The following is a 112445-nucleotide window of genomic DNA, read 5'->3' on the forward strand; positions in this document are numbered from 1 at the left end:
CGGATGCCCGTGGAGATCACCGGACCACTATCTCTCACTGCCTAACTCGATGGGTGACCAACTGTCCGTCGTCAAAGTTTTTCGGAATGTCGACATCGGCAGCAGACAACCATCCTACAGCCCATCAGCGAATTCAACTTTAAGGTGGTCCTGTTCATGGTGCCAACTATGACCCACATTATCAGATATGCTCAGGGCGCCTTCCGTCGCGCAAAAGCTTTTCTAGAAGCTTTCTTCTGATTTGTACTGATTGAGCGCGATCAGAGCCAGGATAGTGCCGACAATACGAGCGTTCCAAGTCGCCACGGTCTCGGCGAATTCAACTATCCACGGGGCAGCAAAGACGAACAAACCTAATACGAGACCCAAATACGCTCGCACCAACTCATTCCTGTTGAAGCTGTAGCCCGCTACAAATAGAGCAAGCAGACCTAGTATCATAAGTGTTCCCGCTTCACCAATGACAGCATTGCTCAACGCTGATTGGCCGCCGAGCAGCAAGAATGGTGAGAGCAACAGCCAGAGCCCAGAGGTTGTGAAGGTCAATCTGAACAACTCTCGATTCCGCATAACACATACTCCGATGATAGGATTTAAGGATTCAGCCTTAGGTATTGCAAAGGTGCCAGACTCGTCCGCGGCTGCCGTTTCGTCGCTTTTGACGAGACCATCACGCCCAAAAGCTTGATATCACTCAAGAGCGAGCAATGCTGCGTCGAGCTCTTTGTTCGTCTCTGCATCGTTCTTCGCTACATTTGCAGCCTCAGCGGCATTGTAGTGCTTTGTTGCCGCAACTTTTTTTCACCGAAAGGCGCCTCGTCGCAGCTGGCTTTGACGGAATTCATCTTTTCCGCAGTTGTGATGGTGTTGAGTTTCATATGAGTGTCCTTTCCCGAACTGCGTGAGAAAAAGAGGCGCAAAATAGGGACAGTTCTTCTGGGGATTGGCGTAATTTCGCGCCTCTCTGATACTCATGAGCACAATACCAACTGAGCAATCAGGAGGCATAACGCACTTAACCACTTTACCGCCCTCAGGGCACTTACGCAGGTTAGCTCTGAGTTGATAACAGACGAGCTATGTCTGACTTTATCACGTTATTTCCATCGCTGCCGCGCAATGCGTAACTTTTCCTGTTTTTTCGGCCCGACGGCGCCGGTCGCTTAAGTCATGATCAGAGATTGGCGTCCGATCGGGCATCTTCCAGGAGAGACAACATCCGGGTCTATCCTTGGGCGCGGGTCTTTGGCATTCCAAGGCCAGGTTCACGGCCGCCGAACCGAGTTGCCATCAGCAATGATTGTTTTGATCAGATTTGCGACGGCTTGGTGTGTCGCCATTTCCGCTTCAGTGCCGCTGGCATTCTCATGCGTTGTCGCAGCATCCCGAAGAATTCCTTCGATCTCGTGTTCGGGAAGAACCTTGTGATCGTTCAGGGCAAGTAGGATCGCTTCGCAAATCGAAAAAGCAGCCTTTCCGGAATGATCTGTCTGGTCGGGCATCGTCGGGCATCCTTTTCAGTGTAATTGAGTTCTGCAACATGTGGGTGCCTGTTGAACTTCGACAACTTTACAGTAAATGCTATGTACCGGACTGATCGAAAGCAGCCTCCGCGCCAGCTGCTTCTTAATTTCCTCGCCCGTGTAGGAGGCGCACGTGAACGCCATCAAGAACAGCCCGCTGACCCAAAAGATTTCTGCATTTGTTGCGCTGTCCGAGAACGAGCTTGCGGTATTGGAAGGGTTACACAAGCGGCGCAGGTCCTTCGTCGCCGGCCGTGACCTTGTTCATCAGGGACAGTCGAAGCAAGCGGCATATATTCTGGCCGCGGGCTGGGCGTGTTCGTATAAAATCCAGCCGGACGGGTCGCGCCAGATCGTCGATTTTCAGATACCTGGGGATTTTTTGGGATTGCGCAGCGTACTGCTGCATGTGTCGGATCACAGTATAGAGCCAATTGTAGATATCCAGGCTGCCGAAGTTCTGGCTGGCGACCTTTTGGGGGCCTTCGCGCGGACCCCGCGACTTGCGACAGCCATACTCTGGGCGGCTTCACGGGATGAGGCGATGGTGGTCGAACATCTGGTTGGGCTTGGGCGCCGTGATGCAGACGAACGCATGGCACACTTTCTGCTCGAACTCGGGGTTAGATTGGCGCTTGTCGGTATGGGGAACAAGGAAGGCTATGCCTGTCCGCTGACACAATACCATCTCGCTGATGCATTGGGATTGAGTGCGGTGCATGTCAATAGGGTCCTGCGAAAACTAAGAGAGGACAAGCTGGTCACGTTTCGCGACGGCCACGTAACGTTCGACAACTATGATCGCCTGGTTGCACTGGCACAGTTCGACCCGACATATCTGGAACACATCGGGCCGATCTTAAAATGACAAGAGCCACCCGTCGGCACGCGGAGGGTGTCCCCGTTGACTACGTCAGCAGCGTGTCATGAAAGCGCTAGTGTTGCCGCGTCGAGTTCCTTGAGTGTTTCGACTTCGTCATCTTCCGTAGATGCCTTTTCCGCAGCCTGATAATGCTTCATGGCCACGTCCTTCTTGAGCCCGGTTGGAGCTGTATCGCAGGCATTTTTGACGGCTTTCATCTTTTCGGAAATCTTGTCTGTCTCGGATGTCATTGGATTGTCCTTTCCTGGACTTTCCGCGAACTAGAGGCGCTTGAACCAGACAGACGTTATCGGGACCTGTCCAGCTCAAGCGCCTCTTTGATACTCGGAAAAACTGTGTTGCCGGATATTCGGCGAACACGCTGCACGTTGTAGGTTACCGCGGTTGTCCGCACTGACGTATGTTAGCGGCTGCAGCATATTTGTTTCCGTTGCAGCATGAGCAGGTTTTCAACCCTGAGCTAAAGGCCTGGCGCGCCGCTATTGCGGCACAGCATGGCCACTGCAGGGATGAAATTCGTATTCGCAATTCTCAAGATCACGAAATGTCAGTCTGCTGGTGGGAAAGTCGTATCCATTTCCCATGATCGAGAAGATAGGCGGACGCGCAGAACGCCTCTAAGATTACTGTATCCGGCTTTTCTGCCGAGACCCCATAGGCGAGGACCACAATGTCGCGCCGTCGTGAAAAGTTCCGATCCGACATCCTGACTGATCGCCACGGTGTTTCAAGTTTCAAAAACTGCCAAATCTTGTCGCCTTGAAGGATGCCGACCGGATAGGGGAAGATCATGACCGCACCTTGTGCGGTTGTCGCACGTGAGCCATCCAAACCGCCGGTCCAGAACTGCTCTTCAAGCGCCCAAAGGGCTGCCTCTTCGTGCACGGTCAATCTCGTCCGATCACCTGGCTTGGTCCTTTGGGAAGGTGCTGAGATCACTTTCCTGATCCCGCGATGCCGAGGAAGAATACCTGCGCAAGTATCAATAGGATCGCAACGATTGCTCCTCCGGAGATTGGCGACCCCTGTTTTGCTGACAAACCTGACCGACTTCGTTCTTGGGAATGATCTTGAGGCAATAGATGCGCCAATTCTCTCGCCGTTGGGCCATGTTCAAGCAAAAGTGCCGGGACATCCCCGAAACCGGACAGCCGGGAGCTAAGACGATTGTGCGCGACGTCGCGCGACAGCGCACCCAACTCTGACGCCTCCTCCCATGGGTCAAGACCGAGTCGTGTAAGCGCAGAGAGAGAGATGACCTGTCCGTTTTTGTCTTCGCCGTCAGAGGCGTAAAGAAACCGATCGAAATTGTTCCCATCGGGGTGGTTGACCGCATTGTCGGTCATCTTGTTCTCCTGCTTAGAATTAGCGCCAAACAGCGCCGGGTTAGAGCGAGAGTACAGGTTACGACGCCGCAATGCGCTGATGCAGATCAGCGGGATAAAGGATGTGGCCGTCCTAATAGTCGATTAAGACCCGCATATATTGATCTGATTGATAAAAATGGCTGGACACTGACACCGATCAGTGCCCGGCCGCGAAGTACACTGTATTGTTCACAAGAGATTTGGCACCGCCGCGCCCTTGTCCAGGTCAAAACGCGGCGTTTGTGTCAGACACATACCGAAGTTGGCGGAGACCCAATGATGAACACGCGGTCGTCCAGATCAATGGTGACATTTACTCATTCGTTTTCCCTGCCGGGATACCCAGACGAATTTCCAGCAGGCGAATATGAAGTTGTCGTGGAAGAAGAAGCTCTGCATGGGCTGAGTTTTGAGGCCTATCGCAGAACAGCAACCTACCTGGTGGTGCATGGAAAAAGCGGCCGCGCTGGCCACACCGAGATGCGCCCAACCACCGAGAAAGACTTGGAAGCGACACTGTGTCGCGACCGTGCATTTGAAAACGACGCGAACGCGAGCGAAGCGGCGCGTTCCCCGCTGGAGGACTTGAACTGAATACTCCCGAATGGCTGAAACCTGGCATCTATGGCGCCCTGATCGGCGCGGTCTTTGTCGGCGTCGTCGGATTTTCCTGGGGTGGCTGGGTAACCGACGGAGGCGCAAACAAGATGGCCAAAGCCATGTCCCACGACAATGTGATCGCGGCGTTGCTTCCCGTTTGCCTCGATATGTCCCGCAACGACTCTGACCGCGTCGCGAAACTGACAACGATCCGGGAGGCATCAACTTACAAGCAGCGAGATGCGGTGATAAGTGCCGGCTGGGCAACAATGCCCGGTTCGGAAACTCCTAATCGTGACCTGGCGCAGGCCTGTTTGGCTGCGCTCGAGATCGAAGCGTCGTGATCCATCGCCCCAAAAGCACCGAATGCTCCAGAGGATGTCTGCGTCCGGGCGAAATCGGGTGGACCAACCATCGGCGAAACATGCCGAGGGATTTCAAGAATTGGGGCTTAGAGAATTGCAGGTCGACGTGCTTATCATGAATCGCTGCGTAGTAAATCGAGGCGTCAGCCACCATATCAATCATACCTGCAAATGTTTGCAGACTATCAAGGGATAAATAAATGTCTTTCAAGGACCTGACGACCAGAGCGGCGGCCGCACTAAAGCCGAAGCCTGAGGAAACATCAGAAAAAGAGCATGAGACCAAGGCGTCCAAAACCGGCCCTGAAAAGCCCGTGGCAGACCTGAAGGATTCATAAGAAACAACGGGGAGAGGGAATTTCTCCTCGAAATTAATGACGCCGAACCGGCGTTGCAGCAACGGGAGAGCGCAAATGAAAGGCCCACTCTGTAAAAGCACTGCCATCTTCGTTCGCCCGTTCACTGTGCCTGGTTTTAGTGAAACACTCCCGGCGGGAGAATACGATCTCGAAACCGAGCTCTCTGCGCCGCCGAACCACCTGGATCCTAAAAATTGGGAAGCTTCAGTGGTTGTGCATCTTCATCCGCGCGCATCGCACCCCGGACTAGAGCGCAACCTTACAGTTACCTTGGCGAATCTAAACAGCGCCCGCGCGAAAGACAAATTGTCGGGCAAGCACCTTGCTGATTTTTTGCTTGAAGAGATGCTGGCTGATCCGATGACCCGTCTCGTGATGGAAGCCGATGGCGTCTCCGAAATGCAGATACGCTATCTATATTCAGCTGCGCGCTCGACCGAGTCTGACATTGAGATGTTGGACCAGGAGGAAGAGCGTCAAGAACTGCAAAGCCGTTACCGAGAAGATTCAATGATCCAGACCGCCGAAAATGAGGGCATGCCAACTCTGGCGGAATAGCCCCCGATGGAAGATCGATATATCCCGGCGGGCTCCTCTGCAGGGATATTCCTATCAAAGCCTATTTGCGAAGGATAGCATATGCCGCCTCAAGACAATGGCCCCGAAGATCGCGGGCCGTGGAAGAATCAACAAAAACGTGCGCCTCCGGAAGTAGATGAAATTCTTCGGCAGGGACGCGAACGTTTGGGTGGAATGTTCCCGGGTGGTCCCCCATCCATGAGGCACCTGATCGCTGCCGGTGCTTTGGCTGTGGTCGCCTTCGGTGCATGGTCATCCTATTACACAGTCCCGAGCGACTCGGTCGCGGTGATACAGCGCTTTGGAAAATTTACTGCCAAGGTCCCTCCGGGACTTCATTTCAAGCTGCCGCTCGGAATCGATCTGGCGACCATTGTCCCGGTGAAGCGACAGTTGAAGCAGGAATTCGGTTTTACCACACCGGGTGCAAGCGATCTCTACCAAAGTCCGACAGATGGCCGCCGGGAGACTGAAATGGTCACGGGCGACCTGAACGCGGCACTTGTGGAATGGGTGGTGCAGTTCCGGATTTCCGATCCTGTCAAATTCCTGTTCGAAGTACGCGAGCCTGGCGCAACATTGCGCTATGTCTCAGAATCCGTAATGCGCGAAGTCGTAGGTGACAGAACAGTCGACGAGGTCATCACCATTGGCCGGCAGGAAATCGAGAGCGAGGCGCTATTGAAGATGCAGGCGCTTTCTACGAAATACGCCATGGGCATCAGTATTGATCAGGTGCAGTTGAAGAACATCAACCCTCCCGAACCGGTTCAGGCTTCGTTCAACGAGGTCAACCAGGCCCAGCAGGAGAAGGAACGTCTGATCAACGAAGCGCGCCGCGAATACAACAAAATCATCCCGCTAGCAGAGGGCGAAAAGGATCAGCGCATCCGCGAGGCGGACGGCTATCGTTTGAAGCGTGTCAACGAGGCTGAAGGCGATGCAGCCCGGTTTACGGCGCTTCTGGCGGAGTATGAAAAAGCGCCAAATGTCACTCGGCGACGGATTTATATCGAAACCATGCAGGCAGTGCTGCCTGGAATCAGGTCAAAAATAATTGTCGATGGTGCAACGGGTAGCATTCTGCCGCTTCTGAACCTCGACCAGCAACAGGGCGACAAACCATGAAAATTCTACCTGGCATCGTCGCCGTGATCGCTGCTGCAGCAACTTTTGCTGCATCCAGCGCCGTTTACACGATCAGCGAGGTCGAACAGGCCATTATCACCCAATTCGGCAAGCCAGTTGGAGAACCGATCACGACCGCTGGTCTAAAGCTGAAGGTACCATTCATTCAGGACGTCAATCCAATCGACCGCCGGGTGTTGGAGTGGGATGGTAATCCCTCTGACATGCCCACCAAGGACAAACTCTACATCTCGGTCGATCTATTTGCGCGTTGGAAAATAACGGAGCCCCTGCAGTATTTTCTGCGCCTTCGAGATGAACGCAGCGCCCAGTCACGCCTTGATGACATCCTCGGCAGCGAAACGCGGAATGCCGTTGCCAAGCATGAATTGATCGAGATCATCCGGACGACGCGGGGGCGGACGCCTTTGCGTGACACACTATTGACGGATGAAGAACGAGCGCAGGATATCGGTTCTCTGGTTCCTATCCAGAAGGGCCGTGCGCTTGTCGAGCAGGAGATATTTAAGGCTGCTGCTCAGAAAGTCCGAGTCTTCGGGATCGAGTTGCTCGACATAAGGTTCAAACGGATCAACTACAATGAGAGCGTGCGACCAAAGATCTACGACCGAATGATTTCTGAACGTCGTCAGATCGCCGAGCGCTTTCTTTCCGAAGGAAATGGCGAGGCGGCGCGTATTCGTGGCAACCGGGTTCGTGATTTAAACAAGATCCAGTCCGAAGCCTATCGTGCGGTCGAGGAAATCCGTGGTGCGGCCGATGCCTCTGCGGCGGAGATTTATGCACTCGCATACGATGCTAGCCCCCAGGCCGCGGAATTTTACGAGTTTACACGCACGATGCAGGCCTACAAGGATATGATTTCCGATGGCACGACGCTCGTTCTGTCGACAGACAGTGACTTGTTTAAATTCCTTAATGGAATGCAGACATACAACCCGAACATCGGCAGTGACCCGCCCTATCTTGGTGTCAGCTCTGCGGCTACGCAGTGATGATAGGGAGAGGGCATCGCGCTCGTTGAAACCTGGTACAGCTCAAGTGCAATATGGCTCAAACCTGAACGGTGTACTGAGGCTTGCTGACGACCCCGCACAAAGCTTCACGCAGCAAGCATCCGCGCATCCGAAAAGGACAGCAGTTTTCGGCTCTTCTCGTCCCAGAGATGAAGCCGTGCACAGCGGAAGCTTTCCCAAAGTGTCAGGCGGTGAGACTGCGCGAGGATGTCGTGGTCTCTGACCACCTCGCTCAGGCGATAGAATGGAATGCGGCTGGCCAGGTGGTGCACATGGTGAACACCGATATTGGCGGTGATCCAGCGCAGGATGCATGGCAGGTCATAGTGCGAGCTTCCGTGGAGGGCGGCATCGTGCACGTTCCAGCTTTCCTCATCGTCCCAGGTGGTGTCCTCGAACTGATGCTGGACATAGAAGAGCCACATCCCTGTCATCGCAGCCAACAGCATGGTCGGCAGGAACACGAGTAGCAGCACGTCCCAACCGCTGAACCAACCGATCGCTCCGAGCGCGGCTCCAATAGCGGCGTTGGTTGCCAGCGCACTGAACCAATATTGCCAGCCTGATCGCATCAAACCGACCGGAAGCCGGTTCTGCAGGAAAAACGTGTAGAAGGGGACGATCCCGAACAGGAAAACCGGATTGCGGACCAAACGATACAAGATCCGGCCGATCCAGCGCTTTTCTCGATATTCCCGAACTGTCAGGGTGGGTAAGTCACCAACGCCACGCCGGTCGAGATTGCCGGTCGTCGCATGATGAATAGCGTGGGTTCTGCGCCAAACGTCGTACGGTGTCAGCGTCAAAACCCCCAGAATCCGGCCCAGCCAGTCACCCCAACGGCGATCCTTGAAGAACGCGCCATGGCCGCAATCGTGCTGTATCATGAACAAACGGACCAGGAAGGCAGAATTCGCCAATGCCAACGCCAGTGCGAGCCAGGGGCTGATCGACAGTGCCCACCAGGCCAGAGCCCAGATCGCCACAAACGGCACAAGAGTTACGGTCAGTTCGAAAAGGCTGCGGGAGAGGATCGGTTCGCGATATTTGGCGAGAATCCGGGTCCATTCAGAGGGTCGCAAACGAGAACCTTTCTTTTGGAGTGATCGAGCTACCTCAGATTTCCGAGGCGCATCCTGTGTTCAGTCTGTGCCGTCTGTCGGGCCTGTCAGACGGCCTTGGCAGGGGGTTTTTTGCGCGTTCCTTTGGGCACTTTCGTGGCCGTTTCCTTCGGCGTAACTGCCTCGCGTTCTAGACGGGCCTTGCGAAGGCGCGCTGTCCTGATCTCGCGTTGTTCGGTTTCCTCGATGAGCATTTTTCTCACAACGCGCGTGGTCTTGTCCATCACGGTTTCCGCAGCGGGCTTAGAGGCTTTAAACAACGTGGTCTTTGTTAGTTTGACCATATTTGGATCTCCTTGACGGACTTGTTGCGGGGCGCACCGGAAGCAGCCGGGCTAAAGTTAAGAAAGGTTTCCTGTGCCTGGATCGCTGGTGTCAACTGGCGCGCAAAGCAGGTGCTGAGCCAGTCGTATCAGGTTACGGGTTCTGCACGGACGCCCGCATGGTCCAGTTTGAACCCAGCGGTCTTTGCAGCCGCGATGCATGCCTTGCGGGCAGCGCCAACTGTTGTCAGACAATGCATCGCCGCGTCAATCTGTTCGAGAGCTAGGTCTCTGTGATGATCAGCAACCGGCCACTTCTTGCGGAGCCAGTAGCAGGCCTGTTCAATCGTTGTGAATTTTTGACTGCCACCTTCCGGTGACAAGATCAAGGTCAGGGGTTTTCCCCAGTTAATTTCTATCACGTTTTTAAGTCCATTGAGTATCGGGATAACCTTTCTGACGATCATAGGGCATATCAAATAAGAAGGCGGGAAAAGCCCAGGGCCACTCCCGCCCCGCAGTTCAATCCAGAGCCGGCTTATGCCAGTGCAAGATTACTCGCCGACTCGCGACCGTCCCGGCCGCTTTCGATGTCGAAGGTCGCAGTTTGTCCATCGTCCAACTGATGAATTCCTGCCCGTTCAAGAGCGGAAATATGAACGAAAATATCTTTCGATCCATGCTCAGGGGCGATAAAACCAAAACCTTTTTGGGTGTTGAACCATTTCACGGTGCCATTGGCCATCGTGTTGTCTCCTAAATTGTTGCCATCCACATAACGCGATAGCCCGGCTCAGTGTCGTCGTCGGATCGACTGGAGCCGTTAGGAAACAGAAGGTCGTAAGAAGAAGCTTTGCACCCTTAATATGTGTATGCGCCGGGCCTATTGCAAGTAGTTAGGTTGTAGAAACAGGAGAGCCCGTATCCCAATTCGGGCACGCGAACTGGGTCGGCACAACGCAGATCCGTGTTCCCCGATACTGGGTCAGCGGCTGGCGAGGTGACAGGAACCTTTCCAGCCGCAACGGATGGTAAGAAGGTCCGCGTCCCGGCTATTGCCTTCGCAAGTCTCGCTGCAGAAGCCATGAAGCGCCGGTTTCTTCACCACACCGCAGCGCGGATTTCTGCCGCAGTGCTGCGATAAATTCGCAGTGAGCGTACGCAGCGAAAACTCGACACTTCCGAGATGGGCTGAGGCTATGTGAAAACCGCCATTCAAAGCGATCTCCTCCAAATTACTGATGATATATGGGGAAACCTTTTTTGGAACTCTGGCGCGTCAAGCTGACTAGGAGTCACCGGGGCCGTCCGTAAATCGCTCATCCTGTTCGCATTCCTGCGCCTCAGATCGACAACCGCAATAAAGCCGCTCGACAAGGACAGTTTCAAATCCGCACCTACGGTGCGCGCGTCGACCCCGGAAACCGCAGCATTTGCTGTGGATCATGCTGAACTTGGTTCGAGCCGAGAGCTGGACAGCGCAGCTGACCACGATCAAAACCCAACAACCCTAGATAACACCAGATACATAGTCACGAAGTTGTCCCGCTTCTTTCTCGGCAGCTTCCCTTCGGAATGCCACGATATCCAAAGTGCCTACCACAGCGCAAAGTGTGCCTTGATCAGTGATCGGGATGTGGCGAACCTGATGCTCGATCATGAGCTTTTCAAGCCGCTCAACTTTCTCGGTTGTTTCGCAGGAAATCACGTCGTGTGTCATCAGATCACTGACCAATAGGTGATTTGCAAGGTTACCGTGCTCGTTCAGATATTTGACGACGTCGCTGCTGGACAAGATGCCCAGAACAAGGTGATCATCGATCGTCACAATGAGTGCGGATGTGTCATCACGCGCGAGGCTGGCAATAGCTTTGCCAATTCGCGCGGCTGGGTTGATGGTCATGACCCGACGGTCAATACCTTTGAGAAGTTGTTTGATTGTCATCTGACAAATCCTCGATGGCATGTCTGAAGTTGAAATCTCCTAATCCAGTCCGTCTGGCCATCTACGGAGGAGATGCAGGGTGAGTAGTATCGGCAGGGATAACGATTAGAAGTGTGGGGCGTTTTCCGTCCCACACAGTGTTTTCACTATGCGTGATGTTTCGGCATTTTCTGAAACACCACATAAAGGCCCGCCAGAACCAAAGCCGTTCCGACGGCGCCGGCATTCCAGGCGGTCACAGGTTCGGTGAATCCGAACAGCCAAGGAGCCGCTACCAAAATCAAACCGTAGGAAACTCCCAGATAGGTCTGGACCAGGTAATGTTTGTTGTGGCCGTAACCCGCTACGGTCAAAGCCAAAAGCCCCGAGAGAATGAGCAGTCCTGCATCGCCAACGAGGGCATTGCTAAGAGCCGATTGGCCGCCGAGAAGTAAGAATGGCGACAACATCAGCCAGAGCCCCGAGGCGGTGAAGGTCCATCTGAACAATTCACGATTGTGCATAGCGCATACTCCAACCTTTGGTTTCAGGAGTCGGTTTCAGGATCCGCGAGGTTGCCAAGCTCGACGGCGATAGCCATTTCCTCGTCGTCGACGAAACCATCACCATTTGTGTCGATGTCGCCGAACATTTCCTCAGTAAGTTCAGGATATGAAACCTGAAGTTCAGCGAGGGATGCCATGCCGTCGCCATCGGTATCAATTTCGGCGGGCATCGCATTGGCAGAGAACGCGATGGAACTCGCGAGAGCAGCTACCAGTGTTACATTTTTCACGTTTCTTCCTATCAAATAAGGCAATCCATTATGGACTGCGGTTCAGGTCCCGGCGCATTACATTCTGCATTTGCGCAACGTGGCCCGCTTTTTCACGCGGCCGTTGAATTTTTACGCAAGGGCTTTCCTGGCAGCGTCGAGTTCGTGTTTCGTCTTGATGTCGTCGTTTGCTTTGTGCGCGGCTTCAGCAGCGTTGTAGTGTCTCCACGCCTGCGTTCTTTTTTCACCGAAGGGCGCACCTCCGCAGCTGGCCTTAACGGACTTCATCCTTTCCGAGATGGTATCTTTATCGAGTTTCATTGGAGTGTCCTTTCTTGGGCATTCCGAGGGAAAAGAGGCGCGCGAAAAAAGAGTTTCTTTCAAGGGGACTGCCCCTTGCGCGCCGCTGAGAAACTCGGAAACACACTTCCTGCTGAATTTTCAGCGAGTATCCTCAAACTAACTTACATTCCAGTTTTCGACGCTTACACAGATCAGTTTGGAGCGATTTGATGTTAGAAAGCGGAGCCTTCAGACATGGTTAATTCAGCGGGCAGAGCGACTGGACAAAGTCGGGTCGTTGGTGCGAGCCATCTTCAGAAATATGCCGCTCACGGCTCATAAAGATTGGTACCAATGCCGCGAGCAAAAGCTCGCTTCTACATCATGCCGCCCATACCACCCATGCTTTCCATGTCGGGCATACTGTGGCCACTGGACTTGACAGATTTGTCAGCCACCATCGCTTCGGTAGTGACGAGCAGGCCTGCAACCGATGCCGCGTATTCAAGCGCGATCCTAACGACTTTCGTCGGATCAATGACACCGGCCGTCAACATGTCGCCGTACTGGTCCAGCTGCGCATCATAGCCGAACGTCTTGCTGGTGTTCTCAAGTACTTTTCCAGCAACGACCGAGCCATCGACACCGGCGTTTTCAGCAATTTGGCGCAGTGGGGCATGGAGGGATTTGCGGATGATCTTGATACCCGCATCCTGATCCGCGTTGTCTCCGTTGAGCCCTTCCAGAACCTTGCCCGCATGGACAAGTGCGACGCCACCGCCTGGTACGACGCCTTCCTGGACAGCCGCACGAGTTGCGTTCAAGGCGTCATCAACCCGATCCTTGCGCTCTTTCACTTCGATCTCGGTCGCGCCACCAACTTTGATCACCGCAACACCGCCCGCCAGTTTGGCCAGCCGCTCCTGAAGTTTTTCCTTGTCGTAGTCCGAGGTGGTCTCTTCGATCTGTGCACGGATTTGGGTGACACGAGAAGCGATAGCCTCTTTGTCGCCTGCGCCGTCGATCACAGTTGTTGTGTCCTTGGTGATTGTGATCTTTTTGGCATCGCCAAGCATATCCATCGTGACATTTTCGAGCTTGATACCCAGTTCCTCGGAAATCACCTGTCCGCCCGTCAGGACGGCAAGATCTTCCAGCATCGCTTTGCGGCGATCCCCAAAACCAGGCGCTTTGACACCGGCCACTTTCAGGCCACCGCGCAGCTTGTTCACCACAAGGGTTGCGAGCGCTTCGCCATCAATGTCCTCGGCCATCACCAAGAGCTGCTTGTTCGCCTGCATGACAGCCTCAAGCAAAGGCACCATGGGGGCCAGAGACGTCAGTTTCCTCTCGTGCAGGAGGATGACGCAGTCTTCCAGGGTCGCCGTCATCTTGGCGATGTCTGTGATGAAATACGGGCTGAGATAGCCACGATCAAACTGCATGCCCTCGACCACTTCTGTCTCGGTCTCGAGGCCCTTGTTCTCTTCGACGGTGATGACGCCTTCGTTGCCGACGCGTCCCATGGCGTCTGCGATCTGTTGGCCGATAGCAGCCTCACCGTTTGCGGAGATAGTGCCGACTTTGGCGATCTCTGCCGTATCGCCCACAGGCCGCGACATCGCCTTGACCTCGGCAACAACGGCGGTGACCGCTTTGTCGATACCGCGTTTGAGGTCCATCGGGTTCATGCCTGCAGCGACCGATTTCATACCTTCCTTGACGATGGCCTGGGCGAGAACCGTGGCGGTGGTTGTGCCGTCGCCAGCCTCGTCATTGGTGCGCGATGCCACGTCTTTGACCAGTTGCGCGCCCATGTTTTCAAACGGGTCGGTCAGTTCGATTTCCTTGGCGACCGTAACACCGTCCTTGGTGATGCGCGGCGCGCCGTAGGATTTGTCGAGGACCACGTTGCGGCCCTTGGGGCCAAGCGTGACCTTGACGGCGTTGGCGAGCGTATTGATGCCCTTGAGCATGCGGTCACGGGAGTCCGTGCCGAATTTTACGTCTTTTGCAGCCATGTCGGTATTCCTAAATGAAAAATGGGGGAGGGTTCAGAGTCGTTCAGGCCAAAATGCCCAAGATGTCGCTCTCCTTCATGATCATCAGCACTTCACCGGTGATCTTAATTTCAGTGCCCGACCATTTGCCGAACAGAATTTTGTCGCCAGCCTTGACGTCCATTGGGATACGCGTGCCTGTGTCGTCTCTTGCACCGGCGCCGACGGATACGACTTCGCCTTCCTGCGGTTTTTCTTTTGCATTGTCAGGGATGATCAGGCCGCCCGAGGTCTTTTCGTCGCCTTCAATATGGCGAACGAGAACCCGGTCGTGGAGGGGAGTGAATGACATCGACGTGCTCCTTGTCGAGGTTTCGTTGGTGGGCCTGCTCTGGTCGAATGCTCGGCCGAATTGCACGCAAGGCGTCTGCATCCTGTTGAGTTTCTGCGTCGCAAATACGGATCGACACAGCAGCCGTAGTATTTCACGAGCGTCGAACCGAGTTGCCGCCAGTGATGATCGCGTTGATCAATTCGGCGACGGCGCGATGATTTTCCATTTCGAGGTCGGCGCCGACGGCGTTCTCTTGGGTCGCCGCTGCGTCGCGAAGAACCCCCACGATCTCGTGCTCCGGCAGCAACCCGCGATCGTTCATGGCAAGCAGGAGCGCCTCGCAGATAGACAGGGCGGCCTGGCCTGCATGTTCGCTCGCCGTGGACATCCGGGTTTCCTTCCTTGGCATCGTGAACGGGAGGTTGTGAGGTTTAGATGCATCCGTACGTATCGCAGGAAATGCTCTATACTGTACTGATTTAAAGCAGTGTCCCGACCGATTCTCCGCTCTTGGTCCGCGACACTTGGTGAGGCCCCATGAAATCGATAGAACGCAGCCCCCTGACCCGCAAACTCTCCGCCTTCGTTGCCCTGTCTGAGGTCGAACTCGCCGTGCTTAAACGATTGCACCAGCGTCGTCGCTCCTTCGTCGCGGGGCGTGATATGGTGCATCAGGGCCAGTCGGTTCAGGCCGCGTATATTCTGTCCGCGGGTTGGGTCTGTTCCTACAAGCTACAGGCCGACGGGACTCGGCAAATCGTGGATTTCCAGGTGCCAGGGGATTTTCTCGGGTTGCGCAGCGCCCTCTTGCGCACTTCGGACCACAGTTTCGTACCCGTCGTCGACATCGAGGCTGCGGAAGTCTTGAAGAGCGACCTTCTTAATGCGTTCGCGCAGACGCCGCGCCTGGCGACCGCCATACTCTGGGCGGCGTCAAGGGACGAGGCGATGGTGGTGGAACATCTCGTCGGGATCGGTCGACGTGATGCGGACGCCCGCATGGCGCATTTCCTGCTGGAGCTGGAATCGCGGCTGGAGCTTGTCGGCATGGGAACCAAGGATGGGTATGACTGCCCGCTGACGCAGTACCACATCGCGGATGCGCTGGGGTTAAGTGCCATCCACGTGAACCGCGTTTTGCGGCAGCTTCGCGAACACGCGCTGGTGACCTTTCGGGACGGTCGCGTGACGTTTCACGACTACGACGGGTTGGTAGACCTTGCCGAATTCGATCCCGCATATCTGGATCAGACTGGGCCGCTCCTGAAGTGAGAGGGCCGCCTACCGTTACTCGGCAGGCGACCCCAATTATCACATCAGACGATGGCGTTCACGCGAGGGCGCGGGTCGCCGCATCGAGTTCCTTGTTGGTCTCGGCGTCGTTCTTCGCCGTGTTCGCCTTCTCGGCGGCCTGATAGTGCTTGAGCGCTGCGTCCTTCTTCGGACCAGCGGGCGCCTTGTCCCACGCGGCCTTCACGGAGGTCATCTTCTCGGCAGTCTTGTTCTGTTCGGGAGTCATTGGATTTGTCCTTTCCTGGACGCTCCGAGAATAAGAAGCGTGTCGACATGCCGTCTTTTGGGGATCGACACGCCCACACGCTTCTCGGGTACTCGGAAAAATGCACCACCAAATATTCGGCGGGCACGTCTCACCTAGCCGTATCAAAGCCTCGCCGCACTGACGCAGGTTAGTCCCGGCGCCTGCGGCTGGTCGATTATCTCTGCGCTTGTTAAGTCACCGCAGTTTGCTGGTGGGAAATCCTCAGCCATCTGTCCTCATCGTTGAGGTAGGTCGAGGCACAGAGAGCCTTGTAGATCGGCACATCGGGTTTCTCCGCCGAGACGCGATAGGTGAGAATGGCGATGTCATGACACCGCATCACGCGCCGTTCGGCCATGACAACAGAGCGCCAGCCGGTCCTATCCCGAAGATGGGTCCAGATATGGTCGCCCTGGAGGATGCCGGGAGAATAGGGGAAGACCATGACTGCGTTGGTTGCAGTCGTTGCCCGCGCGTTGTCGGCGCCGCTGGTCCAGAAGTGTTCCTCCATGTCCCAGAGTATGCCCTGTTCGTGTGGAGAAAGCGTCCCGGACTTGTGCGCTGCATGTGCCGGTCTGTTCGCGATCGCGGTTGAGACGGTCATTCGCCTGACCCCGACCCGCCAACCATGAACATCTGAAACAGCACAAAGATGATCGCGAGCACTGCCCAGATCGCTCCGCTTTTTCCCGGGTGACCGTCTGCGACAGCCGAGGCAGCTCGCTTTAGGCTACCTGACGTCCGGCCTTCGGGAAGCAACTGGCTCAAGTCTCGTGCGATCCTGCCGTGATCGCTGGCGAGCGCGGGAACGTCCCGAAATCGGGCAAGCAGTGCCCCCAATCGCGCTCGCGCGCCGTCGCGCCCCAGCGAGACCAGTTCAGCGGTTTCGTTCCATGGATCGAGACCAAGCCGCGCGAGCGTGGAGAGCACAGTCACGGCATAGCCGTTCCGGTCCTCGCCGACGGACGCGTAGAGAAACCGATCAAACTCGGGCGGGTGCGGGTTTGGTACATTGGGGTCGGCCATTGTCATTCCATTCCTTTGTTGAAGGAACGTGGATCGTCCCTGTTTCCCAAAGGGTACGCGCAGGTCGGTCTCGCCGCCCTTACACAGGTCAGTGCGGGCGACTGCCCCCAGGAAGGTCGCAGCCGGTTCGGTGCCCTGCCCCTGCAAAAACGCTGCGTGATGCGCGAATGGCCGGTCTCGCCGCCGCACCGCAACATGAGAATTTGCGCGTGTGCAGAAAAATCTTAGCTGCGAGCGCACGCAGCACAAAATAACAATTACCGGTGAGGGCTCAGACCCGTCATTCGACCACAAAAAATCCCCGTCGGCCTGCAGGCCGACGGGGATATTCTGACGCGTTGCCAGAGATCACATGCGCGACGCGACGTTTTCCCAGTTGACCAGGTTGTCGAGGAAGTTGGTCAGGTAGGCCGGGCGCTTGTTGCGGAAGTCGATGTAGTAGGAATGCTCCCACACGTCGCAGCCCAACAGCGCCGTCTGACCGAAGCAGAGCGGGTTCACGCCGTTTTCGGTCTTGGTCACCGCCAGCCCGCCATCGGCATTCTTGACCAGCCAGCACCAGCCCGAACCGAACTGCCCTGCGCCGGCAGCGGAGAACTGCGATTTGAATTCATCGACCGAGCCAAAGCTGTCCTTGATCGCGCTTTCCAGTTCCGACGGCATCGACGAATTGCCCGGGCCCATCATCTCCCAGAACTGGTTGTGGTTCCACAGCTGGCTGATGTTGTTGAAGATGCCGGATTGCGCAACGGCGCTCTTGTCATAGGTGCCGGTGATGATCTCCTCAAGAGATTTCCCTTCCCATTCAGTCCCTTCGATCAGCTTGTTGCCGTTGTCGACATAGGCCTTGTGGTGCAGGTCATGGTGGTATTCCAGCGTCTCTTGCGACATGCCGTTTTCGGCCAGCGCATCGTGGGCATAGGGAAGATCGGGAAGTTCAAAAGCCATTTTGGGCCCCCTGTTCTTTGGTTGAAATTCTCATGGCCTTACATGGTAGGCCCAGGGGGTTAACGTCAAGCCCGATCTTGGGGTTCCGTGTCCCGACACGAAAAATGGGCGCGCCAGACCGGCACGCCCATGACATTGGCGGACCGCAACGGGGAATGCCACGGTCATCGCGCATCTCTCGCCGTTAATCAGGCCAGGTGATGCACCTCGCTGCCCTTGGCGGCCGCGCCCTTGAGCAGGTTGAACACATATTCGGCCACCGAGCGGAAGCAGATTACCGTGATCGCGCCGTCCGCGTCGATCCAGAAGGCGGCCGGCACCTGCGCCATCCGGGTCCGGCGGATCCTACCCACGCCAAACGCTTCGGCCGACATATCGACCGGCGAAAGTTTGGCGATCACCTCGCGGGCGCCTGTGCCCGACACCCGGAACACCGCCCGCGCATCCGAGACGTTGACCGCAAGATAATGCTTGCCTTTCAGCGCCTTGTCGATCGCGGCGATCTTTTTGTCCACATCGGCGTAAGGCACCAATGCCAGCAACTCGTCGGGCGACATCCACGCCAGGGCGTTTTCGCCCGACAGCTTGACCTCGCGCTGACCTGGCAGGTCCAGACCGGTCGCAGCAGTGGCCGCCTTCTTGATACCGGCCGATGCCAGGTCGCCGCGGATCGTGATCATGCCACGCAGGCCGACATCCTCGACCTTGGCAAAACCCTGAAAGCTCGCACCATCCAGCGCGCTGATCGGCTTAGACATTCTGCTTCTCCCCGTCCTTGTCGTAGAAGATGGGATCGACGATTTTCGCCTTCACGACGGTGCCGTCCACCTTGGGAAAATCAATCACCTCGCCCATGCGTTCGGGGCCGTGCAGCACCAGCCCCATGGCAATGCCCTTGTCGAGCGTCGGCGAATAATAGGTCGAGGTGACCCGCCCCTGCACATTGCGCTGGCCGTTGTCGTTGGTGCCTTCGGCCACGCAATAGGCGCCATCGGGCAGGACCGATCCATCGGTGGTTTCCAGCCCGACCAGTTTCCAGCGGTTCGGATCGGCCATATGGCTGCGCTCCTGCGCGCGCTTGCCAAGAAAGTCGTCCTTCTTCTTGGAAATCGCCCACTGCATGTTCAGATCCTGCGGGATCACCGTGCCGTCGGTTTCGTCGCCGATCATGATGAAGCCCTTTTCGGCGCGCATCACGTGCAGACCTTCGGTGCCGTAGGGCGTGATGCCATCCTCGGCGCCAACCGCCAGCAGCAGGTCCCACAGCTCGCGGCCCCGGCTGGCGGGCACGGCGATCTCGTAGCTCAGCTCGCCCGAGAACGAGATCCGATAGGCCCGCGCCGGGATGCCGTCACCCAGGGTGATATCGGCCCAGGCCATGAACGGCAGCGCCTCGCCGCTGATATCGGCATCGGTCAGTTTTTCCAGCGTCTTGCGCGCATTGGGGCCGACCACCGCGATCTGGGCATATTGCTCGGTCACGTTGGCGGTATAGACCTGCCAGTCCCACCATTCGGTCTGCAGCCATTCTTCCATATGGCCGTGGATCGACTCGGCGCCGCCGGTGGTGGTGTGGCACAGGAACGTGTCGTCGTCGATCCGGGCCACCACGCCGTCATCCACCAGGAAACCGTTCTCGTTGCACATCAGCCCATAGCGGCAGCGGCCCGGTTTCAGCGTCGACATCATGTTGGTGTAGAGCATGTCAAGGAACCGGCCCGCATCGGGGCCCTTGACGATGATCTTGCCCAGGGTCGAGGCATCCAGCAGGCCCAGGCTGTCGCGGGTCTGCCTGATCTCGCGCGTCACCGCGTCATGCACGCTTTCACCCGGCTTGGTGAACGCATAGGGGCGGCGCCACTGGCCCACCGGCTCGAACACGGCGCCATTCTCCTCGTGCCAGCCGTGGATCGGGGTCTTGCGGATCGGCTGGAACCGCTCGTCACGGGCCTCGCCGGCGATCGCGGCCAGCGAGATCGGCGTATAGGGCGGGCGGAAGGTGGTGGTGCCGGTCTGCGGGATCGGCTGGTTCAGCGCGTCCGACAGGATCGCCAGGCCGTTGATGTTGCTCAGCTTGCCCTGATCGGTCGCCATGCCCAGCGTGGTGTAACGCTTGGCGTGTTCGACCGATTCAAATCCTTCGCGCGCGGCCAGTTGGACATCGCTGACCTTGACGTCGTTCTGATAGTCCAGCCACGCCTTCATGCGTTTCTTGATGCCCGCGCCCTGCGGCATCAGCCAGACAGCCGCCATCGGCGCCTCTTCGAGGGTCGTGGCCTCTGGTGCCTTGGCCCGGCCCGGTTTGTTGCCGGTATCCCCGGCCGCGGCCTTGCCCGCCGCATCGGCATCGGCCAGCACGGCGCTCAGATCCAGCGCGCCGTTGGCTGACCCTGCGGCAATCACGAAGCCGTCGCCATCGGCGCCGCGCGGCGGATTATCCACATCCGGGCGGAAATGCGCCTGTGCCTCGTCCCAGACGAGCTTGCCACCGCAATGCGACCAGAGATGCACCACCGGCGACCAGCCGCCCGACATGGCGACCGTATCGCAGTCGACCGTCTCCAGCACGGCGCCCTCACCGGCCTGCGAGCAGATCTCAACGCCGGTGACGCGCTTGCCGCCTTTGACTGCGGCGATGGCATGGCCCATCATCACCCGGATCCCCAGCGCCTTGGCTTCTGCCATCAATGCGCTGTCTTCGGGAAGTACCCGTGCATCGACGATGACAGGCACGTCCAGACCCTGTTTTTTAAGGGTGATCGCTGTGCGATACGCATCATCACCATTGGTCACGACAACCGTGCGGTCGCCAACCGAGACGCCGAAATTCACGGCATAATCGCGCACGGCCGAGGCCAGCAGCACGCCCGGAATATCATTCCCGGCAAAGCTGAGCGGTCGTTCGATCGCGCCCGTCGCCGAGATGATCCGGCCCGCGCGAATCCGCCATAGCCGGTGGCGCGGCCCTGCCGCGTCAGGCTGATGGTCGTTCACCCGTTCATAGCCGATGACATAGCCGTGGTCATAGATCCCCGCCCCCATCATCCTTGTGCGCAGGGTCACGTTGTCCATTGTTTCCAGTTCGGCAACGATTTCGTCCACGAACTTATCCACAGGGCTGCCGTTAATGTTTTCTTCATCTTCGTTAACGATGGCATGATCGACCGGCGCGCGCCCGCCCCAATGGGCGGTCTGTTCCATCAGCAGAACCTTCGCCCCGGCTTTGCCGGCCGCCCGCGCGGCCTGCAACCCGGCAACACCACCGCCCACGACGACAACGTCGAAGAAGGCATAGAAATGCTCGTAGGTGTCGTTGTCACGTTCCTTGGGCGCCTTGCCCAGACCGGCAGACCGGCGGATGATCGGCTCGTAGACATGTTTCCAGAACGGCCGCGGGCTGATGAAGGTCTTGTAATAGAACCCCGCCGGCAGGAACCGCGACAGGCGCGTGTTGATTGCGCCCACGTCGAATTCCAGGCTGGGCCAGTGGTTCTGGCTGGCGCAGGTCAGCCCGTCGAAGAGCTCGGTCGTGGTGACGCGCTGGTTGGGTTCGAACCTGTCGCCCGTGCCCAGACCGACAAGGCCGTTGGGTTCCTCGGCGCCGCTTGCCACCACGCCGCGCGGGCGGTGGTACTTGAACGACCGGCCGATCAGCATCTGATCGTTGGCCAGCAGGGCCGAGGCAAGCGTATCGCCCTCAAATCCCGTCAGGCGCTTGCCGTTGAAGGTGAAATTCTGGGCGCGGTCCCGGTTCAGAAGACGGCCGCCCGTGGCCAGACGTGTGCTCATGGCTGGAAGCCCTGTTCTAGGTGGAGGGGTCGGATGCCTCCGGCGGGAGTATTTCGGGAACGATGAAAACGGGCGCTCATGCGAATTCTCTCCAGCGCCAGCCCGGCCGCTTGGCCGTGATCTTGTCCCTGATGTCCTTCGGCGGCTCGGTGGTCTGGGCGCTATAGGTGCCAAAAACCTCGAGCGTGGTGGTGCAGCGGGCGGCGTGGAACCACTTGCCGCAGCCATTATTGTGCCGCCAGCGTTCAAAATGCACGCCCTTGGCGTTTTCCTTGGCGAAGAGATAGCCGTGGAATTGCGTGTCATCCGAGCCGGGACCAAAGCGCTTGATATGCGCTTCGCCACCGGCGTGGAACTCGGTTTCCTCAGCCGTCACGCCGCAATACGGGCAGGTCAGGATCAGCATCTTACGGCTCCTTCTGGCATTTGAAGCACTGCATTCTTACATTGAAAGCCATGCAGGACAGCTCTGTGTTGATAAATATCTTGAAGATCGCGCCGATCGCGATTGTGCTTGTCGTTGCGGCAATCGTCGTGTTCCGAGGCATCTCGCGCGACGGTGACAGCACCAACAATCGCGCCAAGGGCGGCGGCCCCAGGTATTGGCCGGGCAGCGACTGACACGCCCGACCCTGCCGCGAAGTTTGCCGCGACGAACACACCAGGGGCGGGCGCCGGATGGCCCCCGCCCAAGGTGTTCGCGTGAGATTTGGTGTTATTCGATCGGCACTGTGCCGGCAGCCTCGGGTTCGGCCGGGGCAATGACCGGATCGGCGCCCGCGCCGCCGGGATGTTCGACGGTGGTGGAACCGCCGCCCAGAGAGCCGACAAGCACGAGGACTCCCAGCACCGCAACGGCGACGAAGAGCCAGAGCAGGCCCGAGCTTGAACTGCCGGTGTCGATGGTACCGCGCGAGAAGTTATGCGTGTCGCGCCACTGATCGTAGTCTGACATGGCATGATCTCCTTTCCTTGCACGAACAAGGATGGGGACACACGGCGGCCATGAGAAGAATGAGCGGAAATCCCCGGCCCAAACCGGCCATTCCCCGCAACTTGTGCACGGGATGCTCGGCCAAATTCCGCCCGGCGATCAGGGCAAACCGATGAAACCGGTGGAAAAAGAACAGCGTCGACAGGCGCTTGGTAACGCCTGCCGTCGCGATTGCCGGAAAATTCCGTGTCAGTTGTTTTCAGTGCCGGATTCCACGGCTTCTGCGGCTGATTCAGCCGATTCTGCCGCGGATTCCGCTGCATTTTCGGCGGCTCCGGCAGCCGACTCGGCGGCCTCACCGACGCTTTCAGAGGCGGATTCGACGGCCTCTCCGACACCTTCGATCGAAATGTCGACATCATCATCCGCGCCGCCATAGATGACCCACGCGATGACGCCGACGGCCACGACCAGCCCGCCAACGATGAAGGCAAGCCCGGTCGAGCCGCCGGTTTTTTCGGTCCGTTCGATATGGGTATGTGTGTCTTTGTCAGACATGTTTCAGCTCCGTTGTCAGGTTCGTTTGACCTTTCAACGCGCCGAAACTGCACAAGGTTCCCCACCAGACCCGAAGTCGGTGAAAAATTGCCCTGATGCCCGTATGCCGCCACCCGCGTCATGCCGGCCCCGTCAGTGCGCTACGCCGGCGGCCACGCTTTCATCGATGAAGCGGCCTTCGTAGAAACGGTTGAGCCCGAAGGCCTCGGTCAGCGGGGAGTGCCCCTTGGCCATCAGCTCGGCGAAGCCCCAGCCGGAACCCGGGATCGCCTTGAACCCGCCGGTACCCCAGCCGCAATTGATAAAGATGCCCTCGACCGGCGTCGTGCCGATGATCGGCGAGCGGTCGCCGGTCACGTCGACGATCCCGCCCCATTGCCGCAGCATCTTGAGCCGCGCAACCATCGGGAAGGTTTCCACCAGCGCGCGCACGGTTTCCTCGATATGATGGAAGCTGCCCCGCTGGGTGTAGTTGTTGAATCCGTCAGTGCCGCCGCCGATCACCATTTCGCCCTTGTCGGACTGGCTCATGTAGCCATGCACGGTATTGGCCATCACGACACAATCCATGCAGGGCTTGATCGGTTCGCTGACCAGCGCCTGAAGCGCCACGGATTCGACCGGCAGACGGAACCCCGCCATGCCCGCCACGTGACCCGCGTTGCCGGCCACGACCATGCCCAGCTTGTTGCAGTCGATGTCGCCCTTGCTGGTGGTGACACCCACCACCTTGCCGCCCTCGGTGCGCACGCCGGTGACTTCGCATTTCTGGATGATGTGCATCCCCATGTCCGAGCACGCGCGGGCATAGCCCCAGGCCACCGCATCATGCCGCGCGGTGCCGCCGCGCGCCTGCCAGAGCCCGCCCAGCACCGGGTAACGCGGCCCTTCGAGATTGATGATCGGCACGATTTCCTTCACGCGCGCGGGCGTGATGAACTCGGTCTTGACGCCCTGCAGAGCGTTGGCGTGGGCCGTGCGCTTGTAGCCGCGCACCTCGTGTTCGGTCTGGGCCAACATGATCACGCCCCGCGGGCTGAACATGACGTTGTAGTTCAGATCCTGGCTCATCGTCTCGTAGAGCGCGCGGGCTTTCTCGTAGATCGCGGCCGAGGGATCCTGCAGGTAGTTCGAACGGATGATGGTGGTGTTGCGCCCGGTATTGCCGCCGCCCAGCCAGCCCTTTTCCAGCACCGCCACGTTGGTAATGCCGAAATTCTTGCCCAGGTAATAGGCGGTGGCCAGCCCATGCCCGCCGGCACCGATGATGATGACATCGTATTTTGGCTTGGGTTCGGGCGAGGTCCAGGCGCGTTCCCATCCCATGTGGAAACGGGCAGCCTCTCGGGCGACGGCAAAGGCGGAATAACGTTTCATACGCGCTCTCGGGTCTGGTGTGGATTCGCAGGAAGCATGAACTGCTCTTAAATGCTCCCTTTCCGGGCGCAGATGCACTCTCACGGCGGCACAAAACATCGGAATCGCGACATTGCGGCATCATGGCGCTGCTTTGCCGGGCCCCTCGCGGCCGGTTTGACCTTTTTTCCCGGGGGCCGTGCCGCTACATGACAAAATGAACGGGAGACGTCATGGGTTTCTGGATCATCATCACCTCGATCGCCGTAGGTGTTGGCGCGCTGCTGGCGCTGGCCATCCTGCGCGGGCGTGGCGGGGACGTGCCGCAGGCCGCCTATGACCTCAGGGTTTACCGCGATCAGCTGAAGGAAGTGGACCGCGACCTCATGCGCGGTGTTATCGCCGAATCCGAGGCCGAACGCGTGCGGACCGAGATTTCGCGCCGGTTGCTGGCCGCCGATGCCGAGCTCCGCAGTGCAGCCGCCCCAGCAGAGAAGGACAACCGTGGCAGCATTGCCGTGGCGCTTGGCCTTCTGGCGCTGCTGACGGGCGGCTCGTTGGCGCTCTATGGCTGGCTGGGTGTGCCGGGCTACGGCGATCTGCCGCTCGAGTCGCGGATCGCGGCCTCGGATCAGGCCCGGGCCGAGCGGCTGAACCAGGCCGACGCCGAGGCGCGCGCCCCCGCCCGCCCGGCCGCGCCCGAGGCGACACCGGATTATCTGGCGCTGATGGAAAAGCTGCGCGACACCGTCAGGGACCGGCCCGATGACCTGCGTGGCCTGCGGTTGCTGGTGCGCAACGAAGCGGCGCTTGGCAATGTCAGGGCCGCCTACGCGGCGCAGCAACAGGTCATTCGGGTCAAGGGGCCCGGGGCAAACGCCGACGATCACGCGCTGCTGGCCGACCTGATGATTGCGGCGGCGGGGGGCTATGTCTCGACCGAGGCCGAAGCGGCCCTGCGCAAGGCCCTGCAGGCCGACCCCGGAAACCCGACATCGCGGTACTATCTGGGCCTCTACCTGATACAGGTTGACCGGCCCGATGCCGCGTTTCGCATGTGGGAAGAACTCTTGCGCGAAAGCCCCTCTGACGCGCCCTGGGTTGCCCCGATACGCGCCCAGATCGAAGCGCTTGCCTGGCGAGCCGGCGTGCAATACCAGCTGACCGAAGAACCGCGCGGCCCGTCGGCCGATGATATCGACGCCGCGGGCAACATGACGCCCGAGGAGCGTATTACGATGATCCGGGGCATGGTCAGCGGCCTGGCCGAACGCCTTGAAAATGACGGCGGCACGGCGGAAGAATGGGCGCGGCTGATCGCGGCCTATGGCGTGCTGGGTGAAACCGAACTGGCCCGCGCCGCCTGGAGTGACGCGCAGCAGGCGTTCTGGGATGCGCCCGGTTCGCTAGAGAAAATCCGCGCCAGCGCGATCGAGGCCGGGGTGGCAGAATGATCATCGAAGAGATCGAGGCATTTTCCGCCGCCCTGCCCCCGCACCGGGCGCTGATGGGTCTGGACCTGGGGGAAAAGACCATCGGCGTTGCCATTTCCGACGGGCTGCTCTCGGTTGCCAGCCCGTTCGAGACCGTCAAGCGGCGCAAATTCGGGCTGGACGCGGCGCGGCTGCTGGAGATCGCCGCCGGACGGGGCATCGGCGGTATCATCCTGGGGCTGCCACGCAACATGGACGGTTCGGAAGGCCCGCGCTGTCAATCTACTCGCGCGTTTGCCCGCAACCTGGAGCGGCTCACCGATCTGCCCATCGGTTTCTGGGACGAACGCCTGTCGACCGTTGCCGCCGAAAAAGCCCTGCTGGAGGCGGATACGACACGAAAACGTCGCGCCGAGGTCATAGATAATATCGCCGCGTCCTATATCCTGCAGGGAGTTTTGGACCGGCTGAGCCATCTGAGAGCGACCGAATGAGCGACGACACCCCCATCTGGACCCGCGACGAGATCGAGAGCCCCTGCGTGCGCGTCTGTGTCGTGCACCCCGAGGCGCGGATCTGCACCGGCTGTTTCCGGACTGTCGACGAAATCAGCCGCTGGTCGAAGATGAGCGCCGACGAGCGCCACGAAATCATGGCCGAGCTACCGGACCGCGCACCACTTCTGCGCAAACGCCGCGGCGGCCGGGCGGCGCGGATGCAGCGCGGCGGCTGAACCGGGCAGCCGGATTGCGCATTGATGCCGCATGTCTGCGCAGCGCGCGGCGCCTCATGTTCCGGGTGTCACGCGCCAAACCGCAGTGCCGGAATTCCGCCTATCCGGTCAACTCCGCCAAAAGCGCTGCAAGCTTTCTGCTCTGGGCGTCGCTCAGCTTGTGGCCGACAAGCGCGTGGATCTTCGCGCCGTAAATCTGCCACATGCTGCGGCGCAGCGCCCTGCCCTCGTCAGTGATGACCAGGCGTTTTCCCCGCCGGTCGTCATCACAGGACTGGCGGCGCAAGTACCCATCGCGCGCGATCCGGTCAACCAGCCGGGACACCCGGTATTGTTTCAGCAGCAGGGCGTGTTCCAGCTCGTACGGGCGGAGCCCGTCATCCCCGGCCCGCTCCAACTCCAGCAGGATATCGTACCAGATCAGCGGCGGCAGGCCGTTGGCGGCAAGGGCTTCATTGATCTCTGTCATCGCCGTGCCATAGGCGCGTGCCAGATTGATCCAGGTCTTGACGGCTGTTTCCGAGGGCATGGTCATCACGGAAAAGTAAATGCAAACGCATTGACTTTCAAGAATACAGCCACATATTTACATGCAATTGCATCTAAAAGGATAGACCCCCATGTCCAGGCCACATCTCATCAGTCATCACCTGTGTCCTTACGTCCAGCGGGCCGTGATCGTGCTGGATGAGAAAAGGATCGCGCATGACAGAACCTATATCGACCTTGCGAACAAGCCGGACTGGTTTCGCCTCCTGTCCCCGCTCGGACGTGTCCCTATCCTGGAAATCGGCGGAACGGTGCTGTTCGAAAGCCAGGTGATCGCGGAATACCTGGACGAGACGACACCGGGGTCGCTGCACCCCGCCGATGCCCTTGAAAAAGCGCGGCACCGGGCCTGGATCGAGTTCGGTTCGGAAACATTGTCGGCCATCGCCGGTTTCTACGGCGCAGCCGACGAACCGGCGTTTGACGCAAAACGCCTGGCGCTGCGCGAAAAATTCCAACGGATCGACAAGGAGGTCGCGGGGCCGTTTTTCGCCGGGGATGCGTTTCACATGGTCGACGGGGTCTGGGGAACCATTTTCAGGTATTTCGACGTGTTCGACCAGATTGGCGATTTCGATATCCTGACCGGCCTGCCCGCCATTTCGGGCTGGCGCAGATCGGTTGCCAAACGCCCCTCGGTCATCAATGCCCCGCCCGAAGGTTACGCGGACAGGCTGCACCAGTTTCTGCGCGGCAGGTCATCGCATCTTGGCAGGCTGGCGGCAGGCATCGCGGACCGAACGCCGGCGCAAGAAAACGCGGCATCGGCCCGATGATCGGCGCACCGGCAGCGGCATAACCCCCAGGGCAAGCCACGATCATGCGGCGCGCAGCCAATCCTCCGATCCGGCCGGAAGTTCGGGGCGGAAATAGGCGATGATCCGGCCGTCCTCAGGGGCTGTCGCGCCGTCCGCCCACGGGGCGACCCCATGCAGGGCGTGGCGATGCACCAGATAGGCCTCGCCCGGTCTGGCGGGGACGGTCACCCGCGGGCAGCGCGCGAATACTTCGCGCCGTGCCTCCTGGTAAATATCGGTCAAATCGACCTCGGCCCAGTCGGTTTCCGGCAGGTGGCCCAGGGCCGCCTCGAAGGCCGTGCGCATGACCCGGTGGCTGCCCTCCCACACCACCAGCGGGCTGGCATCGGCGCTGCAGTCGGTCAGCGGCAGGCCCAGGATATAGGCGTGGCGTTCCTTCAGCATCCGGCGGCGATCCGCGCCCACCGCCAGCAACCCGTCGACATGCGCCGCGTCGCGGTCCCGCCGGTACCGAAATGCACCGGCACCCTCACCCGCGCGGGGACGCGGATAGCCCGGATAGATGACCGAGACCTGCCCGCGATGCAGTGGCAGCGTGCCGTAGTGTTCGCGCGCCGCGTCATAGGCCGCACCGGCGAGCGGCCCGCCGCCCGGTACCGCACCATCCGGCGTGTTGGGCAACGTGTCGACACCCACGAACCAGGTGCCCTCGCATTGCAGCCATTGGCGCTGCTCCTCCGGGTCGTTTGCCCGCTCGATCGCCAGCGGTCCCGCGACCTCGGCCCAGGCACGCACGGCCTGATCTGCCGGAAACAGCGCCCATCCCCTGTCGAACAGCGCCGCTACCATCCGACCGCCTTGCGCAGCATGTTCAGCGCCACCAATGTCAGGAACACCGCAAACACCCGCTTCAGCGGCTTGGGATCCATCGCGTGGGCCAGCCGGACCCCCCAGGGCGTGGTGATCAACGTCATCGCGATGACAACGATGAAGGCCGGAATGTTGACCGCTCCGATCATCAGGGGAGGCCGGTGTTCGGGTGCGATGGTCAGAAACAAAAAGCCCAGGACCGATGGTACCGCGATGGTCACACCAAAGCCTGCCGCCGTTGCCACCGCCCGGTGGATCGCCGTGTTGTAGAGGCTCATCAGCGGCACGCCAAAGCTGCCCCCGCCGATGCCCATAAGCACCGATAGCAGCCCCAGTATCGGTGACAGTACCGCCCGTGTCAGCCCGGTCGGCATCGTCTCGGCAAGGCGCCACTCGGACCGGCCAAATCCCAGGTAGAGGCCGATCACGATGCCCAGCAGGCCGAACAGCCCCTGCAGGAAGGTCGAACTGAGATTTGACGCAACCGTTACCCCGATCACCGCCCCGATGGCGATGCCCGGCGCCCAGGTCTTCAGGATGTTCCAATCCACGGCACCCTTCTTGTTGTGGCTCAGAACGGACCGGACAGAAGTAACGATGATCGTGGCAAGCGAGGTGGCCAGACAGACCTGCATCAATTGCGGGCCGTCATAGCCAAGGGTTTGAAACGCATAGAAAAATGCCGGCACCAGGACGATGCCGCCGCCCACGCCCAGCAGGCCCGCCAGCACACCTGCAAAAGCGCCGATCACCAGCAGCAGGGCCAGCATGGCAATCAGTAGGGACGGATCAGGCATGGTTGCGGTTCCGGAAAGTGGGTTGCGGGTCACATAGAGCGGATTTGAGCCCGGCCCACAACGGGTTTTTCGTCAGGTGACGCAGGCCAGCGCCTCCAGCACCAGCTCCGGCCCCGCGCCTTCCCGGACCGCGCCCTCGGAAAGGGTCCGCCGCCAGCCCCGCGCACCGGGACGCCCGGCGAACAGGCCCAGCATGTGCCGGGTCACCTGATGCAGACGACCGCCGCCCGCCAGGTGGTTTTCGATATAGGGCAACATGGCGTGGACCGCCGTGCGGACCGTGCTGTCGGCGTCACCCCGGCCAAAGATCCGGCGATCCGCCGAACAGAGGATTTCCGCCGGCTGGTGATAGGCCGCCCGGCCGAACATCACGCCATCCATGCCCGCGTCCAGAAATGCCTGCGCCTGATCCAACGAGGTGATCCCGCCATTGATGCTCAGGTGCAACGCCGGGAACATCCCCTTCATCGCCAGCACCAGATCATAGTCCAGCGGCGGGATTTCCCGATTCTCCTTGGGGCTGAGCCCTTCCAGCCAGGCCTTGCGCGCGTGGATCGCAAAGCGGCTGACACCCGAGGCACTGACGCGCGCCAGGAACTCGGGCATCACTTCTTGCGGCACCTGGTCGTCGACGCCGATACGGCACTTGACCGTGACTTCCACGGCCGAGGCCTCGATCAGCGCGGCGCAGCACTCGGCCACCAGCCCGGGATCTTTCATCAGCACCGCGCCGAAGGTGCCGGATTGCACCCGATCAGAGGGGCACCCCACGTTCAGGTTGATCTCGTCATACCCCGCCTCGGTTCCCAGTTTTGCCGCCTTGGCCAGTTCAGCGGGATCCGATCCGCCCAGTTGCAACGCTACCGGATGTTCCGCCGCAGAGTAGTCCAGCAGGTGCATCGCCTGCCCGCGGACCAGTGCCGGGGCGGTCACCATCTCGGTATAAAGCAACGCATGTCGCGACAATTGGCGGTGCAGGAAACGGCAATGCCGGTCGGTCCAATCCATCATCGGCGCGACCGCCAAAAGGGGCATATTGAAATTGTTTGATTTTTTATTTTTATCAGCCATTTATCGCTCAATCCTCAAGCCCGTTCTTGTCTCATTTGTTGTAAATCGCGCCCATTTCGGGTATGATTTACAACAAATGTTGTAACTTGGGCCAAATGTTGTAACCCCATGGGTACCATCATCAAGCGAAAGCGCAAAGACGGCACTGCCTCCTGGCTTGCCCAGATCGCCGTTCGGCGGGCTGGAAAAACCGTCTGGCGCGAGAACCGGACCTTCGAGCTGCGCTCGACCGCCGCGGCCTGGATCGAGAAGCGCGAGAAGGACCTCGCCAAGCCCGGCGCCCTCGAAAACCTGCCCATCGGAGAGACCCGCCGCCGCGAAGTGACCCTCGGCGACGCAATCGACAAATATGTGGAAGACAGCGCGAAGGCAATCGGTCGGACCAAGGCGCAGGTACTGAAAAGCATCAAGGAGTTCGACATCGCGAACAAGCTCTGTGCCCAGATCGACAGCGCCGACATCGTGGCCTTCGCCAAGGAGAAGCTGAATACCGGTGTCTCGCCGCAGACCGTGGCGAACTACCTTTCCCATCTTAGCGCGGTCTTCACAGTGGCCGGCCCGGCCTGGAACTATCCGCTGGACGAGCGCGCGATGCGCAATGCGATGATCGTCGCTAAGAGGCTGGGCCTGACCCAGAAGAGCCGCCACCGCGACCGGCGCCCCACGCTGGATGAACTCGAGCAGTTGATGGCGCATTTCCTCGACCGCTCGATCCGACGCCCCTCCTCTGTCCCCATGCATCGCGTCACCGCCTTTGCGATCTTCTCGACCCGGCGGCAGGAAGAGATCACCCGGATCAAATGGGCGGACCTCGACACGGAGGGCAAACGGATCCTTGTGCGCGACATGAAGAACCCCGGCGAGAAGATTGGAAACGACGTCTGGTGCGACCTGCCCGATCCGGCGCTGGCAATCATCGAGGCGATGCCCAAACACGCGAGCCAGATCTTCCCGTACTCCACCGATGCGATCAGCGCGGCCTTTACACGGGCAACGCAGTTTCTGGGGATCGAGGATCTGCGCTTCCACGACCTGAGGCACGAAGGCGTCTCGCGCCTGTTCGAGATCGGCTACAACGTTCCACACGCGGCTGCTGTTTCCGGCCACCGATCATGGACGTCGCTCAAGCGCTACACCCACCTGCGCCAAACCGGCGACAAGTTCGCTGATTGGAGCTGGAATGCGGAAGTCACCACGCGGGATCCGAGGCAGCGCAAAAGAAACCCCACGCGGTCGGGTTCTACAGCCAAACTACGGACAAAACGGGTTCGACACCCCGGAGAAGAAACATGAGTATCGTCCCTCAAATTTCTGTAATAAAATACAATTATTCGTCCGGATACTGCCGTCGATAGCGCTCATCCGGCGCGACCCACCGCTCCAGGAATTCCAGCGGATCGAGCGTTCCCATCATGGACCGCGCAAGATCAAGCCGAGAGGACAAGGCCTGGCGCCTGTCGGTCTCGACGTCGGCAAGTCGCTCTTCCGCCTCGCGAAAGAAGCTTTCGATCGACATTGCGGCGGACCATTTCTGGATCACTTCGGATAGTTGTTCGCGGCTTTGGGCAAGGGCCTTGTCCGCGTTGCGTCGATCCTCTTCGCGCTTCCAGCGTTCCTGCTGTTCAGCCCATTCGCGTTGCTTGCGGATGGCCGCCGCCTCGGCTTCTGCAGTCTTGGACTTGAGGTCCGGCACGACGGCTTCCAGCTCCTTCACGATCCTCGGGAACATGGACGACAAGTTTCGCTTAGGCGTCTCTTGCCATATCGCCGACCACTCTACGTCCCGGCGCGGCGCGTAGGCGACAAGCCGGAAGCGCCCGGACGGAACATCGTTCTCGGTCGTCCAGGAGTGGACCAGCTGGTGTGGTCTGGCGGCCTTCACGACCGCACTGTCGTCCCGCACATACTTGCCCTTAAAGTATCTGAGCGTGACCCGTTCGGACATTTCCACGAGCGCAAGACCGATGGGAACCTCGCCGATATAGGCGACGGTTGGGCGGTGCGGTGCCCAAATCCGTCCGCAGGAATAGCGCGCGTATTTGCGATCCTTCTCCGGAACCTCCCGCTCTTCGATCTGCGCCCGAAACAATGGTTGATCAGGCGGCGCGAAGGTCACGCGATACCCTTTCCGCTCGAACGCATCGTAGAGTGCATTGGCGAGGTCCAATGCACGCGGCAGCTGCGTCTCGGACGTCACGATGTCCGGCAGGAGGAGCTTGTAGGGTCGAAGAAACTCGTACTCGTCAATCTTGCGCGTCTTCCGATAATGCGGCTCGACGCCGCGAAGGATCGGATGCCGGGCATCCTTGCGTTGCCCGTCACGACTAGGTGACGACACCGAAGATCTGGCGGCAGGCGTCACAGGACGCGCGAGCGGCATATCCGCCGACCAGACAAGCTGATCGCCTGGCTTTGCTGGCGGGAGTGGAGGTCGTGGAGCGGCCTTTCCGACCGCCTTCTTCTGCCAATAGCCAGCGGGAGGCCGAGGCACAGCCAGAGACGTACAGACCCGGGCGAGATAGGAACCAGATACACCATACTCGGCCGCCAGGTGGCTGATGGGTGTCGACCAGACCTTTTGGTAAAGTTCTTCTCTCGTGACTTGTCTGGAGCGGGACACAGTGGTGGTGGTGTCGTCGGGCAACTCTTTATTCTCATAAATTCGGCCCAATGGGACGTTTGCTAATCAGCCCCATACGGTGCCGCCAACTCAGGTTACATCTGTCTGAAATACCGTCTATAATTCCGATATCCGAAGCTCAAGACGCGAAACATAATGATCACGATCGCAGACAAAATCATGAAGCGCATCCGCGCACGGGGTCGTGGAAAATGGGTGTGCGCTGCCCGAGACTTCCCTGATCTTGGCGGCCGGGCTGCGGTCGATCAGGCACTCTCGTGCCGTGCCAAGGCCGCAGACATGCGCCGTGCCTTACCGAATGGCATCAAGAGCGACCTTGCCCGCAACAGTGCAAGCTTACCTGGCTTGGCCGTTCCCTTGGCCCGTAGCCTTATGGATCGCGGAGAGTTGGCAAGGTATGACTGGGGGCTTCGAACGTTTTTTTCAGCCCCTGAATGTTGGGAATTTTGCCGACCAGCACATCCCCGTAGGATGCTGCACACAGATAAATAGTGAAGGGCCCTAATTTGAAGGATGAGAACGAATTCAAGGCGTGGCTGGAACAAGGGGGCGCACAAACCGAAGCGGGGCGAAACTCGCGGACCTATGCCGTTCGAACGATAGAGCGAAATCTCACTGCACTTGGCATGCCCTATGAAAACCTAGAGGAAGCTTGGAAGGCCGATCAATTTTCGGGGCTCAGAGACCGTCTCAAAGCCATGCGTGACGATGCTCGTTCAGGGGGTGAAGACTATCGAATCCTGATGCCCGATTCAGAGAAGCCGCACAATCGGCTGTCGAATTGGAGCAGCTGGTTGGCGCAATACGGTCGGTTCATAGCGGGGGAGCCGCCGGGCGCAGCGAAGGATGCAGATCGCATTCGCCAGCACGTGCTGGAACAGTATATCGAACCGGCCCGTGAAGAAGGTGTATCCCATGTCGACGTGCTCGTTCGTGACGTCAACACGGCGCTCAATCTGAATGAAGCCTGGCCAAACATTTGTCAGGCTTTGGCGGGCAAGATTTTTCAGGACCTCGCACAGGTCAGCGCTCCGGAACGGATCGGGGCTGACCAAAGCTCGGCCACGGTGTTTCGTTTCAACTTGGAAACGACAAGCGTGAACCTTAGCGCACTTGAGAAGCTGCGAAGACGGTTCCTGGACCTGTGCCCAGATTTCGAAACCTTCGAAAACCCCGGCGAGGGTTGGGCGAAAGGTGAGAAGGCTTACAAACTGGCGGCAATCGAGCGGGTTCAAGAAGCGATTGCCACGGATACCCAAGATGAAACACTCGGGAAATCAGTGTTTGAGATCTTGAAGACCGCAGCGAAGGATGGGCCGTTCGTTCGCTGGCAAACGGAAGACGCCATCACAAAGAACGCTCCCGACACATCGGCGGATTTTTATGCCACGATAGGGAGGCTGCTTCGCACTGATGAACCAGCCGCCACCGCCCTCAACAAAGCATACGACAGTTTCGTTGACCTACGAGAGCGTGGGGCAACATCGCTGACCTACGGTGAGCGCTTGAACATCGTGTTCTCATCCTTGGCGATGGTGCGTCCGACCGAAGCAGCACCGCTAAAGATCACCCGCATCAATGAAGCGTGGGAAGAGCTAACCGGCGAGAAACTCTTCGTGGAGTCGACTGCCAATATGCGTGTCGACTATGGGCGCTTCGCAAGTGTCTTCGCGGAGCTCTTTACTATCATGGGGGATAAGTGGGCATGGCGACCGCAAGACTGGCTCGACATTCAAGGGTTTCTTTGGATCGCGCTAGACAAGACCACTCAAAAACCATTTTCGAATGACCCTGACGTTGCTGGCGGTCAAATGACCGAAGGAGCCCGAAACATGCTTCCCGAAAATCTGATCCTGTTCGGCCCGCCTGGCACCGGAAAGACCTACCGTACGGCGGCCGAAGCCGTAGGGCTATGTGGGGAGGAAGTGCCGGAGGACCGCGACGTTCTCATGGCCGTCTACCAGGGCCTGCTGGCCGCGGGACGGATCGAATTCGTCACCTTCCACCAATCCATGGCCTATGAAGAGTTCGTCGAGGGCCGACAGCCGATGACCGGCGCGGATGATAGCGAGGACACATCCTCGGCCGGTTTCCGGCTGGAGACGGTGCCCGGTATTTTCAGGCGCATCGCGAAACGTGCGGAGACCAGCCGTGGACATGTATCCGACGAGGAGATGGTACGTGTTGAAGGCCGCCAGGTCTTCAAGATGTCGATCGGCGAGGCGAACAACCCTGAGGACGCGCATCTCTTCGAGGAGGCGATCAAGGGCGGCTACGCCCTCCTTGGCTTCGAGGACATCGACTGGTCAGACGACAAGTTTGCGAACCGCGAAGCCATCATCGAAGCCTGCAAGGCGCAGGGCCACCACAACGCCAATGTGGATGCGCGGTCGGGTATGGTGCAGATGCCGTTCATTTTCCGGAACTGGGTCCGAGACGGTGACATCGTCATCGTCTCGAAAGGCAATGGCCTGCTTCGAGCCATAGGGGTGTTTAGCGGCGGCTATGAATTTGCCCCCCGCCCCGAAGGCGGGTATGCCCATCGCCGTGCTGTCCGCTGGCTCTGGATAGACCGTGAAGGGGTTCCTGTCGGCGAAATCTACTCCCGGAAATTCTCACAAAAGTCGATTTACGCGCTCTATGATGCCGAGCTCAACGTGCCGGCCCTGGAACGCTACATGAACAGCCAGCAGAACGAGGGGCCATCCGAACCCGAACCTTTCGTCCTGATCATCGACGAGATCAACCGCGCCAATATTTCCAAGGTGTTCGGCGAGTTGATCACTCTCTTGGAGCCTGACAAACGGCTCGGCCAACCGAACCAACTGAAGGTGCGCCTTCCTTATTCCGGGGACGAGTTCGGTGTTCCGTCGAACCTGCATATTGTCGGGACAATGAACACGGCAGACCGCTCCATCGCCCTGCTCGATACGGCGCTGCGGCGGCGGTTCACATTCCGCGAAATCATGCCCAATCCGACAATTCTAACGGAGGCTGCGGCCCGCACGGGCATCGATCTGCCGACCCTTCTGACGATCATCAATGAACGGATCGAGTACCTCTATGACCGTGACCACCAGATCGGCCATGCCTATTTCACCGGCTGCGACACCCGAGCGGATGTGGACGAGGTCATGCGGCACAAGGTGATCCCGCTGCTCGCCGAGTACTTCTTCGAAGACTGGGGTAAGATCGCCGCGGTGCTGGGCGATCTGGATACGCATGACGGGCCGATAGAGGGCGGCTTTCTGAACAGGGCCGTCCTGAAGGCACCACCGGGGCTCGACAATGGTGAAGCGATGCCGCGCTTCCGGTGGGACGTGCGCGAAGTGAGCTTCGATTACGCGCGGCTGCTCGGTTCATGATCCGCCGCACGCTCCGCGAATGGCAGCGCATCGGCTATGGCGATGACGACACGACCATCCCGCCCGCCGAGGCTGATCGCATTGCCGGCGTTGCGGCACGCTCGAGCTTCGCGGGTCGTGGCGGCGAAGGCGTGCTCGAACACGGCCGCAAAGGGTTGCGGGCGCGCGGCGTGGTCGGCGTGATTGCCGCGCCGGGCTGTCAGCTGGAGATCCTCCCGAAGATCGAGGGCCTGGGAGAACACGAGACCACGGACGAAGCCCTTCGTCGCCGCCTCATCCACATGCTGGCGGTTGTTCACGATCTGCGGATCGATGCCGGATCGTTGGCCCAGCTCGGATGGCAGAAGGACACCATCCTGGAATTGTTGATCCGGCTGTTTTGTGCGCGCCTCATGGAAGCGGTGCGCATGGGACTGCCGCGCCGGTATGTGGATCACGCAGACGACCTCCCTGCCCTGCGCGGCAGGCTCGACGTCACCCGGCAGTTTTCACGCCATGCGGTGGCGCCGCAAAAGCTGGCCTGTCGCTATGATGACTTGTCCTCTGACATTGCGCTCAACCAGGTGATGCGCGCCGCCGTGACCCGTTTGCAGCGTGTGGCTCAGGCCCCCGACAATCAGCGTATCCTGCGCGAGTTGGGCTTCGCCTATGCGGACGTGACCGAGGTTCCTATCCCTGCGCTGCGATGGGACCAAATCATATTGGATCGGACCAATCAGCGGTGGCGCGAGCTTCTTTCCTTCGCGCGGCTCCTGCTTGGGGATCGGCATCAGCAGACCAGTGCCGGGGCTACAGATGGTCATGCGCTCTTGTTCGAGATGAATGCCTTGTTCGAGCAATATGTTGCCAGACTGGTCACCCGTGCTCTGGCCGGAAGCGGTTACCGTGTCACAGCGCAAGGCGGGCACCGTGACTGCCTGTTCGAAGCGGGTACGGGGCGGTTTCGGACCAAGCCGGACCTCATCATCCGGCAGGGGGATCGAACCGTCCTCGTCATCGACACGAAATGGAAACGGATGGCGCCGCGCATCGACGACCCGAAGCAGGGTGTCAGCCAGGCCGATGTGTATCAATTGATGGCCTATAGCCAGCTCTACCGCTGCCCGGAGGTCATGCTGCTCTATCCACACCACGGTGATTTGCCGCCCGAGCCGATTTGTACCCGCTACGCAATCGCCAGCGACGGTGCCGAAGAGACCCTCCAGGTTGCGACCCTGGATGTCACCGGCCCTGCACATGCGCATATCGAAGCCCTGAAACACCTGTTGGCGCGGACCTTGCCTGCCGCGGTCGCAGCCTGAGCGCTTCTCAGGCAAGATATACGCGCGGCAGAGACGTCCGGTGCGACCTGCCCGACCCACCGCCGGAGATCATCAGGGCCACCAGACCTTTCACGTTAAATCGGACAAAAGTCCGCTTTGCACCTGTTACACCGGATTATATTCCGCCTCGCGGTGCGTTTTGTTGACTTCTCATGTAAAACCACCTAACACGGACAAAATTACGGATACAGCAGCGCAAGGCGGAGTTTTCTCCGATCAAAAATGTCATCATACCAGGTTCAGACCGCCCTGAAACGACTTGGCCATGACATACGTGTGGCCAGGAAGAAGCGGCGCATGTCCGTCGCAGATTTCTGTGATCGCCTGGGTGTGACCGACAAGACGCTTGCCAAACTCGAGATGGGCGATGGCGGTGTGCGGCTCGAGACAATGGCCATGGCACTCATGGTCCTTGGCGAGCTCCACCGACTCGGCGAAATTCTGGATCCGGCGAAAGACGATACCGGCCTGGTCCTCGATCAAGCCCGCCTGCCAGAGCGGATCGTCAATCGCCGCAGACCGTCCTCCGGCAGATCGGCCACCACGCAAGAGAGGTCGGATGAGATCGATGACGAAGGGAGTGCTTTCTGATGGCCGTGGCGCGTATCGCTCTCGGGGAAGGCCTGGTTCCGGTCGGCCGTCTGATCTTCGAGACGGATGGGCGGCGCGCGCATTCCACTTTCCTCTATGACCAGGACTGGCTCGATAACCCGCGCGGCTTCGATCTCTGCCCGCAAATGCCGCGGGTGAACACGCCCTATCACGCCAGCTCCGGCGGGCGCGAAAGCCGGAAGCGTGATGTTATCGCCGGACCCTTTGCGGATACCTCGCCGGACAGCTGGGGCCGTAAACTGATGCGTCGGGTTCTGGGCGAGGCGGCAACCGAGTTCGACTTCCTGACGGCATGCGACGATACCGCCCGCCAAGGCGCGCTGCGCCTTTTGCAGGAAAACGGTGAGCCATTCCCGCGAATCGGAAAAGCCGTCCCGCGCCTGGCTGATATCGAGGACCTGCTCAAGATCGCACAAAGGTTCGAACGGGACCCGGCAGGCGCGGAGCAAGATGCGCTGGATCTCGTTGGCGCCGCCGGCACGCCGGGCGGGGCGCGACCGAAAGCCAACGTGAGGGATGGGGACCGGCTTTGGCTCGCCAAGTTCACCTCCATCAACGACACATGGCCGGTGGAACGTCTCGAGGTGGCGACGATGAAGCTCGCCGGGCGTCTTGGTTTGCGTACGCCGGAATGCAGGCTCGAGTTGCCCGGCAGTGCGCACCCTATCGGGCTTTTCAGCCGTTTTGATCGCCGAGGCGGCGGCCGGGTCCCCTATATCTCCGCGCGCACCGCCTTGGGCAAGGTTGGACATGCGAGCGGCTTCTACACGGATATTGCCGATATCATCCGCACCATTTCGGCCCGGCCCGGCGATGATCTGCGGGAAATCTGGCGCCGCATGGTGTTCGGGATCCTTGTCACCAACACGGATGACCACCTGAAGAACCACGGTTTCATCTATGCGGGTCAGAACCTGTGGCGTCTTTCACCGCTCTTCGATGTCAATCCGCAGCCCCGGCGGCATGCCCAGATGGAAACCGGGATCAGCCCGATCCATGGGCATGAGCCGGACATTGCTGTCGCAATCGACGCGGCTGAGTTTTTCGATATCAGTGCGCCGGAAGCCCGAGCCCTGGCCCGGGATATGGCACAAGTTATCGGCAACACTTGGCGGGACGAATTGCGCCACCAGGGGCTTGCTGGCGCGGGGTTGAATGCCTGCGCTCCGGCCTTCGAACATGAACGGATGGATGCGGCACTCGGGCTGTAGCCCGTAGAATTTCTTGAGTCCCCTCGGATACATTGGCATCAAGACCGTTTGGAGGATGTGCCCGCCTTTTAATTGCAAGAGGACAACCGAAGAGGGCCATAAGCGCTTAACATTGCAAAATCGCTCTTTCTCCAATTGCGGCCGAAGCAATCAAGGAGGCTGTTCCTTGGCTCGGTTTCGGTCCTGACCTCCCCCGCGCCGCGCTTTCGCAAACCCTCGGTCCGTCGCGATGAACCGTTCAAGCATGGGAACCACCAGCTTCTTCGGTTCGACCGGTCCCTGCCCTGCTTCGCGCCCGAGGATTTCCCCATAGGCGATCAAGTCCCGATGGAGCTCAGCTGGCAGTTCCACGGTCAGCTTCACCGGCTTCTCGTCCGGGATCGGACCGAGTTTCAGCTTGGTCATGTCAGCCTCCGGATGGCGCGAAGACGAGATCGCGCGTGACGATCACGCGGACCGGGAAGCCCGGGCGGATGGTGAGGGTCGGCGGGACCTCCAGCTGGCGTTGGACGATGCGCTGGCCGGCCTCGTTGATCGTGTCCAAGGCCCCGTCGCGGAGCGCGCGGGCGAGGCGGTCTTCCTCATCGGTGGCGAGTTCCGCACCGACGGCCAGCAGGGTCGAAAGCCCCGCCGCGCGCAGGATGCTGGCCCAGTGATTGTCGACGCGGTCCTCGAGACCGGCATAGCCCGCGGCATCCGCCCCGGGCTGGCGTTCGAGCACGAGGGACCGTCCATCGGGGAAGATCAGCCGCGTCCAGACCAGGAGCACGCGGCGCTGGCCGACAGTGACGCTGTCGTCATAGGCGCCGATCAGGCGGGTGCCTTGCGGGATCAGGAGCAGGCTGCCGGTCGGGCTGTCATAGACGTTCTGGGTGACCTGCGCGGTGATCTGGCCCGGCAGGTCGGAGCGGATACCGGTGATCAGCGCGGCCGGGATGACGGAACCCGCCTGCAGCAGAAAGGGCGATGCCGGTGGCTGCAGGCGGTCAGGGGCGACCGTGCGCCGGTCGATCGGCCCGGTCAGAAAGGTCTGGCGTGGATCGGTTTCCGGGGTAGCGGCCAAACCGCCCCCCGGTGCCGCAGGCGGCATCTGAAACCCGATGGACTCGGCTGTCCCAGGGCGCGTCTGGAAGAAGAGGTCGCTGACACGGGCGGCCTCCAGTTCCGCGAGGCGCTGCTGCTCCGCTGGGTCCATGGTGGGCGTCGCGAGGCTTGGAGCCGCGATGGGCTGGCCCCGTTGCTGGGCGTCGAGGATGCCGCCACCTAGGTCGCCTGGCAGGGGCGGTCCGAGCCGTGGGATCGCATCATAGCTGCCGGGCAAATCGCGGAGACCATCGGCGGGCTGGCGGCGGTCGGTGGTGATCAGCTCTTCCGGGGCCGCAGTCCGGTCCGGACGTTGCAGCCCGTAGATCAGCGCTGCGCCGATCCCGATGCCCGCGACCACGCCAAGCCCGATGATGACCTTGCGCGAAATTCGCGTCACCCGCGGCGGGTCGACACGCAGGCGCATGGCGGCGGCGGTTTCACTCGGTGCCCCGCTCATGTCCCCTGCCCCAAGTCCTGCCGCACTGCGGTCGCTTCGGTGTCGGGTTCGATCCTTACAATGCGGACCACTTCCTGCCGAGGCCCGCGTCCGAGGCGCAGTTCTGCCGCACCGAAGAGCCGGTCGACGATCAGCACATTGCCGTGGATGCGAGAATTGACGATTTCCAATTCGCCATCGGAGCCGAGGACAAAGAGCGGCGGCATCTCGCCCTGAGCGATGCCGCGCGGGAATACGACGTAAGTAAGGCGTCCGTCATCGAAGACCGAGACCGGCCGCCAGGGCGGATTGTCGCCCTGCAGCCCGTAGCGATGGTTGCGGGCATGTGCGGGCGGGATACGCGGCGTGGTCGGCGCGACGCGCGGGCTCTCTGGCGCACGCGGATAGGCCCAGGAGATGGCGGGCATCCAGGTCTCCTCGGAAGCATTAAGTTCGATCAGATAGGTGCGCCGGTCGGTTGAGATCACGAGGTTCGTGCGGATGTCGGGCCGCGTGGGTTTCACAAGCACGAGAACGCGGGTGTCGCTGCCCGCGCCGCTTTCGGTGTCGCCGATGATCCAGCGCGCGGTGTCGCCGGCTGCGATCGGGCCGGTCCCGGCCAGACGTTCGCCGGGTTCGAGCGCGATGGTCGTGATCTGGCCGGGGGCCGCGTAGACCTGATAGAGCGCGCCCTCGGACCAGGGGTAGATCTGAATCGCGTTGTAATACCCCGCCTGCCGCGGCTCGACGCGGGCGGCGGCATTGGCATTGCCGACCTGCGCGACGGGAGTGGTGGCGGCCTCCCCACCCCGGCTTGGGGTCCAGGCGGGCGGGACATGGAGTGGGCGCGGGCGGTCGTCGGGTGCCGTGGCGGGCGGTGACGGCAAGGGCGGAACCGCCTCGTCATAGGCGAATGCAGGCGGGCGATCGCCAGCGCAGGCGGCCAGAAGTGTGGTTGCCAGGAGAACGGTGGGCAGGATCGGTCGGGTCATTGGCTCATCTCCCGCGACCAGTTGATCGCGTTGACATAGATTCCGAGGGGGTTGGCGCGCAGGCGGTCCGCCGTGCGCGGCGGGTCGATCACGATGGTCAGGATCGCGGTCCAGCGCTCGGTGCGGGCGAGTTGGCCGTTCTCGTAGTGCCGCTCGGACCAGGCCACCCGGAAACTGTCCGGCGAGGCGCGGATGACGCTCGAGACCTCGACGGAGACCTGGTCCTCACCCACCCGCGTGAAAGGGTCATTGGTGCGGGCATGGTCGTTCAGCGCCAGCGCGCCCCGGTCGGTTGTGAACTCATAGGCGCGGAGCCAGTTCTGTCGGACCACGATGGGGTCGGCCGGCAGGCCCCGCACCTCCTCGATGAAGCGGGCGAGATGCCAGGCGATCTGCGGATCGCTCGGACGATACCCGGCACTTGCCGCGTCCACGGCGCGGGCCTCGCCATGGCGGTCGATCTCGACGACGTAGGGCACGACGGTGCCGCGCGCTGATTGCCAGACCAGCGCCGCGGCGAAGCCACCGGCCAAGATCAGACAGCCGAAGGCCATGAGGCGCCAGTTCTTCGCCTGCACCCGGGCGGTGCCGATGCGCTCGTCCCAGACCTGGGCGGCCTTCTGGTAGGGAGTCTCGGGTTCGGGGGTCTTGCCGTAATGGACGGCGGCGCGTTTGAAGAGGCTCATGGGCGGTCACTTTCAGACAGGGGGACGGAGGCGCCGGAGCCGGGGCTGTCCCCGGCGCGCAGCGCATGGGTGGCCGCAGATACACCGTGGCTCATGGCCTGGCTGCGGCGCATGGAGCGTGCCCAGGCCGGTGGACTGCCTGCGGGGGTGGAGGTGGCGGTCGAGGCCCCTACCACGCTGCTCATGGATGAGGTGCCGCCGGTTGCGGCGAAGCCAGCGCGGGCACCCTCGGCATGGCTTGCCTTGAGGGCCTCGGAGGCCGCGGCGCCGGCCCGGCGCAGGGGCGAAATGGCCGCCGCGCCCCCTGCCCGGGCCACGCCGCCGAGTCCGGAGGCAATACCGGCGACCCCGGACTGGCCCATCGATCCGATGCTGTAGGCGGTGGAAGCGGTGCCCGTGGCGGCAGCGGCGCCGCGCGTCGCGGCGGCTCCACCCGAGGCGAACGCCCCTGTCCCACGGGCGGCGAGCATGGCCCCGCCACCCGCCGCGACGGCCGCACCGCCCACGGCGAGTCCGGTCCCGACGGCAGCGCCTGCGCCCAGTTGCGGCCCGCCGGAGACGAGGCCGGTGGCGATGCCGGGGCCGAAGATGCCGAGACCGAGCAGCGAGAGCGCGGCCAGCACGATCGCCATGGCCTCGTCGATGGTGGGCGTCACGCCGCCGAAGCCGGCGGTGAACTGGCCGAAGAGCGTCGAGCCGATGCCGATGATCACGGCCAGCACCAGCACCTTGATGCCGGAGGAGACGACATTGCCCAGCACCCGCTCGGCCATGAAGGCGGTCTTGCCAAAAAGGCCGAAGGGGATCAGCACGAAGCCCGCGAGCGTCGTCAGCTTGAACTCGATCAGCGTCACGAAGAGCTGCACGGCGAGCAGGAAGAAGGCCAAGAGCACCAGCGCCCAGGCAAAAAGCAGGCAGGCGATCTGGATGAAGTTCTCGAAGAAGGCGACGAAGCCCATGAGATCGGCGGTGGACTCCAGAAGCGGGCGCCCGGCATCGAGCCCGGTCTGCGCCACGCGGCCCGGGCGCAGGAGATCGGCGGGCGAAAACCCGGTGCCGGAGGCGAGCAGCCCCAACCCCGCGAAGCTGTCGAAGACGATGGCGGCGAGGCTGTTCCAGTTCGAGATGAGCCAAGCGAAGACGCCGACGAAGAGGGTCTTTTTCACGAGGCGGGCGATGATGTCGTCATCTGCCCCCCAGGCCCAGAAGAGTGCCGCCAGCGTCACGTCGATCACGATCAGCGTGCTGGCGATGAAGGCCACCTCGCCGCCCAGAAGCCCGAAGCCGCTGTCGATGTAAGAGGTGAAGACCCCGAGGAAGGTGTCGATGACGCCGGTGCCGCCCATGGCTCACTGGCCCCCGGCCCGGTCGCGGTCCCGCCCGAGGAAGCGGTCGCGGGTTTCGGCCCAGACGGCGAGGCAGTCGGGATCGGAGGCCGCGGCCTCGCCCAGCTCCTGACAGCGCCGTTGTTCGGCGCGCAGGGTATCGACCTCCGGAACAGGCAAAGCCGCCGGACGCGCCCCCTGCCCCTCTTCCTCCCGGCCCGTCTCCATCACCGCTGCGGTGATCGCCACAGAGACGAAGATGATGGCGGCGATGCGGGCGAGGACCGAACCCTCCATGGGTCTGCCCCCCTTCAGTTGTTGAACATCCGGGCATTGCCCGGCTGGTAGCCCGCGCCCGGGGCGAGGAACCGCTCGCGCTGGACCCGGCCCTGTTCGGCGGCCGCAGACCGTTCGGCCTCGACCAAGGCGCTCGCGCGTCCATTGGCGGCGACAACGGCGATCAGGTCAGCGATCTGCTGGGATTGCAGCGCAAGGAGCTGGTTGCCCGCTTGGGTCGCCTGCAGGGCGCCCACGGCGGATTGGCTTTCGCCGACAAGGGCGGAAAGCTCGGCGCGCTGGCCGTCGAGATTGCCGACGACGCCGGCTTGGACGCGGAGCGCGTCCTGCAGCCCGCCGACGGTGTTTTCCCAGCGGGAGCGGGCATCGGCCAGAAGCTGCGCCTCGGGCGCGGCCATGGGGATGTTGGCGTAGTCCTGCTGAAAGACCTGGTCGATCTGGGCAACGTCGAAGGCGATGTTCTGCGCCTGGGACAGGAGCTGCCGGGTCCGGTCGACATTCTGCTGCAGGGCCTGCAGCGAAGAGTACGGCAGGCTCGCGAGGTTGCGGGCCTGGTTCATCAGCATCTGCGCTTCGTTCTGCAGCTGGGTGATCTGGTTGTTGATCTGCTCCAGCGCCCGGGCGGCGGAGAGGATGTTCTCGGCATGATTGCGCGGGTCATAGACGATGCGCCCGCCCCCACCGAAGAGGAAGGCCTGCGCAGGCGTCACGAAGATCGGCGAAAGGCCGAGGGGGGCTGCGAGCGCCAGGGCCAGTGCGGAGGCGCTGGCGAGACGGGACAGTTGATGAGCGGCATGGGTCATGGGGTGGTCTCCTTTGCGGGTTCGGGGGCTTGGGGGATCGGGGCGTCCGGCACCTCTGGTTCCGGTGCGAGATTGGTGAGGTCGGGAATCAGCTCGGCGGCCCAGCCGACCCCACGGGCCTCGAGCCAGGCGGCAAGAAATGCGTCGCGCCCATGCTCTGCGAGGATGTCCGAGATCAGCGCCTGGTCGGATTTGGACGAAGCTGCACAGAGCGCAAGTCCGACTTCCGAGAGGCCCAGCTCGAAAAGCCGGTTGCCGCGCCGCGACTGGCAGTAATAGTCGCGCTTGGGCGTGGCCCGGGCGAGGATTTCGATCTGCCGGTCATTGAGGCCGAAGCGGCGGTAGATGGCAGTGATCTGGGGTTCGATGGCGCGTTCATTGGGGAGAAGCAGCCGGGTCGGGCAGCTCTCGATGATCGCGGGTGCGATGGCAGAGGCGTCGATATCCGAAAGCGACTGAGTCGCGAAGATCACCGAGGCGTTCTTCTTGCGCAGCGTCTTCAGCCATTCGCGCAGCTGGCCGGCAAAGCCCTCGTCGTCGAGTGCGAGCCAGCCCTCGTCGATGATCAGGAGCGTCGGCCGGCCGTCGAGCCGGTCGCCGATCCGGAGGAAGAGATAGGAGAGGACCGCGGGGGCCGCGGCGGTGCCGACCAGCCCCTCGATCTCGAAGGCCTGCACTGAAGCGGCACCAAGCTCTTCGGTCTCGGCGTCGAGCAGCCGCCCATGCGCCCCGCCTAGGCAATAGGGGCGCAGGGCTTGTTTGAGGTCCGAAGATTGCAGCAGGACCGCGAGACCGGTGATCGTGCGCTCTTCGATCGGGGCCGAGGCCAGCGAGGTCAGGGCGGACCAGAGATGCTCCTTCACCTCCGGCGCGATCGCGACGCCTTCGCGCGCAAGGATCGCGCCGACCCAGCCTGCCGCCCAGCTCCGCTCAGCGGGATCGTCGATGCGGGCCAGCGGCTGGAGGGAAACCGTCGCCTCCGCGCCTTCGGTCAATTCGCCGCCCAGATCATGCCAGTCGCCGCCCATGGCGAGGGTGGCAGCGCGGATCGAGCCCCCGAAATCGAAGGCGAAGACCTGTGCGCCCGGGTAGCGGCGGAACTGCAGCGCCATGAGGGCCAGCAACACGGATTTGCCGGCCCCGGTCGGCCCGACGACCAGCGTATGGCCGACATCGCCGACATGGAGCGAGAGGCGAAACGGCGTCGCGCCCTCGGTCTTGCCGTAGAGCAAGGGCGGGCCGTCGAAATGCGTGTCTCGCTCTTCCCCAGCCCAGACGGCGGAGAGCGGGATCATATGGGCGAGGTTCAGGGTGGAGATCGGCGGCTGGCGCACATTGGCATAAGCCTGCCCGGGCAGGGAGCCGAGCCAGGCATCGACGGCATTGACCGTCTCGACCATGGCGGTGAAGTCCCGGCCCTGCACCACCTTCTCGACCAGGCGGAGTTTCTCGTCGGCGCGGCGCGGGTCCTCGTCCCAGACGATGAGCGTTGCCGTGACATAGGCCTCGCCCGCGATATCGGCACCGAGTTCCTGCAAGGCCATGTCGGCATCGGCGGCCTTGTTGGCGGCATCGGTGTCGACCAGCGCCGATTGCTCGTTGGTCATCACCTCCTTCAGGATCGCGGCGATGGATTTGCGCTTGGCGAACCATTGGCGGCGGATGCGCGCGACCATGCGCGCGGCCTCCATCTTGTCCATGAGGATCGCGCGGGTCGCCCAGCGATAGGGAAAGGCCAGCCGGTTGAGGTCGTCGAGGATCCCGGGCGTGGTGGCGGTCGGGAATCCCGAGAGAGTCAACACGCGCAAATGGGCATTCCCGAGCCGCGGCTCGAGCCCGCCGGTCAACGGCTGATCGGCCAAAAGCGCGTCGAGATAGGCCGGGGTTTCCGGCACGCGGACGCGGTGGGCCTGCGTCGAGATCGTGGAATGCAGGTAGGACAGCGTTTCGCTGTCACCCATCCAGCGGCATTCGGGCATGATCCCGTCGAAGAGCGCCAGCACACGGTCGGTGCGGTCGATGAAGCCGCGCATCACCTCGCCCGCATCGATCCCCGCCGTCTCGCGCCCTTCGTAGAGCCAGGTCTCGGCCCGCGCGGCCTCTTCAGCTGGTGGCAGGTATAGGAACGTCAGGAGATAGTCCGACTGGAAATGCGCCCCCTGCTCGGCGAAGCCCCCACGACGCTCGGCATCGAGCAGCGCCGAGGCCGGATCAGGAAAGCGGCTGTCGGGATAATCGGCCGCCGCCACGCGCTGCGCCTCGACGAAGATCGCCCAGCCGGACCCGAGACGGCGGAAGGCGTTGTTGATGCGCCCCGCCACGGCCACGAGTTCGGCGGCGACCGCGCTGTCGAGATCGGGGCCCCGGAACCGGGCCGAGCGCTGCAGGCTGCCATCCTTGTTCAGCACCACGCCGGGGGCCACCAGCGCCGCCCAGGGCAGGTAATCCGCCAGCCGCGTTCCTTTCCGGCGATATTCCGCGAGGTTCATCATGGTGCTGCCCTACACTTCGAGATGACCGGGAAGGCGCAGATGCCGACGCCCGACCTCGACGAAGAGCGGATCGCGGCGCGCGGCCCAGACCGCGACCAGGTGGCCCAGAAGGCCGATGACGATGCCCGCGACCCAGAGCTGCAGCCCGAGCCCGATGGCCCCGGCCAGCGTGCCGTTCAGGATCGCGAAGGCCCGGGGCGCGCCCGCCAACAGGATCGGCTCTGTCAGGGCCCGGTGGACCGGGACGGTGAAGCCCGGCACGTCGGACAATTGTTCAAAGGCTGGCCATTTGCTACCGCTCAAGGCGTTCCTCCCTCGCGGCTTTCCACCGGAAAGCCGCGTTCACTGTGGGTGAACCGGTCGTCACCATCAGATCAGCGCCCCGCCGCCGAAGCTGAAGAAGCTCAGGAAGAAGGAACTCGCCGCGAAGGCGATGGAGATGCCGAAGACGATCTGGATCAGGCGGCGGAAGCCCCCGGAGGTGTCGCCGAAGGCCAGCGTCAGGCCGGTGACGATGATGATGATCACCGCGATGATCTTGGCGACCGGCCCCTCGATCGACTCGAGGATCGATTGCAGCGGCGCTTCCCAGGGCATGGACGAGCCTGCCGCCCGGGCCGGTCCGGCCAGCATCAGGGTCACGGTGGCGTAGGTGACGGCGTGGGCGGCCTGCGCGCGCAACTGGTGAAGGTTTCGGGTCATGAAGTGTCTCCTGTGACGATGGTGGGTCCGGTCGGCAGCGCGGCCGGGGTGATGCGGTAGTCGCCGTCCGGTCCGAGCCCCTCGACGCGGGCGAGCTCGGCGAGATGCCGGCTGGCCCCGCGGCCGGAGAGGACGGCGATAAGATCGATGGTCTCGGCGATGAGGGCGCGCGGCACCGTCACCACCGCCTCCTGGATGAGCTGTTCCATCCGGCGCAGGGCGCCGAGGGCCGAGCCCGCGTGGATCGTGCCGATCCCGCCCGGATGGCCAGTGCCCCAGGCCTTCAAGAGGTCCAGCGCTTCGGCCCCGCGCACCTCGCCGATGGGAATGCGGTCCGGGCGCAGGCGGAGCGAGGAGCGGACGAGATCGGAGAGCGAGGCGACCCCGTCCTTGGTGCGCAGTGCGACGAGGTTCGGCGCGGCGCATTGCAGCTCGCGCGTGTCCTCGATGATCACGACGCGGTCGGACGATCCGGCCACCTCGGCCAGGAGCGCATTGGTCAAGGTCGTCTTGCCCGTCGAGGTCCCGCCCGCCACGAGGATATTGGAGCGCGCGGCGACGCCCTCGCGCAACAGCGCCGCCTGGCTCTCGGTCATGACCCCGGAAGCGACATAGTCAGCCATGGTGAAGACCGCGACGGCGGGTTTGCGGATCGCGAAACAGGGCGCGGTGACCACGGGCGGCAGGAGCCCCTCGAAGCGTTCCCCGGTCTCGGGCAACTCGGCCGAGACGCGCGGGCGCGCGGCGTGCACCTCGGCCCCGACATGATGGGCGACGAGTCGTACGATCCGCTCGCCATCGGCGGGCGACAGCGTGGCCCCGGTATCGGAGAGCCCCTCGGAGAGCCGGTCGATCCAGAGCCGCCCATCGGGATTGAGCATGACCTCGACAATCATCGGGTCTTCCAGAAACCCGGCGATGGCGGGCCCGAGCGCCGTGCGCAGCATCCGCGCGCCGCGCGCCATTGCCTCTGGTTTCCGAACTGCCTCTGCCATGTTGTCCCCGTTCCGTGAGTGGTCGCCGACGGGCGGCCCTGGATCGGGTCCATCAAGAAAGCCGGAAACCGGCTTAGCTCAACAGCCATTCAAGGGGCGTAGGGCACTGGCGTGCAAAGACAGGGAAAAGGGCTGGAGGCGACCAACCCTGCACCGCACGACCCATCTTGCCTTTTGGCATATAATCTCTATATTGATGCCAAAGGAGAATGCCATGCAGTTCGCCACGGTCCAGCCCGTCCTCGCTCGTACCGATCTTCCCGTCATCACCGACGAGGAGGCGGCGGCGCTGGCGCGGGCAACGGTCAACCTGTTCCGCGCCTGGGAGCTGACCGATGCGGAAGCCCGCACATTGCTGGGCGACATGGCGCAACGCACCTGGGCGCGGTGGAAGACCGGCGATATCGGCCGGATCGACCGCGACCTGCGCGCGCGCATGGCGATCCTGATGGGGATACACAAGGCGCTGCGCTATCTCTTCACAGACCCTGCGCGGGGCTATGCCTGGATCCGCAAGCCGAACGCCGCCTTCTCGGGCCGAAGCGCGCTGGACGTCATGCTCCGGGGCGAGATCACCGACCTGATCGACCTGCGCGCCTATCTCGACGCCGAACGGGGTGCCTGGTGAATGTACCTGTCCGGCGCGTGACCTGGTCGCGCACGGTCCGCATCATCCGCACGATTCATCCGCCGATCGACCTTTTCGAGGACATCGCCGATCCGGCTGATTGGGAAGCGCTGGCCTCGGCCGAAGCCAAGTTCAACCCGCGCATCCGCGAGAGCATCGGCGATCTGTCCAAGGTCCCGGTGGCCCGGCGTGTGACCGGCCCCGGTGCCAGCTGGGTCATGGCGCCTTTCGTGCATTGCTCGCCGCTAAGGCCCGGGCGGTTCTCCGATGGCAGTTTCGGCCTCTACTACGCGGGCGACCGCACCGAGGTGGCGATTGCCGAGACCATCCACCACCACGCGCGTTTCATGGGTGCCACGGAGGAGGCGCCGGGCTGGACCTCGCAGTTCCGAGAGCTGATCGGGTCGATCGATGCCGATCTGGACGACGCCACGGGCCGGACCGATCTGCTGGATCCGGACGACTACCACGCGTCTCAGGTCTTCGGTGTCGAGCGGCGTGCCGCCGGATCGAACGGCATCACCTGGCCCAGCGTGCGCTTTCCCGAGGGCCAGTGCATCGCCGTCTTCTGGCCCGACGTGATCCCGATCCCGACCCAAGGGGCGCATTTCGCGTACCACTGGAACGGCACGGCAGTCGATTACGTGAAGCGGCTTGACAGCGCTGAAGTCTGGGAGGTGAGATGATCAGCCGCGCAGCTATAACGGGCCGGGCCTTGGCCACCGAACCACACCCCACTTGGGGTCCCCTCAACCCTTTGGAAATACCGAGCAAACGACCTAAACCGCTTTCGCTGGTCGGATGTGCCGTCTATTGTTGCATGAAAACGATGTCGCGGCGGCGGCAGCCGAGGCAGGAAGGTAGCTGATGACGATAATTGAACATGCCGAGGTCCGCTTTGTCGAACTGATGGCAGAGCTTTTTCAGCTGGATGAGGCAGAACGCCTCGATTTCGGATTCTACCGTGTCATTCGTCACCATAATCAGGAAGTGAAAGCATTCCTCGGTCAGGTGGTCGAAAAGAACGGCAGCAAAGCGCTGGAAGGTGGAAAACTGTCGGAAATCCTCGCCGCTGCGTTTCGCAAGGCGGACGATGAAGAATCAGCCGGTGATCGGCTTCGGCTAAAAGAAATCGAAGGCGAATTCGGCATCAAGCCGGGCATGAACGATCAGGAACGGCGCGAGCTACTGGATCAGGCCGAACGCTTCCCCGGCTTCAAATCGAAAGTCGATGAATACCGCTCGCTACAGGAGCAACTGCGCTCCAGCGAGAACGTGGGTTCTGACCGCCGCGAGGTTCTGAATCGCCTCTACCAGTTCTTTTCGCGCCACTACCAGGATGGCGACTTCATCGTCGAACGCCGCTATGGCCGGGAGGGTAGCCGCTACATCCGCTCGACCGGCGAGGATACGGAGTTCCACTGGGCGACCGAGGACATGTATTACATCAAGTCTGGCGACACGTTCACCGACTTCACCGTTCGCCTGTCCAACGGGGAACGGATCGTCTTTTCGGTCGAACCCGAAGAACTGCAGAGCACGCGCGCTAGCCTCAAGCCGACCGATAAGGCGCACTACGAGATCGACACCGTCACCAAGGCCGATGACGGCGAGCATATCGTTCTGCTGAAGTACCTGAAAGGTGCGCAATCCAACAAGCAGAAGGACGATATCGTCAAAGCCATTCAAGAGCATATCAACGCCGACGAGACGGAACTGAAACGCTGGCTGAACCACTTTGTTGCACGCAACCAGTCGGATTTCTTCATCCACAAGCGGCTGGGCGCTGCATTGCGCGAAGACCTGGACATTTTCCTGAAGACCGAGGTGCTGAACGCAGACCAGCTACTGATCGATACAGACCTGCCCCGCCGCCTGATCAAGGTCGGTCGGATCGTACGCGATATCGGACATCAGATCATCGACTTCCTGGCGGTGCTGGAAGATTTCCAGAAATCCCTTTGGGAGAAGAAGAAGCTGGTCTTCAATACCCGCTACGTCATCACGCTGGATCGGATCGCCAAGCTGGCGGGCGAGGATTGGCTGGTGGCGCGCCTCCCTGAGATCATTGCCGCGCAAAAGGCAGAGTGGAAAGATCTGGGGCTAGGGGAATTCGCGAAGGTAGATCAGTGTCGCGAGATTGTTCCTGCAGATTTGGCTCAGGAAGCACAGCGCCGTTGGCTTCCCCTACCACTGGATACAAAGAACATCCCCGACGATCTGACGTGGGAACTACTTGCTCGCTGCTCTGCAAGCGGCGCCATTGACGAAGTGCTCGACGGCATCGCTGTAAGATCCGACAACTGGCAGGCACTCAACCTGCTTGAAACAAAGTTCTCAGGCCGATGCGATGTGCTTTATGCTGACCCACCATACAATACGGATGCGGGTCCTATCAGCTACAAGAATGGCTACCGCCGTTCTTCTTGGGCTGCGATGATGCAGGACCGCGTGGAATTGAGCCGACGCTTTCTCGGTTCAGCATCGATGGCCTGTTTTACCATAGACGATTTTCAGAAGAATGAGCTTATCGATCTTCTGGAGCGGAGCTATACCCCCGAAAACCTCCTTGGAATCACTGTCATTAAGAATAGTCCGTCCGGGCGGCCGACTGTGCGTGGGTTTCGAGTAAACCACGAGTATGGAGTCTTTGTTGGAAACTCCGGGGCTTCTGAAATCGGGTTACTCGATAGGTCAGAGGCTCAGGAAAAGCACTTCGGCCAACAGGACGAAAAAGGGCAATTCGCTTGGGAGAACTTCCGGAAACGGGGTGGCGCAACAACCCATCGCGACGCCCGACCGAAGCAATACTACCCAATCTATGTGAAGGGCGCCGAACTGCGGATTCCAGAGATCGAATGGATCAAGGAAGACAATGACTACCGGATTCTTGAGGCTCCGAAACCTGGGGAAAAGGTTATCTATCCAAAGAATGACGATGGCACTGAACGCGTCTGGAGCTGGGGGCATAAGACGGCCAGGGCCAATTTGAACGATCTTGAAGTAAGAACGGGAGAAAACGGTCCCGCGATTTATCGGAAAGCACGACCGCAGAGCGATGGCTCTTTGCCTTCGACTCTTTGGACAAAGCCAGAGTATTCGGCAGTAGATTACGGCAGTGTGCTGTTGAAGGAAATGTTTGGGAAACGAGTGTTCTCGTTCCCTAAATCGGTTCATGCGGTCGTTGATACCCTCAGAGTATGTGACCTAGGTCCAGATGGTTGGGTAATCGATTGTTTTGCGGGTTCTGGCACCACCGCGCACGCGGTGCTTTCACTCAACAAGTCTGATAGCGAAACTCGCAAGTTCGTCATCACCGAACGGAGCGATTACTTCGAAACGCTCACATTGCCTCGCATCATGAAGGCAGCTGCGGCGGTGAGTTGGAAGAAGGGAAAGGCTGACGCACTGGACGGAAACGGCGTTTTCCTGAAGGCCGTCAACCTTGAAGACTACGAAGACACGCTAGAGAATCTCGCTTTGGTGCAAAGCGACAGACAGGACGCCTTGGCGTTCGAAAACCTCGCGTTCTCCATCCAGTACCGCCTCGACCGCGAGGCCCGACAGCTGTTTCAGTCCGTCGACCATTTCCGCTCACCCTTCGGCTACAGCATCAAATGCGCGCAAGGCGGCGGAGAAGCGGTGGACCGCGAGGTCGATCTGGTTGAAAGCCTAATCTACCTGCTTGGCCTCGATGTCGCGCGTCTCTACCGTGAAGATCAGGGTGTGATCATCACAGGAACGGATCGTCGCAATCGCTCCGTCACCGTGCTCTTCCGCGAATGCGATCAGGAGGGCAACGAAGACTGGTGCAAGACGAAGCTGGCAGAGCATTCCGCCGACCGTTTCCTGACGAACGCCATGCCGGAGCTGGCCTTTGAAGGTTGCGAACGGTTCGAGGCCATCGAGGCCATCTTCGCCACCCAATTTGGAGGTCGCTGATGGCTTCCGGTCACGCAAGGCTCAAGAAAGCCCTCGTTCTACGCGATGCGCTTGCCCATGAACTCGGGCTGGATTTGCCGTCTGCAATGCGCGGGCTCTCAACAGTCGAAGATACGATGACGGCCGAGCTGGCGATGGCTGACGGCAACTATCTGGCGCAATTGGAATCGCTATGCCGTGGTGACGCAGCCCTGCTGACCGAGGCCGATCAGGCGGTCCGTGCGGCGTGCCAAACGGTGAAGCTGGCGCCGCGCTATGCGCAGTATCTGTCGCTCATCCTTTTCGCTCATTGGCAGAAGTGCCGGAGTACCGACGAGGGGGCGTTCCTCGAACGGCTGAATGCTTTCCTTGCCGATTGGGCACAGAAAAACCGTAGCGAGACAATCAGCCCGTTCACCGCGGACGACTTGCAGTTTGCCGCCTTTTGGATGGCAACCGGATCGGGCAAGACCCATGTGCTGCACGCCTGCATCGCGATGCTGCATTCCGCGGGAACATGGGATCGCACCATCCTGATCACGCCTTCGGAGAACCTGTCGCGACAGCATGCCGACAAGCTCAGGGAAACGAAAGCGTTCGACGTCTTTGCTTATCCGATGGATGGCGACGCCTCGAGCCTCGGCCGTCTGCACCCTGACACCGTGATCGTCGTCGACATCAACAAGCTGGCCGAGACGAAGAAGGGCGATGGAGTGACAATCCCCACCTCGGTCTTCCGCGACGGGCGCAACCTCGTCTTCGTCGACGAAGGGCACAAGGGCCAGCGCAGCGAAGAAAGTGTCTGGAAGAAGCTTCAATCGGACCTCGCCGGCATCGGTGACAGCCAGTCCGATCACCGCGGAATGCTGATCGAGTTCTCGGCCACTTTCGGCCAGGTGGCAGAGGCCGAGGCCACGTTCGGCCGCTATGCCAAGGCCATCATGCTCGACTACGCCTACGACCGGTTCCATGCCGACCTCTACGGAAAAGATTTCTGGAACGTGAAGTTGGACGGGCACCACGAGACGACCGAGGAAATTCAGCAGACAACACTGACGGCGGCTTTGATCGCGTATTGGTACCAGCTGGCTAGCTTCGGCAAGTCGGGCGTGCAAAAGCAGATCAAGGATCGTGGTCTTCGCGTAGCAAAGCCTCTCTGGGTCTTGCTCGGCCTTTCGGTGATCGGCGGCAAGAACGCAGGCGACAAGGAACAAACGTCCGACGTCATCGACGTCCTGCGATATCTTGACCGGGCACTGTCAGAAGATGACTTCATCGCCGAAGGTACCACCAATGTGCTGGAGGCAGCTCGGCAAGGTGCCAGCCTACTGCCAAAAGTCGTGACCGATGGGCTGCAGGGCATGTCTGCAGCCGCTATACAAGCACGGATCTTGAACGACGTGTTCGGATGGCAGGACGGCGACGTACCGTTGTTTCGTGTATTGAAGACGTCGCCGGGAGAAATGGGCCTGGGCCTCCGCCGGGGGGACAGTGTGCATTACTATGGTGTTGTGAACGTCGGCGATGTGAAGGGCCTGAAAGATGGGCTCGAAGCCGCGTCACTTGAAATAGAAGACGACGCTTTCACACCGTCGCTATTCGCGAACTTGGAACTTGCCAACTCTAGCGTGAACCTATTGATCGGTTCGCGGCGCTTCGCAGAGGGCTGGGACAACTATCGTGCCTCGAGCCTGACCCTTCTTCGTCTTGGTCAGAACGAAGGTTCACTCATCATACAGATGTTCGGGCGTGTCGTCAGATTTGCTGGCACGAATGGCAACGGTAAGCGCCTGCGCGATGTCAAAGGTGATTTGGCTGCACTGCAGACGGCCTTCGTGTTTGGCTTGAAGTCCCGGTATCTGCAGACCTTCCTTGCGGGTCTGTTTGAGAACGGAATCGGCGAAAAAACTCGGACTGACTGCGACGTCCAAGACTGGCTTCCAGAAACACCTGCTCTGCTTTCCATCAGGGCCGTTAGCCCGAAACAAGACACATTTTTCGTCGATTTACGCGATGCTGAATGGCTACGTTCAGTGAACAAGGTCGTTGTGTCATACGCAGCCGGCGTCGCCACTGCACGCATCGGGCAAGATGGTTTGGACGAAAATGCCGCCCGCGTGGGCGGGGATGTCACTGCGGCGTTCAAGCAGATCGTTCACCTCCTTGACATGGACTCGATCTATTCAGACCTCGTCCAATGGAAAGCTATCGGAAAGCGGTGGAACATCCGGTTTGATCGGAATACGGCCAACACTGCACTTCAATCGGGACCGTATGAAGTCTGGGCACTTCCGGGCTTCTGCAGCATCGAAAGCATACAAGATATCCAGCGCCTCCAAATTGCGGCCAGTACGGTGGCGCGGAAATTGTTCGAAAGCGCCTACCGCAAGATCGAAGCCAAGCACAGCAGCTACGAGATCATTGGCGCGTCGGACAGCGGAATTCCAAGCCAGTATTTCAAGGAAGTTACTAATGCCTGACAAGTCCCAGCCTAATTTGTTCGGTGACCGTGTGCTATGCCCTGACGTGCAGAACCTACCCTTGATTGTCAGTGCGACCAGCAATTACTGCGAGGTTCTTGCACCAGGAAGTGTGTACCAACCCCTTCTTCTTGATCAGCAGGGTTCGGGTGTTGTGTCCGGGCCCGGGGCTCTGAACCGCGAAGAGGAGAAGTTCGTTCGCGATCTGATTACCTATCTCTATCCAAAGAAAGACTACCCAAAGGCCGCTTCCACGCCACTCGTCTGGGGAAAGCGAAAGATCTGGCTGAAGCGGAACATTGAAAAGGACTCCAAGTCCTTCAGGTTGAGAGTTGATTCCTCTGACTGGTACTATCCCGACTTCGTGATCTGGATCGTTGACGAGGAGAGTCGCACCCAAACCTTTGGGTTCGCAGATCCTAAAGGTCTCGCGCTCGGCGCACATGCTGGTTGGGGTGAATACAAGGTAGTTTGCAGCCAAATAGTACCGCATTTCCTGCATGATGAGATCGGGCCCGTCACTATTGATGGCAAGCCATGGACCTTTAGAATTCGAGGTGTCTTAGTTTCAACCTCCAGTTTCGACGGCCTTCGAGAGCAGCGTAAGTTTCTAGTGAGGGATCTGAACGATGTCACCCATCCGCCAACTAAGTACCAGTTCGCGCAGGCACGTATTGTGTTTCAAGAGCAGCTAGCAGAAGACTATATTCCGGATGTTCTACGTCTTTTGACTGAAGACAATGAATTGGATGAAGTTCTAAAACTTGGTGCAGAGTTTTTTGGTAAATCAGCACCAGTCAAGTTTTCTAGCGAAATGCAGGCCGATTTGGCCATTCGGCATCGCATTGCGCGAACAGTCAGTGATTTCACGACATCGATCATCGAGGACTACGTCTGGCCCGATGCTAACGGTAAGTTCGGTGCGCGGGCTCGGCAAAAACGGCAGGACCAGGTGAACAGAATAATCACCGCTCCCGATCCTTCAGCACGTGCTCTTTGGGAAGCTTGGCAAGATAAAGATCAACCTAGCCGCTTCATACTTGAGTATCTTTCGGAAACCATCGAGTAGCCTGTTGATGAGCGCTGAAGAAAACGATTCCTCGTTCTAAGTTCCCTCCAAGCATTGGTGACTAGTCGGGGGACGGCACAATTGTTTGGAAGCAAAGTCTGAGCCCAAAAGTTTTCGATGTGGATACTGCCAACCGATCATCAGTTTCCGTTTGCCTTTGGGCTATCCCCAACCACCTCATCTGCAAACCACCGCCCCTTCTGCACCCGATTGCCCAGCGTCTCGACGAAGCCATCAAACCGCTCACGGCCTTTGGCCTGCGCTGCGGCCTGCGCCTCCGGCCCAATCGGCGGGGTGATGGTGAGCCAGAAGCGCACGAAGAGCGCGAGGGTCTCGGTCGTAATCCGCTGATCGCGTTCGAGGCGTGCGACCTGGCGCGAGAGGCGGTCGAGGCGGCGCGTCAGGGCAGCCTCCTGCATGTCGGCATGATCTGGCGATAGGAATGACTCCACGGCTGCCTCGACGACTGCCGAGCGGGTCACGCGTTTCCGGTCGGCGATGTCGTTGATCCGCCCGATGAGTTCGGCTGGTAGGGACAGGTTGAGACGGTCGCGCATGGGTCAGTCCTCAGAGATCAATGCCGTCATTGCGGTCCATCGAGGCTTGCCGGGCCACCTGCCCCATCTGCTTGCGCAGGGCTTGCCTTTGCCGCGCGGCATCCTCCGGTTCATCATCAAGCATCATCTCGAATTCTCGCGCCGGTTCTGCCGTCTTTTCCGGGGATGCGGCCACATGCTCAGCCAGGTCCGGCTCCCTGCGCAGACCAGCGTTCGCCTCATCTGCATTTGTCGACGGCGCCGACGCGCCCGTCGGTGTATCGGCTTCGATGGTCAGGAGAGATGACCATGGATCATCCTGAGTCATCGGCGTGCCTTGCTCCGGTTCTGGCGGCGCAACCACGCGATCCACAAACCGCGTGTCCTCGAAATACCGCGCCTTCTTCGCGCGGATCGGCGGGGAGCCTGCGACCATGACGATCTCGTCGTCGGGCGGCAGCTGCATGATCTCGCCCGGGGTCAGCAACTGGCGCGCGGTCTCGGAGCGCGAGACCATGAGGTGACCCAGCCAGGGCGCCAGCCGGTGCCCTGCGTAGTTGCGCATCGCCTTCATCTCGGTCGCCGTGCCAAGCGCATCGGACACGCGCTTGGCGGTGCGTTCATCATTGGTCGCAAAGCTCACCCGGACATGGCAATTGTCGAGGATCGCGTTGTTCTGGCCATAGGCCTTCTCGATCTGGTTGAGCGACTGCGCGATCAGGAAGCTCTTGATCCCGTAGCCGGCCATGAAGGCCAGCGCGCTTTCGAAGAAATCGAGCCGCCCGAGCGCCGGGAATTCATCCAGCATCATCAGCACGCGATGGCGGCGACGCGTGTCCTTCAGGTCCTCGGTCAGGCGGCGACCGATCTGGTTCAGGACCAATCGGATCAGCGGCTTGGTACGGGATATGTCCGAGGGCGGCACGACGAGGTAGAGAGTCGTAGGTTGGTCCGAGCCGATCAGGTCGTCGATCCGCCAGTCACAGCGCCGAGTCACATGGGCGACAACCGGATCGCGGTAGAGACCGAGGAAAGACATGGCTGTGGACAGAACGCCCGAGCGTTCATTGTCGGACTTGTTCAAGAGTTCCCGCGCCGTGGAGGCGATCACGGGATGCGGCCCCGCCTCGCCCAGGTGGCGCGCTGCCATCATGGCCTCGAGGGTTTGCTCGATAGGGCGGCGCGGGTCGGACAGGAAGGCCGCGACGCCCGCGAGGGTCTTGTCGCGTTCGGCGTAGAGCACATGAAGGATCGCGCCGACCAGCAGCGAGTGTGAGGTCTTTTCCCAATGGTTGCGTTTTTCGAGCGAGCCTTCGGGGTCGACCAGCACATCGGCCACGTTCTGGACGTCGCGGACCTCCCACTCACCGCGGCGGACCTCGAGTAACGGGTTGTAGGCGGCCGAGGTCATGCTGGTCGGATCGAAGCGCAGCACCCGGCCATGGCGCGCACGGAACCCGGCCGTCAAGTCCCAGTTCTCTCCCTTGATGTCGTGGACAATGGCGGAGCCCGGCCAAGTCAGCAGCGACGGGACCACGAGGCCTACGCCCTTGCCCGAACGGGTGGGCGCGAAGCAGAGCACATGCTCTGGCCCGTCATGGCGCAGGTAGTCCTGATCCAGCTTGCCAAGCACGACGCCGTCGGAACCGAGAAGCCCGGCAACCTCGACCTCGGCCCTGTTCGCCCAGCGGGCCGAGCCATAGGTGTCGACATCAGCGGCCTCGCGCGCCCGGATGACGGACATGGTGATGGCAACCGCGATGGAAATGAAGCCACCCGAAGCCGCGATCGCCCCGCCCTCCCAGAAGACCGTGCGTGCATAGGCGTCGTAGAAATACCACCACCAGAAGAAGGCGGGCGGCGGGTAGATCGGCATACCGAAGGCCTCGAACCACGGGCTGCCGAGCTGCGCCTGAAACCCCAGCCGCCAGGCGACCCATTGCGTCGCGCCCCAGGTCGTGGTGAGGACGATCAGGAAGACAGCGAGGATCTGGCCCCAGAGGATTTTCGTGGCAGTCATGTTCAGGGTCCTTTCGTCAGATGCCGAGCCCGCGCTTGCGCCCGAGACTCCAGTCGATGCCGCCGCCGCTGCGCGCGATCCCCGTGATGTGCTGGCCGAGGCGGGGCTCGATTTCGCGGGACCACGGAACGAGCTGGAAACTGCGTCCCCCGTCGGGTCTGATGCCCTCGATCATCGCGTAGCGGCCGGAGGACAGGCGCAGCTGTCTTGTGTAAGCGCCGGACACATGCTCTCCGGATTTCGCCGGGCGATGTGACTGGCCTGTCTCGGCCGCGAGCGTCTGGCCCACTACATCGAGCTCGTGACGCCGCAAGGTGTCGAGGAGGTTGCGCTGCAGGATGATCCGCTGTCCCTGCCTTTGCGCCAGTCCCTCGTCCGCCAGATGCCCGGCGCGGGCGTCGAGCGCCTCCCGCACCTCTGCCCCGAACCCGCCCATCGCAAGCGGCATGCGGGATCGTTCGACAAGTCGGTGATCGAGCCAAGTCGCGCCCGGCGCGGTGATCTGGCCTTGCAGATCGAGATCGGAGCGATTGGCCAGGACAAGCGTCGGCCGCGGATCGTCCGGACCTCCGAAGCGCCGCACCTCGACGATGCCGCCCGGCGCAGGCGCGTGGTCGAACGCGTCGAGGCCCCGAAACCGGACATGATGCGCGCGTCCGTCCGTGCCGTCGATCACGGCATAGGCTGAGCCGGCCTGCTCATCATGCAATCCGGTTGTGACCAGCCGCCCAATGATCGGGTCCCCTGCCCCGCCCCCGTCGATGGCAAAGTCGGAATAGCCGCGGTCCTGCCCGCGCTCAGCGAAGGCCCGGTGCATCGTCTTGATGATGTCGCCGCGCTCGCCCAGATCGCGGAGCGTGCGTTCTGCTTCGAGCCCCAGCATCCATTCGCCAGGGCGGCCTTCCGAGGCCAGGCCGAGTTTCCGAAGATGCTGAAGGCGGCCGATCATCAACCGGCGGATTTGCGGATCCTCGGGTCCAGGCGCGGTGGGGCGCAGATCGATGAGACCGAGATCGTCGGCATGACAGCATAGCTCCCGGTCAAGACGCGTCCAGCGCTCCGCCGTGACCTCCCGTTCGAGGGCATGCCGGATTTCGTGCTCCGGCTTGGGCCCGAGTTCCAGCGCGACCAGGTCCTCGGCGCGGGACCGCAGCCCGCTGCTGATGTAATCGCGCGCGATCACGAGATCGCCGCCACGATCATCCACGCCTCGGACGATCAGATGCACATGGGGGTTGTCCGTGTTCCAGTGATCCACGGCGACCCAATCCAGACGCGTTCCGAGATCGGCCTCCATCCGGCGCGCGAGATCGCGGGTGAAGCCGCGCAGGTCCTCCATCTCTGCAGCATCCTCGGGCGAGATGATGAAGCGGAAATGGTGGCGATCGTCTTCGCAACGCGATGCGAAGTCGGAACCGTCCAGACCGTCGGTTTCGGCATCGAAGAGCAGCCCTCTCTCCCCGTCCCGGCTGACCCCGTCGCGACGCAGGTAGGCGAGATGGGTCGAGAGCGGTGCCGCGCGATAGGCCCGGCCCTTGTGGCGCGCAATGCGCGCAGCCACCATGACCCGGCGCGATGACGAAAAAAGCCGCGATCTGCCAAATCGGCTTTGCCCGCGCCCGTAGTTCGAATGACTTCGCTGCTTGCCGCTTGGCCGCGTCGAAACGTGACCTGCTTTGTTGGCCGCCCTCAGCACCTGGTCGACGAAGGCTTTCGGACGCGGGGAACGCGTGCTGCGGGGCTTTCCGGGCCTGATGCGGAAGTCGTGCTCGGGTTCGGTCATGCGAAGACCCTCCCGTTGTTCGGAACGCCCCTGTGCATGCCGGAGCATTGAAATCGCGGGGAAAATCCCGGAAACCTGCACACGACCGACCGCCATGCACGCGAAAACGCCAGTCCTGTCAGGGACTTGCGGCATTCGTGGCATGCCCTTTTATCTTGCCCATCTCCCTTCCCGCCCGCTATCCGAGCACGCCCTGCCGCCGCCTCTACGACACGGCCCGCCAGAGCCCGAAAAATCGCGATCACCCTCATGGCCGTGCCTCCACGCCGGGCCGGCCAACGAAAATGCCGGGATTGGGGCCGACCGGACCCGTTTCGCGAGGCGGTCGATCTGCATCCGGGCTGCCGCCATTTTGTTGTGGATGCTCCGCCGATCTGTCGGTGAACAGCGCCGCCTCGCGCCAATCGGCGACGGTTGCGCCGTTCGGCAGCGGCGCCTTTCCGTCTAGGCGCGGGGCCAGCATCGCGACATAGGCGCGGGTTTCGGCAGGCAGTGGACGGCCATGGGAGAGGTACGCGTCGTACCGCCCCGGCCCGGCATTGTAGGCGGCGAGCATGCCGCCGACGGTGCCATAGCGATCGAGCATGGCGCGCAGATAGGCCGTGCCCGCGAGGATATTGTCGCGCGTATCGAAGGGATCGGCGCCGAGATCGTGGTCCTGCCGCAAGACGGCCCATGTTCCGGGCATGACCTGCATCAGCCCCATGGCCCCGGCCCGGCTGACGGTCCCTGGATCGCCCGCACTTTCGACCTGCATCACGGCACGGATCCAGTGCTCCGGGATCGCGAAGCGCGTAGAGGCTTCTGCAATTGCAGCCGCATTGGGATCGCGGTTGACGGTCGGGGCTTCGGCAAGTGCGGGAGCAATGACAGGCCCCGTCACGGCAAGGCCGGAAAGAAGAAAGACAGCCCAGATTTGTACGATGCGAGTCCGCTCGACCGTGATCCGGCCGCTGCGTTTGAGGAAGATTAGCGACATCGCTCACGCCGTCCCGTTGCGCTTTGGCGGACGACTCCATTGCAGGGTCCAGACCGAGCTCTCACCACTGCGAAAGAGGTTGGCGCGGATCGGTTGCGCCAGCATCGGATCGTCGATCAGCACCGAGAAATATTCCCCAGCTTTTTCCCCGGTGCGCACCCATGCCGCCCCGATTTCGCGGGCGAGGTCCCCATCGCCATGGAAGAGGCGGTAGTCCGGGCCGTTCTCGGCCTCCGTCGCCTCGGCCCTGGTCAGCGACACCTCGAGGTCGAGCGTCAGTGTTCGGACGTAGCCGGCAAAGTCGGATTTCGTGCGGGTGAATTCACCGATCTGGGGCATGGCGCGCCTCCTTTCTGTTGTTGTGCGGTGTGGGATCCGGATGCGCCGACCCTGCGATGGCACCGTCGGAAACGATCCAAAGCGGCGTCAGCCGGGCGGTGATCGCGGATCGCGGCAAAGGCCCGAAATACCGCCCGTCGAGGCTGTCGGGCGCATCCGGGTTCATGAGAAAGACTTCCCCGGCGGCGAGCCGATGGCAGCCCTGCCAGATGGGCAAATCGCGACCGTTGCGGTCCTGCGCATGGGCGTGGCCAAGAAGGCGGTGATCGACGGTAATCCCGTCGCCGGACCGGCAGACTAACGCTCCTTCGAGCGCAGCGACATGCTTGAGCAGCGGCACGCCGCGCGGCAGGTAACCGCGCGCATCGAGAAAATCCGAGAGCGCCGCGGGCGGCTGAACGGCGACCAGATCACCGATGGCCAAGTGATCAACAGGCTGGAGGCGATAAAGCCCGACCGGGACACTTGCACTGGCATTCCACAGCAGTCGGGGCGACCACGCCGCGACGGCGGGAAGGACGGTCAGGGTGACCGACAGAGCTGTCGCCCATATGAGGATGTGCCGCGCTTTCATAGCCCGAGGCTCCGCCGCTTGAGCCAGGCCCGATGCTGTCGACGCGTATAGGAATGGGCCGGCTGCGCAGTGGCCAGGCGATTGTGCAGGTGCCGCCAGTAGTCCGGGGAGGCATCCGCCGGATCGATGTCGAGCGCCTCGATGGCGTCAACGGCCTGCAACACACGCTCGACCTTTGGCCAGCCATGGGTGGAAAGCAGCAAGTTCCCTCCGGGCCGCAGATAAGGCAGCGTTTGCATCGGGGTTCCGGGCCTTGCAGCCCGCAGGATGTCGAAGCGCGACAACACTGTGCCATAAGTGTTTGCCGCCCAGCGATTGACTCCGAAGATGGCATCCGGCGCGAAGGCGAAGCGGCGGCGGTGAGGACCAACGAGTTCTCCGCAGACCAGATGGCCGAACCGGATCCACTGTTCGATCTGACCCTCTTTCCAGGTCAGCTCGACGAAGGTCAGGTCGCCTTCGCTACCGATGTTCTGTGCACCAACCTGGCGCGGTTCGGAGAGGATCGGGCTCATGACTTCGCCCCCCTCGGCACGCCGAGAGGCCGCTCAGGCACGTCCCCGAATGGGCCGATTTTGAGGGGCTGAAAGCTTGCGCCCGCGGGCTTGCCCCCAGCGAGCGGCGCGCAACAAGAGTTAGATTCTTTGTTAGACTCAAAGTTACGGGCACGAATTCTGCCGGTACTTGAAGAGGATGCGCCCGGTTCGGGTTCCCGATAGCACGAGGGTCCGGTTCCTGATGGCACGATACCGGGGGTTCCCGATAGCACGAGCCCATCCACAGCTTGTCCACAAGGCTCGAAGGCGAGCAGTCGCCGCCCCCGCGCCTCGATCTCGAGCGTCAGGCGATAGCCCGGCAGGGCCTGGCGCCGGATGATCTGCCGCAGTTCAAACGCGAACCGTTTGAAGGGTGACAGGCTGCCGGATTTGAGGTGCAAGTGCCGGAATTCGAACCGCCACCCTGCCCTTTGGCGGCCACCATGCTTGCGCACGAGGCGATAGAGCCAGCGGTCGAGGCCACTCGTCAGGTCGAAATAGGCGCGGTCGATGGTCAGGATCAGCGCGTCATCGAGGACGGCCCGGTAGAACCAGTCCGGCACGATCAGCTCAATCCCGTCGGGGCGGCCGCTGACATCGGTCCGCTCCGTCCACTCGTTGATCCAGGAGAAACGGTGGCGACGTCCTTCGGAAGGCTGGCGGATCGAGGTGCAGACCGTCGTCGACTGCAGCCGGTCCAGCGCGGCCTTCAACCGGTGATAATCCCGGGCGGAAGTGCCCCGCCCGATGAAGGTGAGGATCTGGTACGGCGTCGCCGCCATGAGCCGCGACGTGCGCAGCCCGGAGTCGCGCGCCTCAACGATCTGGCTCGCCGCCCAGATCAGGATATCGGCGTCCCAGATTGTGGCCATGCCATGGTCGGCCACCGCCTCGACACGGATTTCTATGCCGCCCGCCGCAAATTCGATCGGCCGAGTGCGATGGCTCTTGGAGAGGGAAAAGAACGGATAGGACATGAGATCCTGCGCGTCACGCACGGCGAACTCGCCCGGGAGGGCATGGAACAGATCGAGTTGGCCGCGTTCTGATGCGTTGCGGGACATGGGAAGTGCCTCGACCGGATCAGCGGAAGGCCCGGCCCGCAGGCGGGGTCGCGGTCAGGACATGGCGCTTGGCGGGCAGCACGCGGCCACCGCGCGGATCGGACGTCGAGGTCACGGCACCGCGCTGGACCCAGGTTTCGAGATCCTCAATCGAATAGACGACCCGCCCACCCAGCTTGTGATAGGCCGGACCGGTGCCGTAAGTGCGGTGCTTTTCGAGGGTGCGCGCAGACAAGCTCAGAAACTGCGCGGCCTCCTTGGTGCGCAGATAGCGCGGCGGCAGGGGAGCATGATCGGGTCGCATGGAAAACCTCCGTGGGGTCCGTGAGGCCGCCGGACATGGGCGGCTGATTGGGGCCACGATGGCGAAGTGCGTGCGGTGGGATGGAGTGCGAAGTTCGAGGTACGAAAATCGCACACCACAGAGTGTGGTTTGGCAATAAACGATGTGATGACGCGTCGATGTTGACGAGCTTTTCAAACGGCGGAACTTATGCCGACCTTCCTCAAGTTCTTCTGCGTCGAGCCTGCAAGTTTGAAACAGCTGATCCGGATCGTAGGGTAGCGGCCGTTCGCTGTTGTCACTGCCGTCATCTTGCGATTGGTATCAGTTCATTAGAGCCGAAAGGAAGCTGGACGCGATAGACAGACATCCGGTAGCCATACAACCTGTGGGTTGCTAGTATCTTTTGGAGGCTCACGCAAAAGAGACCTGGATGAGCATCAAAACGTTACATTTTATGAGCAGTTGAAAAATGAAAATCCAAAAACTTGCTGTAAGAAACTTTCGATCCATAAAATTTCAAGAAATAGATTTCCAAAACTACAATACATTCGTTGGCCCAAATAGCTCAGGGAAATCTACTTTTCTCCATGCGTTGAATGTGTTTTTCGGTGAAATACGGAGCTTCACTGAGGACGATTTTTGGAACCGAGATACCACGAACTCCATCGAGATAGCGGTCACCTTCTCGGATTTTTCGGACGTCGCCACAGACGTATTCAAGCATTACATCCGACACGGAAAAATGACTGTTACAGTCGAAATCGCTCAACGCGGAGATAACGACTTCCAGCTAACGATGATGGGAGAGCGCTTTGTCAATCCGGATTTTGCAAGGTTCTTCGATTTGCCAAAGTCTCCGGTCAGCGAACGCAAGGCTGTTTATGAGTCCCTGCGTGAGAGTTACGAGGACCTTCCCAGTGAGAGTTCGGGCACCGCGATGGAGGCTGCGCTAAGAGAATTTGAAGAGGCCATGCCAGAAACTGACAAGACCGTCTTAAGGAGCGCCGATGAGTTTTTCGGCGCAAGCAAGGGAGTGGATAAATTTAGACAGTTCTTGACCTGGGTCTATGTTCCGGCGGTCAAAGATGCCTCAGCCGAGTCCGAAGAGGGAAAAAACACCCACTTAGGCAGGCTCATACAACACACTGTTCGCTCTTCGATGAGCTATGAAGAAGAACTAGAAAGCATCAGAACAGATGCCAGAAGGCGATACGAAGATCTGCTTAAGGATCAACAGCATCACCTGGGAGAATTGGAAACGAGGCTTCACAAGCGGTTGCAGGAAAGTGTTACCTCGGACGCCGGCATTACGCTGAAATGGCGTTCCGACGAAAAGTCCGTCGCCGTCAATGAGCCGAGCGCCGCTGTCCAGTTACGGGACAAAGGATTCACGGGGGATGTTGGTAAATTCGGACACGGCCTTCAACGAGCTTTTTTGCTTGTCATACTGCAGGAGCTATTGCGAGCAGGAACCGAAGAAGCGCCAACGCTTATCCTTGGGTGTGAGGAACCAGAGCTATATCAACATCCGCCTCAGGCGCGGCATTTGGCATCTGTGTTGTCAGAACTCTCCAAGGGTGAAACGCAGATCATACTGACAACCCACAGTCCATATTTCGTAGATATCGCTTCGCTAACGGGTTTGCGGAAAACGTTTAATCGACAAGGATTTACTGAAACGAATGGTGGCAGCATCGAGGAAATCACGGAAGCCTACAATGCCTATTTCGATGATGCGGAACGAAAAATAGAAGCACTGAGGGCGAAACTTTGCATCCAGATGCAACCCAAGACAAATGAGATTTTTTTCTCGGACTACGTTGTACTCGTGGAAGGCATATCAGATCAAGCCTGCCTTTATTCGTATCTCTCGCTCTCTGACAAGATGAAAACATTTCAAAAGCGAGGATGCAACATTGTCGAGGCCGGCGGAAAAAGCCCGCTTATTATGTTGCAGTTATTGGCGCGACAATTTGCTATTCCGTATTATCTAGTCTTCGATTGCGATGGACAAGAACAGGACGCTGGACGGCGAGCTCGTCATGCAAAAGATAACCTTACAGCCTTCGCGCTTGTAGGACACCAAACCAGCGAAGCATTCCCCCAAGAAGATATCTGTAACGAACGCCTCACAGCATGGAAGACGAACATCGAAGACGCGATGGACGAAGACCTTGGTGAGTTGCGGGACCAGTGTCTTGAAGTTGGGAGACGTGCTGCGGGTCACCTCAAAGACTGCCGAAAGAATCCCATTTTCATTGCGGCGATGATGCAGGAGGCATGGGACAAGGGGTGCAGGTTCGTTCGGCTAGGCATGATGGTCGATAAGATCATAGATGGAAGTCTTCTCGAAGCGGTCTCGAGTTTACCAACGGAGAAGCGGTAGTTTGGTGAAACATGTTTCAATTATTGCTCACGTCTTGTGTTTGCTCGTCCAAATGCAAATGAGATCCCCGATATGAAGGCCGTTAAACGATCACCAAAACCCAAAATCCATCAAGCCCAGGGACCTTTTGCTGACCTCGCACTACACACGATCGGTTGGAAAGCGTTCCAGGATATGGCCGCACAGATTTGCGAAGAACGTTTGAAAACAAGGGTCACGATCCATCATGAAGCCAAAGACGGCGGTCAGGACGCAGTCTTTCTTATCCCCGGTTCGCAGGAAGGATCACCGCCCGCTGGTACCGTTCAGGTCAAGTTTTCGTCTGATCCGAGCGGTAGCCTCACATTGTCTGACCTGACACCCGAGCTTGAAAAGTTGCAGGAGCTTGTCGCTGCCGATGAGGCGGATAGCTATATTTTTGTGACCAACATGTCGGTGTCAGCTCCAAATGCGAAACGGATTAAGGACAAGCTCAGGGAGTGCGGTGTCAAAAAACCTGAAGTCTGGGGGAAGCAGCAAGTAACTTTGACCATCAGAGAAAGCTCCAAGCTTCGCGCTCTCGTTCCGCAGGTTTACGGGCTAGGTGATTTGAGCACTATTCTGGATATCCGAGCGATTGAGCAAACCAAGGCAATCCTTAAAACTTGGCTACCAAAGCTCAGAGCCTATGTCGCGACAACTTCCCACGATCGCGCAGTTCGGGTCTTGGACAAACACGGTATGGTTCTGTTGCTCGGCAACCCAGCAAGCGGGAAATCCACCATCGGCGCGATACTTTCTACGATGGCGGTCGAAGACGAAGAGCATTCGGTCATCCAGATTTCATCGCCAGAAGAGTTCGTAGAGCATTGGAACCCGGATAACAAAAACCGTTTTTTCTGGGTAGATGATGCATTTGGCTCCAATGTCGTCGACACCGACCTTGTTCAGGGTTGGGCCAAGGCATTTCCAAAGGTGGCTGCAGCGGTCAATGGTGGGAATCGCTTCTTGTTCACTTCTCGCAATTACATCTATCGAAGCGCCCTTTCGAGGCTCGGAACACGGAACCTGCCTGTCTTCAAATCGGAAGACGCCGTTGTCAATGTCGGCGAACTATCAAGCGATGAAAAGCGCCAGATCCTCTATAATCACGTAAAATATGGAGCACAGGATGAGTCTTGGAAGGTAAAGGCGAAACAATATCTCGATGCTGTTGCAGAGGTGGATGGCTTTTTGCCAGGGATCTCTGAGCGACTTGGCAACCCGGATTTCACTAAGAAGCTACAGCTGACTGAAGACGCACTTTGCAATTTCATGGCACATCCACAGGAGCATCTGATCGAAGTGATCAATGAGCTTGAGCCAGAGCAGTTTGCAGCACTGGCCTTGATCTACGTTCATCGCGGTTGGATGGACTTAAACGAACTCGATCACGATGCTGTGTCGGCAGTCGAGGAAATGACTGGGCACAACGCAACGGCGATTCTAGCACGGTTACAGGAGCTTGCGGGGTCCTTTACAAAAGAAGTTTCGGAAGCCTCAGATCAGGTTTGGGGATTTGATCATCCGACGATCTCAGACGCGATTACAGCTATCATGGACTCGCAGCCCCAGATGACAACCGCAGTAGTTCGCGGAGGGCCAATTGAAAAGATCATGGGACAGTTCGTCTGCGAGCATGGCCCAGCAACTGCAAATGCGGCCAAGATACCAGCCTCATTGAATGAACTCTTAAACAGCAGACTGAAGGAGGTGCCAAACAATTGGCGCGTCAATGGCATTCTCTTTGATTTTTTGTCATCCCGCGCAAGCGACGATGTTGTTAAATACCAATTCAAAAACCAAGATAACCTGATGGCTCGCATACTTCTCAATTCGAGCAGGGCGAGCTACAGCGCCAAAATTCGTGCGGCCGCGCGCGCGTATTCTCTCGGAGCTTTGAGCGAATTCGACCGCTCTGAGGTTTCCGACGAGCTCATTGAAGGTGCCGTGGAGAAGCTGGACCTTTCTTGGTTCGAGGAAGACAGTCTCTTGGCGCTTGTCGAACCCCGTGCGCTCCTTTCCCTAGGAGTTGCCCTGTCATCCAAAGTCTCAAATGGCTTCGATGAATTACTTGAAGACAAACGCAGCGATATCGACTTGGATGCAGATATCGAAGATCAGTACGACATCATTTCCTCAGGTCTGGAAACACTCAAAAATCTTCTTTCAGAAAGCGATGCCTTAGACGCGGAGAGTATTCTTGAGCCAGCGAGTGATCAGCTTCGAGAAGAGATCAATGAAGTGCTTCAAGAACAGGAAGAACACCGCGCCGATCAAGAGGACGATGGAGATTGGGATGTTTTCTCGCCCAGTAAGCCGACGCCGGTACCGCGTGATGAGAAACGGAGAAACAGTTTGAGGTCGATCTTTGTGGATGTAGACAGAGTATGATGCGCCTACTGGTTTCAGCCGACACTCACCTTGGATCACCCATCAGATCCGTGGCGCTGCGCAATCCTGACCTTGGGGATCGCTTAAAGCAGGCAAGCCGCGACACCTTTGTCGAGATTGTCGATCTCGCGATATCGGAACAGGTCGATGCGTTGGTGTTGGCCGGCGACATCTTTGACAGTGGTTACCCAGACCTGAAATCCCGGGCCTTCCTAGTTGCCCAGTTGGCGCGCGCTTCAGAAGCGAGTGTGCCCACTGTGCTGATCAGGGGAAACCACGATGCGCTGTTAGATCACAAAGCGCATGGAGACTTGGGGCCCAACATCCACCTGCTGCACAAAGGCGCACCCACGGTCGAAATCGGCGATACAGCGTTCCATGGTCTGTCATTCGATGCGGCGCATGTGGCGAAGAGCTTCCTGCCCGAGTATCCGCAGCCGGTGCCGGACAAGCGCAACGTCGGGCTGATGCATACATCGCTCGACGGCGCACCGGGTCATGATCCTTATGCTCCTTGCTCCGAACGCGATCTGATGGCGCATGGCTTCGACCTCTGGTGTCTCGGGCACATTCATGCACCATTTGAGCGGCTCGACGGACCGGTCTTGGCGATCATGCCCGGTATTCCGCAGCCGCGTCACTTTGGTGAGCGCAAGGGTGGCAGCGTCACCTTGGTGTCCTTGGGCGATGGCAGCCCGGAAGTCGAACGCCGCGCCATTGGCCGCCTCGGCTTCTCCGAATGTTCGTTGGACTTGAGCGCCTGTTCTGATCAACAGGAGGTTCTGCGAAACCTGCGCGACACATTTTTGGCCGTGCAAGTGCCGGGCCGCGACATGGCGGTGCGCCTTTACGCGACCTCGGATCGACACGGCGCGGACCTTGTGACGGAACTGGCGACAGAAGTGCTGGACAGCATTGACGGCGTGTTCCTCGATAAGGTCAAATCCGCCCCGTTGCCCAGCCAACCTGGTACTGAGACTGACGATCTGGTGCGTCTCATGCGGGATGAATTGGTCGAAGAAGGCTTTCGACAGGCCGCCCTGCAAGAGCTCGAAGAACTGCGTCTCGCCATGCCGTCCGAAATTATGGACGAGTTGGATGAAGACAGTCTGGATGCGCTTCTTGAGGAAGCGATTGCCGAGGTCTCACTGACATTGCACGCGGGGGCCTCGAAATGAGGCTGAACCGGTTGGACCTGATCCGCTATGGGCGTTTTAAAGACGCCGACATTACTTTCCCAAAACCAACCGAGGGCGTGCCCGACGTGACGGTGATCTTTGGCCGGAATGAAGCTGGCAAATCCACCGCTTTCAACGGATTTCTGGAGTTGCTCTTCGGTTTCAAGAGTGGTGCGCATCCCTATGCCTTCCGGTTTGATCGAAGTGATCTTGTGGTGGGGACTGAGCTTGATTTGCCTGGGCGTGGGCCCGTGGTCTTGCGCCGCAACAGCAAGAGGACCCAATCGCTCTTGGACGCGAATGACCGCCCAATTAACGAGGCGATCCTATCAGGTGCCTTGCACGGCCTGACGCGAGATACCTATGAGGAACGGTTCTCACTCAACGAGAAGGGTTTACGCGAAGGCGGCGAACGGATTGCCGGAGCGCAGGGGGACCTTGGCCAACTTCTGCATGCGGGTCTCTCCGGGCTGACAGGCATGGCTCAAACGCTGGACTCGTTGGCAGAGCGGGCCGACCGATTCTATAAGAAACGTGGCCGGGGCACAGCGTTGAAGACCGGCAGCGATCGCCTGAAGGAGATTGGCCGCGAATTGCGAGCTGATCGTTTGACGACTGATCGAGAGCGCGCCCTTCGTCATGATCGCGACCGGACATCAGCCGAGTTCGAAACTGCCGATGCCGAGCTCAAATTGGCTAATCAAAGACAAGCTGCGTCGAAAGCTGCGGCGGTCTGGTACGACCGGACCGAGAAGATAACGCAACTGACAGAGGCCTTGGCCAATTTCCCGGACGGCCCTAACCTCCTTCACGATGCGGCAGAGCGTGTTGCAGGCCTTGTCGAAAAACTCGCAGCTCGGGTAATCCGGATCAAGGAGGCAGAGGAAGAGATCGCCAAACAAGATCAGATTATCGCAGACCATCCGGCCGACACACTGGCCCAGCCTTTGGCGGCAGAGTTGGAGCGGCTTGATCAACTGTCCATCGATGGAGCGCCGATGATGGGGCGGGCCAGCACCGCGCATGCTGATCTGGACCGTCGCCGCGAAGAGCGGGAGAAACTCGGAAAAAAGATCTCTGAAGCTCTGGGGCTTCTCCAGGTGCCAGATGCGCTGGCATCCACAATTGCATTGGAGCAAAGCGATCTTGAGGGGCTCGAGACTGCGGTGCAGGACTGCTTGACCTCGAGTCTTTCAGCCGACGCCGCACGGAAGGCCGTCGAAGCAGCTCGCGCCCAACAAGGCGAAGCGCCCACCGAACCGCAAGATCTGACTGCGCTGCGTGCCGCCTTCGATAAGTGGAAGACTGTGGCGGATGTCTCCGCCGCCGAGGCAAGCCAAAACCAAGCTTTGGCGCGCCTGACGAAAGTTATCGCTGACCTGCCAAGTACTTGGAAAGACCGTGTTGAGGCAGGCTTGCCTGCGCCGGAAACGCTCGGTGAAGTCAGTCGCGAATGGGCGACTCTGACCGCAGATCTTGCATCGGCTCGTGCAGATCTTGACGCCCGCGCAGCAGAAGTGGCCGAGGCGCGAGCAGATCTCTCCATGCAGGAGGACGCACCCGATACCGTTGATATCGTAAAGACCGAAGAGACCCGGCGTCAGCGTGACATCATATGGCAGCAGCATCGGGGCAAACTTACGATCGAGACAGCCGATCACTTCGAAGCGGCAATGTACGCTGATGACGGCGCCCGTGCACATTATCTGACCGGGGCCGAGGCCCGGCAGCGGCTGATGGCAGCACAAGTGCAAGTGCGGAGCGCCGAAGCCCGGCATGAAACCGCAAAGACCCGTCACGACGATTTGATTGCGCAGCGTGACCGCCTGACGGAGCGCTGTTCCGGATTGGCACATGCACTGGGACTGGAGGACGGCGCGCATCCCTCCGCCTTCAGCGCGCGCCAACAGGCTCTGAGAACAGCGGCAGACGCTGCTGCCGATCTGTCCAATGCTGAAAAGGCGCTGCACGATCGTCTTCCCTATCGGGACGCGGCTCGCAATGCGTTGGCTGATGCAGCGCGACCCCTCGGGCTTGGATCTGCAAAGGGCGATCTGCCCAATGAGGTACAACGCGCATTGACGCTGGAAGAGGGCGATCGCAAGGCGTGGGCCAAATGGCAGGATGGCAAGAAGACCATCGCCGAATTGGACAAGAGCGCGGAGCAATGTCTCAGCGACTTCGAAAAGGCGCAGGAAAAGCTCGACCAGTTAACGGCGTCGCTGCCTTTACCGGATCGTTCGATCCAAGCAATCCGTTCGGCCTTGCCGCAGCTGCGCAGCTTACATCGGCTCCATAGCGATCATCAAAGGCTCTCGGATCGGATCGAGGCCTTGGAGCAGGCGATTGCCGCGCTTGCAGATGGCGCGCAGCGTTTGGCTCAAATCATGGATGGTCCCGAGGACGAAACAAATATCGACCCTATCCTAATTATCGACCGTGCACGTTCGCGCGTATCGCTGGCAACGCGGGCAGACGAAAAACGTGCCGAGGCCACCTCGAGAAGGGACGAAACCGAAAAGTTGAAACGCCGCACAGAGACCGAGCGTCGGGATGCCAACGATGAATTGGACGCTTGTTTCGAGGGGCAAGGCGGGCAAGACCTCGCACCGCGCGAGCGTATCGCAAAGCTGGTTGAACGTGATCGTCTGCGAACGGAAAGAGCAACAACGGACCATGATCGTCAGAAGGCCCGTGTTGGCGTCGAAGATGTCCTCTTTGTCGAGGAACTGGCCCAGATGCCTGACGCCACGCGCGCGCCCGAGCTGGAACAAGCGCTGCAAGACGCACAGCTCGCCCGCGACACCGCCCGCGACGCACAAATCGAGGCTCATCGTTTGTACCGTGAAGCCTTTGAGGCCGCCGACCGCAGCGATCTCGCGACAGAACAGGCAACATTGCTCGAAGAATTGCGGAGTGGCGCACGTCAGGCTGCGGTGGCTCGGCTCGGAGTGCTGGCGGCACGCGGGGCGTTGCGTCGGCTAGCGGCAGAGCGGCGCAGCAGCATGTTGCGTGACGTCGAAGAGGCCTTTGTGGCTATGACTGCCCCCGCCTGGACAGGAGTCGATGTCTGGACCCAGGCCGAAGGCGAAAAGCTCGTCGGTATCCGGCCTGACGGTGGCACCGTTCCTGTGGAACAGATGTCAACGGGTACGATGGGTCAATTGTACTTTGCGCTGCGCCTTGCTGGATATCGAAGCTTTGCGCGCGAACCCGGGCCGCTGCCGATGATCCTGGATGACATCATGGAAACCTTCGACGATACGCGCGCCCGGGCGGCGCTGAAGCTTTGCGCGGAGATCGGCGGGAACGGACAGGCAATTCTCTTCACTCATCACGCCCATCTGGTCGAATTGGCAAGAGACAGCATCAAGGGGGTGGCTGTTGTGAACATGCCGGACTGACGACCGTCAATGCGCCGGTCAGGCGCCCTTACCGGCGAAACGGAATGACGTTTTCATCACCCCTGACGAATGCAACCGGGCCTTCCTTCTGGATGGTTGCCAGCGCTTCCTCGAATGCAGCCCTGTCATCGTCGAACAGATCGTCCCAAACGATGGAGGTGCCGTCCTCGGTCACCACTTCGAGCGACCAGCCTTCGCCGCCTTCCAGCTTGTAAATGTCCACCTTGAAGGGGACGTTTTCGACAACGACACGTTGTGAAGCGCTCGAGATGACCAGATTGGGTTCGGGTTCCATTGGCAGACCTCGCCTTGTTTTTAGCATTCTAGACGCTTGGGTGATCGTTGCCAACACCGCCGATGTGTACGGTGCCCTATTGCCAGCGTGCGCTAAAGAGAGAAGTGGCATCAGCGCCGGTTTCCGAAAAGCGGTTGCAAGACGTTTCGGCTTGGCGCTGAGGGAAACCACGGACCCAAAGAGTCCTGGTCCGGAGTCATCGACGCACGCTCCTCGAACGCAGCAGCGCACGATACCCACCATCTACCATCTTTCGCGCGTCGCGCAGCAAGGCCATGACCGCGAAGCGCTCTGGCGCACTTTGCCACTCGTCCCGGCTGACCTGGGATAACCGAAAGACCACTTCGGCTATCTCGCGCTGCGACGCTCCGGCCATGCGGCCGTCATATGCCCGCAACATGCGCCTGGCGCGCTGTCGCTTCTGGCGGGTGAGGCGTTTGTCGGTAGGAATCGCTCTCCCGTGCAGCTGTGCGAGCAACCTGTAGATGGCATCGAGACGGGCGAAACCATCCAGATCGAGCGGCACGATCGCCACCAGCGGATTGGTGTCAGGGTCTGATTGCAGAATCTGGAGACGGCGTTGTTCACCGGCATCAAGAAGATGGTGGAGGCCGTCATCGGCGTGTCTGGTTATCCCTTCAGGCAGGATCGTCGGTTCGGCGGTGCGGTTCAGGACCTCCGGAACCTTCTGCAGCACGACCACCGAGGGATCGATCTGGGGATCCCAGAGCGCGCAAGCCTTTGGAGCTGGAAGCTTGGGATCGGCCGCGAAATCGTAACCCCCATTTGTCGAGGAGCGCTTGCTTCAGAGACGCGTCGTCCGGTGCGGCCTTGGAGAGGGTCGCGTAGTCTCTTGCGTAGTGCTTGTTTCGGCGTAGCCATTCCCATGCCAGATCAGATGCGCCAAGGCGCTGGACGTAGTCGTAATCGGCCGTGGAACGCCAGCCAGACTGATCCGACGGCATGACAAATCCCGTTCGCCAACATCTCTGAAACGCCCAGAACTATACACGCATTGATTGATTTTCAGGAGTCTGGGCCAGCCGGTATCGGCGAGTTTCGGCGTGACTCAGCCGGTCGGGCCGCCACCACCGCTCTTGAGCAGTTCACGATAGCCGTGTTCGGTCATCCAGCGCGCTCGGGCAAGGTGACTATCATAGACGCTTCTGCAGCGCTCGGGCTCTGCCTTGGGATCGAGGCCAAAGAGGATTTCGACCACCTCCCGCCAGTCGGCGCCTTCCTCAGCAGCGTCGAAAATTCGGAGGTATAGGACCATATGTGATCGGTCATACTCCGTCAGCGTGTCGCTGTCCGGTGGCGCATCCAGAAATATTGTCTCGCCCTGTGCCATGTTCCTACAGGATCGCAGAAACGACCCCCCTCCCGAAGTTGCCTTTTCGTACAGGCGAGCGACCGAAACCCACGTCAACCGGATACGATCACTTGGCCTTTTCCGCCTTGGTCACATCGATCAAGACGCCTTCACCCTTGTCCGAACGCAGAAAGGTGATGCCTGCATCCTCAAACACCCGGCGCACCTGATCCTCGGTCGACTCGTAGACACGAAGATCCTTCTCGGACTCGAGCCTTTTCAGTGCGGTCAGTGATACCAGGGCCTTATCGGCTAGCTCCTGCTGCGTCCATCCCAGCAATGCGCGCGCGGCCCGTGATTGTCGGGCGGTGATCATGATGATCACCTCCCACCCGGCCATTCACACATGCCAGAACTACGGCTATTTTAGTCGTATTTCCGGAGGCTTGCCAGTGATCATCGCGGTCAGCGGGTGTATCGGGCACTGGATCGCGTGGGAGCCGACCGAGGCGCGACTCACTGCCTATCCGGCCGCTGCGCGCGGCGGGATGTCGCCGAATGATACGAATTGTGAACGGTGTCGGACAGTTCCGGCGAAGAGGCCCGGCAGCTCGCGCCGCCGGGCTTCGATGCCGTGTCAGGACTGATCATCCTCATCGTCGATGAAGGAGGGATCCTCGTCCTCGGCCTGCTTGGCCTTGGTCAGGAAGTCGACCGTCTCGGCGATGATCTCGCAGCCGTAGCGGTCGACGCCCGCGGCGTCGGTCCACTTGGTGTAGTGGATGCGGCCGCGGACTAGGAGCTTCATCCCCTTCTCGCAATACTGCTGGACCGTCTTGCCGAGGCCGTTGAAGCAGGTGATGCGGTGCCATTCGGTGTCCTGGACGCGGTAGCCGTTCTCGTCGCGGACGACCCGGCCTTCGGAATAGCGCGGGCGGGAGGTGGCAAGGGTGAAGGAGGTGATCGTGGTGCCGCCATGGGTGGTGCGGGTTTCGGGGGTCTGGCCGATGTTGCCGGCGAGGATGACGATGTTCTGCATGGGTTATCTCCGTTGCTTCATCCGGAGGGACCGTCCCTCCGATGAGGCCCGTCAAAGCCCGCTGGACGTGGCCTGCACGGACGCTCCGGCGTCCGCTTGACCCCCAAGGCGGGACGTGGCGCGGGCAGGCGTGGCACACGCCAACACGGGTCCCGCCGCGCGGGGTTGCTGGCCTCGGACGGACGGGCTTAGGGGATCAATCAGGAGGAGGGACAGGTCCTCTCGGGGGAGCGTCAACGGGGACGCAGTGCCGAACCATCATCCTCGCGAAGGGCACCTTGGCCCCCAGATCACACGCCTATCGACAATCTGCCTCACGCACCCACTATCGCTTGCCGCAGCTGCGCCGTGTCCGATGGCCAGAAACCGCTGGCAGAACAGAGCACGTCAGGCGCCGTTCACCACACTCACAGGTATCGGTTCGGTTGGTCCATGGTCATGCGAGAAGAGAGGGATGGTTCGGGTTTTGGCCTGCGATCACCCAAGGACCGTCGCAGTGCAGATTTCCACCGCGCCTGCGATCAACTGACGAGGGACGACGGCAACCAAGGGCTAAGGGTCGAGAAGCCCCTCGCCCAAGGCATTGAGGTTGATCATCGCCGCAACGGCAACGACCGCGCCGCAGCCACCGCAGATCAGCGTCAGCATCACACCCGGGTCGAGCGCATGTTTCGCGACGCCATGGGCCAGCGCGTAACCCGCCACGGCAGCGGGCACCGCAAAGAGACCGAGAGCCCCGAGGCGAAGGAAGGGGTTCCTGGCAAAGCTGAGAATGGCAATGACGAGCGCGACGGAGAGCGCCGCCCCCGCCAGTCCAGCGAGGAAGGAAAGGCCGAAACCCGCGCCGCCATCATGTACCTGCAGGAATGCGGCAGTCCCGGCCATGACCGGCAGCGCGAAGACCGCGAAGCGAAAGGCCAGAACACCAAGAGCGATGGACAAAGAAATGGCAAGAAGAACAAGCGACATGGACGCCTCCATGGGTCGGTGACTGTGGGGTTCACGACAGGCTGCCCGAATGTGCGCACCGCCTGCGACTATGCTGCTTCGCCGGTTCTGCTGTTTGGATTATGCCCCAATTCCATGTGCTGCCCAAGCCGAGCATCACACAGAAGCGGACCTTCGCGCATGATCCAGCCAAGGACGGCACTGCGGACACAACCGCCTTGCTCACATGCAGCTATTGCTGACGCAGCATCCATTCGCATACGCAGCACGCTAATCGCTGCATTCCGGTTAAATTCGCCAAACCAGACATTGAAAGTCAAGTCACGCAGAGGCCCGGCTTTCAATCCATTGGTCCGCTGGAACTTCGATCGACAAAAGAGACTCGGACAATCCGCACCTGTGCTGGTGCAATTATTGCTCGCGAAGAAAACGCCTGCAGCCACAAACGCGGATTTTGGGCGACGCAGCGGATGCACCAAACCAGCCGTTCACCAGAGCTAATCTTACGGGATTTCAAACCGGCGTACGCCGCGAGCGCTTTCGACAACCATCAGATGGGAGAGAGCGCCAATTCGTTATGTTTTGCGCTTGGAATCGACTTTGGTGGCGCGCGATTGCTGCGAACAGCGCAAGGGGTGGTTCCAATTGGCGAACGGCATGTGCCGCCCGCCAACATGGTTCAGATATCGATCTGTTCCGCTATACTCAGTGCATCTTCCAACTCAACGCCGAGGTAGCGCACGGTGCTATCAACCTTCGTGTGTCCTAGCAGGAGTTGAACTGCCCTGAGATTTGCAGTCTTTCGGTAGATCTCTGCCGCTTTTGTTCGACGAAGCGAATGGGTGCCGTATCCGCTTGGTTCCAGTCCAATCGCCGTCACCCATTCACGCACGAGCCGACCATATTGGCGCGTTGAGATATGGGCTCGGTCATGGAAACGGCTGGGAAACATGAAACGACAACCGATCATCTCCGGCGACTTGATCCACGCTAAAATGGTATCGCGGGTGTTTTCGGAGAGTTCGAACTGAACGGGACGCCTAGTTTTGCTCTGGATAACCGAAACCCGTTCACGAACACGATCAACTTTGATCAGATCGTTTACAGCGAGTTTTACCAGATCGCATCCACGCAGTTTGCTGTCGATGGCAACGTTGAACAGTGCCAGGTCGCGCAAATTACCTGCGAGTTCTAGACGTGCGCGGATCGCCCAGACCTGCTTCGGAAGCAGCGGTTTTTTCTGACCGACGATCCGCCCCTTGTTCCAAGCTCTGCGTTTCGGAGTGACTGCGGGAAGTTGGACTCTTGGCATGATAGGCCCTCCAATCCTCCCCCCATGCCCAAACATCAGCACCGCGCTGACAACCGAAGCTTAATGGATGAATAGCCGTTGTCGGTCGGACAGGACTACACTCACCGCTGGGGGAGCATCGGGCAGGTTTGAGCCCAACGCGGATATGAAGAATTTTATCTAGGCCCGCTCGCAGAAATTTTCATAATGCACACTGGCGAATTCTCGCGCTGCGACGCAATGAGAAGAATGGCCGTTCGATCAAATGCTGCAAACCATTGTACGGCAATGCTTAGGTCACGGGACAATCTTGCCCTCTGCTCACATTTTCCTGAAAGAAATTTCACCTGCCATTTTCACTTGAGGTCATCACATTTGACGACGGGCAACGATCCTGGGGCCTCCGAACTAGGTCGTCCCAAAGGATCGCAAGTTTTCGTGAAGATTGCACTGAAATCATCAACACTATTGTCGTGCGCGAATGCACAAGCTATCTAAGGCGCATGAATGTTTTGCGACATCTCACTACATGCCTTGCCCTTGCGCTGATATTTGCACTCAGCACGAATGGTTTGGCATTGGCTGCGAACAACGTCGCACATCAGACACATTGCATCGATGCTTTCAGTGAGACTGCGCAGGAACCGGTGATTGACGAGGCGCACGGCCATGGTCACATGAACACCAACCAAGATCACGAGCATGAGGGCTTGGTCGCCAAACATACAATGCCCGATCATGACCACGAAACTTGTTTGATGCATGCTTGTCCCGCGCTCTCTTTCGAGGCTGCAAAGCTTCACGCTCTGGCTGAACTGCTGCTCATGAAAGTAAGTTGGCCCGAACAGCCGCTTCACGCGCTTGAACGCCCTGAAGGTCTGAAACGTCCCCCAAAAACCTGATCTCGCCCGCATTCCGGGCTTTGTTTGATCCCTCCGGCGTGTGCTCACGGCCGGAGTTCGTCTGAACAATGAGATCAGGAAACTCTCATGAAACTACCATTTATTTTGGGCATTCCAATCGCCCTGACGGCCTGTACGGCTGCACCTGAACTGGTGCCAGAAGAAACATTGGCGCCAGCCGCGAACACACAAGACCAGATACGCCACGTTCATGGACCGGCTGTGTTGTCCGGCTATACGTCGCGGGCCGTAAAAGGCCCAGAAGACTGGCGCAAGTTGAATGAACAGCAATCTCCAGCAAAACAGGGGGAGAGCTGATGCGTGCCAAATCCAAAATATGTCTTACGCTGTCGGCAGCACTCGTATTGTCCGCCTGCGCAACACCAGAAGAAAAAGCTCGATATGCAGACCCCAGAGCCGGCTTTGGCTCAGTCAGCGGGTCTGCGAAAAGCATACTAAGAAAAGAAACCGTAATGTTGATGTCTGCCCAGGACATCGAAGCCAACGCGAAACGCGTTCATGGCCTGGTGCACAAAAAAACGATCAGTGCCGATACGGCAGTCCAGGTGGCTCTGCTCAACAACCGCGGCCTACAAGCGAGCTACGCCGAGCTGGGTGTGTCATCGGCCGACGTCTGGCAAAGCATCATGCAACCCAACCCCGTCGTTTCGTTTGGGGTGCTTGGGATCAACGCAGACGGGCTGGGAGCGTATCGCGCCATCGAAGGCATGATCGCCTTCAACCTTCTGTCGGTGTTTACGCAGCCGGATCGGACAAAACTTGCCGAGCTTCGTTTCACCCAGGCGCAACTCAGGGCCGTCGAAGATACCCTGCGCGTCGCGGTTGACACTAGACGCGCGTGGATCGAAGCCGTTTCGGGATTCGAACAGGCGGGGCTTATCCGCGATGCGCAGAGCACCGCCGATGCGGGCTCGGAACTGGCGGCCCGACTTGGTGATACCGGGTTTCTGAACAAGGCCGAACAGGCGCGGGAGCACGCTTTCTTTGCGGAGTTGTCCGGTCAACGCGCGAAGGCGCGGCTTGAAGCGCAAATGGCGAAAGAGGCCTTGACGCGACAGCTTGGGCTTTGGGGGACAGAGGTGGATTACTTCGTCCCAAACAACCTACCACGACTGCCTGGACGAGCCCGCGCACGCTCGGGGATCGAAGCTGAAGCCCTGTCGGGCCGCGTGGATCTGGCGATTGCTAAACTTGAATTGCAAGCCAATGCGCAGGCGCGCGGTATGGAAAATGCCACGCGGTTTGTTACCGACCTCGAGCTCATTGCCGGGTTCGAAAAGGAGCGCGAACTAGAGGATGGCGTACGGGAAACAGAGACCACGCCGCAGATCGAACTGGAGTTTGCTATCCCGATCTTTGACAGCGGCAAAGCACGCCTGAAACGGGCCGAGGCGCAATACTTGATAGCTGCGCATCAGCTTGCCGAGCGGGCGGTCAACGTCCGGTCTGAAGCGCGCTCAGCCTATGCAGCTTATTCCGGCACTTACAAGATCGCGCGCCACTATCGCGATGCTGTTTTGCCATTGCGCAGGACGATCGAAGAGGAAGCCCTGCTTAGCTATAACGGCATGATCACCAACACATTCGAACTTTTGGCCGACACACGTGGACGGCTGAACGCAAATCTCATGGAGGCTGAAGCGCGCCGGGAATTCTGGCTCGCGGATGCCAACATGATGGCCGCCATTTACGGCGGCGGCGCTGCCTCGGGCGCTGCGGGCGGGGGCGCTGAAGTCGCCGCCGGTGGCGACGCAGGACATTGAAAAGGAGAAGATCGATGATGAACAGACGTCAACTACTGAGCGCGGGTGCCGGTCTTCTGGCAACCGGCGCGGCCGCGAAAGCGCAGAACATGGGCCTGCCTGAGGCCCCTGTCATGGAATCGGCGGCCACCCAGATCACGCCAAGGCCCTCAACGGGGCCTGACTACAATCCGGTGGTGACCCTGAATGGCTGGACACTGCCTTATCGGATGAATGGCAATGTCAAAGAGTTCCACCTGGTGGCGGAGCCGGTCGAGCGCGAAATGGCCGAGGACATGACGGCCCATCTTTGGGGCTATAACGGTCAGTCCACGGGTCCCACGATCGAGGCGGTCGAGGGGGATCGCGTCCGCATCTATGTCACTAACAAACTGCCCGAACACACATCGGTGCATTGGCACGGGATGATCCTGCCGTCAGGCATGGATGGCGTCGGTGGACTGTCGCACAAGGCGATCCCTCCGGGGAAAACGTATGTCTACGAGTTCGACCTGATCAAGTCGGGGACCTTCATGTATCACCCGCATGCCGACGAAATGGTACAGATGGCGATGGGAATGATGGGCATGTTCATTGTCCACCCGAAGGATTCGACATTCATGCCAGTGGATCGCGACTTCTGCATCATGCTGAACGCCTTCGACATCGTTCCGGGCAGCTACAAGCCGCGCGTGATGACGATGACTGACTTCAACCTCTGGACTTGGAACAGCCGGATTTTCCCCGACATCGACCCGCTGGTTGTGCGTCAGGGTGACCGGGTCCGAGTGCGTGTTGGCAATCTCACAATGACAAACCACCCGATCCACATGCATGGTTATGACTTCGAAGTCACCTGCACCGACGGCGGTTGGGTACGCGAAGAGGCGCGCTGGCCTGAGGTCAGCATCGACATTCCCGTGGGCGCGATGCGTGCTTACGAATTCGATGCGATCTATCCTGGCGACTGGGCCATCCACTGTCACAAATCGCACCACACCATGAACGCAATGGGCCATGATGTGCCAACTTTCATCGGCGTCGATAAAAGTCGCCTCACAGGCATGATCCGCGAACACCAGCCGGAATATATGCCGATGGGCATGGCTGGCATGGCAGATATGGGTGAAATGGCCATGGAAATCCCCGACAACACCGTGCCGATGATGACCGGTTGGGGTCCACACGGGCCTATCGAGATGGGTGGCATGTTCTCGGTCGTGAAGGTGCGGGACGATGTCGAACCCGGCGATTACGCGGATCCGGGCTGGTACGAAAACCCGCCTGGCACCGAGGCCTATGAGTGGACCGGCGAATTGCCCGAATTCAGCTCGAACAACAGCGCCAAGACCATCCTGACCAAACGCAAGAGCTGAACGCTCGACTGAAAAAACTGAAAGGAACAAAAATGAAAATCGCAGCAACTACGCTTGTCGCCATCCTTGCCACTTCTGCAGCCTTTGCGGCTGGAAGCCATGACGGCGGGCACACACACAAAAACCACGATGAAGCGGATCACAAAACACCCGACAGCGCGGCCGAACATGGCCATACGGAAGGTCACGATCACAACACGGACCATGCGGAAATGATGGCCATCGGCATGCCCGGATCAGCCGATAAGGTGGATCGCACGATTGATGTCGTCATGTGGGAAACCGATGATGGTGGCATGATCTTTGAGCCCGCTGCCTTCAACATAACCCAAGGTGAGACGATCCGGTTCAACGTTTCGAACGAGGGAGAGTTGGAGCATGAGTTTGTCCTCGACACTGTGGAAGGCAACGCCAAGCATAAGGAACTCATGGCACAAATGGATATGGAGCATGACGATCCCAATTCGGTACGCCTGGATCCCGGCCATTCTGACGAAGTGATTTGGACCTTTGCCAATGCTGGCACGTTCGAATTTGCCTGCCTGATCCCGGGCCATTACGAATCTGGAATGAGTGGGCCCATCGAAGTTGTGCAGGCCGACGTCGAACGGACCTACACCAAAGGCGTGGTGAAAAAGATCAAAGCTGACGCCGGCAAGGTGACAATCATCCACGAAGAGCTGACCGAGCTCGACATGCCCGCGATGACAATGGTCTTTCGTGCCGAAGACGACATCATTGCGCAAATGACCGAGGGGCAGGAAATTGAATTCCTGGCCGATCGCGTGAAGGGCAAGCTGACGGTCACGGGCCTGAAGTAAATCTCTATCTGGGTGGTAGTCCAGTCTGAGGCTGCCACCCCGTTCACGCAGAGTAGGCGGCTGTTGGCGTTTAATTTTGGGGGACGCCGATGACACTTTGCCGTCTTTCAGGATACCAATTGCGATTGGTTGAAAATCGCAAGCCCGCCTCAGGATTTTTTATGCCCCAAGTACATGAAATCAACCGAAAGGCTTCTTCTGCTTTCTATGGCGCTATTTTGTGCTGGATCGCTGTTGTCATCTACGCGGCCTCCAACTCGATCGTGCTTCTGCTGGTCGATATTGGCGAGCAGAACCCGGTGCACGGCCACAACGTCGTCACCTTCAGCAACTTATTTGTCCTGGGATCGCTTATTTCGCTGCTGCCAATGGTCGCGTTCTTCTGGCAGGACTGGACCCTTGAAAATCTGCGGGAGCTGAGCCTATCGGACTGGGCGGTGCTGGTCCTTGCAACCACCTTGTCCTCGGCCATAACGCCTGGATTGTTCTTTGTCGCTCTGGAAAATACGACGGTTACGAATGTCGCGATTGTCGGACGTATTGATCCGCCCATCTTCATGCTGGCCGCCGCGGTATTTTTGAAGGAGAAACTGGATATCTGGTCGCTGATTGGCGCCCTCGTCATTCTTCTCGGCGCAATTGTCATTCTGGCGCTTAAGGACAATCGCGGGTCTCTGGATCTCGGCCCGGGAGAAATTGCCGCGTTTTTTGCCACGCTGTCGTTCACCGCATCGACAATCATCACACGCGCAGCGTTGCAGCATGTTCCTCTTGGCGTATTTTCAATCTTCCGAACCGTGCTCGGAACCCTGATCTTTTTCCTCTACAACTTGTTGTTTTCGGGTCACCACGAGTTCCATGCCATGTTCCAGCCGGTGCTGCTGGTGTGGATATGGGTCTATGCGATCATCATCATCATTGCCGGTCAGTTTGCGTGGATTTTCGGCCTGAAACGGGCCAGGGCAAATGATGTGGCGTTGGCCACTTCGTTCTCGCCGCTGGCGGCAATCTCAATCGCCATCATCCTCTTGGGCGAGGACCCCGGAGCAGGGTTTTTGCCCGGTGCCGCCATCATGTTCCTGGGAATTGCGGTCGCGCAATTCAGCCGCTGGCGAAACCAGAGCAAGCAAACCGCAATCGAGAAGGCCATGGAAATGGAAGGACGGGTCAATTTCAAAGGCATCTGAACAACGCCTTTAAAGGCGCCTGGCAGCGAACGTGCCGTCGGACAGGAGCATCTCCCTTCAAACGATCTCACTCGAAAAATGAAACAGCCATAGGAGTTACGAATGCTAGATCACACCGACGAAGCAAAAAAAGCTGTCCTTTATCGCATGGTTATGTCCGACCACATGTGTCCCTACGGACTGAAATCCAAGGATCTGCTGGAACGCGAAGGATACACGGTTGACGATCATCACCTGACCAGCCGTGAGGACGTAGAGGCTTTCAAGAAGGAACATGCGGTAGAAACCACACCGCAAACCTTTATCGGCGGTGATCGCATCGGCGGCTTTGACGCCTTGGCGGCCTATTTCGGCAAAGCAAGAAAAGACGAGGGCGCGACCACCTACCAGCCGGTCATCGCGCTGTTTTCGGTTGCCGCCCTGATGGCTGTCGCCGTGACACTGTTGGTGCTCGGTACGCCCGTGGCGGGCCGAACAGCTGAATGGTTTATCGCGATTTCGATGGTGCTGTTGGGTCTCCAAAAGCTTAAGGATATCGAGCAATTCGCCACGATGTTCCTGAACTATGACCTGCTGGCCCAGAAATGGGTGCGATATGGCTACATCTACCCGTTTGCAGAGACCGGCGCGGGTCTGCTGATGATGGCTGGCGTGCTGACATGGCTTTCGGCGCCCGTGGCCTTGTTCATCGCCATCATCGGTGCGTTCAGCGTGTTCAAAGCTGTCTATATAGACAAGCGCGAACTGAAATGCGCATGCGTGGGCGGAGACAGCAAAGTGCCGCTTGGATTCGTCTCGCTCACCGAAAACCTGATGATGATTGGCATGGCGATCTGGATGCTGACAAAGCTCTGGGGCGGCGCGTAGCCGCGCAACAGTTTCGGCACCGACGATAATCTGGAGACCAAGATGAAGAAAAATCTTATTGCCATTGCCCTATTGCTGACCACGGCACTTGTGTATTGGGTCGTGGTTCGGCCCGACCCTGTATCGGAGAGAACAGTTGGAAATGCCGGTCTGGCCAATCTCGTGGAGGTGAAACTTCCACAAAACCTGTCGCCAATCGCTGAAGACGGCAAAGCCTTGTTCGACGCCAACTGCATCGCTTGTCATGGTCAAGATGCGGCGGGCAATGACGGAAAGGGGCCGCCCTTGGTTCACAAGATCTACGAGCCCTCGCATCACGGCGACGAGTCGTTTCAGCGTGCCGTTGCTTTGGGTGTGCGGGGGCATCACTGGCGGTTTGGGGATATGCCCCCCGTTCAGGGAGTAGCCCGCGAAGACGTCGAAAAGATCGTCCGTTATGTCCGCGAATTGCAGATCGCGAATGGTATCGAATGAGGATTTCGCCCAGGGCTTTGACCGCTACGCAATCATGTCGCAGAGTGCCACCATGGCATCCTTGACGCAAATCGAAACCTTGCTGCCCGAACTTCGGGCTTATGCGATTGCGATCTGTGCGTCGGGTGAGGATGCAGAGGACCTTGTTCAGGACGCCATCGAACGTGCTCTGAGAGCAGCAAACCGGCCGACGCGTCTTGTCGAACTGCGTCCTTGGATGTTCCGTGTCATTCGAAACCTGCATTACGACGACCTCAGGAAAAAGCGTGTACGCAGGGAATATTTGGCGGCTGAAAGACGTCTATCCGATGAAGCGGGCACTTCTGATACGGCCCGGGACATCATGATCCGTATGGCTTACGAAAAACTGACGCCGAATATGCGCGAAGTGCTTTGCCTTGTGGACATTATGGGATTGAAATACGCGGAAGCTGCAGAAGTGATGAATGTGCCCAATGGAACGGTGATGAGTCGGATCAGCCGGGCAAGGAAAACCTTGCTTGAATTGGTCGGAGGGGCGGACATGCCCGACGTTGAAGAGAAGCGGTAGAAATGAACGATTTGAACGACCAAGACTGGGAACTGATCAACGCCTACCACGATGGTGAATTGGGCGCTAAGGACAAGCGCGCAATGGAGTCCCGGCTCGCGGTTGAGCCTGCTCTAGCCTTGGCACTGGAAGAGCTGCGGGGGATGTCGTCAAGCTTGGCGGCGATGCGACCTGAGTCAAGATATGGGGACTCCGCGCCGGGCGGCCGTGCTGCAAACGACAACTGGTGGCCCGGAAGATGGGTTGCAGGTGGCGCAATATCAGCGGTCCTTGCCATCGCATTCGTTGTTGGCCCCAGCATCTTTGCCAAGCCCACCGTGTTGGACATCCATGCCGAATTTGCGGCGCAGCCGGTTTCGTCGAGCGATGGAGATCTACGCCCAGTTGTCGCTGCAAGCTCCGAAGATGTGCCGGATCTTTCCGGCGCCAACCTGACGCCGGTTTTCGTACGCGCCCTCGATGACGGGCAAGTGACACATTACGCAGGTCGGAATGGATGCCGCCTTTCGTATTTTCGCGGAGCCGTGGGAGGGGATGATCCAGGCCGCTTATCCGATCATCAGGTTGAGGCATGGACGACGGCCGACAACCTGCTTCACATGATTGTCGCCACTGGTATGGACCAATCAAAATTTGATGCCATCGCTACATATCTGAAATATACCTCGCGGCAAAAAGCGACCGAAACTATTCTGGCCGCTGTGTCGGATGCCACGACTGCCGCCGGCCCCTGCGTGGGATAGCGACAGTTTCCATCTCCGCGACTACTCCAAGGGTCTCGGAAAGTTCGGACGGTCGGTGTTGTAGTGCGCGGCGAGGTAGTCGAGAATTTCGGACCGCTCGGGCTCCTCAATCTCATACATGCCTTGTTCCTCGACCATCCACTCCAGCATATCGTCCCACTCCTCGCGGGTCAGGCCTTGCTGCGCCACGATCATCTCTGAATGGCAGGCCGTGCAGGCATAAAAGGTGGTTTCGACGCCGGGCGCATCAAATAGGACACCGAATTCGTAATCTTCATTGGCCAGGCTGGGTGGTGCCAAAACGCAACCGATGGCGACAATCGAAAATCTTCGCAGGATCGCGAAAGGCATGAGCATACTCCAATCAGGGAAAGGTTCGGGGCGGCATCGTGACCGCCCCTTAAATTGGTCAACTTGCGCGAACGCCGACGCGGTGCATAGTGTTGTTGAGATACCCTTTGGGGTTCCAGTCGATAGCGAAAGGTTGCATCACACCTTCGCTGTCCGTGGCGCGCGCCCAGATTTCGTAGTAGCCCGCTTGCGGGAAGGTAGCGTTCGCCCGCCAGTTCTGCCAGGCCCCGTCATTCACGGGTGCATCCAGCGTGGCATTCATCCAGGTTGCCCCGAAATCCATTGAAATCTCGACCTTGTCAATCGTACGGTCACCCGACCAGGCATGGCCACGAACTTCGGTTTCCAATCCAATGTCGGAGTTATTGGCCGGGAAGGTCACGAGCGATTTTACCGGCATCCGTTCGATGATCACGAAATCTTCTTTGGGTACATCCTGACCCGCTGCAACCTTATAGGCAGGCACGCGGTAAGAGGTTCCGGTCATCTTTGGCCCGTCATGCACTTGGTCGCGCAACTCGATCCGCGTCAACCATTTCTGCGAACAAGAGCCTGGCCAGCCCGGCACGACAAGGCGTAGTGGCGCGCCATTCATTTGATGCAATGCTTCGCCGTTCATTTCAAAGGCGATCAGAATGTTGTCTGTCATCGCTTTGGCGATCGGCATTCCACGCGAGATCGGCAGCTTTTCCGGGTCGCCGGAAAGATGGCTGTCGGCACCGTAATGCGCTGTGTAGACAACAATCGACTGCACGCCAGCCTTTTCCAGAACATCCTTGAGGCGCACGCCTGTCCACTCCGAGCACCCGATTGCGCCATAGGTCCACTGGTTGCCCTTGGCCGGAGGGTCAAAGAATGCGCGTCCGTTGCCGCCACATTCAAGCGCCAAAGCCATTGTCACCACCGCGAACTGCTCGCGTAGATCGGCGATGCTGAGTTCCATCGGGGTGTCGACGAAACCGTCGATGGTCAGCGTCCAGGCCTCCGGATCCACATTCTCGGGCGGGATACCATTGTTGCGGATGAAGTGCCGGCTGGTCGGCGTGATCGCATCGTCCAAGAGTTCGGGCGGCGTCTCAGCATTGACCGGACGGTCGTTGAGCAGTGTCAGCCCATCCTTGCCGACCAGCACATTCTCCTGCGCCATCGCCGCGGGCACGAAGCCGATGGGCATGTTGCGGTGAAACGGAATCGATGTGCCGACCATCGCGGCCATGGTTGCAAGTCCCGTTCTTTTCAGGAATCCGCGCCGGTCGGGGTTCGCGATCCGTCCAAAAAATTCTTTGTCCGCCTTTTCCGGATCTTCCCCGAAAAACTCATGAACCGAGCGTTTCTTATCCTCGTCGAGCGCCATGTCTTCCTCCCTTGGCTGGTCACGCGGTGTGTCGGCGCACACCGTCATTTGAAATAGAGACGTTCGAGACACACGGATTATTCCGTTCCAGGAGCAAAAGTTTTGATTTCAGTGCGACGGTCAGGAAAGAGTGATTCCGTCAACCGCGCGATCGACCTTGATCCTTGGTATGGACCGGCCCTTGCCCATGCAGCCTGGTGCAGCGGATCACCCGGGCATGGCTACCTGCCGGCGAAGATGACCTTGCAACGGCAGTCTCCCTAGCACGGCGGGCACTTTCTGCTGACGATGGCGATACGATCAATATCGTTCTGGGAGGCTTTACGCTCGTGATGCTCAAACAATATTACGCAATCGGCCTCGAAGCAGTGCGCCGCGCGGTTCATGTCAATCCAGGATCAGGATTTGTGAACGCGATGGCCGGTTGTGCATTGATCTTTGGCGATGATCCAGAAGCCGGACTAGGTCATGTGGAGCGCGCGATGGCTCTTGCCCCGTTGGATCCAAGTTTCTTCAGCCATCTGACAGTAGCCGGATATGCCCAGCTTTCCTGCGGACGCGTCGATCTCGCAGCGGAGTTAGCGGAACGTTCGCTCGCGCTCAATTCACAGTGGGATTCGACGTACTGGGTTTTGATCGCGGCATACACCCAACTAGATCGTTTGTCAGAAGCAAAAACCATCGCCACTCGACTTATGACGCTGTTGCCAAAAGCAACCGTTCCCAAATATGGGAAGTCTCTACCGATTAGGAACGCTCAATCACTTGAAATGGTCCTTAACGGCTTTCAGCAGGCCGGTCTTCCTATCGGCGATTAGCTCATGACCTAGTCGCCAGAATTTTGAGCCATGATTTCAAAGAACTCCTGACGGCTATTGGATCGCGGATAAGACTCACCCGGGACATCCTTTTCAAGAAAGGCGCATAGAGGTTCCCAACCGTCGGTGGCTCTGTGTACCAACAATCGATTGGCTGGAAGGGTCCTTGCAAGAGCTGCTTCCTGAGAACGGAAGGCATCAATCGCACCCTCTTTGTCCGTTCGTCCGCCAAGGCTTCGTTCGATCACAACACTTCTAACCATTTTCAACCACTCCACCTGTTCGCCAGGCCATTTTTCCGGCGCGGTTAAGACTGCAAGAATGGTCTGGGAAATGCTCTCGTACCAACCCTCGGGGTCCCGCGAAGATAGCACGAATTTGGCATGGGGATAGTAGGACATTAATTCCTTCCAGAATGCGGCGACGGGCCAGTCAACCGCCGATACAAAGCCACTAAAAACGTGGTCCCAATCTGGCGCAGCGGAAAGTGCCGCATTCCATTGTGGGGTACGCGTTGGCATATCCTGCAGTACGTCTTCCATGTGATAACACGGGCCGAGTTCAAGCTTGTTGAGCGCCATTCGCAAGGACATGGTTCCGGTCCGGCCAAAGCCCGCTCCAATCACTTTAAGTGTCATCACTACCTCTTCAAGATTACTTCCTGGAACCCCAAGGTCTTTAGGATTATATCGCATCTTCGAGCCCCGTAAACATATTCGGAACGTCGTCCAGATAAGCCGTTAGGTTACCAAATCCTTTGGATGGCAGATGCCCGCAAAGGTCTTGAACGCAGTCATTCAAAGTACGTTTTCCAGCGGCAGCTTCGTCCCGCGCTGCGTGAGTTCGTGATTTCAGAATTGCTGCATCCCGTATGAATGGCCGCAATCTCTGCCACATCGCAGATCAGATTTTGATGCCAGCGCAGTAAAATTCTCCAGTTGTGCACACGCAGCAAGATTTTAACACTTCTGTTCAGGGCTCAAACCAGAAACATGCTGCGATGAGCATGAATGTCCGGTCTGACGGAGTGGCCGTGTGATGTGCACGGCGAGTCGAGAAGCGGCGCTCACGCGCCGCCATCATGCTTCAGCACCGGGATCCCCAGCTTGCGGGCCTTGTCGGCAAGGTTCTCCTGGATCCCTGTGCCCGGAAAGACCAGCACGCCGATCGGCAGGACGTCCAGCATCGCGTCGTTACGCTTGAACGGGGCGGAGCGGCCATGCTTAGTCCAGTCGGGCCGGAAGGCGACCTGCGGCACCTTGCGGTGATCGGCCCAGCGGGAGGCGATGAGCTCTGCGCCCTTGGGTGAGCCGCCGTGGAGCAGCACCATGTCCGGGTGCTTGGCATGGACCCGGTCGAGTTGCGCCCAGATCAAGCGGTGATCGTTGAAATCCGCCCCGCCGGTCACGGCCACCTTGGGGCCCTCGGGCAGCAGCAGTTTCGCCTCGGCCCGACGGCGGGCGGCGAGAAAATCGCGGCTGTCGATCATTGCGGCGGTCAGGTTGCGATGGCTGACGCGCGAGCCGGTCCGGGGGTGCCAGGGCTTGCCGAGGTGATGCTCAAAGCCTTCGGCCGCGAGGTCGCGGAAGAGTTCCAGCGCTGTGCGCCGTTCGACCATGCTCTGCCCCTCGGCCAAGAGGCGTTCGAGTTCGAGGGATTTCACCTCGGAGCCGTCCTGTTCCCGCTGCATGCGGCGCTGCGCCTGTTCGTTGTCGTCGAGCTGTCGCTCGGCCCGGACTAGCGCGCGGTGGAAGAGGTTGACCGCACCCCAGAGCAGTTCGTCGAGGTCGGGTTCGAGCCGCGTGTCACCAAGCGTCGCAACCAGCGCGTCGAGGATGTCGGCGACGGCTCCGGCGATCTGGCTGCCCTCGGGCAAGGGGCGCGGATCGGGTTCATCCTCGTAGGGGCGCCAGCCGTAGAGCTGGAGTTCGGTCAGGACATGGGCGGTCGAGGACGTGCTGTGATGCGGCTCATGGGCATCGGTCTCGGGATCAAGGGTCATCTGCGGGTTCCTTCCTCGGGGGGGCCGCGCGCCACACGCGGCCTTCGTGGCAGGAAAGCGCCCACGGGCGGGACGGCCGGGCAGCCCCAGCCTTTCGCGAGGGCCTTGATGGCCAAGCCCGGCTATTTTGCCTCGCGATGCAAAGCGCCCCATCGGGGCGCGGCGGAAAATAGCCGTAGCGCGGCCATTGCCGGGCCGGCGCGCTTGTGGGTCCCCTGCCCTCTGAGAAGGCCGTGCGCGCCGGCCTTTCCCATGGATGGGACCCCCCCGCGGCATACCCGTCCGAAAGCGATACAGTGAGCCTTGCAATGCCAGCTCGATTGCCGCCCTGTCACACCGGCACGAACCGCGCGGTGTCCTCGGCTTGGAGATGAAGCCGCAACCGCGCTTGCAAGGCCGCCAGCCCATAGCGCCGGAGATCATCGTTGAAGTCGGCCAGTCGCGGCGTGAGAGTCAGCACTTCGATCCCGACCTCCGCTGCGCGCGCCTCAAGTCGATCACGTGCCGCCGCGCCTGCGGGATCACGGTCGCGCAGCACGTAGAGCCGCCTCAATCCTGCAGGAAACCGGATGGCGGCTAGGTGCCCCGATGACAGCGCCGCGAGGGCCGGCATTTCGGGCAGGGCCGAGCGCACGGAAAGAACCGTCTCGATCCCCTCACCCGCGACGAGCAAGTCACCGGGCGCGCCGAACCGCACCCCGTTTCCGAGCAAGGCGCCCATCGCGCGTCGCGGCGTGTCGATATCTGCCTTTGCGCTGCCATCCGGACGCAGCCAGGTGCGATGGGTCCCGGTATGGCGGCCCTCGAGATCGGTGATGGCAGCGAGCATGGCCGGAAGCGGCGCAACCGGCCCGCCACCCTCTGGCCGATAGTAGCAGGCGGGATGGAACCGCAGACTTGGCATTTGGTCCGTCGCTCCGATGCCACGCCCGCGCAGATAGGTTTCCATTGGAGTGCCGCGGATCGGCACGCCCATTGCGAACAGACGTCGCGCCGCTTCCTGGGATCCGATGGCAGCTGGTGGCTGTGAATGTGGAGAATGCTGTCGGGGTGGATCAGGTAAGGGCAGGCTCAAGAAGCGTCGGGCCTCATCGGCAACGTCCTTGAAGTCGACCAAGCCGCAGCTTTCGCGGATGACATCGAGCAGATCGCCATGCTGTCCCGTGGCCGCGTCGGTCCATTTTCCGGCGGCACGGGCACCGGACAGTGGCCCGGATAGCCGAACGAACATGGATCGGCCCGGTTTGTTCAGGACGTCGCCAACCAGCCAGTATTGACCCTGCTTCCGGCCGTTCGAAAGATAGTGTCGGCAAACCGCTTCGGCATTCTGGGCAAGCTGGTGCGAAAGCTCGGTGGCGGGGCTCGTCATGGCAGTCTCCAAGAGGTTTGGACGAAATCATGGGCCCGCCATGCCTGACGGGCCCATGACCTGGGACCTTAGGGGAAGGTCCCGTGCTGCTCGAAGGTCACTCAGCGGCGGTCCGGACGAAGGCGTCACCGGCGACGGGATCATCTTCTCCCGAGGGTTCGGAATCTCCGATAGCCGGTTCGCCGCCGTCTTCCGCCGATTGCGCTTCGCTGCTGTCGGGATCGTCTTCCGAACCGTCATCGGCGGCGCGGTCCGCGTCGTCGACAAGCTCGATCTCCGGTGCGTCCTCTTCCGGCAGCGGCGGCGTGCGCAGCGGGTCCGGCAGCCAGCCGGTGCCGACGAGCAGGTCCTCTGCAGCGGTCACCATCTCGGCCTTCTTCAGCCCCGCGATGCGGTCAGCGGCGTCCTCGCCCTTCGCTTCGCGAACTGCCTCGAGGATGCGGGCCTTGGTGACCCGAGCGAGGTAGCTGTCGCCTGTTGCCGTCCAGCCCGCCTTGGCCATGTCGAGCCCGACGGTCCCGGCCAGCACATCCGCATGCGCGATGGCGCGCGGCCGACGCTGGTAGGGGTCGTGGACGGCATTCACGCTCATCGCGACGCAGTGGGCGAAAAGCGCCTCGCGGCTGCAGCTGTCAAACTCGGTCAGCGCCTCCCAAAGGTCCTCGGGTGCCTTCGGCAGGTTGCCCGGCCAGGTCTCGTGGCGTTGGTCAATGGCCTGCGCATAGGCCGTGTCGCCGAGGCCCGGCACCTGCGATCCGAACCCCGCGTTGCGCGGTTCGATCTCGACACAGCTGTCGACGGCGTATCGGTAGAAGAGCCGCAGGACCATCGCGTGCAGGGCCGCGAGAAAGGCGACCTGCGGGTCCTGGGCCAGCGCATTGCGCAGGGCAAGGGTGCGGTGGGCAGTCAGTTCCATGACGAGGCGGTCGGAGAGCGGCTTGAGGCCTTCGTCTTCTTCCTCCTCGTCCGTGGTGGCGGTGATGGTGTCGTCGGTGTCCTCGACCGGCGTCGTTTCCGGTGCGACCTCGCCGAGGTCCGCCACCTCCTCGACTGGCTCATCCTCGGGCCGCACGTAGCCCCGTTCGACGCGCAGCCTCCCGGAACTGTCGATGCTTACGAAGGCCCCGGCCAGCGCGAGGTCGTCGGCCTCGTACTGGATCGGACGCGCATCGAGTGCCTCCATCGCCTCCTCGATCTCGCCGAGCCGTGCATCGACCTCGTCCGGAAGCTCGTCGGTCTCCGCATGCTCGGCCTCGAGCGCGTCGTATTCGGCCTTCAGCGCCTGGTAGCTGGCCGCTTCCTCGTCGCTCATCGGCACCACCTCGCCATGGACCCGACGCATCCCGAAAGTGTGGCCATAGGGGAATTCGGTATCGACCTCGACCCATTTCCAGCCCTCGGCACGGACCGCCTCGGCCTCCTCGGCCAGCTTCTCGCGCACCATGACGTCGAGCAGCGCGGCATCCTGCAGCCAGCCGCCGTCGTCCTGCTGAAACAGGTCGCGCAGAATCTCGCCCCCGGCCTCGACGTAGTCGTCGAGCCCCACGAACTGCGCCCGCTTGTCCGAGGCCCGCACCGCGCCTTCGGTCAGCATGCGGCGGATCTCGTAGGGCTGCCGCGAATAATGCCGCTGCAACGCCTCCCAGACCTGCTCCTGCCGAGCGTGATCGGGATTCACCGTGAAGGCCATGAGTTGGTCGAGCGTCATCTCCTCCTCGGCATAGGCGTCGAGCAGCGAGGGCGCGACCGCGGCCAGCTTCAGCCGCTGCTTGACCACGCTGGCCGAAACGAAGAAGGCCGCTGCGATCTCCTCCTCGGTGCGGCCCTTCTCGCGCATCGCCTGGAAGGCACGGAACTGGTCGAGCGGGTGCAGCGGCGCGCGCTGGACGTTCTCGGCGAGGCTGTCTTCCTCGGCGAGCCCGTCTGTGCGCACGATGCAAGGCACAAGTGCTGTCTTGTTCATGCGCTTCTGTTTTACGAGCAGTTCCAGCGCTCGGAACCGCCGCCCGCCGGCGGGGATTGTGTACATGCCGGTCTCGGCGCCATCGTCGTCCAGCACGGGCCGCACGGTGATGGAACTGAGCAGTGTCCGCCGCGCGATGTCTTCGGCCAGCTCCTCGATCGACACGCCCGCCTTGACGTGACGCACGTTCGACTGGCTGAGCATCAGCTTGTTGAAGGGAATGTCGCGCGAGGCGCTGAGGGTGATTTTCTGTTGCTTGGTCATCGGGATAACTCCGCGACGGGCCAGCCGGGAGCCTCTCTCCCGACCTCCAAACCCGTCACGGAAAACCCGGCCCACCTCTTACTCTGAGAGAGCCACGATAGATCGATGCCGACACCGCGAAACGTCCCACCATCACCACTTGCAATGGCGAACGTGCCATACTATTTTTGAAGCAAGAGGGTTGGTTCCCTCACCGGCATAGACGGGCTAAGCATTCGGTGCTGCCCAATATTTTAAGGGCCGCCGGAGAGTAGCTGCTTAGTAGCGGCACCTGCGGCGGCCTCAATTGCCAAGTCAGCTTTCCTATCGAAGTAGCCGAAAAAACCTCCAAGGTTGCGCCTAAGCCACCCGGGCTTAAGCTGTTCGTCTATTTCGCGGCTCATGCGAGCAACGTCGATATCCGCACTCCTGAGAATCTGACGCAGTGCTTCACAGGTCAGTGCGTCGCCATGTTGATCTTCTACCGGCTCCAAGGCCGATAGACGGTCAACAAGTGATTTGAGCGCGGACTCTAGATACCTCGGACCAGAGATCAGTCCTGCCTCAACCTGGAGCAAATAGAATGAATGTGCAAAAACAAGTGTCCTCAGCTGCGAGTAAAACAGCCTCGCAAGTCGTTCATTTGCATTTTCATCATCCAAGTCCCTTTGAGATTGGATTACGGCAGTATCAAAAATTTGGCCCTGTGACCCAGATCGTGTAAGAAATAACCTCAAGTCATCTTGATCGAGGAGATTCCGTTTCTGGCGTTCCTCTGCCAGCCTTGTCTGGTTCCCAGCCCTAATAAATACGAATGGCTTCCCCACGCCGACATAGTTGACCCCAACAGTTGAGATGTCGAACGTACTTAGTGCCTTCGTTTTTGTGCTGCTGAGAAGCCATCCATCGCGAAGAGCATTCATCGCGTTCGAAAAAGGCTGCGTCAGCTCTCTGCCGTCAACGAGCTGTACTCGAACCTCTTCATCAAGAAGCTTCTTCGCCAAAGTGGATGCAATATACTGGGCATCGCCTCTAGTAATTGAGATGTCGGCAAGCGATCCTTCGTTGAGGCGAAAACCTAGTTCAAATCTGCCAGCCATCTGACCATCGAAAAAGAACCGGCGATAGAATGGGTAAGCAAGAATTGGGCGATTGAAATCAGCAAAAGGTGATACGAATATTTGCTCCGGATAACGAATTAGGTTGTCGCAATCGGCATAGTAATTCTCTCCAGAAAATCCATTTCCAGACTTTGTCCGCGTATGTATAGCTCCAAAGCCACGGGCGAATTGCGCCTGAGGATCGGTCCTCCCCCAAGCAGGCCGATCAAGCCTTCCGGCATTTTCTCGATGCAAGTTGCGAAAGTCCGCAACGGGGAAGGTGATCGAAATATACATGACTTCTGATTGCTCCTTGTCCAGCATAACGACAATTAGATGGTACAAGCTTCGCGGACCAGACTTGTTTTCCTTGTGGCCCCAAGGTGGCGGTGCACTTGTGCCCGCCACCTAATATCGAGGATTAAAGCGCCCTTTCCAACAACACCTTCGCTTTCCCCTCCATCACCAGCCGCGCATCCTGCTGCGGCTTGGACCGCGCGACGGCGGTGATCCCCTGCACGAAGTCGAAGACACTCTCGGGCGGGCGGCCTTCCTCGGCCAGCACCGTCTCGACGATCCGCCCGGTTTCAGCCTTCGAGAACCCGCGCTTGCGCAGGAAATCCTGACGGTCGTCGTCGGACCGCGCGACGATCTTCTCGCGCGCCGCGCGGATGCCGTCGATGAAGGGCGCGGGTGAGGACTCGGCAAAGCGGGTGAGCGCCGGGGTGGCCTCATGGGCGAAGCGGGAGGCGGCGTATTTCGAGTGCCGGATGGTGATCTCCTGGAAGTCCTCGACGCCCCAGAGGTTGCGGTTCTGGCAGACCGCGCGCAGGTAGAAGCTGGCGATGCCGAGCGTCTTGGCACCCACCTCGGAATTCCAGCAGTAGAACCCCCGGAAATAGAGGTCGGGTGAGCCGTCGGGCAGCAGCCCCGCCTCGATCGGGTTCAGATCGTCGACGAGGAACAGGAATACGTCGCGGTCCGAGGCGTAGAGCGTCGTCGTCTCCTTCGTCACGTCCACGCGGGGGTTGTAGATGCCGGTCGACCAGTCGAGCACGCCCGGTACCTTCCAGCGCGTGTCGCCGGTGCCGTTGCCCGCGATGCGCTGAACGGCGGAGACCAGTTCGTGGTCGTAGATCCGGCCATAGTCGGGGCCAGTCACGGCGCGCAGTTCGGTGCGACCGTTCGCGACCTCCATCGTCTTGATCTGCTCGGCCCGGTGGTTGGTCAGGCCGTACTGAAGGTTAATGCCCGCCAGCGGCGCGGGCAGTTGCCGCAGATAGGCTGCGGGCGCGCCGACGAGGCTCGAGAGCTGGCCGAAGGACCAATGCGTCGGCGCGATGGGTTCATCCGCGCCCGGCAGGACAAGGCCCAGCTTCTCCGGGTTGTCGCGATGCGCCTCGACCCGGATCGCCGCACTCTCCAACGTGCGCGTCCGGCTCCGCTCCGCCCGGCCCTTGACCGAGGCGAAGAGATCGTCGAGCGACAGATACCGCTCGTCCTCCGGCCGCGAGAACCATTCGGACGAAACGCGATCCACATTCGTGCCGCGCGACACATCCACCTTGTAGCCGCCGCTTATTTCACGCCCGGCATCGATAATTTCGGTATTCATTGGGAAAACCTCCGCGACGGGCGCCGGAGGCCTCTCCTCCAACCCTCAACCCGTCACGGCCCTCCCTGCCCGCCTCTGGCTCTCCGAAACCCAGTGAACGACCGCAGGAAGATACGCCGATTTGGTCGCATTCCGTCCTATTTGTTCGCCACCTTCCGCCGCCGCTTGCCGCCTTTTTCACGATCAAGGTCCCTGATCCCGCCAAACGCCGCCGCCCACTCGCATTGATGGACAACGCGGCTGAGGTCAGGATGCTGAGCAGAAAAACCACCGAGACTGACCGATGAACACGCTTTTTCTCCTGATGGCTCAGTATGATGGCCGCGCGGTCGTACCGGTCGATGCGGTCTGCAAAGACTACTTTTCCCATCTGACCTTGCCGAAGTTCCTCAGGAAGGTCAGTTCCGGTGAAATCGATCTGCCGCTGGTGCGATCGGAGCGCAGTCAGAAAAGCGCGAAGGGCGTCCACCTCTCGGATCTCGCCACCTATCTCGACAAGCGTCGCGAGGTCGCGCTGTACGAGCGGGACGCTTTCAAGTAGTGACCTTCGGCGCTTCAGAAAAGGCTCGTCCTGTGGCCCAAAACACTCACTGGGAGTGATCTGCCAAGGGGTTTTGTCACCACCTCGATCCGTCCAATCCAGCCGGCTGAAGCTTCGCCGGTGAAAAACTGGGCAAAACCGTTCCAGCCCGGCCACAACCCTTTGAAATCAAATTCACAAACGGGGCCGCTCGACGATGGCCTATCAGATTTTCTGCCTACTTTTTGTGCGCACGACCGGGACGGACTTACAACATGATTTACAACACGGGTTACAACATGACCGTAAAAAATTGAAATTTCACAGACTCTTTGAACTGTCGGTCCAGTCCATCATCGGCGCGACGGACAGCCGGGCCGCCTGTCGAACCACGGAGCCCGCTGCCGGCACAGACACCGTACCCGATATGTTACCGACCGTATGGGTCATGTCGCTGACAGGTGCCTCCGCCTGGAACGCCGCTGGTAATCTGACACCGGGGAAATCCGATGCAGCGGCGCCGGTCTTAATCCGTTTGGGTGCCCGCGTCCACCTGCCCGACGCGTGGCAGGGCGCAAGAAAAAAGCGGAGCCTTGTAAAAAGGCTCCGCTCCCCTCCGGAAAATCACCTCACGTGCGGGTTATCCGGTGAGCTTTTCCAGATCATCACCCACCTGCTCCCACTTGAAATTGTAAATGCGTCTGGACCGTTTGATCGTGATCCCAAGGATGTAGGCCCGGAACAGAACAATCACGAGGCCAACCCAGAAGATCACGGTGTCGGGTAGGAAGTTCAGGTTGTGCAACCCCATGCCAAACCCCATGACGGCGCAATCAACACCCATGTTCTGCTCGCCGCGCCGGGCCATCGTCGCCAGCTCCATCTGGTTGTATTTCAGCAACCAGCCTGCATTGCGGCTGTTGTAGTAATGAAAGTAGAGCGAGACGCCGCTGATGACGATCAGCGCCCAGGCAAGAAGCGGGGTAAGCATTGGAATATGATGAGACATTATGGACTCCTATGTTAGGCCTTTGTTGCCGGCAGGGTCGAAACTTGTGAAATCCTGCCCGTTGACGACACCGAGCAATCCGTTGTCGCCCACGCCGGCGTCATAATTCGGCAGGATTGAAAAGAATTCGGACGAACGGCACCGGATGGCCACCGGCGTGAAGAACTCGGTTTTCTCACCCGATGTTCGATCCTGGATGATGTCGGGGATCAGCAGCACCTTGTCGCCCGCCGCGCTGGTGTAGACACCGTTCTGCAGGATCATTTGCTGCATCTGGATCGAGCTGATCAGGATGCAAATGCTGGCATCCTTGGATGTGCGCGCATGTTCGCGCGCCTCAAGCTGCCCGTTGACGAACAGGCCCCAGCCATAATCCGGGTTCGGCAGGCCGCGCTGGCGGTGCTGCAGCCCGACGCTATCGGTATAGGTGAAATCGTGACCGATCACGAAGTTGTAGGGCGACCCGGCCCAGGTACAGCTATCCTGGATATAGGTCGTGGTGATGGCACCGGCCGAGCTGTCGCCCAGTTCCGCGGTTGTCAATTCCTCGATGTCGGTAAAGCCGTTGACGCCGGCAGAGTAAGGCAAGGTGATCTCGTTGCCGTCAAAGATGTAGTGCACCGGACAGTTCGTGAATGTCTTGTTGATGATCTTGATTGCCTTGTTTTCACTGGTATTTTCCCCACCCGCGGTGGTGAAGGCCATCGCGTTGGAAAAGCTGTCTATCCGAGGGTTCACGAACGTCATGCCGACGGCCTGGCGGAACGGCCACAGGCCGATGCCCGGGTTGAACGGGGCCCGCGATCTATGGGCCGGATTGAACCCGATCATGTCGAAATCTTTCATGGAATACATGCCGGTATACTGCCAGTGAAACCCGACATCGACCTCCCAGGCGGTGAAACCGTCGAGGAAAGAAACAAGATCATGATGCTGGACCGGGAATTTCTTTGCGACCGACCCGTCCCAGTTACAGGCGTAGGCCTCGTTATTCTCGAACCCCTCGATGACGGCCAGCGTCTTTTGCACATCCGTATCGGGCAACGCGGCAAGCCCGTAGAATGCGCGCAGCTCCGCTGTGATACCCGGGTAGACATTCGTGCCAAAACTCACCCGCGAGGTCCACGACATGCCAGCGGTGCAGTTGACAGCGACGAAGTTCTTCAGGTGCAGGGGGCGCGAATTCGACCAGAACCCGTGGCCCATGTCGCCGATATGATGGCCCCCATCCTTGATCCGCGCGGTCGACGCTTCATGCCATGTCTCGCGGTTGCCAATGGCGATGCAGCCGTCGATGCTGCCCCACGATCCGCCACCCTCGCCGGCAAAACCGACCGCCTGAAAATCGAACGCGATACAGTCGATCATGTGGCCGTGGCTGTCGTGGTGCACGAACACCCAGCCCGGACTGTCATATCCCACGCACCCCCGGAAGATGGACGGGTTCAGCGCCGGGTTCTTTGCGCCATTGTGGTGGAAATACCAGATGTAGCGCCCATTGGTATTGGTTGTTACCGTGATTGTCGGCATGGTGCTGAGCTGTACGGGGGATGTTCCAAGTGCCAGGAAATCCATGTCGGTACGGCCCATGCCCCAGGCTTCGACATATTCAACAGTGTTCTGATCCTTGTTCTTGAACAACTGGTGCGCACGACGCTGCGCATCGGCGGGCTGTCCATCGGTCGTCGTGCGGAAATTCCGCGTCCGGTTCACGATATGTGCCGTCAGCGAGGCCCGGCGATAGCAGGCCGGGTGCGGATAGATCAGCGGCGTTGTCCAGTGAATGACCGGTGCAGCCGGTACCGAATTGTCGATCGCGCTGATCGTCCGGACCTCGAACTCCCAGGGCTCCCAGGTCGAGCAATGCCCGCGCATACGGGTGCCCGGAATGATGATCTCGTCGCCGACCTTCCAGTCCCTGAAGCCGGAATAACCCTGAACCTGGCGATCCAGCGTTACCGAGGTGGCCCCTTGCGCGATATCCCCTGCTGCGCGGGCAATCCCGATCACCGGGGTTGCATAGATCGACGCCTGACCAAAACAGATCAACCCGCGCTGCATCTTGACCGGGTCATTGGTGACATCAAGCGGGCCGTTATCGGTGTAAATCAGGGTTTGGGTATGGCTGTCAGGTGCGGGCGATGCTTCTGTTGCAAGTTTGTAAGTACCTGTATGATCGATAAAAATCGTATCGCAGCGTAGCTCTGTGCTGCGATCATCCGCCCAGACAAAACCGCCATCGACGCGGATCGTGTTGTATTCGGCGCTGTCGTTCATGTCATAGGTGACATCGACGCCCTGGGGGATCAGGACGTTTTCACCGGCCTGAGGCACCCGCTGGGTGTTCCCTGAAATCGACCACCATGTTGCGGGATCCGACCACGCGCCCGTTGCCACCGCAATCACATCCGCCTTGGCGCGATCGCAGTAACTTTTGATGCTGTCGATGTCGCGTTGCAGCATCGGATCAATAAAGGCGTTCTGGTCATAGGTCTCGGTCGCATTTGCGACATAGGCCAGCGCCTCGGTCTCGGGGTCGCCGCTCCCCGGCCCGGTGTTTTCCCGCTGTACCGGATAGGATTTTGTCGCCAAGGCGGAACCGGTATCGTCTACCAGTATCTGAAGATCTGATGTGTGTAACAAATTAGCCTCCTACGAGAAGGTCGAACCGCTCGCGGTCCAATCGCTGCCAGCCCCGAGATTGGTGCCGTTGTTGTAGTTCGATGCGGGCCCGTGGATGTCATAGAGCGGGGTGCCGTACGACGCATGTGACACCGCCGGGTCGACGATTGCGCCAGAAGAGCCGTTGAAGAACTTGCCCTGCACGGCGCCGCTGTCGATCTCCGGCGGAGGGCCGCCCAGATCGCCCTCATCCCAATAGGCAAAGCGGAAATTCAGCAAGTCCGCCGGGCGCTGCCCGCCAGCGGAAGCGAACAGCGCCGGAAGAGTCGCGCTGTACCTGTCCCAGTCATACCGGCTCGCCAAGGGTGCGCTGATATTGGTGAATACATTCACCGCGCTCCCGCCGGTCTCGTCCCAGATCACAACCTTTGATGTCGCCACACCAGCCAGGATTGAACCGGAAATCAACACGCACATCCTGTCACCGATTGCGTAGTTGGCGGTACTTCTGAACTTCTTATCGGTTGTGCCGGAAATCAGGAAATCGATCTCGGGGTTGGAAAATCCGTCCGTGCTGACATCATCCGGACGCCATCCGTCCGATGCCCCCGCGTTTTCAAGGCCCAGGATGCTGCCCCTGAAATCGCTCAAGGTCTGATAGGCACAGAAAGCCAGGAAATGCTGTGTCGACGGGATCGTCGCCGGAAAGACCAGGTAAGCGCCAGAATTTGTGTTGACGCCCACTTCGGAATAGGTCCCGCCAGCCGCACGTTTTGAGGACAGGATGGCGCTCGTGATCATGTCAAAGGCTGAAACGGGCATCAGGTGATATCCCCCTGGACAACCCAGGCATCCGTCGCGATCTTGCGAAGCACGCAACCCGAATACTGATTGTTGATGGCCACGCTGCCGCCCGATATCCCATTGACCGACACACCGCTGGCTCCGCCCACCGTGGTCTGACCGGATCCCAGTTGCGTAATCGAAATCGTCGCACCGACGGCAAAGGCGACAGTCGCGGTTGCCGGTATCGTCACGGTATTTGCTGACGCGCGTGTCATGTCGACATTCAAGCCGGCATCGTTCAGCGCAAGCGTATAGGATGCACCCGATTGGGTGTTGACCGAGGCCACGCCGAAACCACCGCCCACGGCGATGTCATACGTGCCCAGGTTTGCCGGCATGGATGGCCCGTGGTTGAACCAGATGACCGTCTTCGTGGCCGATTGCGTGGGACGTGCCGCTGTCGCGCTGCCGCCCGCGTCGAAGACAATCACGTCCTGTCCGCCCTGAAGCACCACGTCAGTCTGGTCGAGGGTCACGACATCGCCGTAATTGTCCAGCTTGGTGGCAAGCTCCTGCAACGCTGCCTCGACATCGGATGCCGTGAACAGCGCCCCGTTATCCGCCAGGCCGATCAACGAGGCGCCCTGGCCATTTGTGGTCGAGGCAAGGCTGGTCGAGGTCAGCACGTTCAGGATGCTGCGCACGGCGCCGGCATTCAATACTTCAACCTGACCGGTTCCGCCGCTGGTACGACCCAGCAACCGATTGGTCGCAACCTGCGCCAGTTTGGGCAAGGTCACGGCGCCGTCTTCGATCTCGGCCGACCCGACCGTGTCAGCATCCGCCAACGCACCGGAATTCGCGGTCGCCCCGGCGGAAACCCCCGCCAGTTTCGATTTCTCTGCATCGCTGAAAGCATTGGTATTGCTTTCCGCCTCATACAGGGCCTTGATCTGCGCGCCGCTCTGGTCGGGTGCGGCACCATCTGCCACGTTCAGAAACGCCCGCATGTCAGACGCCGTCAGCTCTTCGCTGTCACCCGACCCTGCCGACAGCCGGCCCAGAATACGGTCCTGTGCCACGCCGGTAATTTTGTCGACGGTGCCGCCGCCGGTACCACCGGACTGCCAGGTGGCCCCGCCCAATTCGGCGTCGATGGCCGAGACGATCTCGGCACCGGATTGGTCACCCGTCGCCCCGGCCTCGATCGCGTCGATCTTGGCCAGTTGCGCAGCGGTCGCGAACTTGTGCGTCGTTGCGTCGTCAGCGATATCATCCGCGTTCAGGTTGACCGCACCGGTTGCGCCATTCACACTGTTCACCGCATTGACTTCGGCGCCCTCTGCAACGCCCGCCAACTTGGCCTTCTCGTTATCCGTGAATACGTTCGTGTCGGCATTCGCCTCGTATCGGCTTTTGACCGCCTCGTTCAATGAGGCATCGCTGCCCGTATTAAATTCAGTCGCCATTTCTAGCTCCTCATGCCGCGTTAAAGATCAGTTGATCGCCGTTCCACACCAGCGGATCGCCGTTCAACTCGAGATTTCCGGAAACCACCGTGACATTCGCGCTCAGAACATTTGATGCATTGCCCGTCGCGTCGATCACCCCGACATGAAACCGCCAACTGCCGGAGGCGACACCGGAAACGTCAACGCCGCCGCTATTGACACCCGCCAGGGCCAGCCCGCTGCCCGCCGCCGCAGCCAAAGGTTTGGCCGCCACAAGAGCGTCGGCGTTCGGATAGCCCGGCGCGTTGTCGATCAGCCAGTGCAGCGCACCGGCCTCGTCACTGCCAAAGCCGAACTGCCAGGTGCCCTCATCGATCGAAAGACTGGCAATCACCGGCGCCAGCAGATCAGGCTGACCAGGCGTTGATGATCGGCGCGCCCTGCGCCGGAGGCTGACAGAAAGGCCAATCATTCCCAGGCCACCACAACCGCGGTTGTTCCCGTCGCCAGAACGCGCGTCGCCCGAAATTCGAGAACTTCACCGGCCTCTATCGGATAAGTGACGTCCGTCCCGGTGCGGTCGCGCACCACGACCGTCCCCGAAGCGATGCATTTCAACGCACGCGGACGCGGATCAAGATCGGTCGTATCCGAAGGCGAAACCACGTAATGCGCTTCACCCGGAGAGATAAGGCTTGCCGCAAATCCTGCGAAGTTATCGGTCATTCGATCTTCCTTCCAATGTTTCGATTGTCTGCAAAGTTTCCCGAAACCCGGATTGACGGCCTGTCGGGATCAGTGATTGAGCTTCCGGTCATTGGGCCCCGTCCGGCTACCCGGCTTGCGCCCGCTCAGAAGCGAACCGAGCGGTTCCGTTGCGCTCGACCGACCATGTGCCGCGCCATCAGGCCACTCGTGAAGGCCCGGTCAAACACGCCTCGGCCCGACCAAAAAGGATTGATTTTTTCATACCCAGCTCCACCCGCTCTGATTGCAAAGTTCGAGCGACAAGGTTGTTTTGAAGCATGAAGAATTGGTAACCAGACTGCCCGTAGCCCGCTCAGCCTCGGACGGCCGGCCGGCATTTCAGGAAATCGCCCTGAGGCAACTCTTCGTAACAATCTGGTGTTGTGTGGTTTTCTGCCATTCAGGCAAAAGATGCTGCGCCTTTTTTCAGCAAACGCATCCTATCGACCAGAAAACAGGCCAGGCTGCCTCGGGTCATGAAAAGAGAAAAAATCTACTTATGATTGCATTCAGCTAAATCGTTTTCGCGACTCGTAACGGCTTCCCGCGGCCTTCTTTCAAGCCCGGCAACCACATCTCTGGTGGCGGCGTCAGAGGTCAGATACCGCCCGCTCCCGGCTTACCTGGCCTGAACAAGACAATCACACCGCCGCCGACGCCGTCGGATTCGCGATAGACAACGTGCCGCGCGACGTGGACCGACAATTCACGGGCGTCGTCACCGCTTTGCCATGCTCTGTCGATCAGCCGGCAGTGCGCGGCGGCTCCGCCAAAATCCGCGGTCGGAGTGACTTCGCGCATGAAGGAAATTTCCCGGGCGATCTGGGTGCCATCCAACGCAACCGATCCCCTCGTCAGGACATCGCGCGCCCTGCCTTTGGTCAGCACCGATTGTTCGCGGCTCTGCACCCATGCACCACATAGCAAAGTGCGACCATCCTTTTCGCGGATGTCCGCTGCGATCGTCACGCCGCCCCCTGACGAAAATTCACCGCCGCCCAGGGCGGGCGACGTCCCAAGCACGGCCGAAGATCGCGACCCGACATAACTCGTGCAGGCGGCAACGGCCAACACCGATATCAGCATCAAACTGGTGGTCTTCATGGTCCTGCCCTTTCACGTTCGCCATATCACACGATTCTGGCACCGGATGTGGTGCGTCGCGTCGTTACACCTTGCCCCAGGTCTATTCGCCCGCTGCAAACCGGCCGGTTTCCTCCAGCATTTCCGGATACCATTTTTCCAGCGTCCCGGAAAACTCCTCCCGGATGCGACCAACCTGCTCAGGCGTCAAATCCTCGCGCCAGGCGCCGGCCTTACCCTTGGTGAAGAAACTCTTCATCTCTGCCGGCTTCTCCGAAAAGCCAATCTCTTTTTCCTGCTTTTGCAGGGACTTGAAGCTCGCCGCCTTGACCGCATAGGCCAGTTTCGGGCGGTCCACCTTGACCTTCATGAACTTCTCCAGCAAGGCCGACATCACCTTGCCCGGGCTGGCCAGCATGTCTTCGTAGCGGATCACGTAGCGCGGCAGACCCGGCGCATTTGTCCAGGCGTTCACATGATCGTCCCACCGGCCCAAGGGTTCAAACATCCCTGTTCCCGTCGCCATGATATTCCGTGTCGAACTCATCCGTTCGATCGTCGTATCGATATCCGCGGACTGATGGCGTGCGAATGACGGCGCCAGATCGAACGGGTTGCGCATGACATAGACCGCAGCCGCTGTCACCTCGGGCGGGATGACATCCTTGCCGAACATCCTCAATGTCTGGCAATGCGTCTTGACGAAATGGTGGTTGGGTTTCGATGCCGCGATCAGCCGCAGCGCCTTTTGCCGCACCTCGATCCATTCCTCCATGGTCGAGGCGTTGTAGGGACGCCCCAAAGCCTTGTCGAAAAAGTCCTTGCGAATATCCCCGGTCGTGAACTGGCTCAGGCTGTTGATATCCGGCGCCTTGCTCTTGGGCATGAAATAGTTTGCCAACAGCACCCGCACCCAGGTGTTTCCCGACTTGGGAAAAGACGCCAGCCAGATAATCCTCCGAAGGTCGTTCATCAGAAATATCCGTATTGTTTCATAGTCTTACGATGTATCCGCCGCACCCTGGCAACCTGTTCCTCGCTCAGTTCGCTTTTCCAGTTGTCGCTGGTTCCGCTGGAAAAGAACGTCTCGCTGTGCCGCGACCTCTCGGCAAAACCGCTCTGCTTTTCCTGCTTCGACACTTCCTTGAAACTAGAATGGCGTATCGCGCGGTCCAGGCGTTCCTGCTCGACCGGAACCCCGATATTTTGCAACACCTTGGTAAAAGCCTCCTGCGGATCAGACAGCATATCCTCGTACCGCAACACACAGATCGGAAACGATGACTTCGCGGTCCAGCTTTGCACATGGTCGGACCAGCTGCCCAGTATCTGGTAAACCGTTGTTTCATCGGGATTATTCACATGATCCGAACGCGAAATCGCCTCGATCGTTTCATCCGCGCCCATCCCGTAATGGCGGGCGTAAGACAGGACCAGGTCCAGCGGATTTCGCATGATGTAGATCGCGGATCGCGTATACTGCTCGGGGATCAGATCGACACCGAGCGTGGGCCTGTTGATATTATGGGTCTTGACCAGATTGACATCGGCATTGTTGGCCACGATGCCGCGCAGCACCCGGTCGCGCAGGCCCAGCGTCACGTTGATGTTCATCGTGTCGACATTGCCGCCGCCGACCATCTGATAGGTCTTGGGAATTGAATCGCCCATGCCGAACTTGTGCACCTGATTGATCGGCACCGGTTCCTTGGCATTGGTCAGGTAATTGGCAAGAAAAATGCGTGTCCAGGTGTTTCCTGACTTGGGGTAGGAGGCCAGCCAGACAATGCTCTTTTTCATGTTGGAAAGTTCCGCGTGTTGTGGCGATGATCTTGCCACCTCACATAAAAACAGCGGGGGGGTTTGTCACCCCCCCGCCGCATATATCTACCTGAATTAGAAGCTCAGGTTGATGGCAGTACCGATGACGGTACCTTCCAGGTCGGTGCCCAGCGTTGCTGCTTGGTCGCCTTCCAGCCAGATGGCGTACACGTTCCAGCTCACGCCCGGTCCCAGGTCGCGCGCTGCGCCGATCTGGTAAGCTTCGTAGTCGTCGGAGCCGCCAACAACAAAAGGCGAGTCGCTTTCGCCTTGCGCGGTCAGAGCTTCGAACGACCAGGGGCCAGGTGCGTCGAATGTCGCGCCGAAGGTCCAACCTTCCGAGTCAACACCGCTACCGACACCACCGACACCGCCGAGGCCGCCGTTGTCGTTTTCAGCATACGAACCGCCGACGGTGAAGCCACCGAAGCCAACAGTTGCGCCGATACCCCAGGTTTCGGGATCCGAAACGCCCGGGTTGCTCAGAGCGTTAACCGAACCTGTACCCCAGCGAGCGCCGGCGTTCAGGTCAACACCACCGATGGTGCCGCTGTAGTTGATGCCAATGTCGAAGATGTCCGAAACAACACCAACACCGTTGCGGTTGATGCTGAAGTTGTTACCTGCGTTGACAGAACCTGTCGCGGCATAGGAAACACCCAGAACCAGACCGTTGAAGTTCGGCGTGAAGTAGCTGATGCGGTTCACGTCGTTGTTGCCTGCCACTTCGGTGTAGGCCGAGTACTTGGCGTCACGGAAGACGAAGCCACCGGGCGCGGCACCCGAGCCAACGCCGGCTGCGGTGATCGGCAGGAAGCCCGAGATCGAGGGCGAGTGGATGTACATCGAGGTGACCTGCGGAGCGGCAACCATCGACAGGTAACCTGCCGAGTTTTCGTTACCGATAACCAGACGGCCGAACGAGTCGCCGCTGATGGTCATGTAGGTTTCGTCGATGAAGCCACCACCGTTGGTGTTGCCTTCCAACTGGATGTTAACGCCGAAGGTCAGGCCGTTATCCAGGGTGATCGACGGAGTGAAGTGGATTTCCGAGTTGTTGAAGGTGTCGATACCGTCGAACTCGGTGCCCGGAACAAGGCCGACGCCCGAAGAGTCAGACCATGCGACGTGCTGGTTCATGTATCCGCCCCAGTCCAGGTCCCACGATTGGGCCGAAGCAGGAGCAGCAGCGGCTACGCCGAGTGCGATCGCGCTGGTGCAAAGAAGTTGCTTTTTCAAGGGTGTCCCTCCTCATAAGCAAGAGATTGAAGTTCCGCCGTCACCAAAGCGGGTCACGACTTGGATGATGGAATGCTGCAAACACCCCCCAACTGTCAACGAATGCGCCATGTGTTAAATCGTTGTTAGGCGTGTTGTGACGTTTAAATCACACACTCCTGCAGAGGCATTTCCGCCCACGCCTCCAGGCAATCGGGTTTGCGCCTTGTTTTAATGGGTTTTTGCGTCATTTCACCCCCGCTGACAAACGCCGGCGTGGCGCACTGGTCACGTTTCGAATTCCGGCTCAGCAATGGTTTGGACGTTGCGATTTGGTCACAGCGCGAAGGACCGGAGAGAATCGGTTTCGGACCGGATCCCAGGCACCCGCAGCCGGTCAGGCGACCGGTGCCAGCCCCAGAATGGCGCGCGCCTGGGCCACGGTTGCAACCGGACGGCCATACTGCCCGCATAGTGCCGCGCAGCGCGCAACCAGCGCCGCGTTGGACGGCGCCAGGGTATGACGGTCCAGCCGGATATTGTCCTCTAGCCCAGTGCGCGTGTGCCCGCCCGCCGCGATCGACCATTCGTTCACCGCGATCTGGTTGGGACCAACGCCCGCCGCGCACCACTCCGCCTTCGGTGCGCGCTCCTGCATGAGCCGGACATAGAAATCGAACACTTCCCGATCCGCCGGCATGGCGTTCTTGACGCCCATGACGAACTGCACATAGAGCTTGCCAAAAAGCACCCCCTCGCGATGCAGCCTGATGGCATGCAGGATATGGCTCAGGTCAAACGCCTCGATTTCAGGCGTCACTTCGTATTTGCGCATTTCGCCGGCCAGCCAGGCCACCAGGTCGGGCGGGTTTTCGTAGACCCGCGTCGGAAAGTTGTTCGACCCGACGGATAACGAGGCCATGTCGGGCCGCAAGGACAGCATCCCGCCGCGTTCCGCACCCGCGCCCGAGCGCCCGCCGGTCGAATACTGAACGATCATGCCAGGGCAATGTTTGCGAATCCCCTCCCCCAGCCGGGCAAACCTTTCCGGGTCGGAACAGGGCAGGCCCGCATCATCGCGGACATGGCAATGGGCAATCGCGGCGCCCTCTTCAAACGCCGCATGGGTGCTCTCGATCTGCTCGTCGACGGTCACGGGCACGGCCGGATTATCGGCCTTGGTCGGGACCGATCCGGTAATCGCGACACAAATGATGCAGGGTCGGGTCATGACCGGTACGATAGCGGGTCGTGCCGCCGCTGTCGAACCGGATCACCCGTTATGCTCTGCCAGTACCTTCTTTGCCGCCCGGAAACATTCCAGCGCCTGCGGCACGCCGCAA

The 112445-nt window shown here is 59.9% G+C and carries 118 protein-coding genes (1 of these 118 cut by a window edge); 38 read left to right on the forward strand and 80 right to left on the reverse strand.

Annotated features, from left to right (window positions below; translation table 11 throughout):
* Positions 1-222 precede the first annotated feature (222 nt).
* The 3 genes from AAFO92_RS09790 to AAFO92_RS09800 all read right to left on the reverse strand — a co-directional run bounded on the left by AAFO92_RS09790 (position 223) and on the right by AAFO92_RS09800 (position 1502).
* Positions 223-546, reverse strand: coding sequence for an SPW repeat protein (locus tag AAFO92_RS09790; RefSeq protein ID WP_347534551.1), 324 nt, complete (start codon positions 544-546; stop codon positions 223-225).
* Positions 547-749: 203 nt separating this feature from the next.
* Complete coding sequence (locus tag AAFO92_RS09795; RefSeq protein ID WP_347534552.1) at positions 750-878, reverse strand: hypothetical protein; 129 nt, start codon at positions 876-878, stop codon at positions 750-752.
* 387 nt (positions 879-1265) lie between these two features.
* Positions 1266-1502 (reverse strand): hypothetical protein, encoded by a 237-nt coding sequence (locus AAFO92_RS09800; protein WP_347534553.1) that lies wholly within the window; start codon positions 1500-1502, stop codon positions 1266-1268.
* 154 nt (positions 1503-1656) lie between these two features.
* On the opposite strand from AAFO92_RS09800, the gene AAFO92_RS09805 reads away from it, so the two are divergent.
* On the forward strand, positions 1657-2391 hold the full coding sequence (locus AAFO92_RS09805; protein WP_347534554.1) for a Crp/Fnr family transcriptional regulator: 735 nt from the start codon (positions 1657-1659) through the stop codon (positions 2389-2391).
* Between the two features lie 56 nt (positions 2392-2447).
* Here AAFO92_RS09805 and AAFO92_RS09810 read toward each other — a convergent pair whose 3' ends face one another.
* From AAFO92_RS09810 to AAFO92_RS09820, 3 genes are all read right to left on the reverse strand, one after another.
* Positions 2448-2636, reverse strand: a complete 189-nt coding sequence (locus AAFO92_RS09810) for a hypothetical protein (protein ID WP_347534555.1) — start codon at positions 2634-2636, stop codon at positions 2448-2450.
* A 307-nt stretch (positions 2637-2943) separates the two neighbouring features.
* Positions 2944-3291, reverse strand: a complete 348-nt coding sequence (locus AAFO92_RS09815) for a hypothetical protein (protein WP_347534556.1) — start codon at positions 3289-3291, stop codon at positions 2944-2946.
* Between the two features lie 50 nt (positions 3292-3341).
* Positions 3342-3752, reverse strand: coding sequence for a hypothetical protein (locus AAFO92_RS09820; RefSeq protein ID WP_347534557.1), 411 nt, complete (start codon positions 3750-3752; stop codon positions 3342-3344).
* Between the two features lie 297 nt (positions 3753-4049).
* On the opposite strand from AAFO92_RS09820, the gene AAFO92_RS09825 reads away from it, so the two are divergent.
* The 6 genes from AAFO92_RS09825 (at position 4050) to hflC (ending at position 7820) form a co-directional block, all read left to right on the forward strand.
* Entirely contained in the window at positions 4050-4367 is a 318-nt protein-coding gene (locus AAFO92_RS09825; RefSeq protein ID WP_347534558.1) for a hypothetical protein, read from the forward strand.
* A 113-nt stretch (positions 4368-4480) separates the two neighbouring features.
* Positions 4481-4717: a hypothetical protein gene (locus AAFO92_RS09830; protein ID WP_347534559.1), complete on the forward strand. Its 237-nt coding sequence runs from the start codon at positions 4481-4483 to the stop codon at positions 4715-4717.
* Between the two features lie 221 nt (positions 4718-4938).
* Positions 4939-5076 (forward strand): hypothetical protein, encoded by a 138-nt coding sequence (locus tag AAFO92_RS09835; protein ID WP_347534560.1) that lies wholly within the window; start codon positions 4939-4941, stop codon positions 5074-5076.
* A 75-nt stretch (positions 5077-5151) separates the two neighbouring features.
* The gene (locus AAFO92_RS09840) at positions 5152-5655 is read left to right on the forward strand and encodes a hypothetical protein (protein WP_347534561.1); all 504 of its coding nucleotides are present in this window, start codon (positions 5152-5154) and stop codon (positions 5653-5655) included.
* Between the two features lie 81 nt (positions 5656-5736).
* Complete coding sequence (gene hflK, locus AAFO92_RS09845) at positions 5737-6804, forward strand: FtsH protease activity modulator HflK (RefSeq protein WP_347534562.1); 1068 nt, start codon at positions 5737-5739, stop codon at positions 6802-6804.
* Positions 6801-7820 (forward strand): protease modulator HflC, encoded by a 1020-nt coding sequence (gene hflC, locus AAFO92_RS09850; RefSeq protein WP_347534563.1) that lies wholly within the window; start codon positions 6801-6803, stop codon positions 7818-7820. Before hflK ends, hflC begins: the two co-directional genes overlap by 4 nt.
* Before the next feature lie 107 nt (positions 7821-7927).
* Here the strand turns inward: hflC and AAFO92_RS09855 are convergent, their stop codons facing one another.
* The 11 genes from AAFO92_RS09855 to AAFO92_RS09905 form a co-directional block, all read right to left on the reverse strand.
* A complete protein-coding gene (locus tag AAFO92_RS09855; protein WP_347534564.1) occupies positions 7928-8923 on the reverse strand; it encodes a fatty acid desaturase in 996 nt (331 codons plus the stop codon).
* Positions 8924-9009: 86 nt separating this feature from the next.
* Complete coding sequence (locus tag AAFO92_RS09860) at positions 9010-9246, reverse strand: hypothetical protein (protein WP_347534565.1); 237 nt, start codon at positions 9244-9246, stop codon at positions 9010-9012.
* 128 nt (positions 9247-9374) lie between these two features.
* Positions 9375-9692 (reverse strand): DUF982 domain-containing protein, encoded by a 318-nt coding sequence (locus AAFO92_RS09865; RefSeq protein WP_347534566.1) that lies wholly within the window; start codon positions 9690-9692, stop codon positions 9375-9377.
* 71 nt (positions 9693-9763) lie between these two features.
* Positions 9764-9970: a cold-shock protein gene (locus tag AAFO92_RS09870; protein WP_347534567.1), complete on the reverse strand. Its 207-nt coding sequence runs from the start codon at positions 9968-9970 to the stop codon at positions 9764-9766.
* A 765-nt stretch (positions 9971-10735) separates the two neighbouring features.
* Positions 10736-11170, reverse strand: a complete 435-nt coding sequence (locus AAFO92_RS09875; protein ID WP_347534568.1) for a CBS domain-containing protein — start codon at positions 11168-11170, stop codon at positions 10736-10738.
* 146 nt (positions 11171-11316) lie between these two features.
* A complete protein-coding gene (locus AAFO92_RS09880) occupies positions 11317-11673 on the reverse strand; it encodes a hypothetical protein (RefSeq protein WP_347534569.1) in 357 nt (118 codons plus the stop codon).
* A 23-nt stretch (positions 11674-11696) separates the two neighbouring features.
* On the reverse strand, positions 11697-11945 hold the full coding sequence (locus AAFO92_RS09885) for a hypothetical protein (protein WP_347534570.1): 249 nt from the start codon (positions 11943-11945) through the stop codon (positions 11697-11699).
* A gap of 111 nt (positions 11946-12056) precedes the next feature.
* Positions 12057-12245 carry a hypothetical protein gene (locus AAFO92_RS09890; protein ID WP_347534571.1) on the reverse strand — a complete coding sequence of 63 codons (189 nt, stop codon included), beginning with the start codon at positions 12243-12245 and terminating at the stop codon, positions 12057-12059.
* A 338-nt stretch (positions 12246-12583) separates the two neighbouring features.
* Positions 12584-14227: a chaperonin GroEL gene (gene groL, locus AAFO92_RS09895; RefSeq protein ID WP_347534572.1), complete on the reverse strand. Its 1644-nt coding sequence runs from the start codon at positions 14225-14227 to the stop codon at positions 12584-12586.
* 43 nt (positions 14228-14270) lie between these two features.
* Positions 14271-14558, reverse strand: a complete 288-nt coding sequence (locus AAFO92_RS09900) for a co-chaperone GroES (protein WP_347534573.1) — start codon at positions 14556-14558, stop codon at positions 14271-14273.
* A 133-nt stretch (positions 14559-14691) separates the two neighbouring features.
* On the reverse strand, positions 14692-14928 hold the full coding sequence (locus AAFO92_RS09905) for a hypothetical protein (RefSeq protein WP_347534574.1): 237 nt from the start codon (positions 14926-14928) through the stop codon (positions 14692-14694).
* A gap of 149 nt (positions 14929-15077) precedes the next feature.
* Between AAFO92_RS09905 and AAFO92_RS09910 the strand changes: the two genes are divergently transcribed.
* On the forward strand, positions 15078-15812 hold the full coding sequence (locus tag AAFO92_RS09910) for a Crp/Fnr family transcriptional regulator (RefSeq protein ID WP_347534575.1): 735 nt from the start codon (positions 15078-15080) through the stop codon (positions 15810-15812).
* Positions 15813-15870: 58 nt separating this feature from the next.
* Here the strand turns inward: AAFO92_RS09910 and AAFO92_RS09915 are convergent, their stop codons facing one another.
* The 7 genes from AAFO92_RS09915 to AAFO92_RS09945 all read right to left on the reverse strand — a co-directional run bounded on the left by AAFO92_RS09915 (position 15871) and on the right by AAFO92_RS09945 (position 22249).
* Complete coding sequence (locus AAFO92_RS09915; protein ID WP_347534576.1) at positions 15871-16059, reverse strand: hypothetical protein; 189 nt, start codon at positions 16057-16059, stop codon at positions 15871-15873.
* A 211-nt stretch (positions 16060-16270) separates the two neighbouring features.
* Positions 16271-16684 (reverse strand): hypothetical protein, encoded by a 414-nt coding sequence (locus tag AAFO92_RS09920; protein ID WP_347534577.1) that lies wholly within the window; start codon positions 16682-16684, stop codon positions 16271-16273.
* Complete coding sequence (locus AAFO92_RS09925) at positions 16681-17106, reverse strand: hypothetical protein (protein ID WP_347534578.1); 426 nt, start codon at positions 17104-17106, stop codon at positions 16681-16683. Before AAFO92_RS09925 ends, AAFO92_RS09920 begins: the two co-directional genes overlap by 4 nt.
* Positions 17107-17454: 348 nt before the next feature.
* Positions 17455-18054: a superoxide dismutase gene (locus AAFO92_RS09930; RefSeq protein ID WP_347534579.1), complete on the reverse strand. Its 600-nt coding sequence runs from the start codon at positions 18052-18054 to the stop codon at positions 17455-17457.
* A 188-nt stretch (positions 18055-18242) separates the two neighbouring features.
* Complete coding sequence (locus AAFO92_RS09935; protein ID WP_347534580.1) at positions 18243-18812, reverse strand: sarcosine oxidase subunit gamma family protein; 570 nt, start codon at positions 18810-18812, stop codon at positions 18243-18245.
* Positions 18805-21843, reverse strand: a complete 3039-nt coding sequence (locus tag AAFO92_RS09940) for a sarcosine oxidase subunit alpha family protein (RefSeq protein ID WP_347534581.1) — start codon at positions 21841-21843, stop codon at positions 18805-18807. The genes AAFO92_RS09935 and AAFO92_RS09940 overlap by 8 nt, the downstream gene beginning before the upstream one ends.
* Positions 21844-21919: 76 nt before the next feature.
* The gene (locus AAFO92_RS09945; RefSeq protein ID WP_347534582.1) at positions 21920-22249 is read right to left on the reverse strand and encodes a sarcosine oxidase subunit delta; all 330 of its coding nucleotides are present in this window, start codon (positions 22247-22249) and stop codon (positions 21920-21922) included.
* Between the two features lie 65 nt (positions 22250-22314).
* Between AAFO92_RS09945 and AAFO92_RS09950 the strand changes: the two genes are divergently transcribed.
* On the forward strand, positions 22315-22464 hold the full coding sequence (locus AAFO92_RS09950; RefSeq protein ID WP_347534583.1) for a hypothetical protein: 150 nt from the start codon (positions 22315-22317) through the stop codon (positions 22462-22464).
* A gap of 94 nt (positions 22465-22558) precedes the next feature.
* On the opposite strand, the gene AAFO92_RS09955 is transcribed toward AAFO92_RS09950, so the two are convergent.
* From AAFO92_RS09955 to AAFO92_RS09965, 3 genes are all read right to left on the reverse strand, one after another.
* Positions 22559-22798 carry a hypothetical protein gene (locus tag AAFO92_RS09955; RefSeq protein ID WP_347534584.1) on the reverse strand — a complete coding sequence of 80 codons (240 nt, stop codon included), beginning with the start codon at positions 22796-22798 and terminating at the stop codon, positions 22559-22561.
* Between the two features lie 228 nt (positions 22799-23026).
* Positions 23027-23335, reverse strand: coding sequence for a hypothetical protein (locus tag AAFO92_RS09960; RefSeq protein WP_347534585.1), 309 nt, complete (start codon positions 23333-23335; stop codon positions 23027-23029).
* Between the two features lie 132 nt (positions 23336-23467).
* The gene (locus AAFO92_RS09965; protein ID WP_347534586.1) at positions 23468-24712 is read right to left on the reverse strand and encodes a sarcosine oxidase subunit beta family protein; all 1245 of its coding nucleotides are present in this window, start codon (positions 24710-24712) and stop codon (positions 23468-23470) included.
* Between the two features lie 212 nt (positions 24713-24924).
* On the opposite strand from AAFO92_RS09965, the gene ccmI reads away from it, so the two are divergent.
* The 3 genes from ccmI to AAFO92_RS09980 are packed head-to-tail and all read left to right on the forward strand — an operon-like array spanning position 24925 to position 26857.
* Complete coding sequence (gene ccmI / locus AAFO92_RS09970; RefSeq protein WP_347534587.1) at positions 24925-26145, forward strand: c-type cytochrome biogenesis protein CcmI; 1221 nt, start codon at positions 24925-24927, stop codon at positions 26143-26145.
* Complete coding sequence (gene ruvX, locus AAFO92_RS09975; protein ID WP_347534588.1) at positions 26142-26618, forward strand: Holliday junction resolvase RuvX; 477 nt, start codon at positions 26142-26144, stop codon at positions 26616-26618. The genes ccmI and ruvX overlap by 4 nt, the downstream gene beginning before the upstream one ends.
* Positions 26615-26857, forward strand: a complete 243-nt coding sequence (locus AAFO92_RS09980; protein ID WP_347534589.1) for a DUF1289 domain-containing protein — start codon at positions 26615-26617, stop codon at positions 26855-26857. The genes ruvX and AAFO92_RS09980 overlap by 4 nt, the downstream gene beginning before the upstream one ends.
* A gap of 100 nt (positions 26858-26957) precedes the next feature.
* Here the strand turns inward: AAFO92_RS09980 and AAFO92_RS09985 are convergent, their stop codons facing one another.
* Entirely contained in the window at positions 26958-27386 is a 429-nt protein-coding gene (locus AAFO92_RS09985) for a MarR family transcriptional regulator (RefSeq protein WP_347534590.1), read from the reverse strand.
* 91 nt (positions 27387-27477) lie between these two features.
* Here AAFO92_RS09985 and AAFO92_RS09990 point away from each other — a divergent pair, with 91 nt between their 5' ends.
* Positions 27478-28182: a glutathione S-transferase family protein gene (locus AAFO92_RS09990; protein ID WP_347534591.1), complete on the forward strand. Its 705-nt coding sequence runs from the start codon at positions 27478-27480 to the stop codon at positions 28180-28182.
* 42 nt (positions 28183-28224) lie between these two features.
* Here AAFO92_RS09990 and AAFO92_RS09995 read toward each other — a convergent pair whose 3' ends face one another.
* From AAFO92_RS09995 to dusA, 3 genes are all read right to left on the reverse strand, one after another.
* Entirely contained in the window at positions 28225-29013 is a 789-nt protein-coding gene (locus AAFO92_RS09995) for a hypothetical protein (RefSeq protein ID WP_347534592.1), read from the reverse strand.
* Positions 29007-29831: a sulfite exporter TauE/SafE family protein gene (locus tag AAFO92_RS10000; RefSeq protein ID WP_347534593.1), complete on the reverse strand. Its 825-nt coding sequence runs from the start codon at positions 29829-29831 to the stop codon at positions 29007-29009. The genes AAFO92_RS09995 and AAFO92_RS10000 overlap by 7 nt, the downstream gene beginning before the upstream one ends.
* A 72-nt stretch (positions 29832-29903) precedes the next feature.
* Positions 29904-30866 carry a tRNA dihydrouridine(20/20a) synthase DusA gene (gene dusA, locus AAFO92_RS10005; RefSeq protein ID WP_347534594.1) on the reverse strand — a complete coding sequence of 321 codons (963 nt, stop codon included), beginning with the start codon at positions 30864-30866 and terminating at the stop codon, positions 29904-29906.
* A 144-nt stretch (positions 30867-31010) separates the two neighbouring features.
* Here dusA and AAFO92_RS10010 point away from each other — a divergent pair, with 144 nt between their 5' ends.
* Positions 31011-32195, forward strand: a complete 1185-nt coding sequence (locus AAFO92_RS10010) for a site-specific integrase (protein ID WP_347534595.1) — start codon at positions 31011-31013, stop codon at positions 32193-32195.
* A gap of 34 nt (positions 32196-32229) precedes the next feature.
* Here AAFO92_RS10010 and AAFO92_RS10015 read toward each other — a convergent pair whose 3' ends face one another.
* Positions 32230-33282 (reverse strand): hypothetical protein, encoded by a 1053-nt coding sequence (locus AAFO92_RS10015; RefSeq protein ID WP_347534596.1) that lies wholly within the window; start codon positions 33280-33282, stop codon positions 32230-32232.
* A 767-nt stretch (positions 33283-34049) separates the two neighbouring features.
* Here AAFO92_RS10015 and AAFO92_RS10020 point away from each other — a divergent pair.
* From AAFO92_RS10020 to AAFO92_RS10035, 4 genes are all read left to right on the forward strand, one after another.
* Positions 34050-36908, forward strand: coding sequence for an AAA family ATPase (locus tag AAFO92_RS10020; protein ID WP_347534597.1), 2859 nt, complete (start codon positions 34050-34052; stop codon positions 36906-36908).
* Positions 36905-38209: a restriction endonuclease gene (locus AAFO92_RS10025; protein ID WP_347534599.1), complete on the forward strand. Its 1305-nt coding sequence runs from the start codon at positions 36905-36907 to the stop codon at positions 38207-38209. The genes AAFO92_RS10020 and AAFO92_RS10025 overlap by 4 nt, the downstream gene beginning before the upstream one ends.
* A gap of 243 nt (positions 38210-38452) precedes the next feature.
* Positions 38453-38821, forward strand: a complete 369-nt coding sequence (locus AAFO92_RS10030; protein ID WP_347534601.1) for a helix-turn-helix transcriptional regulator — start codon at positions 38453-38455, stop codon at positions 38819-38821.
* Positions 38821-40053 (forward strand): HipA domain-containing protein, encoded by a 1233-nt coding sequence (locus AAFO92_RS10035; RefSeq protein ID WP_347534603.1) that lies wholly within the window; start codon positions 38821-38823, stop codon positions 40051-40053. The genes AAFO92_RS10030 and AAFO92_RS10035 overlap by 1 nt, the downstream gene beginning before the upstream one ends.
* Positions 40054-40203: 150 nt before the next feature.
* Here AAFO92_RS10035 and AAFO92_RS10040 read toward each other — a convergent pair whose 3' ends face one another.
* The 11 genes from AAFO92_RS10040 to trbB all read right to left on the reverse strand — a co-directional run bounded on the left by AAFO92_RS10040 (position 40204) and on the right by trbB (position 49867).
* Positions 40204-40458: a DUF2274 domain-containing protein gene (locus tag AAFO92_RS10040; RefSeq protein WP_347534605.1), complete on the reverse strand. Its 255-nt coding sequence runs from the start codon at positions 40456-40458 to the stop codon at positions 40204-40206.
* A 1-nt stretch (position 40459) separates the two neighbouring features.
* Complete coding sequence (locus AAFO92_RS10045; RefSeq protein WP_347534607.1) at positions 40460-41596, reverse strand: TrbI/VirB10 family protein; 1137 nt, start codon at positions 41594-41596, stop codon at positions 40460-40462.
* The gene (gene trbG / locus AAFO92_RS10050; protein ID WP_347534609.1) at positions 41593-42567 is read right to left on the reverse strand and encodes a P-type conjugative transfer protein TrbG; all 975 of its coding nucleotides are present in this window, start codon (positions 42565-42567) and stop codon (positions 41593-41595) included. The genes AAFO92_RS10045 and trbG overlap by 4 nt, the downstream gene beginning before the upstream one ends.
* Positions 42564-43253 (reverse strand): conjugal transfer protein TrbF, encoded by a 690-nt coding sequence (trbF, locus tag AAFO92_RS10055; protein WP_347534611.1) that lies wholly within the window; start codon positions 43251-43253, stop codon positions 42564-42566. The genes trbG and trbF overlap by 4 nt, the downstream gene beginning before the upstream one ends.
* Positions 43250-44599: a P-type conjugative transfer protein TrbL gene (trbL, locus tag AAFO92_RS10060; RefSeq protein ID WP_347534613.1), complete on the reverse strand. Its 1350-nt coding sequence runs from the start codon at positions 44597-44599 to the stop codon at positions 43250-43252. The genes trbF and trbL overlap by 4 nt, the downstream gene beginning before the upstream one ends.
* 3 nt (positions 44600-44602) lie before the next feature.
* Positions 44603-44875, reverse strand: coding sequence for a putative entry exclusion protein TrbK-alt (trbK-alt, locus tag AAFO92_RS10065; RefSeq protein WP_347534615.1), 273 nt, complete (start codon positions 44873-44875; stop codon positions 44603-44605).
* Positions 44876-44889: 14 nt separating this feature from the next.
* Positions 44890-45678, reverse strand: coding sequence for a P-type conjugative transfer protein TrbJ (gene trbJ, locus AAFO92_RS10070; protein ID WP_347534617.1), 789 nt, complete (start codon positions 45676-45678; stop codon positions 44890-44892).
* On the reverse strand, positions 45675-48170 hold the full coding sequence (trbE, locus tag AAFO92_RS10075; protein ID WP_347534619.1) for a conjugal transfer protein TrbE: 2496 nt from the start codon (positions 48168-48170) through the stop codon (positions 45675-45677). The genes trbJ and trbE overlap by 4 nt, the downstream gene beginning before the upstream one ends.
* A gap of 9 nt (positions 48171-48179) precedes the next feature.
* On the reverse strand, positions 48180-48473 hold the full coding sequence (locus tag AAFO92_RS10080; protein WP_347534621.1) for a VirB3 family type IV secretion system protein: 294 nt from the start codon (positions 48471-48473) through the stop codon (positions 48180-48182).
* 66 nt (positions 48474-48539) lie between these two features.
* Positions 48540-48872, reverse strand: a complete 333-nt coding sequence (locus AAFO92_RS10085; RefSeq protein WP_347534623.1) for a TrbC/VirB2 family protein — start codon at positions 48870-48872, stop codon at positions 48540-48542.
* Positions 48869-49867, reverse strand: coding sequence for a P-type conjugative transfer ATPase TrbB (gene trbB / locus AAFO92_RS10090; RefSeq protein WP_347534625.1), 999 nt, complete (start codon positions 49865-49867; stop codon positions 48869-48871). The genes AAFO92_RS10085 and trbB overlap by 4 nt, the downstream gene beginning before the upstream one ends.
* Before the next feature lie 214 nt (positions 49868-50081).
* On the opposite strand from trbB, the gene AAFO92_RS10095 reads away from it, so the two are divergent.
* The 5 genes from AAFO92_RS10095 (at position 50082) to AAFO92_RS10115 (ending at position 57965) form a co-directional block, all read left to right on the forward strand.
* A complete protein-coding gene (locus AAFO92_RS10095; protein WP_347534627.1) occupies positions 50082-50495 on the forward strand; it encodes an MbcA/ParS/Xre antitoxin family protein in 414 nt (137 codons plus the stop codon).
* Entirely contained in the window at positions 50492-51181 is a 690-nt protein-coding gene (locus tag AAFO92_RS10100) for an RES family NAD+ phosphorylase (RefSeq protein WP_347534629.1), read from the forward strand. Before AAFO92_RS10095 ends, AAFO92_RS10100 begins: the two co-directional genes overlap by 4 nt.
* Positions 51182-51362: 181 nt before the next feature.
* The gene (locus AAFO92_RS10105; protein ID WP_347534631.1) at positions 51363-54437 is read left to right on the forward strand and encodes a DNA methyltransferase; all 3075 of its coding nucleotides are present in this window, start codon (positions 51363-51365) and stop codon (positions 54435-54437) included.
* Complete coding sequence (locus AAFO92_RS10110) at positions 54437-56896, forward strand: DEAD/DEAH box helicase family protein (RefSeq protein ID WP_347534633.1); 2460 nt, start codon at positions 54437-54439, stop codon at positions 56894-56896. Before AAFO92_RS10105 ends, AAFO92_RS10110 begins: the two co-directional genes overlap by 1 nt.
* Positions 56889-57965 carry a hypothetical protein gene (locus AAFO92_RS10115; protein WP_347534635.1) on the forward strand — a complete coding sequence of 359 codons (1077 nt, stop codon included), beginning with the start codon at positions 56889-56891 and terminating at the stop codon, positions 57963-57965. The genes AAFO92_RS10110 and AAFO92_RS10115 overlap by 8 nt, the downstream gene beginning before the upstream one ends.
* A 140-nt stretch (positions 57966-58105) precedes the next feature.
* On the opposite strand, the gene AAFO92_RS10120 is transcribed toward AAFO92_RS10115, so the two are convergent.
* The 9 genes from AAFO92_RS10120 to AAFO92_RS10160 all read right to left on the reverse strand — a co-directional run bounded on the left by AAFO92_RS10120 (position 58106) and on the right by AAFO92_RS10160 (position 66100).
* Complete coding sequence (locus tag AAFO92_RS10120; protein WP_347534637.1) at positions 58106-58522, reverse strand: ribbon-helix-helix protein, CopG family; 417 nt, start codon at positions 58520-58522, stop codon at positions 58106-58108.
* Positions 58523-58532: 10 nt separating this feature from the next.
* Positions 58533-60521 carry a conjugal transfer protein TraG gene (locus AAFO92_RS10125; RefSeq protein ID WP_347534639.1) on the reverse strand — a complete coding sequence of 663 codons (1989 nt, stop codon included), beginning with the start codon at positions 60519-60521 and terminating at the stop codon, positions 58533-58535.
* A 16-nt stretch (positions 60522-60537) separates the two neighbouring features.
* Positions 60538-62304, reverse strand: coding sequence for a DUF3363 domain-containing protein (locus AAFO92_RS10130; RefSeq protein WP_347534641.1), 1767 nt, complete (start codon positions 62302-62304; stop codon positions 60538-60540).
* Positions 62305-62551: 247 nt separating this feature from the next.
* The gene (locus tag AAFO92_RS10135; RefSeq protein WP_347534643.1) at positions 62552-63283 is read right to left on the reverse strand and encodes a transglycosylase SLT domain-containing protein; all 732 of its coding nucleotides are present in this window, start codon (positions 63281-63283) and stop codon (positions 62552-62554) included.
* A 3-nt stretch (positions 63284-63286) separates the two neighbouring features.
* Positions 63287-63622: a DUF736 domain-containing protein gene (locus AAFO92_RS10140; RefSeq protein ID WP_347534645.1), complete on the reverse strand. Its 336-nt coding sequence runs from the start codon at positions 63620-63622 to the stop codon at positions 63287-63289.
* Positions 63606-64196 (reverse strand): S26 family signal peptidase, encoded by a 591-nt coding sequence (locus AAFO92_RS10145; RefSeq protein WP_347534647.1) that lies wholly within the window; start codon positions 64194-64196, stop codon positions 63606-63608. Before AAFO92_RS10145 ends, AAFO92_RS10140 begins: the two co-directional genes overlap by 17 nt.
* Complete coding sequence (locus tag AAFO92_RS10150; protein ID WP_347534649.1) at positions 64193-64711, reverse strand: DUF2840 domain-containing protein; 519 nt, start codon at positions 64709-64711, stop codon at positions 64193-64195. Before AAFO92_RS10150 ends, AAFO92_RS10145 begins: the two co-directional genes overlap by 4 nt.
* Positions 64708-65796: a replication initiator protein A gene (locus AAFO92_RS10155; protein WP_347534651.1), complete on the reverse strand. Its 1089-nt coding sequence runs from the start codon at positions 65794-65796 to the stop codon at positions 64708-64710. The genes AAFO92_RS10150 and AAFO92_RS10155 overlap by 4 nt, the downstream gene beginning before the upstream one ends.
* A gap of 19 nt (positions 65797-65815) precedes the next feature.
* The gene (locus AAFO92_RS10160; RefSeq protein WP_347534653.1) at positions 65816-66100 is read right to left on the reverse strand and encodes a helix-turn-helix domain-containing protein; all 285 of its coding nucleotides are present in this window, start codon (positions 66098-66100) and stop codon (positions 65816-65818) included.
* A gap of 451 nt (positions 66101-66551) precedes the next feature.
* Between AAFO92_RS10160 and AAFO92_RS10165 the strand changes: the two genes are divergently transcribed.
* The 4 genes from AAFO92_RS10165 (at position 66552) to AAFO92_RS10180 (ending at position 75462) form a co-directional block, all read left to right on the forward strand.
* On the forward strand, positions 66552-68468 hold the full coding sequence (locus tag AAFO92_RS10165; protein WP_347534655.1) for an AAA family ATPase: 1917 nt from the start codon (positions 66552-66554) through the stop codon (positions 68466-68468).
* Between the two features lie 72 nt (positions 68469-68540).
* Positions 68541-70880 (forward strand): hypothetical protein, encoded by a 2340-nt coding sequence (locus tag AAFO92_RS10170; RefSeq protein WP_347534657.1) that lies wholly within the window; start codon positions 68541-68543, stop codon positions 70878-70880.
* A complete protein-coding gene (locus AAFO92_RS10175) occupies positions 70877-72058 on the forward strand; it encodes a DNA repair exonuclease (protein ID WP_347534659.1) in 1182 nt (393 codons plus the stop codon). Before AAFO92_RS10170 ends, AAFO92_RS10175 begins: the two co-directional genes overlap by 4 nt.
* Positions 72055-75462, forward strand: coding sequence for an AAA family ATPase (locus AAFO92_RS10180; protein ID WP_347534661.1), 3408 nt, complete (start codon positions 72055-72057; stop codon positions 75460-75462). Before AAFO92_RS10175 ends, AAFO92_RS10180 begins: the two co-directional genes overlap by 4 nt.
* A gap of 28 nt (positions 75463-75490) precedes the next feature.
* Here AAFO92_RS10180 and AAFO92_RS10185 read toward each other — a convergent pair whose 3' ends face one another.
* The 8 genes from AAFO92_RS10185 to AAFO92_RS10220 all read right to left on the reverse strand — a co-directional run bounded on the left by AAFO92_RS10185 (position 75491) and on the right by AAFO92_RS10220 (position 81297).
* On the reverse strand, positions 75491-75757 hold the full coding sequence (locus tag AAFO92_RS10185; protein WP_347534663.1) for a hypothetical protein: 267 nt from the start codon (positions 75755-75757) through the stop codon (positions 75491-75493).
* Between the two features lie 196 nt (positions 75758-75953).
* A complete protein-coding gene (locus AAFO92_RS10190; RefSeq protein ID WP_347534664.1) occupies positions 75954-76460 on the reverse strand; it encodes a DUF2285 domain-containing protein in 507 nt (168 codons plus the stop codon).
* 366 nt (positions 76461-76826) lie between these two features.
* On the reverse strand, positions 76827-77108 hold the full coding sequence (locus tag AAFO92_RS10195; protein ID WP_347534666.1) for a DUF2285 domain-containing protein: 282 nt from the start codon (positions 77106-77108) through the stop codon (positions 76827-76829).
* 88 nt (positions 77109-77196) lie between these two features.
* The gene (locus AAFO92_RS10200) at positions 77197-77445 is read right to left on the reverse strand and encodes a helix-turn-helix domain-containing protein (RefSeq protein ID WP_290751594.1); all 249 of its coding nucleotides are present in this window, start codon (positions 77443-77445) and stop codon (positions 77197-77199) included.
* A gap of 261 nt (positions 77446-77706) precedes the next feature.
* Positions 77707-78108 carry a single-stranded DNA-binding protein gene (locus AAFO92_RS10205; protein ID WP_347534668.1) on the reverse strand — a complete coding sequence of 134 codons (402 nt, stop codon included), beginning with the start codon at positions 78106-78108 and terminating at the stop codon, positions 77707-77709.
* 552 nt (positions 78109-78660) lie between these two features.
* Complete coding sequence (locus AAFO92_RS10210) at positions 78661-79077, reverse strand: hypothetical protein (protein WP_347534670.1); 417 nt, start codon at positions 79075-79077, stop codon at positions 78661-78663.
* A 658-nt stretch (positions 79078-79735) separates the two neighbouring features.
* A complete protein-coding gene (locus AAFO92_RS10215) occupies positions 79736-80368 on the reverse strand; it encodes a tyrosine-type recombinase/integrase (protein WP_347534672.1) in 633 nt (210 codons plus the stop codon).
* A gap of 473 nt (positions 80369-80841) precedes the next feature.
* Positions 80842-81297: a hypothetical protein gene (locus AAFO92_RS10220; protein WP_347534674.1), complete on the reverse strand. Its 456-nt coding sequence runs from the start codon at positions 81295-81297 to the stop codon at positions 80842-80844.
* Between the two features lie 39 nt (positions 81298-81336).
* Between AAFO92_RS10220 and AAFO92_RS10225 the strand changes: the two genes are divergently transcribed.
* The 9 genes from AAFO92_RS10225 (at position 81337) to AAFO92_RS10265 (ending at position 89030) form a co-directional block, all read left to right on the forward strand.
* Complete coding sequence (locus AAFO92_RS10225; protein WP_347534676.1) at positions 81337-81567, forward strand: hypothetical protein; 231 nt, start codon at positions 81337-81339, stop codon at positions 81565-81567.
* 155 nt (positions 81568-81722) lie between these two features.
* The gene (locus tag AAFO92_RS10230; RefSeq protein WP_347534678.1) at positions 81723-83033 is read left to right on the forward strand and encodes a TolC family protein; all 1311 of its coding nucleotides are present in this window, start codon (positions 81723-81725) and stop codon (positions 83031-83033) included.
* Positions 83034-83047: 14 nt separating this feature from the next.
* Positions 83048-84388, forward strand: coding sequence for a copper oxidase (locus AAFO92_RS10235; RefSeq protein WP_347534680.1), 1341 nt, complete (start codon positions 83048-83050; stop codon positions 84386-84388).
* Positions 84389-84420: 32 nt separating this feature from the next.
* A complete protein-coding gene (locus AAFO92_RS10240; RefSeq protein WP_347534682.1) occupies positions 84421-85209 on the forward strand; it encodes a copper-binding protein in 789 nt (262 codons plus the stop codon).
* A gap of 89 nt (positions 85210-85298) precedes the next feature.
* The gene (locus tag AAFO92_RS10245) at positions 85299-86396 is read left to right on the forward strand and encodes a DMT family transporter (protein ID WP_347534684.1); all 1098 of its coding nucleotides are present in this window, start codon (positions 85299-85301) and stop codon (positions 86394-86396) included.
* Positions 86397-86498: 102 nt separating this feature from the next.
* The gene (locus tag AAFO92_RS10250; RefSeq protein WP_347534686.1) at positions 86499-87263 is read left to right on the forward strand and encodes a glutaredoxin family protein; all 765 of its coding nucleotides are present in this window, start codon (positions 86499-86501) and stop codon (positions 87261-87263) included.
* Between the two features lie 42 nt (positions 87264-87305).
* Positions 87306-87737 carry a cytochrome c gene (locus tag AAFO92_RS10255; protein ID WP_347534688.1) on the forward strand — a complete coding sequence of 144 codons (432 nt, stop codon included), beginning with the start codon at positions 87306-87308 and terminating at the stop codon, positions 87735-87737.
* Entirely contained in the window at positions 87724-88287 is a 564-nt protein-coding gene (locus AAFO92_RS10260; protein ID WP_347534690.1) for an RNA polymerase sigma factor, read from the forward strand. The genes AAFO92_RS10255 and AAFO92_RS10260 overlap by 14 nt, the downstream gene beginning before the upstream one ends.
* A gap of 2 nt (positions 88288-88289) precedes the next feature.
* The gene (locus tag AAFO92_RS10265; RefSeq protein ID WP_347534692.1) at positions 88290-89030 is read left to right on the forward strand and encodes a hypothetical protein; all 741 of its coding nucleotides are present in this window, start codon (positions 88290-88292) and stop codon (positions 89028-89030) included.
* A 21-nt stretch (positions 89031-89051) separates the two neighbouring features.
* Here the strand turns inward: AAFO92_RS10265 and AAFO92_RS10270 are convergent, their stop codons facing one another.
* Both AAFO92_RS10270 and AAFO92_RS10275 read right to left on the reverse strand, forming a co-directional pair.
* Complete coding sequence (locus AAFO92_RS10270) at positions 89052-89381, reverse strand: aldehyde dehydrogenase (protein ID WP_347534694.1); 330 nt, start codon at positions 89379-89381, stop codon at positions 89052-89054.
* A gap of 58 nt (positions 89382-89439) precedes the next feature.
* The gene (locus AAFO92_RS10275) at positions 89440-90735 is read right to left on the reverse strand and encodes a sulfite oxidase (RefSeq protein ID WP_347534696.1); all 1296 of its coding nucleotides are present in this window, start codon (positions 90733-90735) and stop codon (positions 89440-89442) included.
* A 197-nt stretch (positions 90736-90932) separates the two neighbouring features.
* On the opposite strand from AAFO92_RS10275, the gene AAFO92_RS10280 reads away from it, so the two are divergent.
* Positions 90933-91553 (forward strand): hypothetical protein, encoded by a 621-nt coding sequence (locus tag AAFO92_RS10280; protein WP_347534698.1) that lies wholly within the window; start codon positions 90933-90935, stop codon positions 91551-91553.
* 8 nt (positions 91554-91561) lie between these two features.
* On the opposite strand, the gene AAFO92_RS10285 is transcribed toward AAFO92_RS10280, so the two are convergent.
* The 6 genes from AAFO92_RS10285 to AAFO92_RS10310 form a co-directional block, all read right to left on the reverse strand.
* Positions 91562-92191, reverse strand: coding sequence for a sulfotransferase family protein (locus AAFO92_RS10285; RefSeq protein ID WP_347534699.1), 630 nt, complete (start codon positions 92189-92191; stop codon positions 91562-91564).
* Between the two features lie 428 nt (positions 92192-92619).
* Positions 92620-93555, reverse strand: coding sequence for a DUF2493 domain-containing protein (locus AAFO92_RS10290; protein WP_347534701.1), 936 nt, complete (start codon positions 93553-93555; stop codon positions 92620-92622).
* Positions 93556-93886: 331 nt separating this feature from the next.
* Positions 93887-94924, reverse strand: a complete 1038-nt coding sequence (locus tag AAFO92_RS10295) for a toprim domain-containing protein (protein WP_347534703.1) — start codon at positions 94922-94924, stop codon at positions 93887-93889.
* Positions 94925-95021: 97 nt separating this feature from the next.
* Positions 95022-97151, reverse strand: coding sequence for a ParB N-terminal domain-containing protein (locus AAFO92_RS10300; RefSeq protein WP_347534705.1), 2130 nt, complete (start codon positions 97149-97151; stop codon positions 95022-95024).
* A 233-nt stretch (positions 97152-97384) separates the two neighbouring features.
* Positions 97385-98527 carry a hypothetical protein gene (locus tag AAFO92_RS10305; protein WP_347534707.1) on the reverse strand — a complete coding sequence of 381 codons (1143 nt, stop codon included), beginning with the start codon at positions 98525-98527 and terminating at the stop codon, positions 97385-97387.
* A gap of 124 nt (positions 98528-98651) precedes the next feature.
* Positions 98652-99845, reverse strand: coding sequence for a DUF932 domain-containing protein (locus tag AAFO92_RS10310; RefSeq protein WP_347534709.1), 1194 nt, complete (start codon positions 99843-99845; stop codon positions 98652-98654).
* A 283-nt stretch (positions 99846-100128) separates the two neighbouring features.
* On the opposite strand from AAFO92_RS10310, the gene AAFO92_RS10315 reads away from it, so the two are divergent.
* Positions 100129-100386, forward strand: a complete 258-nt coding sequence (locus tag AAFO92_RS10315; RefSeq protein WP_054538582.1) for a pyocin activator PrtN family protein — start codon at positions 100129-100131, stop codon at positions 100384-100386.
* Positions 100387-101005: 619 nt separating this feature from the next.
* On the opposite strand, the gene AAFO92_RS10320 is transcribed toward AAFO92_RS10315, so the two are convergent.
* The 12 genes from AAFO92_RS10320 to AAFO92_RS10375 all read right to left on the reverse strand — a co-directional run.
* Entirely contained in the window at positions 101006-101374 is a 369-nt protein-coding gene (locus AAFO92_RS10320) for a hypothetical protein (protein WP_347534711.1), read from the reverse strand.
* Positions 101375-101383: 9 nt separating this feature from the next.
* Positions 101384-104017 carry a G8 domain-containing protein gene (locus AAFO92_RS10325; protein ID WP_347534713.1) on the reverse strand — a complete coding sequence of 878 codons (2634 nt, stop codon included), beginning with the start codon at positions 104015-104017 and terminating at the stop codon, positions 101384-101386.
* A 9-nt stretch (positions 104018-104026) separates the two neighbouring features.
* Positions 104027-104818: a hypothetical protein gene (locus AAFO92_RS10330; RefSeq protein ID WP_347534715.1), complete on the reverse strand. Its 792-nt coding sequence runs from the start codon at positions 104816-104818 to the stop codon at positions 104027-104029.
* Positions 104818-106251, reverse strand: coding sequence for a hypothetical protein (locus AAFO92_RS10335; RefSeq protein ID WP_347534717.1), 1434 nt, complete (start codon positions 106249-106251; stop codon positions 104818-104820). The genes AAFO92_RS10330 and AAFO92_RS10335 overlap by 1 nt, the downstream gene beginning before the upstream one ends.
* 10 nt (positions 106252-106261) lie before the next feature.
* Positions 106262-106705, reverse strand: coding sequence for a hypothetical protein (locus AAFO92_RS10340; protein WP_347534720.1), 444 nt, complete (start codon positions 106703-106705; stop codon positions 106262-106264).
* The gene (locus AAFO92_RS10345; RefSeq protein WP_347534721.1) at positions 106702-106959 is read right to left on the reverse strand and encodes a hypothetical protein; all 258 of its coding nucleotides are present in this window, start codon (positions 106957-106959) and stop codon (positions 106702-106704) included. The genes AAFO92_RS10340 and AAFO92_RS10345 overlap by 4 nt, the downstream gene beginning before the upstream one ends.
* 618 nt (positions 106960-107577) lie before the next feature.
* Positions 107578-108084: a hypothetical protein gene (locus AAFO92_RS10350; RefSeq protein WP_347534723.1), complete on the reverse strand. Its 507-nt coding sequence runs from the start codon at positions 108082-108084 to the stop codon at positions 107578-107580.
* 82 nt (positions 108085-108166) lie between these two features.
* Positions 108167-109036, reverse strand: coding sequence for a sulfotransferase domain-containing protein (locus tag AAFO92_RS10355; protein WP_347534725.1), 870 nt, complete (start codon positions 109034-109036; stop codon positions 108167-108169).
* The gene (locus tag AAFO92_RS10360) at positions 109036-109863 is read right to left on the reverse strand and encodes a sulfotransferase domain-containing protein (RefSeq protein ID WP_347534727.1); all 828 of its coding nucleotides are present in this window, start codon (positions 109861-109863) and stop codon (positions 109036-109038) included. The genes AAFO92_RS10355 and AAFO92_RS10360 overlap by 1 nt, the downstream gene beginning before the upstream one ends.
* Before the next feature lie 96 nt (positions 109864-109959).
* Positions 109960-111123, reverse strand: a complete 1164-nt coding sequence (locus AAFO92_RS10365; RefSeq protein WP_347534729.1) for a porin — start codon at positions 111121-111123, stop codon at positions 109960-109962.
* 376 nt (positions 111124-111499) lie between these two features.
* Entirely contained in the window at positions 111500-112333 is an 834-nt protein-coding gene (locus AAFO92_RS10370; RefSeq protein ID WP_347534731.1) for a 3-keto-5-aminohexanoate cleavage protein, read from the reverse strand.
* A gap of 42 nt (positions 112334-112375) precedes the next feature.
* Positions 112376-112445, reverse strand: the 3' portion of a protein-coding gene (locus AAFO92_RS10375; RefSeq protein WP_347534733.1) for a carboxymuconolactone decarboxylase family protein. Its footprint extends 317 nt past the window's final position; 70 of the gene's 387 nt are visible here — the last part of the coding sequence; the start codon falls outside the window, past its right edge — the gene reads right to left on this strand; its stop codon occupies positions 112376-112378.

This window comes from Roseovarius sp. CAU 1744 (assembly GCF_039839345.1).
Lineage (GTDB): Bacteria > Pseudomonadota > Alphaproteobacteria > Rhodobacterales > Rhodobacteraceae > Roseovarius.

Coding starts and splice junctions, on each gene's coding strand:
- AAFO92_RS09795 (WP_347534552.1), bottom strand. CDS start 878: ATGAAACTCAACACCATCACAACTGCGGAAAAGATGAATTCCGTCAAA.
- AAFO92_RS09800 (WP_347534553.1), bottom strand. CDS start 1,502: ATGCCCGACCAGACAGATCATTCCGGAAAGGCTGCTTTTTCGATTTGC.
- AAFO92_RS09810 (WP_347534555.1), bottom strand. CDS start 2,636: ATGACATCCGAGACAGACAAGATTTCCGAAAAGATGAAAGCCGTCAAA.
- AAFO92_RS09820 (WP_347534557.1), bottom strand. CDS start 3,752: ATGACCGACAATGCGGTCAACCACCCCGATGGGAACAATTTCGATCGG.
- AAFO92_RS09825 (WP_347534558.1), top strand. CDS start 4,050: ATGATGAACACGCGGTCGTCCAGATCAATGGTGACATTTACTCATTCG.
- AAFO92_RS09830 (WP_347534559.1), top strand. CDS start 4,481: ATGGCCAAAGCCATGTCCCACGACAATGTGATCGCGGCGTTGCTTCCC.
- AAFO92_RS09835 (WP_347534560.1), top strand. CDS start 4,939: ATGTCTTTCAAGGACCTGACGACCAGAGCGGCGGCCGCACTAAAGCCG.
- AAFO92_RS09840 (WP_347534561.1), top strand. CDS start 5,152: ATGAAAGGCCCACTCTGTAAAAGCACTGCCATCTTCGTTCGCCCGTTC.
- hflK (WP_347534562.1), top strand. CDS start 5,737: ATGCCGCCTCAAGACAATGGCCCCGAAGATCGCGGGCCGTGGAAGAAT.
- hflC (WP_347534563.1), top strand. CDS start 6,801: ATGAAAATTCTACCTGGCATCGTCGCCGTGATCGCTGCTGCAGCAACT.
- AAFO92_RS09860 (WP_347534565.1), bottom strand. CDS start 9,246: ATGGTCAAACTAACAAAGACCACGTTGTTTAAAGCCTCTAAGCCCGCT.
- AAFO92_RS09865 (WP_347534566.1), bottom strand. CDS start 9,692: ATGATCGTCAGAAAGGTTATCCCGATACTCAATGGACTTAAAAACGTG.
- AAFO92_RS09870 (WP_347534567.1), bottom strand. CDS start 9,970: ATGGCCAATGGCACCGTGAAATGGTTCAACACCCAAAAAGGTTTTGGT.
- AAFO92_RS09875 (WP_347534568.1), bottom strand. CDS start 11,170: ATGACAATCAAACAACTTCTCAAAGGTATTGACCGTCGGGTCATGACC.
- AAFO92_RS09880 (WP_347534569.1), bottom strand. CDS start 11,673: ATGCACAATCGTGAATTGTTCAGATGGACCTTCACCGCCTCGGGGCTC.
- AAFO92_RS09890 (WP_347534571.1), bottom strand. CDS start 12,245: ATGAAACTCGATAAAGATACCATCTCGGAAAGGATGAAGTCCGTTAAG.
- groL (WP_347534572.1), bottom strand. CDS start 14,227: ATGGCTGCAAAAGACGTAAAATTCGGCACGGACTCCCGTGACCGCATG.
- AAFO92_RS09900 (WP_347534573.1), bottom strand. CDS start 14,558: ATGTCATTCACTCCCCTCCACGACCGGGTTCTCGTTCGCCATATTGAA.
- AAFO92_RS09905 (WP_347534574.1), bottom strand. CDS start 14,928: ATGTCCACGGCGAGCGAACATGCAGGCCAGGCCGCCCTGTCTATCTGC.
- AAFO92_RS09910 (WP_347534575.1), top strand. CDS start 15,078: ATGAAATCGATAGAACGCAGCCCCCTGACCCGCAAACTCTCCGCCTTC.
- AAFO92_RS09915 (WP_347534576.1), bottom strand. CDS start 16,059: ATGACTCCCGAACAGAACAAGACTGCCGAGAAGATGACCTCCGTGAAG.
- AAFO92_RS09920 (WP_347534577.1), bottom strand. CDS start 16,684: ATGACCGTCTCAACCGCGATCGCGAACAGACCGGCACATGCAGCGCAC.
- AAFO92_RS09925 (WP_347534578.1), bottom strand. CDS start 17,106: ATGGCCGACCCCAATGTACCAAACCCGCACCCGCCCGAGTTTGATCGG.
- AAFO92_RS09930 (WP_347534579.1), bottom strand. CDS start 18,054: ATGGCTTTTGAACTTCCCGATCTTCCCTATGCCCACGATGCGCTGGCC.
- AAFO92_RS09935 (WP_347534580.1), bottom strand. CDS start 18,812: ATGTCTAAGCCGATCAGCGCGCTGGATGGTGCGAGCTTTCAGGGTTTT.
- AAFO92_RS09940 (WP_347534581.1), bottom strand. CDS start 21,843: ATGAGCACACGTCTGGCCACGGGCGGCCGTCTTCTGAACCGGGACCGC.
- AAFO92_RS09945 (WP_347534582.1), bottom strand. CDS start 22,249: ATGCTGATCCTGACCTGCCCGTATTGCGGCGTGACGGCTGAGGAAACC.
- AAFO92_RS09955 (WP_347534584.1), bottom strand. CDS start 22,798: ATGTCAGACTACGATCAGTGGCGCGACACGCATAACTTCTCGCGCGGT.
- AAFO92_RS09960 (WP_347534585.1), bottom strand. CDS start 23,335: ATGTCTGACAAAGACACACATACCCATATCGAACGGACCGAAAAAACC.
- AAFO92_RS09965 (WP_347534586.1), bottom strand. CDS start 24,712: ATGAAACGTTATTCCGCCTTTGCCGTCGCCCGAGAGGCTGCCCGTTTC.
- ccmI (WP_347534587.1), top strand. CDS start 24,925: ATGGGTTTCTGGATCATCATCACCTCGATCGCCGTAGGTGTTGGCGCG.
- ruvX (WP_347534588.1), top strand. CDS start 26,142: ATGATCATCGAAGAGATCGAGGCATTTTCCGCCGCCCTGCCCCCGCAC.
- AAFO92_RS09980 (WP_347534589.1), top strand. CDS start 26,615: ATGAGCGACGACACCCCCATCTGGACCCGCGACGAGATCGAGAGCCCC.
- AAFO92_RS09985 (WP_347534590.1), bottom strand. CDS start 27,386: ATGCCCTCGGAAACAGCCGTCAAGACCTGGATCAATCTGGCACGCGCC.
- AAFO92_RS09990 (WP_347534591.1), top strand. CDS start 27,478: ATGTCCAGGCCACATCTCATCAGTCATCACCTGTGTCCTTACGTCCAG.
- AAFO92_RS09995 (WP_347534592.1), bottom strand. CDS start 29,013: ATGGTAGCGGCGCTGTTCGACAGGGGATGGGCGCTGTTTCCGGCAGAT.
- AAFO92_RS10000 (WP_347534593.1), bottom strand. CDS start 29,831: ATGCCTGATCCGTCCCTACTGATTGCCATGCTGGCCCTGCTGCTGGTG.
- dusA (WP_347534594.1), bottom strand. CDS start 30,866: ATGCCCCTTTTGGCGGTCGCGCCGATGATGGATTGGACCGACCGGCAT.
- AAFO92_RS10010 (WP_347534595.1), top strand. CDS start 31,011: ATGGGTACCATCATCAAGCGAAAGCGCAAAGACGGCACTGCCTCCTGG.
- AAFO92_RS10015 (WP_347534596.1), bottom strand. CDS start 33,282: ATGCCGCTCGCGCGTCCTGTGACGCCTGCCGCCAGATCTTCGGTGTCG.
- AAFO92_RS10025 (WP_347534599.1), top strand. CDS start 36,905: ATGATCCGCCGCACGCTCCGCGAATGGCAGCGCATCGGCTATGGCGAT.
- AAFO92_RS10030 (WP_347534601.1), top strand. CDS start 38,453: ATGTCATCATACCAGGTTCAGACCGCCCTGAAACGACTTGGCCATGAC.
- AAFO92_RS10035 (WP_347534603.1), top strand. CDS start 38,821: ATGGCCGTGGCGCGTATCGCTCTCGGGGAAGGCCTGGTTCCGGTCGGC.
- AAFO92_RS10040 (WP_347534605.1), bottom strand. CDS start 40,458: ATGACCAAGCTGAAACTCGGTCCGATCCCGGACGAGAAGCCGGTGAAG.
- AAFO92_RS10045 (WP_347534607.1), bottom strand. CDS start 41,596: ATGAGCGGGGCACCGAGTGAAACCGCCGCCGCCATGCGCCTGCGTGTC.
- trbG (WP_347534609.1), bottom strand. CDS start 42,567: ATGACCCGACCGATCCTGCCCACCGTTCTCCTGGCAACCACACTTCTG.
- trbF (WP_347534611.1), bottom strand. CDS start 43,253: ATGAGCCTCTTCAAACGCGCCGCCGTCCATTACGGCAAGACCCCCGAA.
- trbL (WP_347534613.1), bottom strand. CDS start 44,599: ATGGGCGGCACCGGCGTCATCGACACCTTCCTCGGGGTCTTCACCTCT.
- trbK-alt (WP_347534615.1), bottom strand. CDS start 44,875: ATGGAGGGTTCGGTCCTCGCCCGCATCGCCGCCATCATCTTCGTCTCT.
- trbJ (WP_347534617.1), bottom strand. CDS start 45,678: ATGACCCATGCCGCTCATCAACTGTCCCGTCTCGCCAGCGCCTCCGCA.
- trbE (WP_347534619.1), bottom strand. CDS start 48,170: ATGATGAACCTCGCGGAATATCGCCGGAAAGGAACGCGGCTGGCGGAT.
- AAFO92_RS10085 (WP_347534623.1), bottom strand. CDS start 48,872: ATGACCCGAAACCTTCACCAGTTGCGCGCGCAGGCCGCCCACGCCGTC.
- trbB (WP_347534625.1), bottom strand. CDS start 49,867: ATGGCAGAGGCAGTTCGGAAACCAGAGGCAATGGCGCGCGGCGCGCGG.
- AAFO92_RS10095 (WP_347534627.1), top strand. CDS start 50,082: ATGCAGTTCGCCACGGTCCAGCCCGTCCTCGCTCGTACCGATCTTCCC.
- AAFO92_RS10105 (WP_347534631.1), top strand. CDS start 51,363: ATGACGATAATTGAACATGCCGAGGTCCGCTTTGTCGAACTGATGGCA.
- AAFO92_RS10110 (WP_347534633.1), top strand. CDS start 54,437: ATGGCTTCCGGTCACGCAAGGCTCAAGAAAGCCCTCGTTCTACGCGAT.
- AAFO92_RS10115 (WP_347534635.1), top strand. CDS start 56,889: ATGCCTGACAAGTCCCAGCCTAATTTGTTCGGTGACCGTGTGCTATGC.
- AAFO92_RS10120 (WP_347534637.1), bottom strand. CDS start 58,522: ATGCGCGACCGTCTCAACCTGTCCCTACCAGCCGAACTCATCGGGCGG.
- AAFO92_RS10125 (WP_347534639.1), bottom strand. CDS start 60,521: ATGACTGCCACGAAAATCCTCTGGGGCCAGATCCTCGCTGTCTTCCTG.
- AAFO92_RS10130 (WP_347534641.1), bottom strand. CDS start 62,304: ATGACCGAACCCGAGCACGACTTCCGCATCAGGCCCGGAAAGCCCCGC.
- AAFO92_RS10135 (WP_347534643.1), bottom strand. CDS start 63,283: ATGTCGCTAATCTTCCTCAAACGCAGCGGCCGGATCACGGTCGAGCGG.
- AAFO92_RS10140 (WP_347534645.1), bottom strand. CDS start 63,622: ATGCCCCAGATCGGTGAATTCACCCGCACGAAATCCGACTTTGCCGGC.
- AAFO92_RS10145 (WP_347534647.1), bottom strand. CDS start 64,196: ATGAAAGCGCGGCACATCCTCATATGGGCGACAGCTCTGTCGGTCACC.
- AAFO92_RS10150 (WP_347534649.1), bottom strand. CDS start 64,711: ATGAGCCCGATCCTCTCCGAACCGCGCCAGGTTGGTGCACAGAACATC.
- AAFO92_RS10155 (WP_347534651.1), bottom strand. CDS start 65,796: ATGTCCCGCAACGCATCAGAACGCGGCCAACTCGATCTGTTCCATGCC.
- AAFO92_RS10160 (WP_347534653.1), bottom strand. CDS start 66,100: ATGCGACCCGATCATGCTCCCCTGCCGCCGCGCTATCTGCGCACCAAG.
- AAFO92_RS10165 (WP_347534655.1), top strand. CDS start 66,552: ATGAAAATCCAAAAACTTGCTGTAAGAAACTTTCGATCCATAAAATTT.
- AAFO92_RS10170 (WP_347534657.1), top strand. CDS start 68,541: ATGAAGGCCGTTAAACGATCACCAAAACCCAAAATCCATCAAGCCCAG.
- AAFO92_RS10175 (WP_347534659.1), top strand. CDS start 70,877: ATGATGCGCCTACTGGTTTCAGCCGACACTCACCTTGGATCACCCATC.
- AAFO92_RS10180 (WP_347534661.1), top strand. CDS start 72,055: ATGAGGCTGAACCGGTTGGACCTGATCCGCTATGGGCGTTTTAAAGAC.
- AAFO92_RS10185 (WP_347534663.1), bottom strand. CDS start 75,757: ATGGAACCCGAACCCAATCTGGTCATCTCGAGCGCTTCACAACGTGTC.
- AAFO92_RS10195 (WP_347534666.1), bottom strand. CDS start 77,108: ATGGCACAGGGCGAGACAATATTTCTGGATGCGCCACCGGACAGCGAC.
- AAFO92_RS10200 (WP_290751594.1), bottom strand. CDS start 77,445: ATGATCACCGCCCGACAATCACGGGCCGCGCGCGCATTGCTGGGATGG.
- AAFO92_RS10205 (WP_347534668.1), bottom strand. CDS start 78,108: ATGCAGAACATCGTCATCCTCGCCGGCAACATCGGCCAGACCCCCGAA.
- AAFO92_RS10210 (WP_347534670.1), bottom strand. CDS start 79,077: ATGTCGCTTGTTCTTCTTGCCATTTCTTTGTCCATCGCTCTTGGTGTT.
- AAFO92_RS10215 (WP_347534672.1), bottom strand. CDS start 80,368: ATGCCAAGAGTCCAACTTCCCGCAGTCACTCCGAAACGCAGAGCTTGG.
- AAFO92_RS10225 (WP_347534676.1), top strand. CDS start 81,337: ATGAAACTACCATTTATTTTGGGCATTCCAATCGCCCTGACGGCCTGT.
- AAFO92_RS10230 (WP_347534678.1), top strand. CDS start 81,723: ATGTTGATGTCTGCCCAGGACATCGAAGCCAACGCGAAACGCGTTCAT.
- AAFO92_RS10235 (WP_347534680.1), top strand. CDS start 83,048: ATGATGAACAGACGTCAACTACTGAGCGCGGGTGCCGGTCTTCTGGCA.
- AAFO92_RS10240 (WP_347534682.1), top strand. CDS start 84,421: ATGAAAATCGCAGCAACTACGCTTGTCGCCATCCTTGCCACTTCTGCA.
- AAFO92_RS10245 (WP_347534684.1), top strand. CDS start 85,299: ATGACACTTTGCCGTCTTTCAGGATACCAATTGCGATTGGTTGAAAAT.
- AAFO92_RS10250 (WP_347534686.1), top strand. CDS start 86,499: ATGCTAGATCACACCGACGAAGCAAAAAAAGCTGTCCTTTATCGCATG.
- AAFO92_RS10255 (WP_347534688.1), top strand. CDS start 87,306: ATGAAGAAAAATCTTATTGCCATTGCCCTATTGCTGACCACGGCACTT.
- AAFO92_RS10260 (WP_347534690.1), top strand. CDS start 87,724: ATGGTATCGAATGAGGATTTCGCCCAGGGCTTTGACCGCTACGCAATC.
- AAFO92_RS10265 (WP_347534692.1), top strand. CDS start 88,290: ATGAACGATTTGAACGACCAAGACTGGGAACTGATCAACGCCTACCAC.
- AAFO92_RS10270 (WP_347534694.1), bottom strand. CDS start 89,381: ATGCCTTTCGCGATCCTGCGAAGATTTTCGATTGTCGCCATCGGTTGC.
- AAFO92_RS10275 (WP_347534696.1), bottom strand. CDS start 90,735: ATGGCGCTCGACGAGGATAAGAAACGCTCGGTTCATGAGTTTTTCGGG.
- AAFO92_RS10285 (WP_347534699.1), bottom strand. CDS start 92,191: ATGACACTTAAAGTGATTGGAGCGGGCTTTGGCCGGACCGGAACCATG.
- AAFO92_RS10290 (WP_347534701.1), bottom strand. CDS start 93,555: ATGACCCTTGATCCCGAGACCGATGCCCATGAGCCGCATCACAGCACG.
- AAFO92_RS10295 (WP_347534703.1), bottom strand. CDS start 94,924: ATGACGAGCCCCGCCACCGAGCTTTCGCACCAGCTTGCCCAGAATGCC.
- AAFO92_RS10300 (WP_347534705.1), bottom strand. CDS start 97,151: ATGACCAAGCAACAGAAAATCACCCTCAGCGCCTCGCGCGACATTCCC.
- AAFO92_RS10305 (WP_347534707.1), bottom strand. CDS start 98,527: ATGTATATTTCGATCACCTTCCCCGTTGCGGACTTTCGCAACTTGCAT.
- AAFO92_RS10310 (WP_347534709.1), bottom strand. CDS start 99,845: ATGAATACCGAAATTATCGATGCCGGGCGTGAAATAAGCGGCGGCTAC.
- AAFO92_RS10315 (WP_054538582.1), top strand. CDS start 100,129: ATGAACACGCTTTTTCTCCTGATGGCTCAGTATGATGGCCGCGCGGTC.
- AAFO92_RS10320 (WP_347534711.1), bottom strand. CDS start 101,374: ATGTCTCATCATATTCCAATGCTTACCCCGCTTCTTGCCTGGGCGCTG.
- AAFO92_RS10330 (WP_347534715.1), bottom strand. CDS start 104,818: ATGCCCGTTTCAGCCTTTGACATGATCACGAGCGCCATCCTGTCCTCA.
- AAFO92_RS10335 (WP_347534717.1), bottom strand. CDS start 106,251: ATGGCGACTGAATTTAATACGGGCAGCGATGCCTCATTGAACGAGGCG.
- AAFO92_RS10340 (WP_347534720.1), bottom strand. CDS start 106,705: ATGATTGGCCTTTCTGTCAGCCTCCGGCGCAGGGCGCGCCGATCATCA.
- AAFO92_RS10345 (WP_347534721.1), bottom strand. CDS start 106,959: ATGACCGATAACTTCGCAGGATTTGCGGCAAGCCTTATCTCTCCGGGT.
- AAFO92_RS10350 (WP_347534723.1), bottom strand. CDS start 108,084: ATGAAGACCACCAGTTTGATGCTGATATCGGTGTTGGCCGTTGCCGCC.
- AAFO92_RS10355 (WP_347534725.1), bottom strand. CDS start 109,036: ATGAACGACCTTCGGAGGATTATCTGGCTGGCGTCTTTTCCCAAGTCG.
- AAFO92_RS10360 (WP_347534727.1), bottom strand. CDS start 109,863: ATGAAAAAGAGCATTGTCTGGCTGGCCTCCTACCCCAAGTCAGGAAAC.
- AAFO92_RS10370 (WP_347534731.1), bottom strand. CDS start 112,333: ATGACCCGACCCTGCATCATTTGTGTCGCGATTACCGGATCGGTCCCG.